Consider the following 115,343-nt stretch of genomic DNA (forward strand, 5'->3'; position numbering starts at 1 on the left):
AATGCTTTCGAAGAAGGAACAATCGGAAAAGAAACTCTTGGTGAACATGTATTTGGTGAATATGTTGAACTAAAACGTAAAGAATGGGATAGCTTCCGTACAACTGTACATGGCTGGGAACTTGAAAATTATCATACTAAGTTCTAATAAAAGCGAATATGTAAATAAAAAAGCATTGCCTAGATTTAATTAAGGCAATGCTTTTTTATGCCATTTATTACTCCATTCCTTTAAGCTCAGATTTAGTTAACAAAGTACAATACCTAAATAAAAGATCAAAACAAGGTTATAACCAAGTTTTGATCTTTTATTATCTATTTATTGTTATTAGATTAGTTAACTTTTTCTAAAGGTTCATTACTAAAATCAACTACTGTTTGCAATTTTGGAGTAACTATTACTTTAGCCAAAATAATTGCTATTAGGGAAATAAATGCTGCTAATAAAAATGCACTAGAAAAAGAAATATATTTAATAATAATCGGACCTACAAAAGCCGAAATACCATAAGCTAGATACATTATTCCATAGTTAGCTCCAATATTTTTTGTTCCGTAAAAATCAGCAGTTATAGATGGAAACAAAGCCAAAAATCCGCCAAAACAAAAACCAATTAAAGAAACGGAAATTAAAAACGTTAAATTGTTCATTGTTCCAAAACTCATATAAAGCATTATTAGTGTAGTTATTCCATACATTAATATCAGAGTATTAATTCTACCGATATTATCTGATATTTTACCTAATATAATCCGTCCACCTGCATTAAATAGTGCTATTACCATTACTGCATTACTAGCTGTTACAACATCTAGTTTCACTAATTCTAAACCAATATCAACTGCGAAACTTATTACTAATAAACCAGCCATTGTACCAAACAAATACATAAACCAAAGTAGATAAAATTGATATGTCCCTAACATCTCCTTAGGAGAAAATTGTTCACTCACTACAGTTAAAGCTTCCCCGTCACTCTGATGACTATTTAGTTCATCACCAGCTTCAGGGTTCGATAATAATTGGGCTCCAAGCACTACTAGCACAAAGTATATGATGCCTAAATATAGGAAAGCAGAAGATACACCAAAATTATCAATTAAAAATAAAATAATAGGTTTGTAGACTAAGCCACCTAAACCGAAACCAGCTACCGCTACTCCACTAATTAGCCCTCGTTTATCTGGAAACCACTTTACACAAGCTGAAAGTGGACATACATATGTTATTCCAATCCCAGCACCGCCAATGATACCATAAAATAAATATAATTGATAAATCGTCGTTGCCTGACTTGCTAACATTACTCCAAGTCCTAATAAAATACCACCTATTGTGGCAACCCACCTAGGACCAATTTTATCTTGAATTTTTCCAGCAATAAACGCACAAGCTGCAAGCATAAATATCGTAATCGAAAACGTAACAACAATATCTTCTCTATCCCATCCATATGTTTCTATTAATGGTTGATTAAAAAGGCTCCATGCATAAACAGCGCCCAAGTTAATTTGAATTAAAATTGCTCCAATAACTACTAACCATCTTTTCACAACTATTCCCTCCTTATTAAGAAAACATCCATGCGTTTAACACGCACAAACCAGCATGAAAGTATATTACTTTCACAGAAAAGCGCAAGCGCCTAGCTAGACGCCTTTCCAACTTAAAATTTTATCTTTATAAACCAAAAGAGACCAACGATGATTAAAATAAATCAGCGCTGGTCTCTTTTGTACTCACAATTTGTGCTTACTTAAGCAACCAAAATATATATTTAATTTTTAAATAGGTTTTCTTAACTTCGCTTATATAAAAAAACTAATCGAAAGATTACTTGTTGATTTCCTCATACCCTTGCTAATAATCTCTTAACATTGGTAGAAGCTATCATTTCGTCTAACATTAATTTACTAACTATTTCGTATAATTATAATTTGAATTCATTGTCCTTGTCAAGATTATTATTATATTTCATTTTTTTTGAGACTAAACCTTGGTAATGTAACACGAAATGTCGTTCCTACACCAACCTCACTTTTCACATCAATTTTTGCTTGATGTAGGTCAATGATATGTTTAACAATTGATAAACCAATACCTGTCCCAACCTTTTTACTTCGGGCCTTATCAACTTTAAAAAAGCGATCCCAAATATACTTTAATTCTTCCTTTTTGATACCTGGTCCTTGGTCTTTAATAAAAACCATTACATTATGATCAAGTTCATTAATTATGATTGTTACTAATCCTTTTTCAGGTGAAAAATTAACAGCATTTTGAAGTAAATTTCCAAAAACCTGGTCCATACGATTTTGGTCTGCAAAAACTTCAATATCTTCATCTAGATTACCTTGAAACTCAATGTCTATATTTTGTTTTATTAATTCCGGTTCCATTTTCGCAATTAGTTTTCGAATTTGTTCTGATAAATTATAGTTTATAGGCTGAATAGAAACTTGTCCTGCTTCAATTCTAGCAATATCCAATAAATCATTAACTAATTTTATTAAACGTTCAGTTTCATCTTTCATTAAATATAAATATCGCTTTTGTTGATTTTTAGGAATAGTTCCATCTAATAATGCACCAACGAAACCATTAATTGAGGTTAGTGGCGATCGCATATCATGAGAAACATTAGCCACAAACTCTTTTCTCATCAAATCTAAACTTGATAATTCATTTGCCATATAATTAAATGTTTTTCCTAATTGTCCAATTTCATCATTACTTTTAATCTTAACCTTATTAGTAAAATCTCCTTTTGCATATTCCATAGCAACATGATTCATTTCTCGTAACGGTGCTGTAATTTTCTTAGATAAAGTATATAAAAACGTCGTTGTTACAACAATTGTTATTGCACCAGCTAATAAAAATAAACCTTTAATACCGTTTACTACTCCAAAATAGTTGTGAAGAGCAATAACAACTACTTTTTCATCAAAGTCAAACTCATTAGCTTCGATTGGAGAAGCCATAATAAATAAGGGATTAGCTTTATCTTTAATAAATTCTTTAACACTCGCTCCTTGAAGTGCTTTATATATCATTTCCTCTTCAATATGAATAGGTTCCTGCAAAGTAGAAAACCGATACAATAATTGTCCATTTTTATCATAAATAAAAATACTCCTATGTTCTTGATCATTAATAATACTTAATGTAGAAATGATCGCCTCTTTATTCTCTTCTTGATAAGCAAGTTCTAAAATTTGTACAACTTGTTCCTGTTGAGTTTCCATTGAATTAAGGAAGCTTTGTTTTAAGTTGTTATTAAATAATAAATAGAAAATAAAACTAAACAGGATAAAGGCAGCAAAAGAGCTTATTAAATAAGTAAAAAACAGCTTCATAAAAATGCTTACTTTTCGCTTTTTCACTGTGCTTTCACCTCGAACTTATATCCAATACCTCTTAACGTTTTAAGCTCCCAATCTATAGCTTCCTTACCAAGCTTTTCCCTAATTCTTTTTATGTGTACATCTACAGTTCTAGGGTCCCCTTCAAAATCATAACCCCAAATTTGGTCTAACAATTGTTGACGTGTAAAAACACGATTAGCATTCGCAGCTAAAAAAAATAATAACTCAATCTCTTTAGGCGGGAGGGTAATTTCTTCTTCATAAGATCGAACTTTATATTGCTTCATATCAATAACAAGTGTTGGAAATGAAAGGATTTCCTGTTCACTATTTAATACATTATATCTTCTAAGTACCGCTTTCACTCTAGCGATTAACTCTTTTGGGTCAAATGGTTTAATAACGTAATCATCTGCCCCTAAATCAAGACCTTTAATAATGTCATAACTTTCTCCTTTGCCCGTTAACATAATAATAGGAGTTTTGAAACTAGAACGTATTTCTTTACACAATTCCCACCCGTCTAGACCTGGTAACATAATATCTAGAATGATTAAATCAAAAGAGTCATCATAAAAAGTATTTAATCCTTCTGTTCCAGAATAAGCTATTTTAACTACATATCCTTCTTTTTCACAATATAAACGGATCAATTCACAAATATTTGGATCATCATCAACAACTAATAACGTTAATTTCTTCATTTATGGTCCTCCTCTACTTTAAGTATATCCATTTAAATAGTTTCTAATTTTAAAACAAAGGGACATACATAACATAGTAGATTTATAGAATATAGGGATAAGCATATCATGATAATATGAACACAAAATGAACAATATCTAAATAGAAATCAGTCGAAGTTTATTATTGGTTAAAGCATCTAGTTTTTTTATACCTAAAGGCATTTAATAACTAACAATCGTCCTCTTCACTTTATATGCAAAAAAAGAAGGGCATCATAATCAATTATGGTGACCTTCTTCTTTCATTTAAAAATCATAGTTAAATTTTTATTATTCTCATTGTTAACTATTTTCTTCCTCTTATGTTTTTTATAAATGTAGTAAGTTGTAATAAAAACTATAAAAATAAATGAAAGAAAATAACTATTAACTTCACCCGTTAAAAATCCTAATGGTACAAGGGCAAGGATAAAAAAATATAAAAAGTTACCTATACTTGTAGCTATAATAAAATGAGTAAACTTAATGGAACTGACTCCTGAAATTAGGTTTACAATGCTTGTTGGAAAAAAAGGAAAAATTCTAGCAATAAACACATACATAAATCCCTTTTTTTCAATTTTCTCTTTAAATTCTTGATTTATTTTGTTTGTTACCATTTCTTTAAATAAATAACGTACACTCAAAAATACAAAGGCTGAAGCAACAATACTACTAAACCAGCTCCAAATGATTCCATTTAGAAAACCCCAAAATGCAATATTAATAGTTAGAACAACAACGAGTGGAATAATGGTAAAGGTATTTTGTACTGTCATGATAAGAAAAGTAAGAAGTAGCAAAGATATTATATTATCATTGGCCATTTGTTGAATTTCGCCAACATTACCAGACCTAACGTAATTCAACAATTCTGTATTTAATACCACTAAAGACAATATGATTAACAAACACAAAAAGACAAGTAACTTCATCCAAGGTTTGATTACGATCACCTTCTTTCGAGATAATCTTTATTTTAACAAACCAATATGAATAAAGTGTGAATAATCTTACCTACATTTTAAAAATATAACTTAATCAAACTGATTTCAAGAAAAGCGCAAGCGCCTTGGTCACGAGCGATAGGCACTGGAAGGCCTTTGACAGAAGCCGCTCTTTGGCTTCCGAAAAGGCCTGAAGTGACCGAGCTCGTAGGCGCTGAAGCTAGACAGTTTCTAAGTTAGAAATTTTATACTTTCTTACCTGAGAACATAAAGGTCATAGACCCCCACTTCTAAGCGTAGCGTAGGTGGGAACTTCCATTCAGGTGGAGTTGAGACTCCATCTGAATTTCCGATGTTCTAGCGAAGCTAGAACGATTTCTCTTCTTTTGGTATTCCACATTCGACCTTACTCTCATCTCACAGCTATAGCCAGTAGGCTTTTCCATTTATAAAAACCTGTAAAAGACCTTTAAGTCAGCTTATCTTTTCAAAAGGTACTTCAATACTGTTTACCAAAGGAAAACTAATATAAAAAGTCGTTCCTTCGTTGACTTTACTTGTAACAGTCAATTTCCCTTTCATTATTTCAACAATTCGAAAAGTAACCATCATCCCAAGTCCTGTCCCTTCTCCACCTTTAGTAGTAAAGTAAGGCTCCCCTAACCGTGAAAGTTGTTCTTCAGTCATCCCTTGACCATTATCTGTTATCTCAATAGTAAGCCTACCACTTTCTTCTGTCGTTTGAATGATAAGTTTTCCATTACCTTCCATAGCTTCTATACAATTTTTTGTAATATTTAATAAAATTTGTTGAAGAAGTTGTGGATCTCCTTTGATAAAAAATGTACCTATTTTATGTTCTACCTCAATAGAATTCATGTTTGCCAAAGGCATTATGATATTAATGGCCCTTAGTAATTCATCTTTAATATTCATTACATCAAAAGATTCAGGTATTGGTTTAGCAAAAGTTAAATAATTACGAATAATATCATTAGCCCTATCAACCTCAGCAATTGAGATTTTTAAATACTCTTTCCTTTTATCAGATGACAAATCTACTTGATCCATCATTTGTAGGAACCCCCTGACTACTGCGAGAGGATTTCGGACTTCATGTGAAATAGATGAAGCAAGGTAACTGACAATTTCCATTTTCTCTGCTTTAACTAACTTATTATCTATTATTGTCTTTTCTAAAATTAGTTCATATAGGTAAACAACTAATAAAGTCGTACAAATCATAAAGGATAGATAATTAATAACGAATGGAGAGCTAACTGTAACCTGATACACTGACAGAATAAACAAAACAAATATACTTGAGAACAAGGAAAGACTCCCACTTAAAAGTAATTTCTTTTTCATGGATAATACCTGATAAGTGTGTCTTACTAAGTAAACACTAATTAATATTGTCATACCTATAAACATTGCTGTATAAAAACCATCTCCACCAAGGAAAAAATGATACATAGTCATAGCGACAAAAATAAGAATGTTTCCTAAAGTACCACTATATAAGCCGACAAAAATAAGTATTATCCAACGTAGATCAAATTGAAAACCTTCGTAAATGTTTATTGGGAATAATAAACAACTAATACCTCCTACGCATGCTGAAAACAGAAAAATTCTACGCTTTTTGACTGGTGCAAGTTCATTTGACAGCCTTTCAACAAAAAAAGGTACAAATAAAAGAAAACATAGTAAAAAAAGGACATTTAAAAGTAGTGGTTCAATTTCATTCACGTGAATACACCTCTTTAAGGTATTATTTTTTTGATTCTTTTAACTTGAATAAAGGATCTACGAGAACTAAAAATAAACACTAACTTCTTAAATATAAAGCTGAACTTCAATCAGTGGGGGTTTTCCTTCATCCCCCACTGATTGTTAGTTCAACTTATCGGACCTTTAGGGGCAGTTTATCCCCCACCTAAACTTCTCGATTTTCTTAAGTTTTGAGGTGGGGGTCTTACTTGCCCCTTAAGTGTGGGATAAACTTTCTGCTTAATGTCTTACAAAAAATGCGAACTTTTTGGTCAGCAACGTGAGAAATTCGTTTCTACGTCTGCTCGTAAACTTGATTATGTAAGATTCTCTACACAATGCAGCACCAAGTCATTCAGAGAAGGATTCCGCAAGGCGCCCGCCTATCATCGGCGACAAACACTGGAAGACCAACTCGTAGCAGTCGGGTTTTTGACTTCTTATGTACTTTTATCGCCTTCTAGTATTGCTTCGTAGTAAGCTTCCTCGAAGCAGTGTTTTAATGCGACGAGTAATCGCAGGAGCAATTGTTTTCCGTGCGACGAGTAATCGCAGGAGCAAAGCCTGCATGAAGCTAATCGACGAGGGATTTCAAGCAGCAATGAAGTCCCTGACATGACTGAAGTGTCCGAGCCGATGGCGCCTGGAACTAGACAGTTTCCAAATAAGAAATTAATAAATTCTGATTATAAAAAAAAGAAAATTCATACTACTTAGTATTCCACTAGCAGGATGATTTTTCCTTTTTTATACATTTTTTTATTATAAAAATTTATCGACAATATAAATAATCGCCTCCCAAAAGATTATACTCTCTTGAGAAGCGATTTTCTAATACTTCAAACAGTGACATACGCCTCACTAATTTTAATTTTTCTATATCCCCTCTTAAGGGCAGTTATCAGCTTTATTCTTTTGCGTCTTTTTTCCAGAAACCAAGCATGAGTGCCGTAACTGCTGCACCAATTAATATTGCTACAATATAAAGCAATGGATTTCCATTAACAATTGGAATAACAAACAATCCGCCGTGTGGAGCAGGTAAACCAATACCAAACATCATAGATAATGCACCCGCTACTGCTGAACCAACGATGATCGAAGGAATAACACGTCCAGGGTCAGCTGCTGCAAACGGAATTGCTCCTTCAGTAATAAATGAAGCACCCATAATGTAGTTTGTCTTTCCAGCATCTTGTTCTGCTTTAGTAAATTTCTTCTTAAAGAAAGTAGTTGCTAGAGCAATTCCAAGTGGTGGAACCATCCCACCAGCCATGATTGCTGCATGAGGAGCAAAGTTACCCGCATCAATCATAGCAATTCCAAAAGTAAATGCCGCTTTGTTAATTGGACCACCCATATCAACTGCCATCATTCCACCTAAAAGTAAACCTAAGAAGACAAGGTTTCCTGTTCCCATTCCACCTAAGAACGATTCAATACTATTATTTAAAGCAACAACAGGCTCAATTACAATGTATAACATAACTGTACCGGTAATTAAAATACCAAATAAAGGATAAAGTAATACAGGCTTAATACCTTCTAATGATTGCGGTAGACCATTAAATAAACGCTTTAATCCAAGGACTACATAACCAGCTAAGAACCCAGCGATTAATCCACCTAAAAACCCAGCACCACCTGAGGCAGCCATTAATCCACCAACCATACCAGGAGCAAAACCAGGACGTTGAGCAATACTCATTGCGATAAAACCAGCAAGTACTGGGATCATTAATCCGAATGCATTACCGCCTCCAATTGTCATTAATGCTTCGGCAACTGGATGATATGAAGGGTGATTAGGATCAAAGGCTTCAATTCCAAAGATGAAAGAAATCGCGATGAGAATACCACCACCGACAACGAATGGAAGCATATTTGAAACACCACTCATTAGGTGTTTATAAAAACCAGACTTACCTTTCGTTTCATTTTCAGTTTTATTACCATTCCCTGATGCACGATATATTGGTGCATCTTGTTTCATCGCTTTTTCAAGTAATTCTTGTGGTTTACGAATTCCTTGAGCAACTGGTACTTGAATAACATGCTTTCCGTCAAAACGATCCATCTCAACATTCGTATCTGCTGCAACAATGATTGCCACTGCATCTTTGATTTCAGCTGCAGTTAATGGATTACCAACACCCGTTGAACCATTCGTTTCAACTTTGATATCGTAACCTAGTTCTTTTGCCTTGTTTTTCAGAGAATCAGCTGCCATAAATGTGTGAGCTATACCAGTTGGACAAGCAGTTACTGCTAAAATTTTACCAGCGTTTGGCTTATTAACCATCTTATCTTCCTCCTCATTTTCTGCTTCTTTCGCATTTATTGCTGAAATAACCTCATCTACTGTATTTGCACTTTCTAACTTTTTACGGAACTCACTATCCATTAAGAATGATGATAAGCGAGAAAGTGTTTGTAAATGAGCATTATTTGCTCCTTCACTTGCAGCAATCATGAAAAATAAATGACTAGGTTGACCATCAAGAGCTTCATAATCAATACCAGATTTTGAACGTCCAAAAGCAATGGCCGGAGTTTTAACTGCGCTAGTTTTTGCATGTGGAATGGCAATACCTTCACCAATCCCCGTCGTACTTTGAGCTTCCCTAGCTAGAATGGCCTCTTTAAATTTAGCTTTATCTGCTAATCTTCCAGCTCTATCAAGCTTTGCAACTAGCTCATCAATAACAGCTTCTTTAGAGCTAGCTTTAAGATTTAATTCTATCGTATCTTTTTTTAATAAATCAGTTATTCTCATAGTTATACCCCCTTGTAAATTAAAGTTGTTCTATATTAATTTCTTTTAATAACGATTCAACAGTGCTTTTTTCACATAGATCATTTGAAAAAGCAGTTGCACTCCCTGAAGCAATACCATACTTGAATGCTTCAAGGAAATCACCTTTTTCCACATAAGCTGCTATAAATCCAGCAACTAGTGAGTCTCCTGCCCCTACTGAATTTTTCAGTTCACCTTTTGGAACATTTGCAAAAACTGTCGTTTCACCATTAAGTAACAACGCACCGTCTCCGCCTAGCGAAACGATAACGTTTTCAGGTCCAAAGTCTAACAGCTTTCTACCATACTCTACCGCTTCTTCAATAGATGAGATTTCTACATTAAAGAACTCTCCTAATTCATGTTGATTAGGCTTAACTAAAAATGGTTTATACGTTAATAAATCTTTTAATGCATCTCCTGATGTATCAACAATTAAGCGAGTTTTGTTTTCCTTACATTGTTTTGCAAGAAGTTGATAATAGTCAGGCGATAATGTGGGTGGTAAACTACCAGCCAAAACAAGATAATCTTGGTCTGTCATAGACGATACTTTCGCGAATAATTCTTGCTCATTTTCCTTTGAAACCGCTGGGCCTTGACCATTTATTTCGGTTTCCACTGAAGACTTCAATTTGACATTCACTCTCGTAGGTTCAATTACTTCAATAAAGTCTAAGTGTACACCCTCCTCTATTAGTGAATTTTCAATGAAGTGACCAGTAAAACCACCAATAAATCCTAATGCAGTAGTTTCTTGCCCTAACCTCTTTAATACTCGGGAAACATTAATTCCTTTACCACCTGGATAAAACGCTGTGTTATCCGCTCTATTTAAAGAACCGATATTAACGTTTTCAATTTTCACAATATAATCTACAGATGGATTTAATGTACAAGTATAAATCATCATTTCACAACCTTTATCTTCGTTTGCTCCATAAATGGCGCTATTAGTTCATCATCAATATCATTTGTTATAATAACCCCTTGTTTTAATTCGGCAATCTTAGAAAATGTAACTTCATTAAATTTTGTACTATCACTAAGAATAAAGCTTTCTTGTGAAAGATTTATAGCCATTTTCTTTACCATTGCTTCTTCAGGGTCGGGTGTTGTATAGCCATAAGCAGCATGAATACCGTTCACTCCAATAAAACTTTTATCAAAACGGTAAGTCATAATGCCTTCTAAAGCACCTCTACCAATTAATGCCTTTGTAATACCTTTTATATAACCACCTGTTAAGTAGGTATGAATTCCTTTTTCTAATAATGCTTCCAAGTGCGTTAATCCATTGGTTACTACTTTAATATCTTTTACATTAATATGTTGAATCATTTGGAACGTAGTCGTTCCAGCATCTAAAAATATACAATCTCCTTTTTTTATAAGTGAGGCTGCGTATTTAGTAATTAACTCTTTTTCGTTTAAGTTTTTTGTAGATTTTTCAATGACACTAAGTTCTTCACCTTTTTGCTTTAAAAGTGAAGCTCCACCATGAACTCGTTTTAACTTCCTTTCTTCCTCTAGTTGACTTAAGTCTCTACGAATGGTTGATTCTGAAGAAGATGTAGCATCAACAAGTTCCTGAAGTTTCACCACTTCCTTTTCTAGCAAAAGATCTAGTATAATTCGGTGTCTCTCAGGAGTTAGCACCTAATCTCACCCCCTGTTATTATTGCTCTTACATTTATAATAACGTAAGCCCTTTCATTTTTCAACCACTTTCTTTCAAAAACATTCAAAAATAATTAGTTTTTTAGATTTCCTCCTTCAAAATCATTCAACGTCATTTAAGTTTTTACCATAATTTACATTAAATTAGAACTTCACCTTAGATTACCCATGTACATAGTGTTTATCCCTTTTAAAAGAATTTCATCATTCATTACCCTTGCCATTAAGATACTATATCAAGTTACGTTTTAATCGTTCGTAATTAAGTATAGATTTATGCAGCTCGGTTTTGGTCATTAAAGAAATACACTCTTTTATTAAAATTTCAAAAAATTGAAGGAACAACATTTTTTTTGTCGAAATAGGTATATTAGTACCTATGTAGAAGTGGTGAGGAAATGGTGAAATTCTCTAATTTGATTGACTTTTTCGATAAATACGATACTAAATTTCTTGACGAGTGGTATCATAATATCCAACTAGACTCAAACGATATATATAAAGATGAAATTAAAGAAAATGGGCTATTAATGTATCAACTAGTACAAAAGACATTGGCAAACTCTATTTCAATAAATGAACTAAAAGAGCTTGCACACAAAGTAGCTAAAGAAAGAGTTGAAGCAAATCAAAACATTGGTGATTTCGTTTATAACGTGAATTATGGAAGATCTCTAATTATTAACCAAGCATTTTCTGCAGAGATCACTAGGAATGAATTACAATTAGCAATTGAAAGAATCAATGTTACCTTTGATCATTTTTGCTACTTCGTTGTAAGAAAGTATACGTTGTTAAAAGAACAACAAATTGAAGAAAAAAATTTATTAATTAATCAGTCTCATAAAGACAAGCTGAGTTTACTAGGTCAAATGTCTTCAAGTTTTGTACATGAGTTTAGAAACCCACTAACAGCAGTCATTGGCTTTGTTAAATTATTAAAAACTGATAATCCAACATTAAAATATATTGATATCATTGAACGTGAACTTGACCAGCTAAAATTTAGAATTACACAATTCCTACACACTTCAAAAAATGAAGGCGCACAAGAAAAACGTAAAGAAATTTTAACTGTTCATCTTTTATTAGAAGATATCATAAAGTTTTTATACCCTAGTATTGTCGACATAGATGTAAATGTATCGACTAACTACGCAAAAGATGCATTTATTATTGCTAATGAAAATGAAATAAAGCAGGTATTTCTTAATATTTTAATGAATTCGATTGACGCTATTAATAAGAAGGAAAAACCAAGAGAAATTACAGTTGAAACTATTCTCGACAAACAAAATGTCCTTATTAATATTACAAATAACGGTCCTTTAATTCCGGATGATACAAGAGAAGTAATATTTGAGCCTTTTTATACGACTAAAGAGTTAGGCACAGGAATAGGGTTATTTGTATGTAGAAAGATTATTGAGAAGCATAACGGAATAATTTCATGTATTTCAAATGAAGAAAAAACAACTTTTAGTATCCAATTACCTGTTTTAAGAAAAGAAACACCCCACTTGACTAAATAGTCAAGTGGGTGTTTTTTAGTGTTTTTTACTAAGTTTTCTACATTTATGCTTTTATAATGTAAAAACCTTATTGCTGTGTTCAGGCAATAAGGTTTAATTCTGTATACTGAGATCAGTAAACATATTAAATACTAACACGATCCCACGGTTTATCCATAGATAATTTTTCGGCTAATTCTTTACTTTTAATTCTTCTTTCTTTCCGAATTTTTGCTCGATCTTCTGCTGTCTTATGCAAATATTTTTCTTCTTCTGTTTCAGGAATAACTTTAGGAACTTGGACAGGAGTTTTCGATTTATTCAATGCTACGAATGTTAAAAAGGCTGTAGCAGCAACACGGCGCTCTCCAGTATTTAAATTTTCAGCAATAACCTTTACAAACACTTCCATGGACGAATGACCAGCCCATGTAACAAAAGCTTCTAAACAAACCGAATCAGTAGTCAAAATAGGATGAAGAAAGTCAACCGAATCAGTTGAGGCTGTAACCACTTCACTTCGACAATGTCTTCTTACTGCAACAGATGCAACTGCATCAATTTTTTTCATAAGAATTCCACCAAAGAGTGTGTTATGGTTATTTGTATCAAACGGTAATACCAAATCAGTTTGAACTACTCTTGATTCTCTAATATATTTTTTTTCCATTGCACCCTCATCCTTTATTTATAAATTTTGAACATTAAAAAATCAAACGTAATTTCTTAATAATCTAACATATTCCCTTGATAAATGTCTAGTTTTCAAATTATAGCGTTTTCATTATATATAGAAATAAAGCTAAACTTCAAACAGTGGGGTCTTACTGCCCTTTAAGAGTGGGATAAAATAATTGCTTTTCATATTTTTTTACAAATTTACATGATTAACAAATGTATTAATCGCATTTTTTCAGACTACTTTTTATATAATTTAATATAGATTTATTCATTTTTTACCGTATCAAGGTCAATTACAATCAAATAGTTATAAAAAAAGGAGGATTAGAGTTATTTAAAAATATTTCTCGTTGTCCTTCAAATTGGAGAGTGATGAAACATGAGTGTACCGAAAAAAGCACAAACAATTGAAGAAAAACAATATCTTGTGCGATTTAAAGCAGACAAAAATTCCCATCTACATGTCTTAGATCACGACACTTGTTTGACAAAATGCCCAGATAAGATTTGTACCATTTTTTGTCCTGCAGAAGTATATAAATGGGAAGAAATCCGTATGCATGTAGGTTATGAAGGTTGTCACGAGTGTGGTAGTTGTCGTATTGGATGTCCTTATGAAAATATTAAGTGGGAATATCCAAAAGGCGGGCACGGTATTGTCTTTCGTCTCGCATAAACATATTTCTCGAAAATTGAGTTAAATCTCATTTTATTCCACCATAAAGAAAGCGCTACCGAACGCTATTGTCCCCCTCAAAGTGAGGGGGACTTTTATTTTGATTATTTATCTAGAGCTATGTCTCTTTTCATATTACGCCTTTTGGGCTTTCTAAATAACAACCTACTTAATCCATTTTTTATATCTTCAAATAGAAGATATACAGACGGAATGAGTAGTAATGTAATGAACGTTGCAAATAATAATCCCGAAATAATAACGATCGCTAAAGGAGATTGGTAGTTACTCGCTGTACCAGTCGCAATTGCTAGCGGAAGCATACCACCAGCTGTTGTCAATGATGTCATAAAAATGGGACGGAGACGATTTTTCCCGGCTTCAACGAGAGCTTCACTTGATTGATATCCCTGGACACGAAGCTGGTTCGTTCGATCAATGAAAAGAATTGCATTGTTCAAGACAATACCGATTAAAAATACCATTCCCAATCCCGATAATATACTTAATTCAGATTGGGTAAGTAGTAATCCAAACAAAGCTCCTGTTACTGTTAATGGAATGATTGACATCACAATGACAGGGTGAAGAAAGCTATTAAACTGAACAGTCATAACGACATAAACGAGAAAAATTGCAATCCCTAATATGATAAGCATATCTTGCTGTGCTTCTTTTTGCTCTTGCAAACTCCCAGCTGTTGTAATCGAATATCCTACAGGAGCTTCATAGTTTTTTAGTACCTCTTCAATTTCACGATTAATTGAACCTAAATCCCTTCCTTCAATATCTGCAAATACTGTTATCATTCTTTCTCCATCTTTTCGTGTTACTTCCGTCGGCACTTTCGTTTCTACTAGTCGTAAATAAGTAGATAAATTTTTATTACCATTAATTGTAGCAATCTTTTGCTTTAATAGATTTTTTTTATTATTGATATTTACATTTGTTGTTACAAAAATTGGTGATTGTAAATCTTCTTGCTTTAGTTCACCAGCTGGTATCCGAATAGACCAATCTTGCATTTGTGAAAATAGCTGCGCAGCTGTTACGCTATCTTTTTTCATATTTTCATATTTGAATTCAATCAACTCTTCAGCCATGTTTTTGTTTGATGATGATGTAATACCTACCAAACCCTCAACAGATGTAAGTTTCAGCTCTAACTCATTTGCTATTTGATCTAAACTCTCAAACTCTTCACCTTTAATTTCGATAATAACTGGAAAACTTAAGCCTGAAAAATCGGCAGTACCTACATTTTGAATAGGGTAGTCTTTTTGTAATTCACGTAATCCTCTATTTATTCTTTCATTTACTTCAGTTTGATGTAGGGTTGCAGTCTCTTCTGGTGTCATGTTAATAAGAACAAAAAATGCATCAACATTATCCATGATTAAATTATTTTCTACATCATCGATCTCATTTAATGCCTTATTGATTTGAATGGCGATTTCTTCCCGGTCAGTTGGCGTTAGTCCCCTTTCAAGTTGAACCATAATTTCAGCATACCGATTTAAAACATCAGGCATAACTGTCATAGGGATTTTGGTAATTAATAATAAAGAGCTTATAAAAACAGCTAAGAATATAACGATAATACTATATCGATTTCGTTTTTTTCTACTGACCCAGGAAATTAACCTTCCGTAATTTATTACAATTCTACCTTCCTGGCGCCTATGCTTTTTATTCTTTAATTTAAGAAAATTTTCACTTAAAGTTGGAATAAGTGTAAAGGCTACAATCACTGAACTCACTAAAGTAATGACTACGATGATCGATAAAACAATCATAAATTGACCGATTTCACCACCGAGTAGTCCAATCGGTACAAAAACAACGATAGTCGTTAACATTGATGCAATTACTGCTGTTGCAACTTCCTTAACTCCAGCTAAAACTGCATCTAGTTTTTTATAACCTTCCTCTTTTTTTCTATAAATCGATTCTAAAATAACAATCGAAGAATCGACCATCATTCCAATTCCAAGTCCTAATCCAATAAGTGTTAATATATTAAAGCTATAATCAAATAACCACATACCTATGAACGTTAATAAAATCGATAACGGGATAGATAAACCAATAATAAAAGTTGCACGAAAGTTTCTTAAAAATAATATAAGAACGAGTAAAGCAATAATTCCACCTAGCATAACATTTGTACTAACACCTTCAATGGTATCTGTTACATAATCTGCTTGAGCAACCAACTCTTCAAAAACAAAATCATTAACTAGCCCTTCCTCATTTATCTTTTCTAACTCTTTTCGGACACTAGCTGCCATTTCTACCTGTGTAACATCCGATGTCCGGCCTATTTTAACAAAAATAAATTCTCTTGTACCATTATTCCAACCGACTGAAGTCGTTGTATTATTTTCTTCGTAGACTTTTGCTATTTTACTTAGTTGTTTTATACCAGCAACAGTAGGAATTTCAATTGACTTAACATTATCAATAGTAGACAAGCTTGTCGTCCACCTCACTGTCGGCCTTCCACTTTCTCCTTCTAACGTAGCGATTGATGTATCAATATTTGCCTGATTAATTATTTGGACAACTTGTTGGGGAGAAAGTTGTAAATCTTGAAGTTGATTTAAATCTAATTCTACTATAACTTCCTTATTTTCTATTCCCTCTAAACTAACTTCTCGAACCTCTGGTAACGCCTCAATACGCGGCTTTACTATTTGCTTTGCAAATTCAGTCATTTTGTCCATTGGGCCGTCTTTAATCGTCATATAAAACTCATAAGGCTGCTTAGTAGAAAATTGGTAAGTAGATATAAAATTAACCCCAGAAAGTTGATTCTCCAAACCGATCATTGTAGTTTCAATTTCTTTAAATACTTCTTCACCTAAACCTTCTTCCGCTTGAACAGTTATTAGACTAACACCAATGGAAGAAGTACTCTGAATATGCTTAATTCCACTTATATTGTTGAGTATTCGTTCTATTGGCTTAGTAACTTCCTCTTCTACATCTAACGTTGACATTTGCCCTGCATTTACATAAACTTGCGCACCATCAAATGATATGGTTGGAAACAATTCGCGGTCAAGTTTACCAGCACCATACATACCAATGATTAAAATAAATACAACCATTAACCCTACAATTTTTTTTCTAGACATAAGCAAACGTAATAAACTCATAAGTTCTCCTCCTCTATATTACAAACAATTTAATTATATACAAAAAGGAAATATTTAGGTCGTAATTTTGTACTTTTTAACAATTTAATATTTTTTTGTTTATCCATTAAGATCATTCACCTTTACCTAACCATATTGAAATCCTGGAAAAGAATCAAAAAGTACACGACCAATGGAAGTCGTGTACTCTCTATTTAAATTATATTATGCTGTAGTTTCTACATTGTTTGTTTTCTTAATTAGCTTACCGAATACCAATTGCTTTAAATATGGTAATACCCAACGGTCTCCACCAAATTTCCCTGCATTAGCACCTGCTGCTAAAATAAACATTGAAATTAAGATCATCCACGGATTTGTTGATACTGTTCCCGCAAACATGAAACTGAAGTTCATCACAACTCCGAAGAATGCAGCTGCTGTAGTTAGTACACCTAAAATTAAGCCTAACCCTACTAGGAACTCTCCCCAAGCTACCATAAAGCTAAAAAGATCAGCATTAGGAATAGCTACATTTTCTAAAAACGCTACATAGTTCGGATACACTAAACTTTCTCCACTCATTACTGGGTTATTGACTGNTGAAATTAAGATCATCCACGGATTTGTTGATACTGTTCCCGCAAACATGAAACTGAAGTTCATCACAACTCCGAAGAATGCAGCTGCTGTAGTTAGTACACCTAAAATTAAGCCTAACCCTACTAGGAACTCTCCCCAAGCTACCATAAAGCTAAAAAGATCAGCATTAGGAATAGCTACATTTTCTAAAAACGCTACATAGTTCGGATACACTAAACTTTCTCCACTCATTACTGGGTTATTGACTGACCCGTTCAAGTATCCTGCAGCATTGAAAGGTTCGCCAGTGATTTTACCCCATCCTGCAGTTAACCACTTCCAACCTAAATATATTCTTAACACCGTTAATATTCCAGATGCATATACGTTATTTCTTAAAAAATTCATAAACATAAGTCCTTCACTCCTTATTTAAAATTAAATTTATGCGTTAGTTAGTGATTACTAACTTACTTTAAGTATAATATATTTATTTGTGAATAGTTGATCAAAGTTTGACGAATTTGTTACTTTTTATTTAATAAACTGTGACGATAGTGATAACCACTGTAGAATGAATTTTATAATTGATTCTACTCGCCAGTATTTATATTTAACCTTCTTAACTAAAATATAGTTTTATGTGACTTTGGTTTTGCAATCTTGAAAATCACTCAAATGAAATAATTTCGTCATTTCTACTATGACGTAGAATCAAAAGTACACGACCAATGGAAGTCGTGTACTCTCTATTTAAATTATATTATGCTGTAGTTTCTACATTGTTTGTTTTCTTAATTAGCTTACCGAATACCAATTGCTTTAAATATGGTAATACCCAACGGTCTCCACCAAATTTCCCTGCATTAGCACCTGCTGCTAAAATAAACATTGAAATTAAGATCATCCACGGATTTGTTGATACTGTTCCCGCAAACATGAAACTGAAGTTCATCACAACTCCGNGTACACGACCAATGGAAGTCGTGTACTCTCTATTTAAATTATATTATGCTGTAGTTTCTACATTGTTTGTTTTCTTAATTAGCTTACCGAATACCAATTGCTTTAAATATGGTAATACCCAACGGTCTCCACCAAATTTCCCTGCATTAGCACCTGCTGCTAAAATAAACATTGAAATTAAGATCATCCACGGATTTGTTGATACTGTTCCCGCAAACATGAAACTGAAGTTCATCACAACTCCGAAGAATGCAGCTGCTGTAGTTAGTACACCTAAAATTAAGCCTAACCCTACTAGGAACTCTCCCCAAGCTACCATAAAGCTAAAAAGATCAGCATTAGGAATAGCTACATTTTCTAAAAACGCTACATAGTTCGGATACACTAAACTTTCTCCACTCATTACTGGGTTATTGACTGAACCGTTTAAGTATCCTGCAGCATTGAAAGGTTCGCCAGTGATTTTACCCCATCCTGCAGTTAACCACTTCCAACCTAAATATATTCTTAACACCGTTAATATTCCAGATGCATATACGTTATTTCTTAAAAAATTCATAAACATAAGTCCTTCACTCCTTATTTAAAATTAAATTTATGTGTTAGTTAGTGATTACTAACTTACTTTAAGTATAATATATTTATTTGTGAATAGTTGAGCAAAGTATGACGGAATTGTTACTTTTCTTTGAATAAACTGTGACAATAGTGATAACCTCACAAATAGAAAAAACCTTCCCTTCTTATATACAGAAAGTAAGGTTTTCTACCGTGGTAATAGTCTATCCTTAAAAAGAGTAGTTTAGATGATGAAAAGACAGACTTATATTTAAACATGTTACTTCACTATTAATCCATTCACTAATAATTGAATCGTACTGTTCATTTCTAGTTCATAATCCCATTGTTTTTCAGGTAACAGCACAAACATTGACACAAGAGTTCCAACAATCGTCGTTATGATTAATCGTATAATTGTATCAGGTGGTAACGGAACAACTTCTCCTTTATCTTGAAATTCAATTATCTTATTTTTAAATTTTTCATAGATATGATCCTGAAATAATTTCATGTAAGGCTCTTTCAATTCATCGTGAAGTGAAATTTCTTGAAGGAGAATTCTAACAACTAATGAATGTTTTTTTACAAACTCATACCTATTTAAAGCTAAGTTTCTAATAAAATCTTTAAAACTTTTATATTCCACTTCAAATATATTTTTAGCAAAATCTTTTGCCATATGTGGCCCGACAAGTTTCGTCATTAACGGAGAAACAATAGCTATAAGTAATTCTTTTTTAGTATGGTAATGACGAAATATCGTTCCTTCTGCTACTCCAGCTCTTTTTGCAATTTCACTCGTCGATGTCGCTGCATATCCTTTTTCAGAAAAAGTTTCAATAGCTGCTTCTAAAATTTTTAATTGTTTTTCACTGTATTTTACTTCGTTGCTTACATCTAATAATAATAGTTCCCTAAAGGAATCTGATTGTGACATATTTATTTGCTCCTTTAATCACTACAAGAGTACTATCATTATAAACCTTTAGCCAACATCAGACAATTTCTCTAAATCTTTCGGTGTTTTTTTAGAGCGAGATTATTTAATATCATAAAACCAATAGAACATAACATTAATATTGTTAAGTTAAACACTATATCTGATATTCCTTTTCCTCGTAACATAATATCTCGCATTGCTTCTCCACCATAGGTTAAAGGCATAATAATGCTTAATGATTTAAGCCACGGAACCATCGTATCAACATTAAATAGACCTGAGAAAAATACTTGAGGGACAATGACAATTGGAATAAATTGAAACATTTGTAATTCAGTTTTCGCAAATGCAGATAGTAAAGTTCCAAGAGTAAGAGCGGTCATTGATAAGATAAGGGTTATTAATAATACTAACCAAATTGAACCTATCATCGTCATCCCCAAAATTTTTATAGAAAAAAAGACGATAATCGCTGATTGTATCGTTGTAAAGATCCCGAATCCTAGTACATAGCCTATAACGATTTCCCAGCGCTTTATGGGTGTTGATAATAATTTTTCTAAAGTTCCACTCGTTCTCTCCCTCAGAAAAGAGACTCCTGCTATAATAAATACAAAGAAAAAAACAAAGAAACCAATTAAAAAGGGACCTATATTATCAAATGTACTCATATTTTCAGAACCATAATAATAAACGATTTCTGGTTTCGATTGTTTTTCGACATTTGAATTTTGGAGACTTTGTATGGCTGTTTGAACCATATGAATTACAGCATTATTAATAGCTGGATCAGTTCCTTCAATAACGATCGTTGGTGAGCTTTCTTGAATAACTAAATATCCATCAATCTCTGTGTTTATTAAAGCAGTTAACGCACCTTTTTCTTCGTTAAACATCACTGCATTTTCAAACTTTTCAGCAATCCTTTCATCCCCACCTACAAGACCAACTGTTGGCTCATACTTTTCTCCAGCAAAAACTAGAGAAACTAACCAAAGGATAAACATAGGCGCAACGATAATCATCGCAATTGTTCGTCTATCTCTTATAAACTGCCGTATAATTCTTATAACTAATGCTTTTACCTTCATACATCAGCACCTCCATATTGTAAAAAAACTTCTTCGATTGAAGATGCATTTGTTTTCTCCTTTAACTCTTCTGGAGATCCAGTTGCTATTATATGACCATCCTGAAGTAATGCTAAACGCTCACACTTTTCTGCTTCATCCATTACATGGGTTGTAACTATTATAGTCGTACCGTTTTCACTTAGCCTCTTAAGTTCGTTCCACACAGACTGCCTTAGTACCGGATCAATCCCCACTGTTGGTTCATCTAAGATTAATATTTCTGGTTCGTGTAACAATGATATAGCTAAGGATAACCTTCTTTTCATTCCCCCTGAATATTGACTTACTGGCTTCCTCAGATTTTCTGTAAGCTTAACTAAATCCATGACTGAATCAATTCTGGCTTTTCTTATACTACCTCTCAATCCGTAAATTGCGGCAAAAAAATCTAGGTTTTCTAAAGCTGTAAGTTCACCATATAAAGCATCTGATTGAGCCATAAACCCAACCTTCTTAAGTAATGATAGGTTCGGCATCAATACATCTAATACACGAATCGTCCCACTGTCTGCATTGTTGATACCTGCAATCATTTTTACTAACGTTGTTTTCCCTGCACCAGATGGACCAAGCAATCCAAAAATTTCACCTTCATTAACATCTAAATTAATGTTTTGTAAGACTAAATTATTTTCAAAGCTTTTACAAACGTTTGTTACTTGTACTTTTAAAGAAGTATTCATCATTTGCTGACCTCCCATCTTTTAATGAGTGATTACTCACTTTTATTTTATGTAATAATAAGGTCATTTACAATAACTAACTGAAAAAAACTTTATTCCCTGAAAAGAAAAAAAATCCCTACTACCATGTAGTAAGGATTTTTCACATCATTTCCCATTTTTCTCATAAAGTAATTAATCTGCACTTGCAGAGTATTCTTCAAACCCTTCCTTTGTTTCACGGTAGTGCATAATATCTTCATCAGTGAAATAATAAATAGAAACTGAAGAAACCTTATTGTTTTCAAAGTATACAAAAACTTGCGCGTTCATACTTCGCTCTGTCAAACCCGCAACATCGACAGATATAAGCTCGTTACTATACTTGTAGCCATCTTCCGTATAATCATATCTCCATGCATGCATAATCGTATCTTTATGATTAACAATTGGCTCGCCGAGTAATTGCTTCACATCATTAATTTCCTTTCCTACAATAACTTTACCTTTTAATAAGGTGACAATATCTTGATCAACTTCCGATGCACTTTCTTCCTGATTTAGGTTAGAATCTTCTTGCTTAGATTCCTTCTGTTCGGTTTCTACTTCTTCCTTTGATGTTTCTTCTTCGATACTAACTTCATCATCTAATTCTTCTTTTTCTGCTTCTTCTTGTTCATTTTTTTCTTCTATAGAGTCTTCACTTTCAGGGATTTGCGTTCCTTCATCAGGTGAACAAGCAGTCCCTAGAACTAGTAAGCTTGAAAACAAAATAAAAAATAATAGGTTTTTCATTTTCTTTCCTCTCCTCGTTATTGTTTTGTTAATCAAATCAATTATGATGTTTAGAGATCCAATTAATTAATTCACTCTATATACCTTACAACTTATAAAATAGTTTTCAACTTTCATATTTTTTCTTAACCCTTATCTTTCAAGTGTAAAAGAGTGCAAGGGTACACCTTAGTTTACCTACTGTAGTCTGAAAAAGTAATCTATTTTACAAGAAAAGCGCAAGCGCCTTGGTCACGAGCGAAAGGCACTGGAAGGCCTTTGACAGAAGCCGCTCTTTGGCTTCTTACGTTTACGTGCTTCTGCGTCTTCTAGCATAGCTTCGTAGCAAACTTCCTCGAAGCAAAGCTGCATGAAGCTAATCGACGAAGGATCTCAAGCAGTAATTGAAGTCCGTTGCTTGACTGAAGTGACCGAGCTCGTAGGCGCTGAAGCTAGACAGTATCCAAGTTAGAAATTTATAAATTCTGATACTGGAAAAAAGACACTTCTATTATTAGAAGTGTCTTTTGAAACTACCCGTAATTAGCATTTACTTATATAGCAGTCTTACCAACTATTTTTTTCTCCTTTTTATTCACCGCTGTTATATCTTTAGCTTTATTTTGTTCTTTTAAATCTTTATTAAGTCCTTTTACCAAACCATAACACATGATCAATATGATAATAGTAAGCGGTAAAGCACTAACAATGATAGCCGTTTGTAATCCGGCTAACCCTCCAGAAGCCATTAATACTAAAGTTGACGCAACAAGAATAATTCCCCACGTAACCTTAACTCGATTGTTAGGGTTTAACTGACCACCAGTTGTCAGCATTCCTAATACAAACGTTGCCGAATCAGCTGAAGTAACAAAAAAAGTGGTTATCAATGCTACTGTTAAAATAGAAAGAACAATTCCGAAAGGTAGATGTTGATATACGTAAAATAACGCTGTTTCAAGTCCCTGACCTGATACATTTAGACCTTGAATTAATTCTAAATAAATCCCGGTTCCACCAAATACCGTAAACCAGAGACCACAAACAAGTGTTGGGACTAGTAATACCGCTATTGTGAATTCACGTATCGTTCTTCCTTTTGAAACGCGAGCAATGAACATACCGACAAATGGTGTCCATGAAATCCACCATGCCCAGTAAAATACTGTCCACCCTTGTGTAAAGGCTGCTTCATTTCCATCGAAAGGTGATAAACGTAAACCCATTAGAGCAACATTTTGCACATAGCTACCTAGACTTGTCGTAAACATGTTGAGTAAAAATAGCGTAGGACCAAGGATTAGCATTGCAAATAAAAGTAATGTCGCTAATGACATGTTAATATTACTTAAATACTTTATACCTCGAGAAATTCCTGTGTTTGCTGAGATGATGAAAAGAACTGTTATGATACCCATAATTAACATTTGTACCATAAAGTTATTAGGAATACCGATAAGATATTCTAGTCCTGCGTTTATTTGTTGAGAGCCTAAACCTAATGAAGCTGCTACTCCAAATAAAGTCGCAAAAACCGCGATGACATCGACTGTTTGACCAATCGGACCTTTCACCTTTTCACCAAGCACAGGATAAAGTGTTGCGCTCATTAATCCCGGTGCGTCTTTTCTAAACTTTTGATAAGCAAGTGCTAAAGCGACCATTGCATAAATAGCCCAAGCATGTAAGCCCCAATGAAGCCATGTATAGCGCATCCCCATAATGGCAGATTGTTCTGTACTGCCCTCTCCCATAGGTGGTGAAGCAAAATGAGCAATTGGTTCCGCTACTCCATAGAATAACAGTCCTATCCCCATACCTGCTGAGAATAACATCGCAAACCATGTCGGTCGACTAAATTCTGGTTTAGCATCTTCTTTTCCAAGTTTAATCTTACCAAATTTACTAAAGATCATATAAATAGCAAAAATCAGAAAAAATGTAGCTACTAGTTGATAAAACCAACCAAAAGATTCAAGCACAAAGCTTTGAGCAACAACCATTGCTTGACCTAACTGATTAGGAATAAGCACACCAATTAATACAAAAAGAGCAGCGATACCAACTGATACTTTAAAAACTGACCTGTCACTTTTATCCATTATTATGACACTTCCTTTCCATAATCGTTCTACTGTTCGTAAAGTTTTTTCTGTACATACAATATAATTTAATTAAACCATAAATTACCGCAAATGTGAAAAGCCATACTCAGCGATATTCTCGAGTTTTCATTGATAGTCATGAATAGCTTTAAATTATCCCCTAAGATATTTCGTATTGCTCTTATTTTAAGTATCATCCTCTTGTTTCCGAAAAACTAGTCATTATATCAAACTTACTTGTCTTAATTTTATTCCATAATAATGAAAAAGAGTTTTTAGCTAATAATGCTAAAAACTCTTGAATTTCATTTCACAGTTACTCGTTTACTTATTAATCATTTTTTAAAGATCATCAAATCCATTATCAACTGATACTTTTGTGTACTGGCGTGATTTTTGTTCAAAGAAATCGCTTTTGCTACTATTAACGTCCTCATAGGCTTTAATCCATTTCATAGGATTCGTCCGATAGCCTTCATATGGTCGCTCAACTCCTAGCTCATTCACACGCTTATTGGCGATAAACTTTATATAAGCCTCAAGATCATTCATTTCGACTCCATCTATTTTTTCTCCAATAATATATTTCGCCCACTTTATTTCAAGTTCAGCAGCTTTACGAAACGTTCGTTGAACAAACCTATGATTAGCTTCACTATTAAGTTCAGGATACTCTTTTCTCAATTCCTTAAAAATATTTGAAAATAAATGAACATGCAGTTGTTCATCACGATTAATATAATTAATCATCGTTGAGGTTGATACCATTTTTTGATTTCGTGCTAAATTGTAAAAGAAACTAAAGCCTGAATAAAAATTTAAACCTTCTAATATAACATCAAATACAATCGATTCTAATAACGTTTGTGGAGTTGGATGTTCAATAAAACGTTCATATCCTTCAGCAATAAAATCATTTCTTTCACGAAGGATTGGATCATGTTTCCAATATTCAAAAATCTCATCTTGTTTATGTTTTTGAACAACACTAGATAAAACATAGGAATAGCTTTGATTATGAACCACTTCTTGAAACGAAAGAACAGTCATTAATGCTGACAAACTAGAATCTGTTAAGTATTTGGCCACATGCATCGAATAATCGGTTTGAATACTATCTAAAAAAGCAAGTAAACCAATAATTTTATTAAAAGCTTCTTTTTCAGTTTCAGATAAACTTTCATATTGCTTAATATCCGTCGACATATTAATCTCAAACGGTGTCCAAAAATTTGCAAGCATATTTTTATATAGAGGATAAGCCCACGAAAATCGTACATCATCCCAATTTAAAACGTTAGAACTTTTTCCATTAATGATTCCCGTTGAAGCATTTGGTGCTGTAACATCATAAAGTTTACGTCGTTGCAATATACTCATAAATTAATCCTCCCTTAGCTTGAACAACTTTCACACTCTTCTATCTCACTAGAAGTTGAACGAACATAATAAGTAGTTTTTAATCCTGCTTTCCATGCTGCTATATGAAGTTCTAACAACTCCTTAGCACGTATCGTATTTTTCACATAAATGTTAAATGAGATCGCTTGATCGATGTGTTTTTGTCTTGCACCATTTTGTTTAACACTCCAATGCTGATCGATCATGTGAGCCGGTTTATAGTACCAAGTTGTCGTAGCACTCAAATCAGGAGCAGTAACTGGAATTTTATAATTTTTCTTCTCTTCTGAGTATTCTTTTTTAAATATTGGATCAATTGATGCAGTCGAACCAGCGATGATCGAAGTTGAAGAGTTTGGTGCCACGGCAAGCAAATAACCGTTTCGAATTCCATTATTCATTACTTCAAACTTAAGTTGCTTCCATTTCTGTGAGTGATATTCTCTATCATCAAAATATTTACCAGACTCCCATTCAGAGCCTTTAAACATCGGATAAGCACCTTTCTCTTTTGCCAGTTCAAGACTTGCCTTTATTGAAAGATAATTAATTTTTTCATATAAATGATCTGAATATTCAACAGCCTCATTTGATTCCCACTTTATTTGTTTTAACGCAAGTAAATGATGCCATCCAAATGTTCCTAAACCTACGGCTCGATACTTTTGATTAGTGATCTCAGCTTGCAAGACGTTAATACGGTTTAAATCAATAACATTATCAAGCATCCTAATTTGAATTGGGATTAATCGTTCTAGAACGTCATCGAGTACTGCTCTAGCCAATGATATTGAGCTCAAATTACATACAACGTAATCACCTGGCTGCTTTGTTACGATGATTTTTCCGTCTTTTGTGGCCTCTTCCTTTACCGTGGTTGCACTCATATTTTGCATAATCTCTGTACAAAGATTTGATCCGTAAATCATCCCAGCATGTTTATTTGGATTTAATCGATTCACTGTATCTCGATAAAACATGTATGGAGTACCTGTTTCTAACTGCGATATCATGATTCGTTTAAATATTTCAATTGCAGAGACTACTTCTCGTGATAAAGCTTTGTTTGCAATACATTGTTGATACTTTTCTCGAAAACTCCCCTTACCTTGTTCTTCGTCATAGTAATCTTCTAAAGAAAAACCCATCACTTGCCGAACTTCATGTGGATCAAATAAATACCATTCTTCTCTTTGTTCCACCATTTCCATAAAACAATCTGGAATACAGACGCCGGTAAATAAATCATGTGTCCTAAGCCGCTCGTCGCCATTATTTAATTTTGCATCTAAATAAGAAAAAATGTCTTTATGCCAAACATCTAAATATACTGCTATTGCGCCTTGACGTTGCCCGAGTTGATCGACACTAACAGCTGTATTATTTAACTGCTTCATCCATGGTAAAACCCCCGATGAGTTCCCTTTGAACCCCTTAATTGACGAGCCTTTCGCACGAATTTTACCTAAGTATAATCCTAAGCCACCACCGTTTTTACTCACAGTCGCTGCATCTGTGTTACTATCAAATATGCCTCTTAAACTATCATCAACTGTATCAATAAAGCAGCTCGATAATTGTCCATAACTTTTTCCTGCATTTGCTAAGGTCGGTGTTGCAACCGTCATATAAAGATTAGATAAAGCCCAATATGCTTCTTTCACGAATTCTAATCTTTTTTGCTTCGGCTCTTTACTCATTAATGTCATCGCAATGATCAAAAAACGTTCTTGTGGAAGTTCATAAATTAACCCTTCATGTGTTTTGGCTAAATAACGATCCGCCAACGTCTTTAACCCAATATATGTAAATAATTGATCATTTTTAGGAGTAAGATATCTTTCTAATTCATTAATTTCCATTGGGTCATAACTGTTTTTTAGCTCCTTACTATAGATCCCTTTTTCATATAAACTTTCAATGAGATGATTAAATGATTGATAGATTCGTCCGCCACGATTTCTTTCAACCTGTTTGTATAAAAGCTTTAAATAAAGTTGTGCTGCAATATACGTCCAATCTGGTTCTTCACTAGAAACTTGATCAAGCGTTTCTAAAATAAGAGTATTTATAATTTTATCCTCATTTTGATCATCCAATTTCTCCAAAATTCGCAAAGATTTTTCTTCAAAACTTATTCTATTAAGGTTGGGAAATTTATTTATAATATTAGTTATTTCTTCTTCCCATTTTTGTTTATAATCAATAACTGCATTCAAGTTATATCCACCTCTCTCAATTTTTCTTATCTTTCCTAACGTGTAAAAAACCCCTTCCAATGCAGAAAGGGGCTAGAGAAACGGCATAATATAATTTATGAGCAGGTAATAAACCTCTCAGGTCATTATTCGCACCGTTTCTAGAATCCTAGTCCCCGAAGACTTAGAAACTTGTAGGAAAACAGGCAGGTCTCCTGACTTTTGCTTCACCCTACTTTGAGCCTTCCCATATAAGCACCACAAAAGTGACAATCTTATATAGTGGTTTTCTCATTTCGTCCACAATTACAGTTGCGGGGACAGTTTCGGATTTTCACCGAATTCCCTATTAAGCCTATATTAGACACCTGTATTTCCAAAATATCAGTAATATTTCAATATATAGTTTTGGAGAAAAGGAAAAAAACTATATATTGTACTCGTAATTTTATATTAGTATTCACTATTTTGCAATTGTTTTGTTTATTCGAGGAATTACTTATAAAGCCCTCAGCCACTACTGAAAAATTAACTAAGGACTTCGTACAACTGTTTTAATTATTTATTACCTTGAGCCTTTGTATAGTCAGCATTAAAAATAAACAAACGGAAGAGCATGAATAAAGACGGAATGAGCAATATTAATCCGCTAATAAATGCTATAATTAAGGAAATACCCATCTCGTCACCAGTAATACTTTCATATATCGTTAATTTTGGATAGAGGATATAAGGTAGATGTGTATAACCATATCCAAAAAAGGCGAATCCGTATTGTAAAGCTACAAAAATAAATGCTGTACCTAAATATCTTTGCTTATAAATCAACCAGACTGCCCCTATGAAAAATATTAACGATAAAGCAAAAAAGTGGAATTCTCCAACCATTGCCAGAAAGTGTTCCAAATTATGAGTTCGTAACGTTAAAAAGACTAAGAAACTTAGGAGGATTGTTGGGCCACTCCAAATTAACGTAGCCTTTCTCATCAATTGAAAAGCATCGTTATCTTCTGCTCGCTGTGCGTAATATGTTAAAAAGCTAGCACTAATAAATAAAACACTAACAATCGATAATAGAACTACAATCCAAGAATATGTACTGGAAAAAAGTTCAGAAAACAACAAGTGAACATGGCCACCTTCTTCTACAATAAATCCACCTTCAGATATCGTTAAAACGATTGATAAAGAAGCTGGGATAAACAAACCTGACACACCATACAAAAACAAATAGATGCTATTTTCCCTTACCCCATAATTCGCAAATGCATAAAAAGAGCCTCGAATGGCAAGAAGTACTAATGCTATACTTCCTGGGACGAGCAATGCTGTCCCATAATAATAGGCAGTGTCAGGAAAAAATCCTATCAAACCAACAAAGAAAAAAACGAGAAAAACGTTGGTTACTTCCCATACCGGAGATAAATATCGATCTATTACAACACGAATACTATGCTTTTTATCTGTTACCTTTGCATAAAAAGAATAAAATCCAGCACCAAAATCAATGGATGCAACCATTAAATATCCATAAAGAAAAATCCATAATACGGTGATCCCGATAATTTCAACGGAAATTTCATTCATTGTAACACCCCACGTTCCTATAAAATAATCCCTCTTTTTTCGATCTCAGTCTCTGCAGATTTTTTTGAAAATAAACGAATTAAAATAACCGGTACTAATAAACCTAAAACGAAATACAAACTTGTAAACAAAATTAGCATTTCAAACACTTGTCCTGCTGTCGTGACCGCTTCACCTGTCCTCATAAGACCTACTAAAATCCACGGTTGCCTACCTACTTCAGTCATAATCCATCCTGATTCGATAGCAAGCATTGCTAAGGGTCCACCTATAAATATGCCTCGTAATATCCAAGGGTGTAGCGAATTTAATGCTTTGACATAATAAAAAACAAAATATAGAACAGCAACAAATGCTAAGAACATTCCACTAAATATCATAATGTTAAAAAAATAATGAATATAAAGTGGGGGCCATAAATCTCTTGGGAAATCATTAAGTCCTATTACTTCCGCATCAGGGGAATTATAGGCCAATATACTGAGAGCCGCTGGAATTCCAATACCGTATTTTACCTCTAGTGTTTCCTCATCAAGAATTCCACCTAAAAGCAATTTAGCTCGGCTTTCTGTCTCAAAATGCCATTCAGCTGCTGCTAGTTTTTCTGGTTGGTACTTGGCTAAATACTTACCAGCGAAATCCCCATTTAACATGGTAAAAATCGAAAAAACTAAACAACCTATCATTGAAAGATGTAGTGCCTTTTTATAATAAACGTGACCTTTCCCTTTTAATAAAAAGTAAGCTGTAATACTTGCCAATACAAATCCTGAAGTTAAATAAGCTGTTGTCAATACGTGTGCAACCTTTGTCGGTGTAGCAGGGTTAAACATCGCAACTAATGGTTGTACATTCAAAAATGAGCCATCAACTAATGTGAAGCCTCTTGGTGTATTCATAAATGCATTTACAGTTGTAATAAAAAATGCAGATGCTGATGACCCAATTACAACAGGGATGGATAATAACCAATGAAAAATGGGATTAGAAAAACGGTCCCACGTATATATGTAGATCCCTAAAAAAATGGCTTCAAAGAAAAAGGCAAAAGTCTCCATAAACAATGGTAGTCCAACTAAGTGACCGGCTTTTTGCATAAAACTAGGCCATAATAAGGATAATTGCAAACCTATAATCGTGCCAGTTACGACGCCAACAGCAACAAGAATTATGTAACCTCTCGTCCACCTCCTTGCTAATAAGATAAAGTATGGATCTTTTCTTTTTATACCAATTAACTCGGCTAAACATATATAAAGCGGTAAACCAACACCGATCGTTGCAAAAATAATATGAAATGCTAACGTTATAAATGTAAGTAAACGGCTTAATAATAACGTATCAAACTCCAATTTTTATTCCTCCTTCTACTTATAATTTTCTTTACTTTTTAATGCCCATATAAAGAAAACAATAACTGAAATAAAAACGACAAGTACTGGGGCAACCATTATGATAAAAAAATCCACCTTTACCAAACCCTTTCATTTTTCTTAAATGCATCACTTATTTTTACCGTTATTGGTAAAAGTATGTAAAAAAAGAAAAACACAACTTATTGATGTAAAAAACGATAGAAACATGTTAGATGAAAGGAAAGTCGAAAGATGATAGACTTTCCTTTCACACAACTAGAATATAAGAATTGCAATAAGCCATTTACGTGTCCCTACTTTAATTCTAAAGAAAAACCTAAGGCTTAAGAATAAGCCCTAGGTTTTACGGTTATTTTTTTGAGTCTACATTCATTTGTTGCTTTTGTAATACTTTTAGCTTAATTTCTACCACCATTTTTTCTTCGATTTTCGTAAATGTACCTTCTTCGAAAGGTGCCTTAATGCATTCGCCTCTTTGGTTGTATACTTGGCCCATTTTACGATCTAATGATTCATCGTATTGAATAAAACGGCTAGAAAGTAGCTCACAATATGGTAACTCGTTAAATTCCTCGCCACTAAACTGGTCAAATTGTGATAAGTCTCCTGAAAGTAGATGTTCTTTTGATGAGAAACCAGCTGGAAGCTCAGACTTAGTAAAGAACGTAAATGTTTGATCCTGTGGTCCAAATGAAAACTGAGGTTTTCTAATATAATCAATTTCTGTAACAGCATTAAATGGAACGTCAATTGTTAGTGATCGAATACTAGAAATAACAGCATCTTTTGTTCCATATTTAGGTGTCGCATATTGAATGTTTTTACGGACAAAACCTGCTAAAAATAGTTTGTTTGTTGGTAATAATAAGCGGCATTGTGTTATTTTCAAATTTTTCTTGATATTCTTTATTTCTAGTACTGGTTCTGGAAACTCAATCTTAGGATTTAATTCTAGCTGTACAACTGTTTCTGCTAAAACAACCGGAACTTTAACAGTTGCCTTTCCAGTAATAACATCTGGATCAACATTATGATTACTAACTTTTGGTGAAAGAGCATTTTTTTGCTTCATTGGCTGGTAGTTAAAAAATGGCGGTGCCGGTTTTTTTCCATGATTTCTTTTATCTGACATAAACTATCACCTCCTTACGTGTTTGTTATAGTTTATGTCCACATAAATATTGAGTATAGGTTACTTAAATAGATACAAGCACTAATTAGTAATTAACTAACGAATTCACTAGTAACAAAAATACCTGTTTAAATAAAGCTGAACTTCAATCAGTGGGGGTTTTCCTTCATCCCCCACTGATTGTTAGTTCAACTTATACCACGGGCATAAGAATAACTAATCATCAGCTTCACTGATGAAAGTTATTCTATATCGGACCTTTAGGGGCAGTTTATCCTCCACCTAAACTTCTCGATTTTCTTACGTTTTGAGGTGGGGGTCTTACTTGCCCCTTAAGAGTGGGATAAACCAAATTCTATCTAGCTTCATCTTGTTACCTATCAACACGGCTTACCGTTTCTTTTTTCTATTACGATTAACAAGAATTTGATGATCATTACTAGAAATCGTGGTTTTCTATTTGGCTTGCGCTTCAATTTCCATCTCATCCTGTATAAAAGATAAATTACCAACCGCATATCGTTATCCTAGAGAAATCTACAGCTATTGCTAAACGTTTACAACATTCTTAATTTTTGTTTTTTAATTTTTTCAACAGGGTTGTTATTCGGTTCGGGTATATACGGTCTTATCTTTTCCACTGTTTCTTGCATAATCTCACCGAACTCAAATTGATGTTTTATGCGCGATTCGGCTTTTTTTATGCGCGTTTTCACAAATTTGTGCGCGNTGGNCATTTTGTGCGCGTTTTCTNNTCGNTTNTGCGCGNTTCGNCCTTGTTTCTGCNCGATTNGGCTTTTTTTATGCGCGTTTTCACAAATTTNTGCGCGNNGGCCATTTTATGCGCGTTTTCTTNTCGATTGTGCGCGATTCGCCCTTGTTTCTGCTCGATCCGACTCTTTTTATGCGCGTTTTCACAAATTTGTGCGCGATTCGGCTTTTTTTATGCGCGTTTTCTTCTCGGTTGTGCGCGATTCGCCCTTGTTTCTGCTCGAGCCGACTCTTTTTATGCGCGACTTTCTATACTTGTTACTTAATTTGTCCTTAGCTTTATTATAATCTTCCAAAATCCCAAACATAAAAATAGAGCACAAATGCTATTACCACCATTTGTACCCTTGTAAAAATTAACTTCTATTACGAAACCTCTGCATCACTGTCGTCTTTCTTACGAGAAAATAAACCTTTCCACCAGTTTGTAAAACTATCGGTATAGATATAAATGACAGGTACTAGCACTAAAGTAATTATTGTAGAGAATGTTAATCCAAATACAATAACAGTTGCCATCGGTGCTTGAAGTTCTGCACCTTCTCCAATTCCAATCGCCAGTGGCAACATAGCTAAAACAGTTGTTAACATTGTCATAAGGATTGGGCGTAACCTTGTTGGACCTGCTTCCAAAATAGCTTCTTCTCTAGTCAAGCCCCGCTCTCTTAACTTATTAATATAATCAACGAGAATGATCGCGTTATTAACTACAATTCCAGCTAACATAATAATCCCAATAAAAGCTGGCGCACTTAACGGTCTGTTTGTTAATAGAAAGCCTACCATAATCCCGATAAACGTCGCTGGCAAACTAAACATTACAATAAAAGGATATAATACTTTTTCAAATTGGAAAGCCATCACTGCATAAACAAGAAAAATGGCTAGGACTAATGCAAGGGCTAAATCAACAAATGCATCCATCATCATTTCATATTCCCCACCTGTATGATAATCATATCCTTCAGGGAATATATATTGATCTAACTCTGCTTCAATTTCTGCAATGACACTACCTAAATCTCGGTCCATAATGTCACCACTAACCGAAACCCCACGAGTCTGATTTTGTCGTGTAATAACTGTTGGCCCTTCTGCTTGTATAAAATCAGCTATTTCAGAGAGGGGAACAAGGTCACCTGTAGGCGTTAGTATCGGTAAGTTTTGCAAATCAGTAAAATTCTCGCGATATTGATCAGGTAAAATAACTTTAATACTTACTTCTTGCCCTTCTCTACGCATAAGTGAAGCTACTTGTCCACTAACACTACTTCTGACCGTATCCATAACTTCTGCATAAGATAATCCGTGTTGTCTCGCAACATCTCGATCAACAACAATCTGCATTTCTGGCCTTGTTTCTCCCATCGAATGGGTGACATTTGATGTGCCTGGTACTTCACTAATAATATCTCTAATATCATCTGCTATTAGTTTTAGAGTCTCAAGCTCATCCCCCCTTACTTCGATATCAATCGGATTTCCACCCATTCCATCACTTTCAAACGATCTAACATTGACATCAATAGTAGGAAGCGTCTCAGTAAAATCTCTAAATACTTCAATTAATTGATTAGTCGTAATACTTCTCTCATTCGCTGGTATAAGCCGAATAAAGAAATTACCATCACTCGAGCCTCCACCCATACCCATCATGCCGCCACCGCCAATAGACGTTTGCACGACTTCAGTTACGCCGGTGTCTAGTAAGAATTCTTCTATCTCCTTTACAGCTTCTAGCTTACCTTCAATTGATGTCCCAGGTGGAACTTCAAAGCTTGCTGAAATCTCCCCTTGATCAAATGCGGGCATCAATTCAAGACCTACTAATCTAACAGTACCTAAACTAGCAATCAGTAAAAACATTGTACCAAACACAATTGTTTTTTTATGATGAATGGACCATCTTAAAATTTTTCGATAACGTTTAGTTATTCCTTCAATAAAACGTCCGAAGCCTGCACCAATTTTCCTAAATCCTTTAGGCTCTTCGTCGACCTTTATCTCTGGTAACAAAAGTCCTGACAACATTGGAACAATCGTTAATGCAACAATTAATGATGCAATCAAAGTAAACCCAACAGTTAGAGCTAATGGCATAAATATTTCAGCCGCAATTCCTTGAGTGAAAACGATCGGAAGAAAAACAACTAAGCTAGTCATCGTCGAAGCAATTACCGCAGAAGATACTTCAGAAGCACCTTTTATTGCAGATTCAACTCTACTATAGCCTCTTTCTCGAAATTTATAGATATTCTCTAAAATGACTATCGAGCTATCAACTAACAAACCAATACCTAGCGCCAGGCCACCTAAGGTAATAATATTAATTGTTTCACCGGCAAAATAAAGTAAGGTAAAAGCAGAAATAATAGCGATCGGAATTGATAACCCAATGATTAGCGTACTTCTTATACTTCTCAAAAATGCTAAAAGAACAAGAATAGCCATCGCTCCACCAAGAAGCATGTTCATAGTAACACTATTAATAGATTCTTTAATAAACATCGAAGAATCCATAATTTTAGTGAGTGTTACACCTTGTGTTAAATTTTGTTGAAGATTATCTAGTTCCTTCGATACCGCATCAGCAACCTCAACGGTATTCGCATCAGCCTGCTTTGAAATATCAATGTTTAATGTAGGTTTACCATTAACATAGGCATACGACGACTGTTCCTTAAACGTATCCTTCACTTCAGCTATATCAGACAACTTAAGAGTTTGTCCTGTTCTTAGGGGAATATTAATATTCTCAATGTCTGATATCGTACGAAATTCTCCTACAATTCGTAACGGCATTTCTTGGCCACCACGGGTAAGCTCACCCGCAGGTGCACTAATGTTTTCTCCACCAATCATCTGTGCAACTTGAGCAATTGTTAAACCGTATCTTTGCATTAATACCAAGTCTGGTTCAACAATAACTTCTCTTTCTTGGCCACCGGTTAAATTGACAGAAGCTACACCTGGAATACGCTCGATACGAGGGACAATATTGTCCTCTGCAATATAAGTAAGCCTCGTTAAGTCCATTTCTGCTGAAACACCAATTTGCATAATTGGCATTTGGTTCGGATCAAATCGCATTGCAGAAGGTGTTCCGGCACCATCTGGTAACATCGGACGAACCATATCTATACGGTCACGGAGATCAAGCATAACACTATCCAAATCAGTATTAAAATCAAACATTAACAAAATCAATGATTGATTTTGCGTTGAAATGGACTGGATGGTTGTTAGACCTTCTGTAGCGCTTAACACTCCTTCTAGTGGCCTAGTAACCAAACTCTCGACCTCTTGTGGAGCTGCACCATTATATGGGGTTGAAACAGCTGCAATTGGCAAATCTAAATCTGGCATTAAATCTACTTTTAAACCAGATAAAGACACCACACCTAACATAATCATGACGAGCGCGATGATAACTACACCAACCGGCCGTTTAACCGATTCATTTATTAGTCTCATTTACGTACCTCCGAATTTGCGCGTTATACCTCGTTTTCACTACTAGACTCTTTATCTTCACTTTCTAGTGGTTCTTCTATTTTTTCTCCAAAAGATTGACCGATATCGTTGCGGATATTAATTAACGCTTCATCGTACAGTTGATGAATGCCTCGAATTACTACGAATTCTCCTACTTCTAAGCCACTTTCAACACTGATCCATTCTGAAGTTTCATTTCCAATTGTTATGACACGTCTTTCTACACTTTCTCCATCAGCAGTCACATAAACGATACTCTCATCTTTTTCATACATAACTGCATCAACATGGACAAGTACTTCCTGATTAACCATTGAAGGAGTAATCAATACTTCGGCAAGCATTCCTACTCTTAATTTTTCTTCTGGGTTTAAAATAGCGATTTCTACAGGATAAGCACGTGACTGTTCGGTAGGCATAATACCAATATAGGTAATACGCCCATCATACTCCTCGTTATTTGATCTAATATATACACCAACTTCTTGATCTACCTCAAGATTTGCTAACATCGATTCATTAACGTTTAGGTGAACGACAGGTTCATCCATTTGAACTACTTGTAAAAGTGGGGCTTGAGGAGAAACCATTGCTCCAACACTCGTATTAAAATTGCTAATTTGTCCCCCGATTGGTGCTCTAACAACAGCATGTTTCTTTTGTTTTTCAGCCATTTCTACAGACAGGTTTGCTTGCTTAACTGAAGCACTTGCTGCATCAACTTGTTCTGTTCTCTTTGCTTGCGCTAATGCCATTTCCGCTTGTTCTACAGCTGTTTTAGCTTGTTTTTTATCTGCTTCTGTAGGCATATTACTTTGTATTAAACGATGAAAAATGTCGTGAAACTCTTCAGGTACGTTTTCAAGTTCAATATCGATATCTTCTGCCTCATTAAGCATCTTATAAAGTTCTTTTGCTTGATTTAATTGCATTTGTGCCTGACGTATACTTTGTTCTCTCATCGCCTTAGTTCCATTTAAATTCACTTCAGCTGCCTCTAAACCTGCGCGAGCTTGAGAAAGACTAAGTTCGATATCCGATACATCTATTTCAATAATAATATCTCCTCGTTCAACAATATCCCCATTTTTTACATGAACGGCTTTCACTTCACCAGCTACCATTGGGAGAACCGGTAGTTGCTTACTTGCCATAACATTCCCAGAAAGACTTAACTGACTAGTAAGTGTTCCCATTTCAATCTGACTAATCTCAACAGGGAAGCGAGCTGGTTCGTCTTTTTCCTCTGCCAATGTACTACCATTAGTACTACAACCTACTAAAACTAACATTAATGCAAATAGAAAAACAGATCCTTTTTCTTTCGTTAAAGCCATTTAGTAACCCTCCGTTTATAATAAAAATCTTAATCAATATCAAATAAAGCTGAACTTTAATCAGTCGGGGGTTTCTTTCATCCCCACTGATTGTTAGTTATTCTATAACGGACCTTTAGGAGCTGTTAATCCCCCACCTAAACTTTTCGATTTCCTTAAGTTTTAAGGTGGGGGTGTTACCGCCCCATAAAAGTGGGATAAATTAATTCTTGTCTATAGTAACATGTCTAAATGAACATAGTATGAACAAACCTTTATTTTTTTATAGAGTTTAAAGTCCTTATTTTTCCACTGTAATTTATTATTTCACTTAAGTGTCACATAAATAAATAACTTATATTTATTTATTTTGTTAAAATATTTTTAATAAGAAAATATTTATTAAAGGAGTCATTTTAATGAGAAAAAGATTACTATTAATCAGTAGTTTGCTTTTATTACTATTAACTGCATGTACGAATGAAGAAAAGACAGAAGAAACAGCTGATCCTCATACGACTCCTGAAGTATCAGAAGATCATTCACTTGATCTACTAATTGCAGGCGGAACTTATGGAAGCGAATACTTTGCTGTCGTTGCTGGTGGAGCTAGTAATAAAATATTAATTTTTGATGCTAAGTATCGAAAATTGGTGACAGCTATCGATACAGGTGGTCCAAAGCTTGAGAGAACAATTCCAGAATATTATCCTAATTTACACGATGTTCATGCCATGACATTTACGAATGACTTTTCCATGTTCTTTACTGTTAATTGGTTTGACTATGATGAGCCTTCGTATGTACTAGCCTATGATACAAAAACATTAAAAGAAATATGGAGAACACCGGTTGGTAAGGGTGGACATCATGCAGCACTTTCTCCTGATGAAAAATTTTTGTACGTAGCAAATGATCGAAGTGGTACAATCTCTATCGTTGATATTAAATTACAAAAAGAAGTTGACACTTTACATGTTGGTGAAGGTGCAGATTATATTACACCAACAATGTATTGGGATGGCATCGTTATTGACACACCTTACCTTTTCGCTACTGTTAACACAGAAAGTAAAGTCGTGGTGTTTGATTGGAAAACAAACGAAATCATTAAAGAAATCATCGTTGGTGAAACCGAGGGAAAAGTACACGGTGTTAATTTAACACCAGATGGAAAAACAGTATGGGTTGCCGTTGGTGGCGATAACACTATAGTAGTAATTGATGTAGAAACACTTGAAATTACAAATCACATTCAATTTGAAAATCGTCCAATTCATATCTCTTTTAGTCCAGATGGCGAATTTGGATACGTAACAACTGGTGGGCATCAAATCTATAAGGTAAACACAACGACTCATGATGTTGTCTGGAACCAAACTGGAACGATTATTCCAGCACATATGGCTGTAAGTCCAGACGGGAAGGAATTGTGGACATTAAATCATGGAATGTCTACAGAACGTTATCCTTATTTAATTGGTGGAAGACCGGTAAGTGGAGTGCAAATTTGGGATACTGAAACTGGGGAATTACTTGCAGAAATGCCTTCTGAAGGTCCCCCTCACGAAATCCAATTTGTACCTTATCATGCATTTGGTTTACAACAAGTACAAAATGACTCAGATACTGTTACTGCAGAGGGGTTATATCAACAAGCTTGTTCCTCTTGCCATGGTGGTAATCTAGAGGGTGGCGGTGGTCCAAGCCTAAAAAACCTTTCAGATAAAATTACCGTTGATGAAGTGTCAGAGATCATTCTAAAAGGAAGCGGGATGATGCCAGATGGTCTTGTTAATGAGGGAGAATCTTATCTGATCGCCGAATGGCTAATTAACAATGGAAAAGATAACGACGTACACAGTCATTAAGGGAAAACCAAGCGAACTCGTTCGCTTGGTTTTTTGTTATTCGATTTTCTTAAATTTAGTGATTTATATCACCGTATAAGCATTCTCCTTCGTGTTAAAATACAGTTGAGAATAAAAATCATTCGCACTTTTTTACTAAGAGGTGAACAAGTTATGAAAGAAATATCTTTAAAAAAATCTATATATCAACTGTGTACCGCCTATCCAGAATTAATTGAATTAATGAAAGAATTAGGCTTTGTAAATATTACAAAACCAGGGATGCTTCAATCCATGGGGAAAATTATGACTATTCCAAAAGGATGCCGTACTATGAAGATCCCTTTAGAAAAAGTAAAAGAGCATTTAACAAGTCATGGATTTAAAATCATCGATTAAGGGAGTTGAATTAAATGAGTGAAATGATAAATAACCGTGAAAAACAGGAGTTAAATCAATCTCAAAGACAAAAACTATTAAAAGAGATCATAAAAGAATTACACGACGGAAAAAATGTAGATGAAGTAAAAGAACGGTTTCAACAGGCCATTGATAAAGTAAGTGTCAATGAAATTTCTCAAATGGAGCAAGCCTTAATGATCGAGGAAGGTATTTCTGTAGAAGAGGTTCAACGCCTTTGTTCGGTCCATACAGAAGTTTTCAAAGGTTCTATTGAAGAAATTCACAGCGATGAAGCTCTTGGAACTAAACCAGGACACCCTGTACACACATTTTTTAAGGAAAATCGAGAAATTGATAAATTCGTTAATTTCAAACTTAGTCTTCATAAGGATCAATATCAACGTGATCAAAGTGATGAAAATAAAGAAAAACTTTTTCATGATTTAACGGAACTCCTAGAAATAGATAATCACTATAGCCGTAAAGAAAATTTACTTTTTCCATATTTAGAGAAAGTCGGTATTTTTGGACCAACGAAAGTAATGTGGGGTGTCGATGATAAAATACGAGCAGCAATCAAAGAAGCACGTAATCAACTCAATGATGACACATGCCAATTAGAAGAACTCATAGCAAACCTAGAATTTATTATCGAAGAAGTTTCAGAAATGGTTTATAAAGAAGAAAATATTTTATTACCGATGTCTATGGAAAAGTTAACAGAAGATGAATGGCTTAAGATTGAACGCGAGGGTGACGTGATTGGCTACACATTTATTGACCTACCAGAACCCTGGCAACCTGAGCGAGCAAATTTATTAGATCAATCGTTTATGAAAGAAGGAGTAGTTCAACTAGAGACTGGAATTTTATCTTTAGACCAATTGGAATTAATGATGAATCACCTCCCTATAGATATTACATTTATTGACGAAAATGATGTAGTACGATACTTTTCACACGGTAAGGAGCGAATTTTCCACCGTACTAAGTCGATTATTGGTAGAACAGTACAAAACTGTCATCCACCACAAAGCGCTCATATTGTAAATGCATTATTGGACGATTTTAAGTCTGGTAAAAAAGACGTTGAAGATTTCTGGATTAATTTCCATAATAAATTTGTATACATCCGTTACTTTGCAGTTCGAGATAAAAATGGTACGTATAGAGGAACAGTAGAATTCACTCAAAATATTCAACCTATCCAAGCTATCACTGGAGAGAAACGATTAATGTCATAACTGCATGAAACTAATCAAAGAAGGATTTCAAGCAATAATTGAAGTCGCGCGCTTGCACTAGCAGTATTCTAAGTTCAAAATTTATGGAAAATCCTTACTATCAGCTTTGATAAGTAAGGATTTTTTGAATGGTAAGAAGCGAAAATTTCCTGTAAAAATAATCGTATTATTATTTAACTCTACTATTTTGAGTGCCATCATTTTATACTATTAATATACTTTTTATTTAAAAGGAGAGTTCCTAATGGGCAATAAAAAAATCATTAATGAAGACGAAGAAGTCGTCTCTACGCTTTTTTGTTTTTGATATGAATATGTATTTTTCCGTTTAACTATTGATAAATAATTCCATTTAGGAAGGTGAGGTACAATGAAGCTTCAACAAGGTCAAAAATTATTGTTTATTGGCGATTCGGTTACAGATTGTGAACGTGTTAAACCAGAAGGAGAAGGACTATTCGGAGCGTTAGGCAAAGGTTATGTATCTAATATTGATGCACTCTTACAGTCAGTTTATCCAGAGTTAGGCATTAGAATTGTTAATAAAGGTGTTAATGGAAACACTGTTCGTGACTTAGAAAAAAGATGGAAAACTGATGTACTAAAGCAACAACCTGATTGGTTATCCATTATGATTGGAATAAATGATGTTTGGCGGCAATATGATACACCATTCATTAAAGATTGGCACGTATACATCGATGAATATGAGGAAACCTTACGAAAACTGATAAAAGAGACAAGTCCTCATGTAAAAGGGATTGTACTGATGGCACCTTTTTACATAGAAAGTAATGAACAAGACGCCATGCGTCGGGCAATGGATCAATATGGTTTAGTTGTAAAGCAAATAGCTGAAGAATTCAATTGTATTTTCGTCGATACACAAGCGGCTTTCAATGATATCTTGAGGAATCTTTACTCTTCTTCATTGGCATGGGACCGTGTCCACCCTACCGCTACTGGCCACATGATTCTAGCAAGGGCCTTTTTACGAGAAATAAATTTTGATTGGAACAAGTAATACTGGGTATAATCGATGACGCTATACAAACATTAAACCCTTGCTGAATAAAATTAGTTATTCAGCAAGGGTTTCTCAAACATACTATTCAGGTAAAATATAGCCGTTCAAAATCTTCTACTGGTAAAGGGTGACTAATGAAGAAACCTTGAACTTCCTCACATTGGTTGTTTACTAAAAACTTGAATTGTTCCTCAGTTTCTACTCCTTCAGCAACGACTCGTAGATTTAATTGATGCGCTAAACTGATGACAGTATTAACGATTGCAGCCGATTTATTATCTATTAAAATCTTCTGTACAAACGAACGATCAATTTTTAATACATCAAAAGAAAAATCGGTTAAATATGAGAGTGAAGAGAAGCCTTTACCAAAGTCATCAAGTGAAATCTTAACATGTAACTTTTTTAGCTTATTTAGTATTTCTATTGTATGCTGTGTATTTAACATTAAAATACTCTCGGTAATTTCTAATTCTAATAATTGTGGATTAAAATTCGTATCCTTTAGTACATTGGCAATCATCTCTACAAAATTTTCTTGTTCAAACTGCCGAACTGACAAATTAACCTTTAATACTAAATCACAATAACCTCGTTTTTGCCATTGTTTTACTTGTAAGCAAGCAGTTCTTAAAACCCATTCTCCTATTGGAATAATCGCCCCATTATCTTCAGATATCGGAATAAACTCGCCTGGTGAAATCATACCTTCGTTTGGATGTTTCCAACGTAATAATGCTTCAACAGAACATACTATATTTTTGATTGTATTGATGATCGGTTGATAACAAATAAAAAATTGATGATTAGCGATCGCATATTTCAAATCTTCAGCTAGTTTTCTTTTTCTAACAAACTTTTCCTTAATCTCTTCAGTATATAATTGAAAATTATTTTTACCTTTCTGTTTAGCAGTGTCCATTGCTAAGTTAGCATTCCTCACCAATTCCTCGCGATCTTTCCCATGAGAAGGATAAATGCTAACACCAATACTTACTGGTGTCTTTATACTACGTCCTTCTATAGAAACTTCTTCGTTACAAACAGATAATATCTTTCTTGAAATAACTTCTACTTGCTCGATATTTTCTATATTAGGAAGTAAAATTGAAAACTCATCTCCAGAAACTCTTGCTATAATAGCATCAGTTGATATGCATTTACTAATTTTCTCGGAAACTCTTTTTAGAACATTGTCAGCCATAGAATGTCCAAGAGATTCATTTAATTGTTTAAAGTTATCAAGATCGAAAAATAAAATAGCCATTTTTTGTTTTACTAGTTTCATATTATCAAGTTGCTTTTGAATTAATTCATTAAAATAAAAACGATTAGGTAACTTTGTTAAATGATCGTGATAGGCCAAAAATTTAATTTTTTCTTCGTTCTTTTTTCTATCTGTAATATTTCTGGCAATAGATTGAACACAATTTTTCCCTTCATAAATAACCACACGAGAGGTAATTTCAATGTCTACGCTTTCACCATTACATTTGAAAACTTTTATTTCAACCGGATCTAGCATTTTCGCCTCTCCAACATAATACTGTTTTAATCTATTAATAATAATTGGATGGTCTTTTGGATCAATATATGAATAGATAGATTTTCCTAAAATTATACTAGGGTTATCGACGCCGATAAGAGTAGCTCCAGATTTATTCGTATAGACAATCTCTCCATTATCGTGAACAAGTATGGCATCTGGTGATGAGTCGACCAATATTCGATATCTTTCTTCACTTTCTTTCAATGCTTGTTCAATTATTTTTCTTTCTTGAATATCCCGACCAACCATAACAACATTTTTAACCTCACCGCTTTTTTCCAACACGGGGACGCCTGTCACTTCAATTGGTATGTACTTTCCATCTCTATTCATAATATTAATTATTTTGAAATCATTGGCTTTTTCTTTTACAATTTTCCCAAATTCCTCTGAAAGAAATTTAACATCATTTAATGGTAAATAGTCGAATGTATACTTCCCAAGGAGCTCTTCTGGATCATATCCTAATGTTGTTTTAAAAGAAGGCGATGCATAGGTTATGTACCCTTTCGAATCTAAAATTAGAAGTAACTCTGTAATATTTTCAGCCATTAACTCATACTTTTCACGTTTTTGCTCAACTTTTTGCCTTTCCATCGCAATCCCTGCTAAGTATGTAAATCTTTCAAGTACATCAATTTCACTCATGGACGGTTGATATGGTCTTGAGTAATATAATGCAAATGTTCCCAACAGTTTTTTTTCTGGAGAATGTATTGGTCTTGACGAACAAGATCTCAATCCAAAAGATAATGTGAAATCTCTATATTTACTCCATAGTGGATCTAAAGAAATATCTGAAACAATCACTTTTTCACCAAAGAACGCTGCTGTTCCACAAGAGCCCTCATTTGGCCCTATTTTTACCCCTTTATTTAATGAAGCTAAGTATTCCTCAGGTAGACTTGGCCCGATAGCATTCTTTAATATTTTTTGTTTATCATCAAAAAAAAGGATCGAACACACTACGTCACTGAATATGTCTTCTATACTTAAAATTATTGTTTCAAGTACATGAATAAGGTCTACCCCTTGAGAGATTTTTTCTAATACTTCATTTTGCTTTATTAAAGATTGTAATAAATACTCATGATCAACATTTTTCATAACATCAAACCTTTTCATATTAATCTATACAAAATCTTTCTGTATATAATTATCCATCAGAAAAACAATAACAATTACCGCCACATTGCTTAGCTTTATATAGAGCCATATCCGCTTTTTTTAATAATCTATCTGTTTCTTTTGCATGAGTTGGAAAGACAGCAATACCTAAACTAATGTGTATATCAACCTTTATGTTTGCATAAATCCAATCTCTTTTCATTGTACTATAAATTCTATGAACAATTTTGAGAATATCTTCATTGTTATTAATTTCTGATAACAAAATAGTAAATTCATCGCCACCTATACGAGCTACACTGTCATTAATTCTCACACTTCTTTGTAACCTTTTTGCTACCTCTATTAAAAATTGATCTCCTACATCATGCCCATATTGATCATTAACCGGCTTCAAATTATCACAATCAATATAAAGCATTGCCAATTTACTTTTTCGTCTATTTGCATTTTCTATTGCACGATTAATATCTCTATTAAATAACTCTCTATTAGGAAGTCCTGTTAACGAATCATAAAAGGCCAAATGACGAATTTTTTCTTCGTAAAGGTGCCGAGCAGTAATATCACGTGTAACGCCAATGATATAAGCGACATCGTTTTCTTCATTAAAAATAGGACTTAGAACCGTTTCACCATACTTATCTTTTTGATATCGTGCAACAAAGTTGTTTTCTTTTTTATTTATTACCACTTCTCGATACTTTTCGATTAAAAATTTAGCATCTTGCTTCGAAACAACGTCTTCTATTTTTAAACCTATAATATTTGGGACAGTAAGTACTTTTTTTGCTGCATCGTTCACAATTATATAACGAAAGTCACGTTCACTTATCACTTCCATAATGAAAATTAAATCCTTTAAATAATTAATAAATTTTATAAATTGGTCACGGTTAGTCTGAAATAACTCTTTCACAAATTTACCTCCCTATAAAAGTATACAAAAAGCACATTCTTTTCTTACTTAGAATGTGCTTTTTCTCATTATTATCCGTCGATATCACGCTTATTATATCCTAAAAATCCAAGTAAAGCGAGAGCAAGTGCGACAATTGTTAACACTAAGACTTTTAAAAAGTCAAAATCTTCTACTGGGAGTTTTGGTACATGGCCAAATGGAGATGCTTTTCCCAGCCACTCTGGAAACTGAAGTAATCCCCCTAAATAAACGATAAAGAATGAATAACCTAAATATAGCCAACTTATCCCTGTTAATGATGGGAAAAGTCCAACAAGCAAGACAGCTACCCCAATCATCACCCACATCGCTGGTAAATAAACCATCCCAGCTCCAAATAACGTTTCAAATGAAAGCGGATCATCCATTACTCCTGTTGCAGCTATCCAAAGGCCAATTACTGCGAGGACTAGCATCATTGAGCCAAACACAAATGAAATGAAAAAATAGCTTCCCATTATTTTTGTACGGGATACCGAACGAGCAAGGATATGTTCAAGGTGTCCTCTTTTCTCCTCACCTTTCAGCTTTAATATAAACATTAAAGCAGGGATCGTACATAGCATTGCGATTACCGACATTAGCATTGTTAAATATTGTTCTGTTAACGATAATCCTTCTACCGCTTGTAACATCTCTCTTAGCATTTCGTTACTTTCAAGAAATGTTTCCAAATCACCTAATACAGATCCGTAAGACGTTCCTAATATGAACATTCCAATTGCCCATGCAATAATTCCGGTTCGCTGAAGTCTAAAAGGTAAACCAATTGAACTTTTTAAGAAGCGTGACGCATATTTTCTACCTGGTTTTGTTGGTAATAAGCCAGCACCTAAATCACGGTTGGCGTTCAAATAAAATGCAACTCCCACCACTAGAAGTGCTATGACTACTGTAAAAATTATCGGCCACCAATCATTATTAACATACACCTGGGTTTGCAAAATCCAACCAAGAGGCGAGAACCACGAAAGTATCTCATTACTAACATCCCCGACGGCCCGAATTAAGTAAGCAATCATTAATAAGGTAAAGGCATAACCAATCGTTCCTCTCGTAGTTGACGAAAGTTGGGCAAACAATGCAGTAATAGAAGTGAAGAAAATTCCAGTTGCTCCTAATGCTGCCCCATAAAGGAGGGATCCTTGTAGATCCATACTTTCTATTCCTAATGAATACAAACCAAAACCAATCAATAAGGTCAAAATAACGTTTACTATAAATAATACAATCACTGGTGCACTTAAATTTGATAACCTCCCAACTGGAAGAGAACGAATTAATTCGATCCGACCTTCTTCTTCATCATTTCGCGTATGTCGTGTTACGAGTAAAATACTCATAATCGCTACAACAATTGCAGTAAATAACAACATTTGATGAGCCATCATCGCACCTTCGGTATAATTGTCTAAACCAAATCCTGGTCCAACCATTGCTGTCATAGCCGGATTTCTCATTGTCTCAGCAACAATCTGACGCTCTGCTTCTGTTTGGTATAGTCCAGTAAAAGCATTTGCAGTAAGAAATGTGACTAAGGTTAGCGAAAGTAACCAAATAGGAATACGAATTCGATCACGTCTTAAAATGAAATAAGACAGCCTTCCTGTTTGAGTGTAGAACTGCTTCCACATTAAGCTTCACCCACTCCTGTATGAGAATTATGATTTGGCCCTTCATAATGACGCATAAATAAATCTTCTAATTTCGGAGGTGAACTTTCTAATCTAACTAACCCGAACTGACTCACATATTTCATCACAACGTCTAATTCTTCTGGATCTACTTGAAATGATAAGGCTTGTTCTATCCTTTCAATATCATAAATCCCTTTTAAACCGTTTAGACCGGTTAACTGTTGCTTTGTTTCCACAATCAAATTTGTTCTCGTTAAGTGACGTAATTCTTTTAACGTTCCTGACTCAATGATTTTACCTTGACGTATAATACCTACTTTGTCGCACAGTTTTTCTACTTCAGATAAAATATGACTAGAAAGTAAGACACTTTTCCCTTCTTGTTTAGCATCCATGATACATTCATGAAATACCTTTTCCATTAGTGGATCAAGTCCAGATGTAGGCTCATCTAATATATATAAATCCGCATCCGATGAGAAGGCTGCAACTAAAGCAACTTTTTGTCGATTGCCTTTAGAATAGGTTCGACACTTTTTAGATGGGTCTAAATCAAATTTTTGAATGAGTTCCTCGCGGCGACTTTTATTGTTTCCCCCTCGTAACTTCGTAAATAAATCAATAACTTCTCCACCCGTTAAATTCGGCCATAGTGTCACATCACCTGGTACGTACGAAATACGCTTATGAATTTCAACCGCATCTTTCCAGGCATCCTTACCAAATATTTTTGCTTCTCCCCCGGTTGCCTTCAAAATCCCAAGTAATATCCGAATGGTTGTCGATTTCCCAGCTCCATTTGGCCCAATAAAACCAAATACCTCTCCTTTGTTCACTTCCATATTTACACCATTTAGTGCCTTACATTTACCAAACTTCTTTGTTAGATTTGTTGTTTGTAAAATGGTCATTAGAAAGCCTCCTCTTTTCCATCAAACTTTTTGTTTGCTGGAAGATTTTGTTTAATTTGCAATTAAGACTTGAAAGTTATGAAATATTTTAACTTATATATTTCATAATATACAAAACAAACTCCTTTGACAATAGTTTATGAACTATTTCATTTGTCTTATTACATAATTTTTATTAAAATAAACTAGAGGTGAAATAAATGGACGGGTTTCAACGACGAAGAGAACTAAAGAAACGAAATATTTTAGAAGCGGCATTAGCTTTATTTATGAAACATGGTATCCAAAAAGTTTCCATTGTTGAAATTGCTAAAGAAGCAACCGTTTCTCAAGTTACTATTTATAATTACTTTGAAAGCAAACATAAATTAATTCATGAAGTATTCAATTTTTATATCAATAAAGCAGTCGTTGACTTTGAAAACATTATCGAGGCGAAACTACCTTTCCCTGAAAAAGTAAAGAAAATCATTTTTAATAAAAAAGAGGCAGCTAGTCAAATTCACGAAGAATTTTATCAATATATGATGAAGGAGTATACAGAGGGAAATGATATTGAAAAGCTATATAATGAAAAGGCGATCCCTTACTTTTTAAGATTATTTGAAGAAGGTAAGGAGCAAGGATATGTCGACCCTAACCTTTCAAATGAAGCAATTTTATTTTATGTGCATATGTTAAAAGAATATATTCAGAAAGAAGAAGTGTATCAGAAAATATTACCTTTAACTGAAGATATTACGAATATTTTCTTTTATGGGATTGTTGGAAATAAAGAAGTATAACGGAGAAGTAAAATGTACTCTTAGAAAAAACAAATCCTTACAATCAGTCAATGCTGATCGTAAGGATTTTGTATTTATAAACCAACATTCTTAGAACTTAACACGAATGGTAAAGATTTATTCATCTTCTATCATTTGTAAAAACTTCTTTGTTTGCTCTTCTGATGGTTGTTCAAGAACTTGCTTAGCACTTCCCTCTTCAACAATGTAGCCGCCATCCATAAACAGCACCTTATCTGCAATCCGACGAGCAAAACTCATTTCATGCGTCACAATAACCATAGTCTGACCTTCTTTTGCTAAATCTTCAATAACTCTGAGAACTTCACCAACAAGCTGAGGGTCAAGGGCTGAGGTTGGTTCATCAAAAAGCATAACCTCTGGCTTCATCATGAGCGCTCGAGCAATAGCTGTTCGTTGTTGTTGTCCTCCTGAAAGTGAATCAGGATATTTGTCACGGTGCTCGAACATTCCTACCTTTTTAAGTAATGCTTCTCCCTCTCTAATTAATTCCTCTTTCTTTTTTTTCTTTACAATTAACGGTGCTTCTATAATGTTTTCGATAACCGTTTTATGTGGAAAAAGATGAAATCCTTGAAACACCATTCCCGAGAAATTCCTTAGTTCACGCGTATCTTTTTTCGAAGGCGCCTTCTTTCCAAACGAAACAGTTTTGTCGCCAATCATAATCGATCCTGCATTTGGTATTTCTAATAAATTTAGACAACGTAGTAAAGTTGTTTTTCCAGAACCAGAAGGACCGATCAGACAAACTACCTCACCTTTTTTGACTGAGAAGTTAATAGACTCTAAAACAGTCAGATCGTCAAATTTTTTATTTAAATTTGAAACAGTAATCATAAAAAGCTCCCTTCATTTACCTTTTACTCAAATAGCGATTGTATCGTTTTTCTAATCTTTCCTGGAAATAACCGATTACAATACAGACGACCCAGTAAATAAGAGCAGCAGTCGTATACATCGTCATACTCTCAAATGTACGTCCTGACACAAGTCTTGCACTATATAATAACTCTTGTACAGTTATTACCGAGGCTAATGACGTTCCTTTTACAACATCCATGAAGATACTAAATGTTGGTGGTAAAGCTATTCGAGTAGCTTGAGGGATGATGATTCTTCGAAGTGTCTGTACATACCCCATCTGTAAAGAAGCAGCTGCTTCCCACTGTCCTCTAGGCACTGACATAATGGCAGAACGTACGACTTCAGCGTTATAGGCAGCGAAGTTCATACTAATTCCGATAATCCCTGCTATAATTGGACTACTAAAATTAATACCAAGTACTGGAAAACCATAATAAAGAATAAAAAGAAAAACAAGTAATGGAGTACCACGCATAAAGGAAATATAAATCCTTGCTGGCCAGCGAAGAAACAAGAACTTAGACATGCGAGCAATTCCTATTAAAACACCTAATATTAATGCAAAGAACATACTAAATAGTGCAATATATAATGTATATTTTAAACCTTCAAATAAAAACGGTAATGATTCCCATGCAAGTTTAGGATCATATAAATGTTCCCATTTAATTTCATTAAACCATTCAAACAACTTTTCTCCTCCTTTCCCAAACCACTTAAAATTGAAAAAGAAATACAAGGAAAATCTCCTTGTACTTCTACTATTTATAACTTACCATCTAATCCAATAATTTCCGATTTATCTAATGGTTGAGATACGTCTTCTCCTAGAAATTGTTCCGATAACTCTTTTACTGTACCATCTTCAAGTAATTCTTCTATTACCTCATCAAGACGTTCTTTCAAAGTAAGGTTTCCTTTTAACATAATGATCGCACTTTCTGTTGCGTGATATTTTACATTTTCTGCAACCGCCAGGCGGTCATCACCAAATCCTTCTAATGTACGATGCAGTACTAAGCGATCATTTAAATAAGCATCACGGTTTCCATTAATAATATCTCGAAGAATAGCATCGACTCCACCATCATATGCCACACCGTCTGCTCCAATATTATCTGCAAACACTGCATAGTTACTTGTTAACGATCCTAATGCAACTTTCACACCTTCAAGATCGTGCGCTGATTCAAATTTATCTACATCTTCCACTCGAACAATCGCAGAGCCATAAGAATATTTGTGTGGAAGTACAAAATCAAATGTCTCTTTACGTTCTTCTGTTATTGCAAAATCATTAGCTGCAATGTGGATTTGTCCATTACGTAATGCAGGTAAAATTCCATCAAAGGACATTGTATTGAATTCAACTTCTACACCTAATCTGTTAGCCATCTCTCTAATCAATTCAACATCAAAACCAGTTAGATTATTGTTCTCATCATAATATGTAATAGGATTATACGTACCTGAAGTTCCTACAATCATCTTTCCAGCTGCTTCTATATCTGCCCACGCAGTATCGCGTGCTTCTTCACTCTCTGTTTCCGTTTGTATATCGTTAGTTTCCTCTTCGTTTGGTGTCTCTTCAGCGGGACCACAAGCTACTATTACCACCGTCATCAGTAGTATAAACAATAAAGTTATAATTTTCTTCATTTTCAAACGCCTCTTTCTCTCTTGATTTCATAGTATTTCAATCGGAATAAAATAAAAAATACCATTGTATCAATAGCTTGTCAACTATTTGTTACCGCCCTATATTTAGCGAATGGTGCTTTACTTAAAAAGCTATTCATATTTTGTCCAATTTTGTTAGTTTTTTATGAATGGAACTTAATTTTGATACTCCTTTTTAAAAAGACCACCACAGAAATGACAAAAAAGAGACTCATTTGAATGCAATATCCAACAACGAAAACTTAACGACATCCCTTCAAATAGCGACCTTCCGATAAAGTGTTGTGATAAAAATAACCGAGAGACCAGATCCTTTATTAGATAGATTTATTAATATTTTCTTACAGTTAATATGAATAACGGACCTGGTGACCGAGAAGATTAATAAAGTGACAATATTTTAATAATAGCGGTATCTCTGTCCTAAAGAACGCCAACGATATTATATTTCTTTTGCTCTCAGTAGTAAAATTTACCAAAATGAAGCGCTGAGCCTTTCCGGAATTTGTGTATAATTTTTTGTTTCATCCACTTCAATAGTTAGTTCATCAAGGATTGGTATTTTCACTACTACGCCACTTAACTTGTAAACACGACTAACTACTGATGTTCCACTTAGTTCATTTAAGAATATGTAATTCAAAATTCACTAGTGTACCTCCATCACCTTCCTTTTATTTACATTATTGTCACCATCCGGAACAAACCTAGATTTATTAAACTTTAAGCTTTATCATTTCAATATTTTCATCTCAAAAAAAATTTTATTTTACTATTGAAATCTGTATAATTTATGTTAATCTAAAGGAGCATTATTTGGAAAACTAATATTTAAAAAATATCATGTATTTCCAAGCAGATAATTTTGACCACTTCCATCAAGAAGTTAAGGCCATACGGACAGCCGGGTCAAATGCCGATTGGCAACTTAGTTGCTTTATTGATTGAGTTAAAAGCTCAAATTTTATAAGTTGGTTACTTTACAACCAGTGCATATAGGCACACAACTTGTGAAACGATCAATAAGAGTGATAACAGTAATTATTTGCTATATAAACTCTGATCTCGTACTGATATTTTTTGAATATTTAAGAGCTAGTTTCCTAATGAAAAGTTCTAGGAATTTGTTATTATATTTATGACCTTGTATCCTAAATATATTGATGCTTTTTTATATTGAAAATTATATCTAAAGCAAGTGTTGTGCGCATTATGCGTTTGCACTTGCTTTTTTGTTTTAAAAAATCTTTTTGAGGGGATATTTTAACAAAGAATTGCTAACTACCTAATATAGGTTGTATGCACCACCTCTCAAGGTTGCAAAATCTATTTAGTAAGGAGAGATAAGAATGGGAAAAGCACTTATTATTGGTTGTGGTGGAGTAGCATCAGTAACTATCCACAAATGTGTTCAAAACAGTGAGGTATTTGAAGAGATTTGTATCGCGAGTCGTACAAAATCAAAATGTGATGACTTAAAAGCAAAATTAGATGGTGGAAAAACGAAAATTACAACTGCTCAAGTTGATGCAAATAATGTTGATGAGTTAATTGCCTTAATTGAAGAGGTTAAACCAGATATAGTAATGAACTTAGCTTTACCTTATCAAGATTTAACAATTATGGATGCTTGCCTTGCGACTAAAACTCATTATTTAGACACTGCCAATTACGAACCGGAAGATACAGCAAAATTTGAATATAAATGGCAATGGGATTACCGTGAGCGCTTTGAGAAAGCTGGAATTACTGCTCTTTTAGGTAGCGGCTTTGATCCAGGTGTAACAGGGGTATTTTCAGCCTATGCCTTAAAGCATCATTTTGATGAGATTGAATATATTGATATTCTTGATTGTAATGGTGGAGATCATGGCTATCCATTTGCAACAAACTTCAATCCTGAAATTAATATTCGCGAAGTTTCTGCAAATGGACGTTACTGGGAAAACGGTAAGTGGATTGAGACTGAGCCAATGGAAATCAAACGAGTTTACAACTTCCCAGAAGTTGGGGAAAAAGATATGTATTTATTATACCATGAAGAGTTAGAGTCGCTTGCTGTGAACATTCCTGGAATTAAACGTATCCGTTTCTTCATGACATTTGGTCAAAGCTACTTAACTCACCTTAAATGTCTTGAAAATGTTGGAATGACTTCAATTGAGCCGATTGAATACGAAGGGAAGCAAATTATTCCACTTCAATTCCTGAAAGCTGTATTACCTGATCCTGCTTCACTTGGACCAAGAACAGTTGGAAAAACAAATATCGGTTGTATCTTTAAAGGGAAAAAAGACGGAAAAGAAAAAACTTATTATGTATACAATGTTTGCGACCATCAAGAATGCTATAAAGAAGTGGGCTCACAAGCTATTTCCTATACAACTGGAGTTCCTGCAATGATCGGTGCAATGATGATTATGAATGGAACATGGAGTAAACCAGGCGTTTATAACATCGAGGAATTCGATCCAGATCCTTTCATGGATGCTTTAAACAAATGGGGCTTACCATGGCAAGAAGATCATAACCCAGAGCTTGTAGATAATGAGCCTGTAAAAAAGTTAGATCCGGAGTACGTTCGTTAAGATGCGGTTTGAAGAATTACCGACACCGTGTTATGTAGTTGATGAAGGTCTTTTGGAAAAAAATTTAAAAATCCTTAATGGAGTTATGAAACGTACAGGATGTAAAATTGTTTTAGCACAAAAAGCATTTTCCATGTCTAAAATGTATCCTCTCATTGGAGAGTATTTAAATGGAACAACAGCTAGCGGCTTATTCGAGGCTCGCCTAGGTCACGAGGAAATGTGTAAAGAAAATCATGTCTTTGCCCCTGCCTATCGTGATGATGAAATTGATGAGATTATCTCAATTTGTGACCACATTATCTTTAATTCATTTTCTCAACTTGATAAGTTTAAGGACAAGGCTTTACAAGCTGGTAGAAAAGTGGGCTTGCGCATTAATCCTGAATGCTCCACTCAAGAAGGGCATGACATCTATAATCCATGTTCACCTGGGTCTCGCTTTGGTGTGACGATCGAGCATTTTCGCCCTGACTTGTTAGACGGTGTATCAGGATTGCATTTTCACACACTATGTCAACAAAACTCGGACGATTTAGAAGTAACTCTAAATGCAGTCGAAGAAAAGTTTGGTCCATGGCTCTCACAAATGGAATGGATTAACTTTGGTGGAGGGCATCATATTACAAGAGAAGATTATGATATCCCATTGTTAGAAAAATGTATTAAAAGAATGCAAGAAAAGTATGGTTTAGTCGTATATCTTGAGCCAGGAGAAGCAGTTGCTCTCAATGCAGGATACTTAATTACAACAGTACTTGATACGCTTCAAAATAAAATGGAGATTGCCATTTTAGATACTTCTGCATCTTGTCACATGCCAGATGTTCTAGAAATGCCTTACCGCCCACCGCTTTTCGGTTCAGGCGAAGTTGGTGAAAAGCCATTTACGTATCGACTTGGTGGTCAAACTTGTCTTGCAGGAGATGTTATCGGCGATTATTCCTTCGATCAGCCATTAAAAAGTGGTGATCGCTTAGTTTTTGGTGATATGGCCATCTACTCAATGGTGAAAAACACCACGTTTAATGGAATGCCATTACCAGCTATTGCCGTTAAAGGTAAAGATGGAAATTGTTACATTGCAAAACAATTTGACTATCAAGATTTTAAGATAAGACTCGCATAAGAGTGTAATAGAAACTTAAAGGGAGTACATTCTTGAAAATGAGCTACCCTAACAGAGTATATAAAAAACCAAGTTCATAATTATGAATTTGGTTTTTTTACTCAAGTAGATATAGTACCTTATAGGTGTAACGGTCTATACCGCTCGTAAGGGGGACATGATCTTCATCTACCCAAACGATGTTCACCGTACGACGAGCTCAGAAGTACTTATGTGTGAACGAATTCTAGTTAACTTTACTGGTGAGTTCCTTACGACACAGTTGTCAACAGGCCACGTACCCTTATTGAAAGAGATTTGCGGAGCTACATTAATTCGCTTTTCCGTTAACATGCAGGCAATAGTTGAAGAACTGCTTCAAAAATTAATACGTGAGTGTGAGACAAAACAGGTTGCTTAAGAAACTTATGCCGAAGCACTCTTAACCCAACTGCTCATTCATATGCATCGAGATTCAATAAAGCTGAACTTCAATCAGTGGGGGTTTTCCTTCATCCCCCACTGATTGTTAGTTCAACTTATCGGACCTTTAGGGGCAGTTTATCCCCCACCTAAACTTCTCGATTTTCTTACGTTTTGAGGTGGGGGTCTTACTTGCCCCTTAAGCGTGGGATAAAAGAAAATATAGAGAAACTCTCCTCACTGCATCCGATGCACCAGAAAATATCGGAAATATCAACTTACTTGAACGATCATTATCATATGAAAATCACGCTAGAAAAGGTCGCAAAACACTTCTATATTAGTCCATCTTATTTAAGTCACACATTTAAGAAAATTACAGGCTTTCAATACAAAGAGTATTTGCAAATTATTCGTTTACGAGAAGCGAAACGATTGCTCAGAGAAAGCGATGAACAAATTGCACAAATTGCAGATAAAACGGGATATGAACATCCAGCCAATTTCCCTGTAATCTTTAAGAAAATTACTGGAATTACTCCAGGCCAATATCGAAAAAGCTATCGAACGTAAATTAGAAACTGAAAAAAGGTGTCTGCCCCGGTAAAGTAAAGCTTTATCGCAGGCAGACACCAAATCGTTTTAGCAACAAATCTACACCTTCGTATCGTCGATAATATAATCTAAGAAGTAACCTTATCTTATTGCGCATATCGTTGTACTATGCAGTAAAGGAGTTTGTTACGAATTTTATTCTATAATTCATTTCACTGTAGATATACCTCTCCTAAACTATATTTTCCGTCAAATTCTTCATTCGTGCTTTTTATACGCCCGGATTGTGCGGTTTTTAATTTAAGAGTTGGGAAAGAGCCTTTTTAATGTCTCCTTCATCTCAGGTTTCACATTAATTTTCGGCCTTGCCGTTTGGGCTATTTCTTCAGCTTTTTCTATTGTATCAGCTTTACCCAAACTTAATAGTGTGCCAATTGCTACTGTTCCTGTACGGTTACTACCGCCCTGGCAATGAAAATAAATATTTTTCCCCTCATTATAAGCCTTAACTACTTGTTCAATGGATTTCTTAACGGATTCATCTTGGTTTGCTGCATCATCAACGATTGGACTGTGCACGCGATTATAGTTTGTTTCTTCTGCTGGCGCCTCTGCCCTTAAGTCAAACACAAGATCAACTTCTTCATTACTAAGTAGCTCATTAACATCGTCTGCTCCACCAATATAAATCCTATTTTTAAATAATTCATGGTAATTTTTTGCTGTCATTACATTCATTCTCCTTTTGCACTTCTGTAATTATTCCTATTTTAATTAATAAAATCTTTTAGGCTGTTATAACCTATTTTTTCCTCATGGAACCAAGGAATAAGCGCAGCATTATCTGCCAGCTTATCATGTACTTCTTGGATCCATTCTTGCTCGGCTAATGCTTTTCCTTTTAATATCGGATCAGTTGTATTTGTTGCATATAGACTTTGATTAATCACCCACCATTTCGGATGAATACTAGCACGTCTCAGGTCATCTTGTAACCTTGAAGCTTCTAGAACAGGTGTTGCCTCTGCAAGCGTTACAATGACTACAGCCGTTTCTTTTGGATTTCTAATTTGTGGCAAAAGGTTTTTGGCACTTTCAGGAACTTCCCCTGTTGATCTTGCTATTTCCTTGCTATAAGATTCGGAAGCATCTAATAATAGTAACGTATGCCCTGTTGGCGCCGTATCAATGACAACCACTTCATTTTCTGATTTGGCCACCACTTCTGCGAAAGCTTGAAAAATAGCAATCTCTTCTGTACAAGGCGATTCTAGATCCTCTTTTAAATAAGCAAGGCCTTCTTCATCTAAATCCTTACTTGATTGTTCCAGCACTTTTGCTTTATATTTTTCAACTTCTACCTCAGGATCTATACTGCTAATCGTTAATCTCTCATTCTGCTGTTCAGATTGGAATTGATATTCTAAATGCGCCGCAGGGTCGGTCGTCGTTAAATGGACACGATGTCCTTTTTCGACTAATCCAACAGCGATCGCTGATGCAATCGTTGTTTTACCTACGCCTCCCTTACCCATGGTGAATATCAGCTTCGTGCCTTTATCAGAAAAGTCATCGACTACTGCCTTTAACCCTGGAAGGTTTATCTCCTTTTGTTCAACATTCGCTTCAATTACTTTCGCTTTATACGGCTTAAAAATACTACGTAAATTCTCTATTCCTGTTAACGAGTATGGTACATACGGTAATGAGTATATCTTAGTTTGTTTTAAATTCTCTGGTATCTTCCTTAAAGCCTCACTTTGACGCATATAAAAGGTTGACGCCACTTCATCACTTTCGTTATGCTCCTGTAGGAGGCCATTGACAATGAGTATTTGATTATTGATGCCGATCTCTTTTAATTCTCGGGAAGCACGATCCGCTTCTATTAGGGATGAACTTTCAGGTCTTGAAACAAGAATTAACGTTGTTCTCGCCACATCAGATAAGGCAGATACCGCCTTTGCATATAAATCCTTTTTATCTGCAAGCCCCGATAATGGACCCAAACAAGAAGCTCCGTGTGTACTTTCTTCTAAAAATCCATTCCAAGCCGTTGGTAATTGTAATAGTCGTAACGTATGGCCTGTTGGAGCTGTATCAAAAATAATATGATCGTACTGATCGACAATCTCGCTTTTAGTAAGAAAACCCGTAAATTCATCAAATGCAGCAATTTCAACTGTACAAGCACCTGATAACTGCTCTTCCATTGTAACCACAACAGCTGCAGGCAATTTATCACGATACGGGCCTACCATTTTTTCGCGATAGGCTTTTGCCGAAGCTTCAGGATCGATATTACTAACATATAAATTCTCAACCTCAGGAATAGCTCTCGGTATACTCGTTAATTCGATATTAAATACATCTTGTAAATTAGAAGCAGGATCGGTACTAATTAATAGTACTTTTTCGCCTCGATCTGCTAATGCTACCGCTGCTGCACAAGCCGTCGATGTTTTACCTACCCCACCTTTTCCTGTTAAAAATAAGAATTTCGTCTCGATATAATTAGGGTTGAATAGTGGATACATTGTTTCACCTGCTTTCAAGTTTACTTAAGGTTATCTAAATTAATGGATAGTCGCGCTTTTGGTTTTTTAGTTAATTCTTCAGCCTTTACGTTAAACCATTCTGCTAATTCTTCGTTGGTTGGATAGCTTCCTACTTTTACAGCAAGATCATTCACTAAAATTATAGGTAAAGCATCAGGTCCTTTTTTATTTAGAATTTTTGTAACTTCTTGGTTTTCTGCAAATTTATCAGGGTCATTTGTTAACTGATATCGTTTAATATCAAAGCCTTTTTTCTCGAGCGAATATATTGCAGAAGCTACTCTCGTTAATTCTGGATCAACACTCGGACCACAAACCCCAGTTGAACAGCACATTGCAGGATCAAAAATTTCTACTTTTCTCATTGATAAAACCTCCACATAGATAATGACATCTACATATAAGCAAATACTTATATGTAGATTAAGAAGAGAACCAAGAGAATCCTCTCTTGGCTATTTGATTGTTATTCCCCGGTTTCAGTAAATCGTTTTATTCTGTCTCCCACTTCATCACGTACACGTTGGAAAAATGCCCATTTTTCTTCTTCTGTTCCTTCAGCCTTAGCTGGGTCGTCAAAGCCCCAGTGCTCGCGCTTTACATGTGGTGGTGTCAAAGGACATTTATCGGCTGCGTCACCACATAATGTGACCACCAAATCAGCATTATTTAAAATCTCAGGATCAATAATATCCGATGTTTGATTTGATATGTCAATTCCAGCTTCTTTCATTGCTTTTACAGCATTCGGGTTTAATCCATGAGCTTCAATCCCTGCACTGTAAACATTCCACTCATCCCCTAGATGTTTCTTTGCCCAACCTTCTGCCATCTGACTTCTACAAGAATTACCAGTACATAAGAAATATATTGTTTTTTTACTCATTTTAAGCTCCTTTAAATTGAATGTTTTTTTTTTTAGTCTTTCATTATCTTGCCCATTTTTGTTCGGGAAACCAATGCCTAGTATTATTTGCAATTTTAACTAAATACAGCATAAGTGGCACTTCAACAAGTACACCAACCACCGTTACTAAAGTAGCTCCAGAATTCAATCCAAATAAAGCAATCGCAACCGCAACTGCTAATTCAAAGAAATTGCTAGTTCCAATCATGGCTGCTGGTGCAGCAACACTATGATCTAAACGCCATTTCTTAGCCCAGAAATAAGCAATAATAAATATAAAGAACGTCTGAATAATTAGTGGTATAGCAATCAAACCAATATGAAATGGATTATTTAAAATAACTTCACCTTGGAAAGAGAAGATAATAATTAAAGTAAGCAAAAGACCTACTATCGTAAACTTTCCTGCTCGTTTTAAATAAACTTGCTCGAACCACTCTTTACCTTTATTTTTTATTAGTACAACACGGGATAAGTAACCTGCCACTAAAGGAACGACAATAAATAACACGACTGATAAAATGACTGTTTCATATGGGACCACGACATTGTTAATACGAAGTAAAAACATAACAATTGGTCCATAAGCAAAAATTAAAATCAAATCATTTACTGATACTTGAATAAGAGTATAACTCGCATCTCCTCTTGTTAAATAACTCCAAACAAATACCATCGCTGTACAAGGAGCAGCACCTAACAAAACCGCACCAGCAATATATTCAGTAGCTAATTCCCCTGAGATAAAAGGTGAAAAAATCACTTTAAAAAAGACCCAAGCAAAGAAAAACATCGTAAAAGGTTTGATGATCCAGTTCACTACAAGTGTAATCACTAAACCTTTAGGCTTCTTTCCGGCATTAACAATGCTAGTAAAATCAATTTGCGCCATCATTGGGTAAATCATTAACCAAATAAGTATGGCAACAGGGATAGAAACTTGAGCATATTCAAATTGACTTAAAGTTTCAGGTACTACAGGTAACCACTGACCAATAGCTAAACCAATAATAATACACAAAGCAACCCATACCGTTAAATATCGCTCAAAAAAACCTATCCCTTGCTTTTCTTCTTTTTCTGTACTCACTACCTCCACTCTCCCTTTTTATTCACATGAAATACGCAATCCTTGTTCTTCCAATTCCTTTAATTTATAATCCTGATTTGGAAGATATTGAATCATGTTTTGGACTAACGGATAAAAGTCGCTCCCTTTTTCCAATGAATAGATAATCCATTGCCCTCTTCTTGTTTCTCGAACTATACCAACGTCTTTCAACTTACGTACATGTTGACTTATTGCTGGCTGACTAGCTTTAAATATTTCAACAAATTCACAAACACAACAATCATGGGAGTCTAATATTTTAACCATTGTTAATCGTGTTTTATCTCCCAGGACCTTCAGAACCGATGCAATCTTTTCTATTTCCATAGCTGATTTCATTCCAAGAAGTCCCCTCCTTAACTCTTTTAAGCTAACAGCTATATAAGAAACTCCCTATATAATCATTTGCTTATATAATAATCAACTTATATATGAACTTCAAGCATTTTTTTATGAAGTTTTTGTAAAGTCTTTATCTGCCATTTGCGAAAGTACAAGCATGATTACTTATCATAACAAAGTATTAAAGATTTTTAATTAATATTGTTTATAATAGTGGATCATTTATGCATATTAAGTGAGATATTAAGGAACCTTTTTAATTAAGATAAATTTTGGATATCTGCAAATGCCTTAATAGCTAAACTTGCCGCTATTGAATGTATTCCACTAGGAGTAATTGATAATAAAATTTAGGTTCTACAGTATTTTGTTAGTTTAATTAAAAAATCTTTACAAAATCTTTACAATAAATTTATTTACGTACATGTAGAATTTCTATACAATTTTAAATGGCTTAAGACTTGTAGAAAATTGTCGTTTAGTACAAAGAGGGGATGTTACTACTATGGATTTACAGACAATGTTATTTATGTTTTTTGGTGGGTTAGGTATTTTTCTTTTTGGGATTAAATATTTAGGAGATGGACTTCAAAAAGTTGCTGGTGACGGACTTAGAGATCTCCTTGACCGCTTTACCACAAACCCAGTAATGGGGGTATTGGCAGGGATTTTTGTTACTGTATTACTTCAAACGAGTACTGGAACTACAGTTTTAACAATCGGATTAGTAAATGCAGGGTTTATGACATTAAAGCAAGCTATTGGTGTTATTATCGGTGCTAATGTCGGCACAACTGTTACAGCATTTATTATCGGAATTAAAATATCCGCATATGCACTACCAATTATTGCTTTAGGAACTTTTTTCATTTTCTTCTTTAAAAATAATAGAATAAATAATTATGGACAAGTTATATTCGGATTTGGTGCACTGTTTTTAGGGCTTAATTTTATGGGTGATGGTCTCCGTCCGTTACGAGATGTTCAAGCGTTTGCTGATTTAACAGTTAGTATGAGTGAGAACCCTCTATTAGGTGTTTTAATTGGTACTATATTTACCATTGCTGTACAAAGTTCTACAGCGGCTATCGGCTTACTTCAAACTCTTTTTGGACAAGGGCTAATGGACTTAAACGCTGCATTACCTGTTCTTTTTGGTGATAACATTGGGACGACAATTACTGCTGTATTAGCAGCAATAGGGGCGTCAGTTGCTGCGAGACGTGCTGCTGCAGCTCATGTTATTTTTAATTTAATTGGAACCACTATTGTATTAATCATTTTAGTTCCTTTTACAGTTTTAATTGAATACATCCGTGATAGTTTAAATTTAAACCCAGAAATGACAATTGCCTTCGCACATGGTATTTTTAACGTTTCGAATGCAATTATCCAATTACCGTTTGTTGCTGTTCTTGCATGGATAGTTGTTAAAATCATTCCTGGACAAGATTCAGCAATTGCTTATAAAGCAGTTCATTTAGACGAAAAGTTTATTAGGCAATCGCCAGGTATCGCGCTAGGTCAAGGGAAAAAAGAGGTAATGCGTATGGCCGAGTTATCTGAAAATGGACTGAAAGAAGTAGGCCTTTACTTAAAGACACAAGGAAAAAAACATAGAGAATTAATCCCGCAATATGAAGATGCCATAAATAATTTGGATAAAAAAATTACTGATTACCTTATCCAAGTATCTTCACACTCATTATCAAATCAGGACACTAAAGTTCACCACACTCTCATGAATACTATTAGAGACTTTGAGCGTATTGGTGATCATATGGAAAATATAATGGAACTTGTGGAATACCAAATTACAAATAAGGTCAAGTTTTCAGAGTCAGCTATCGCAGATCTAGAAGAAATGTTCGAGTTAACTTTATCTACATTAAGACAAGCAATTAAAGCATTAGACTTGGAAGATATTGATGAGGCTAGGGCGGTTCTAGAAAAAGAAAAGAAAATTGATAAAATGGAGCGTGAACTACGTAAGAAACATATCCTTCGTTTAAATGAAAACAGGTGTACTGGACAGGCTGGTATTGTATATGTAGATATAATAAGTAACCTTGAACGTATTGGTGACCATGCGGTAAATATTGCTGAAGAGGTCATTGGAGAAGAATAGATGTTTGTATCGTTGAAAACGACTAGAATTTAGTTCTGGTCGTTTTTTCTCGGGTATAGGTCAAATACGAAGGCGATTACTTTAAAAGCAATCGCCTCTTTAGTGGGTTATTCTATTACCAGGTATCGTTACACTGCGAGATCACTAGATCTGTTGTATTATGGTCTTTCTTGTTCAACATTACCGCCTCTTTCACAAAATAAGAGCCACCGTTTCGACATCTCCTTGTTTAGTTATTCCACCCAATCAGCTGAAAATCATGTTCTTTTCAAACTTGCTTCAAATAAATCTATTATTTCTAAAAATCTCTCAGCTTCTCTAAAAGTATGGTCAGCCAAAAGAGGATGAATATTACTTTTTATACGACATGCTTCAATTAATTCCCTAGCTGTTTTCTTAAAATCCCTTAAAGAAGCAACCGATACTTTATTTTGATTTAAAAATTGACTTAGTATAGGTTTAGTTTCTGATTGAGGACGCATGGAGTCTAAATCAACCGCTTGAAACATCAACTGGTCGAAATCATGGCTAAATTCCCTTGCCTGTTCAACCAATTTTCTTTCGGAAGGATCTAAAAGATGTCCAATAAACTTTGCATGGTCCGCCATAATTTTTAAGAAAAATACATTTTCTTCTATCACTGTATCTGGTTCTGGGGCAAGCTTCCCTTCATTCAGCTCTATTAAACGATTAGCAAAATATGCTGCCTCTCTGCTTGTATGATCAACTAACAAAGGGAAATTATTATGACGGATTTGGCAACTTAAAGTTAACCCTAAAACTTTTCGTTTGTAGCCCCATATTGCTGCTGCAGCTTGGTAAACCTCGCTATTAAAGTCTTGAACTTGACGTAAATGTGAATTGACGTTAAATCTAGCTAACTTTTCTTCAATACTTTCGAACAACGAAATAAACTGTCGAGCTTCATCAATAAGTTGTTTCTGTTCATAAGTAAAACCTAAGCTTAAAAATAAGGCATGTTCTTTCATAATCCTAGACCAAAATCGGATTTCGTCTAATGACCTCTCAACTATTGCATTTGCCATATTAACCCTCCTTATTTAACCTACCCTTTCTATATATACGTGTGATACTTTGTACTAATTTCTTATTTATTCCTTCAATGGTTGTGTATATTTTATTGGTTGAATGTGAGATTCCCCGGCCCTATTTTGGTACTTATTGAATATTTCTAGTCATATTCTTACAAAAGAAAACAAAAGAAGGGGTGTAAGTTAATTGAAAAAAGTTAAGGTTAGTTTACAGCCAATTGTAAGTAGGATAAATTTACCTACTGTTTTAAAAACAACTATACTTCCAGGGGACTCAATTGGAAGATTATTTATTGCAACCCAGGTAGGAGAAATTTATTACATAGGAAACGGCGAGATAAGGACTTTTTTAGATATTCGCCCACAAGTCATAAAACTAGGTGCTTTTGATGGCGGATATGATGAACGGGGATTGCTTGGCCTAGCTTTTCATCCCGAATTTTATTATAACGGTCTGTTTTATCTTCATTATTCAGTAGCTGGAACACAAGGTCCAGGTGCTCTCCCTGAATCTTTTATGCCTAACCCGGGTGCTCCCGAAACCTTAAACTTAAAATGGGTAAATAGAGAAATTCAATATGATCATATAGATACAGTTGAAGAATGGATATTACAATGGAATGGTCAACCTCAAAAACGACGAACATTACTTAATTTAAGAAGACCATTTTTTAATCATAATGGGGTCAATAGCTTAAACTTTTCACCTGAAACAGGAAAACTTATTTTAACAACCGGAGATGGTGGATCAGGCTATGATCCATTTAATTTAAGCCAGGATGATATGGAAATCGCCGGTAAAATAATTGAAATTGATGTAGTTAAGAATTCATTTATCAATAATCCACCTGTAGTCACACGTTTTCATGAGCTTCCCACACCTATTCAGGAAACACTTACAGTCATTGCCAAAGGAGTTCGCAATGCACCAGGCATTTCATTTCAAAGGTTTAATAATCAGTATATTAAATATACGGGAAATATCGGACAGGATTTGGTGGAGTCGATTTTTTCATTTGTTCATTATAAACCCATACCGGTTACACAGCTTAATCAAGCTTCTTTAATGTATTCTAAGCCTGACCGAGAAAGATTTATTAACTTTGGCTGGCGTGGATGGGAAGGTTGTTTTCCTACTCCGACCTTGACAGACTGTCCTAATAATCCGTCTTTGGATGAGAAAACAATTGCTTATTACAATGAGGCAGTAGCACTTTCAGGGAGTCGCCTTCAGCCTTTAACGAGTTATTTTCATAAAGATCCCAGACCCGATAAGTTTGAAGGAAGTGCACTTACAGGAATTCAGCCTTATATGGGGCATCGAATCCCTGGTTTAACAGGAAGTGTTGTGTTTACTGATTTTGCCCGGAAAGATCCTCAATCTCAGGGTAGAGGGGCTTTAGCTTATACCAAGGTGAGACTAGATGGCAAACAAAATGATTTTAGTGTGATTCAAACCGATTATGATTTTGGGGCTCAATCAGCCTTTTATACTAGTTTGGGAACGAATCTGGGTCAATCTAGACTATATTTAGGGGTTTATGGCTCTATGAATGTTACTGATTTTAACCAAGGTACTGTTTTTGAAATCGTTCCATAATTGGTAACTATAAATCTCGTTAATCTTGATATATCTCTTTCATGGATTAAATTTAATCTAATTAAAACCAAGGGAGGAATCAGGCTACCTTGGTTTTAATTTCTCCAGTTATTATACGTTGAACAAATTGTTTTCAAGATCACTATATTATAATCATTTTTATTTTTTTAATAATGATTAAAGCAACTTCAACCCATAGCCAGCTATAAAGGAAAGCAAATAAAAAGATACTTATAGTTGTAAGAAATGAAAAAGAATCAGAGACGATTGGACCTAAAATTGGAAAGTTAATAATAAATAGTAGACTCATAATTCCTAACATTAAAAGAATTGTACCAGTAGCTATAATACTTATTCTCTTCCTAAAAAGGTAAAAAGCTGCCCCTATCCCAAGCCCTAACAATCCTGTTGTAAAAGGAAATACAATTAGTTCGGTTGGCTGTAGGATGAATAACAACATAATTGTCAGAAAATAGGACATTACTCCAATTGGAATGGATAACATAGAACTTAACAGAATAGGTGCAGTGGCAAGCGGGCTTATAAAATATCCTATACCTAGGAAAAAGCCGCCAGCAGACTGTAGAATTGCAGCAATACAGGCAAAAATAGACCCTAATATGAGCTTCATCGTTTTTTTATGTTTATCGAATATTATTTGAGATAAACGAACCTCATCAGAAATAGGTTTTAAAAAGTACACTTTTCCACCTCACTCTAAATGGTTTTTACGTTTTCCATACATTATATTTACCATTTATTAGATGAGAACTCTGATGCTAGTAAATGTGCCTGAATTATCTTCCATAGATTAAAGAACCAACACCTAAACGTTGGTTCACTATTAAACAGTTATAAATTTCACTATGTTATTATCATCGTCTTTAACTACAAACTAGTTCTTCCTTCGTATCTATGTCTATGAGCAATTCTACCATCAACCGTTGTTTCCCCACTAAATTCATGATAATGTCCTCCATTCGGTAAAGCAATTGCTGGTCCTGTTACTCCATTAATAACATGTTGATGGACCATCATCAAAACTTGTAAATGTAAAATAACGATGAATATGCTGTCCCCCACTTGGTGCCGGCTCAGTAGTACCTGCAAATCGATGATTATGACCTACATCAAAAGAAGTTACACCTCTAGACTCATGCGTATGAACAGGTTGACCATCCCATGTCGTAATATAAAGATTATGAGAGTGGAGAGGGTCATCACCATTAGATTGTAATAAATATCCACTAACAGGTATTGTATTCATATGATGAACCCTTGACTGCACCCTTTCAAGACAAATCGTACCCATAGAGGATCCAAGTCAAGTCCTTAAACACTTATCTATGGCTACATGTAAATAAAGATAAAAGGGTATTTTATCAATCTTTTTAGGCTGATACTGTATATAACTGCTCGTTACTTCAACTAGGAAATGATGATTATGTAAAGAACCCTAAAGCTAGTTGTAAATAGGTGGCATTTGTTGGTGTTCATTTTTTAGGGAAACGTGAAGTTCGTGGTCACCATTAATGGAAGCGAAAAAAACGCGATCTACTTGTGCAATCTGTCTTCTTTGTAATTCAGAAACTAACCATTGTCGATTTAAGCCTAAATAGTTTAGTATATCTTCGTAAATTTTCCCTTCTACGATTAATGGATAAGACAAACTTTTACTTTTCTTTTTTACATTTATATCCTCAATGGTTACTCCCAATTTATTTTCTTTTTTTAACACACTTATTTGCCCATTTGCTTCGATAATTGCAATTTCAACATCACTTATATTAAAAATATTTTTTTGTCGTAACATTTGCAGCACGTTATCGATGGTATACCTAATCCTTTTTAAGTTTTCCACTAAGAGCTTCCCATCTTGAATGACGAGCGTAGGTTCGAACGTTATTTTTTTCCCTATTTTTCGATGCGTAATTGATAAGTAGGCAGTTAATCTTTGTATCAGTGGAATAACTATAACAGCTAAATACGTATAAACATGATCTACTGTTGGATCAGCAATGTCAGCTCCTACAACATTGGTTAAGGTCATAATAATAAGAAAATCGAAAATAGGCATTTCTCCGATCGAGCGTTTGCCCATATATTGTGTTATTAATAAAAATAATGGGAAGATCGTAATAATTCTCGCCAATATAATTGCTGACTCTTTTAAAACCTCCATATGTTTTCACCTATTCCTTTTTGGGAGTATATATGAGTTTCATGATAGTTATCTCCACGATGTGGAGAAATATTACATTCATTACATCAGTCGAAGAATACATTAAGCAAATTACAATCTAAAAAAAGTCGAATTCTTGTACGCTCAAGAAACGACTTTTTTTTATTTGTCTTCTATGCTGAAGCTTCCTTTAGTTAAATAAGCGCAACACTACGATAATATGCGATTATCGTAGCATACTCTCCATTTTGTTCTTCACTAGCACCCATTCCTTTTCTTTTGTTCAACATCTTTAATCGTTTTTCCATTAGCAATTTTATAAAGACGACTCTTCGGTACATATATCATTTGAGAAGGCCACAGTCCGTGGTGACCTGAAAATAAATAACTCGTTAAGCACGCAACGAAAAGAAATTCAATTCCTTGTCCATCAAACAGCTCAACCCCCAAAAGGAAAGCGGCTATCGGAGTATTGGCCCCCCCACAAAACGTTGCAATCATCCCTAAGCCGGCCAGGAAAGACATAGGGAAGTCAATAAAATGATATAAAGTATTACCTAACGTTGCCCCCATAAAAAATAACGGTATTGCTTCCCCGCCTACAAAACCAGTCCCTAGAGTTACCGCTGTAAAGACGAGCTTAGCCAGAAAGGCATAGGGAGGAACATCTTGTTTAAATGACTCTTCTAGCATATCTAAACCACGCCCATTGTAATCATAGGAACCGACTATAAATGTTAAAGCAACAATAATCATTCCTCCAATGAAGGCTCGTAATGCATGGTTTTTCTTAGTATATTTTTCTGAAACCTTATGTATTCCGTGTCTTAATTGGCTATATAACACACTTACCAGACTAAAAAGAATGGCTAATAAAATGACTTTTGCAAATGACATAAGTGATAGTTCTGGCACAGATTGGATAATAAATGTTTCATGTTGGGTACCCCAAACTTTCTCGGCCGTATAGTGACCTACAAAACTTGATACTAGACAAGGAACAAGTGCTTTGTATTTCATCTTTCCTAAAGTGACCATTTCCATTCCAAAAATAGCACCCGTAATTGGTGTACCAAAAGCTGCGCCGAATCCAGCGCTAATTCCACTCATCAATAAAATCTTGGTATCGATAACGTTTACTTTAAAGAACCTGTTTACAGCTTCGGCGACACTTCCTCCCATTTGAATGGCCGCACCTTCTCTGCCTGTCGATCCGCCAAATAAAACTGTCATAAATGTTCCTAAATAGACAATAGGTCCCAACCTCCGTAGTATCTTGGCCTTACCATGAACCGCCTCAATTACAAGATTATTCCCTTTATACAATTCAGTTCCAGCGCTCGTTCCTAAATTCATATATATGTAACCTAGAACCAATCCTGCTAAAGGAAGACAAAGAATTAACCAAGAATTTCCTTCCCGTGTCTCTCCAAGAAAATCATTGGTATATAAGAGGAAGGCTGTTGTAGAGCCAATAATTAAACCAATAATTGCTCCAAAAAATATCCATTTGAAAAGAGTTAAAAAAAGATTTTTATACATTTAAGTCCACTTCTACTTTCTCATTTCAGATGATTTTGAGGTTGTTGTTCATGCTCCTTATGTAATACTTCTGTAAAAAGGTTCTGTGACATACTTGACCCGATTTCTAATGTTTTGGTTGGTATATTTGGGCTAGCCGTTTGAATCATAGATATCAATATCTGTATATCCTCTTTTGTAGCGGGTTGCTTTTCAGGTTTAAGTAGATAGCCTAATTAACAATTTGATTCGATCGTAGCCCACTGTACATCACTTATTTTTTGAATACCTAGTTGTCTCATTCTTACTTCAAGCATATCAACGGATAAACGCATTTTTCTTAAATGTTCCTCATTAATCTGACCATTTTTAACAACCATGACTGATTTGCTGTAAAAAAAATTTTCAAGCTTGTCGTTTTTCAATACGATATATTCAATAAACAGGAGTGTAAGGACAAGTAACAAAGTAATAATCAACGTAACCCAAATATTTCGATTCCGCTGAATGATTAATGAACCAACGGCAATCATCATGACCGTCTTTGCAACAGTCAACTGTGAAATTGATTTTCTACCAGCCAGCCGCAAAATAAGAACCCCACCAAAAACAATAACAATAGCTTTCCATATAAAATGTAAATCCAAGTTATGCTCTCCTTCCAAAGCATTTTACTGCTTTAATATTTTTAACTGAAATAATTTAAATATGTAGAAATGAACACGCAAACTATAAAATTGAAAAGGTATGAAAATAATCAGTTAGTAGGTAAAAATGCGTCCGAATACTGCAGGGGGGGTTATGTTCGTTTATTTATGGACCAAAAGGATTTTAAGGAGGTAATTAATTAGGAAGTTGCAGAAGTTAGCTAAGTCGAAGAGTGATTTAAAACAAAAGAAAAATGAACTTAGCGTTCAACAAAGTTATTGAAGTCAGTAGCTTGACTGAAGTGATCGTGCCGATGGCGCCTGGAGCTAGACAGTTTTCAAGTTAGAAATTTATAAATTGTGATTACATAAAAAAAGTCCTCACCCACAGCTTTCAACTGTTAGTAAGGATTTTATTTAAGAATACATTCGCAATTTATTATGATATCTTCCAATTGGTATTACAGAAGGAGAACCCGAAACAGGGTCTCTTATTACAGTGCAATGGAGACCAAAAATATCCTCAATCAATTTACTTGTAATAACCTTTGAGGGTCCGCCCTCTGTGACAAGCTTTCCTTTATGAAGAGCAAAGATATGGTCTGCATAACGTGCGGATAAATTGATATCATGAAGAACCATTACAATTGTTGTTCCCCTTTTTCGATTAAGATCTGTTAACAAGTCAAGAATTTCGACTTGATAAGTAATATCTAAATAGGTTGTTGGTTCATCAAGAAACAATATGTCTGTTTCTTGCGCCAATGCCATTGCAATCCATACACGCTGCCTTTGACCACCTGAAAGCTCATCAATATTTCGATCGGCAAATTCAGTGATATTCATAATTTCCATTGCATCAGCAACAGCTTCATAATCTTTTTTTGTCCAACCTTTAAGAAACGTTTGGTGTGGGTATCTTCCTCGTCCCACTAGATCTGCGACCGTTATTCCCTCAGGAACAATTGGTGATTGAGGTAAAAGTCCTAACACACGAGCCAATTGTTTTGGGGGAATTTTATTGATTGGTTTTCCATCTAAGGTAACTTGCCCAGATGTAGGTTTAATAAGCTTAGCCATCGTCTTAAGTAGTGTAGATTTACCACAACCGTTGGCTCCAATAATAATGCTTATTTTATTGCTTGGAATTGAAATACTAACATCATGTAAAATTGTTTGGCTATCGTATCCAGCAGTGATTCCTTCAGATTGGAAAATATGTGTTGGTTTCATTATAAATCTCCCTTTCGATTGATTCGGATTAGCAAGTAGATCAAGTAAGGCGCACCAAGAATTCCTGTGATTACACCTACAGGGTATCTAGCAGTAAATGCGAATTGTCCAATAAGATCTGATGCTAAAACTAAAATGATCCCAACAAGACCGGCTGGAATAATGCATGAAAACCCAACACCAACTAGCCTTTTTGCGATAGGACCAGCAAGAAATGCGACAAATGCGATTGGTCCTGTTGCCGCAGTAGCTAAGGCAATGATAAGTACTGAACTGATAACAAGTACAAGTCTTGTTTTATCAGTATTTACTCCAAGAGAAGTTGCTGCTTGCTCTCCAAGTTCTAACATATCTAATCGTTTCCCGAAGACGATGACTATAGGAGTAAATATGAGAACAGTAATGATAAGAGGATAGAGATTCTCCATATTAGCCCCATTAAGACTGCCACTTAGCCATCTCATTGCAGTAGGAAGATCGTGTTGCTTACTAATAAGTAATAAATAGGAAATGACCGCGTTTAGCATTGCTTGAATTCCAATTCCTATTAATATTAATCTACCAATAGAAAAAGAAGTTCCTTTCGATAATAGAAATATAACTAAAACTGTAGCAAGTCCACCAACAACAGAAGCAATAGAAACAACCATATTACTTGCATGTAGTACAATGATACAAAAAACAGCAGCTGCACTTGAACCAGCTGTTATTCCAATGACATTTGGGTTTGCTAAAGGATTTCGCAGCATTGTTTGGAAGATATATCCGCCAACTCCGAAGGCAAATCCAGCAAAAACACCTGCAACCATTCTTGGAAAACGTATCGTGCCCACTGCAAATGATGCACCTTTTACTTCTTCTCCGAGTAGAACACGTACTACATCCTGAACGGGATAAATCGTGTTACCTAACATAAGCATCGTGCAGCAAAGAGCTAAGGCGATGCTTGCAAGTAAGGCAGTCACAAGTATAAAACGGCGACGTCTCTTTGTTCTACCTGCTATAATAAGATTCATAGTTTCATTCATCATAACGCACGCATTTTCGCTTTCATAGTTAGTAAGATTAAAATAGGAGCCCCAATAAATGCTGTAACTATACCAACTTCTAACTCACTAGGACTCCCAATAATCCTACCGCTTATATCTGATATAGTTAAAATAATGGCTCCTGTTAAAGCTGACATAGGGATAATATAGCGTAAATCTGGTCCAATAACGAGGCGTATGACGTGAGTAGCTAATAACCCAATAAACCCAATGGGACCCGCTAGTGCTGTTGCTGCAGCACACAATAGAACACCACCAAAAGCCGCAATAAGTCTAAGCATTCCAGTACGTACTCCTAAACCTTGAGCAACTTCATCACCTAATGCTAATGCATTCAGTCCTGGAGCCGTAAATAATGCTATTATTATTCCTAAAATAAGAAACGGAATAAAAGTAGAGATCAAGCCCCAGTCTCCTGATCCAACACTACCAACTTGCCAAAATCTAAATTGATCCATAACATTTGTGCGAGGAATCATTATTGCGATTACTAGAGAGGATAATGCTGCACTTGTAGCAGCCCCCGCTAAAACGAGTTTAAGGGGCGTGGCACCACCACTCCCCATAGAACCAATTCCGAACACAAAAATGGCAGTTATAATTGCTCCTACTAGTGCAAGCCCAATAAATTGACTAGCCGAACTAATATTTAAAAAGGAAATCCCCAAAACTACAAAGAGAGCTGCCCCTGTGTTGACTCCTAAAATACTAGGATCTGCAATAGGATTACGAGTAACTGATTGCATAAGAGCTCCAGAAACTCCTAATGCAGCACCACACATCAAACTAAATACAGTCCTAGCAATTCTTTGGCGAACAACATTTGCTTCGTGGGACTGTACATCTGGGTTAAATAAACCATTCATTAGTTCAGTCCATCCAATTATACGAGAGCCAAAGGCAAGTGATGCCAATACACATATACCGAGTAAAATAATAAGAAGAATCAGAACTCTTATAAAATTTTTCGGCATAAGTAACTGCTTGTTTTCTGAAACGGATGAGTTAAACATTTTATTTTAACTTGCTAGCTGCTTCTGAAATTAAACTTACATATTCATCAATTGTATACTCAATTGAAAGTGGATTTGGATTTCCAGCCGCTGCTAACGGAGTGTTATCTCCAATAACTGCAACAGATCCTCTTTTGATTGCTGGAACTTGCCCAAGAATTGGATCAGCTTGCAGTGCTTGCAATGTATTTTCATCTCCATATGTGATTAAAACTTCAACATCATTAAGTGCATCTGCATTTTCAGCACTTAATTCGATATAAAAACTATTTGGATCAGCAATATGAACCTTAAGACTTTCAGGGTATTCCATTCCTAACTCACCAAGGAACTCCCCACGCGGGTCTGCAGGTGTGTAAACATAAAATTTAGATAAATCTGTCGCATTAATCATAGTAAATGCAGCTTTTTTACCTTTAATTTCTGGATACTTATTTGCAGTATCTTGAATTAATTTCTCTGTATCAGCAATAAGTTGTTTACCTTCTTCTTCCATTCCCATACCCATGGAATTGAATTTAATTTGATCGCGCCAAGAAGTTACCCAAGGGCCAGTTTCATATGCTACTACTGGAGCAATTTGACTTAAAGTATCATAATCTTCTTGAGTGATTCCTGAGTATGCTGCAAGAATGACATCTGGATTAGCGTCTGAAATTGCTTCAAAATCTAAACCATCAGTATCTTGGAAGAGATTCGGATTTTCTTCACCTAGTTCTTTTAATTTCTCTGCAGTCCAAGGTAACATTCCGCTTTCATCTTGAACTCCATAGTTAGCAGCTGAAAAACCTACAGGCACAACATCAAGAGCAAGAACAACGTCATGATTTGCCCATGAAATAGTAGCAACGCGCTCAGGTTTCTTTTCAATTACTGTTTCCCCAAATGCATGCTTGATAACGATTGGATATTCATTTGTTACCTCTACAGAATCAGTTGTTTCCGTGTTAGTCGGCTCGCTCGTTGTTGGTTCTGAACTTGACTGCTGACCAGAGCAACCAACTAGTGCAAACATAAGCATTGTAATCAGTAGTGTTGCAATTAATGAAATTTTTCGTTTTAGATTCATTTATATACCCATCCTCGTCGCGTTTTTTGATAATGATTATTAATATCATTTATTATAGTTTTTAAAAACAGTTTGTCAATGAAATTTCTTATATAACTTAGGAGCGATAGTTAATAAAGTCGGTTACAAATTATTCCTATTACATTTTGTTTCATTTTACATTCGTTATTAACTATTTCTTTAATTCAACCCCATTTATTTTTAAATGATCATTAAATACCTCTAATATTAATGGAAGATCCTCTGATTTTTGCCATGTTGAAGTATTCCAGATATTCGATTCCTTTAATGCTCTAGGGCAATGAATATAACATTCCTCTACATCTATTCCTATCCCTAGTAATGGAGTTTTACCTTTTAAACTCATTTTATCTAAGATTTTTTCATCTTTAATAATCGTTGCTCGCCCGTTAATACGCAGCACCTCTTCTAATCCTGGAATTAAAAATACAAGACCCACATTAGGATTAGATAGTATATTTATAATTGAATCTAGTCTTCTATTTCCAGGACGATCTGGTATTACTAATTGATGTTTATTTAAAATGCTAATAGTACCAGGCAAATCACCTCGTGGCGAAACATCACATTTTCCTTCTCCATTGGCTGTGGCAAGAAAAAAGATTGGTGACACAGATATCATTTTTTTGCAATGCTCGTCTAAAAAAGGAATACTTTTCTTTACTATCAATTCATGCGGCTGCCCGATAATTTCTCTAACTTCCTCCTCTAATGTAATTGCACTACGTGAAAAATTTACTTTCTCCATCAAATCAACTCTTTCTTAGGCTTTTAACAAAGTAAATTCAATTTCTAGCATAAGATGTCTCTACCTTTGTGTCTGCTAGTAATAATAACCAGTCGACCAACTAAATAGTAACTAGAATGAACAACTCAGTTTTGAGTTCTAAGTAAAATTTAACCCTCAAACGACACTTTCAAAAATCAGAAAAATCATACTGGCTGAAAACAGAAAATCCTATCTTAAGAATCATTTAAAAGGTTGAACTCAAGTGCAATGTTAATTGTATATGATAATCATTATCACAGGAATACCTGCACCTAATTTAATTATTTTTGCAACTCATCTAATTGAAAAATATAAAATGATGGAATATACTTTCTTTAAAAGGAGAATGAATGAAAGAATGATCATAACGTCTTACCAACAATCTAAGTCTACAATTTTAGAAAAACTAACTTTTACTAAAATTGAATTTGAAAATTATACATTATACACGAATAAAACTAGACCTGAACTTGGTTACCTTATTAATCATTCAAGAGAAGGTTATTATGATTTACTAATTGCTGACTATACAATACCTGAGGATTTCTCGCTGATCTTTGATAATCCGGAGTTATTAATGCGGTTTGGGGTAGTTTATGAAGGTGAAACACAGTTTAAGATGGAAAATAATCCTGTATACTCTTTTACTCCTTCATCATTTTTTGTTCTTGAAAAAGATCTTAAAGTTACAACGACGTGGAAAAAAGGACAACATTTTCACGGAACCGAAATAACTATATTCGAAAATTATTTTAACGAAATTTTAAAGCCTAATTTTCCAAACATCATTGATTTTCAATCATTAATTAAGAACTATACTTATATTTATCTACCCTTGGATATTATTGATATCATTGGCCAATTACAATGTTTAAATCACGAAAATTCTTTAACTAGCATTTATTTAGAAAGTAAGATTTTAGAGTGCATCGCTATATTAATAAATGAAGTTACAAAATCTAAGGAAAATGCTTTTACAAATCAAATTGACTATGGAAATATCCAAGTTGGTTCCAACAGAATAATGAAACTAACCTTTTCTGACATTCAGGCCATTAAAAAAGCCCATGATATTTTACAAAAAAATTATTGTAATCCCCCTACTATTAAAGCCTTAAGTAAGATGGTATTTTTAAATGAACAAAAGTTGAAGGCTGGATTTTCGAAGCTTTATCACACATCCATCGGAGAATATATAAATAACCTAAGAATGTCTCTTGCTACAAATCTTTTATCTACCACCGATTTAAGTATTGAAGAAATTGCTCATAAAGTTGGTTATAACTACTCCGCAAACTTTTCTAAAATGTTTAAAAAAACTTATGGAAAAACTCCGTTAAAATTTAGAAAGACAAAATAACGGACAAGGACGAACTATAAAAGAATTGCTAGATTGCTTCATGGAAGTAGCCCATGAAGCAAAAAGGAAGAATATCTACACTCACTATTCACTGTCATCATTTATTACGGCATAGTAATCGTCAAATACGAAAAGACGATCACTTTGAATGGAATCGTCGCTTTGGTGCTAATTCTTTACCAGTATCGTTGAACTGCGCAGCAAGAGATCCTGTTATAACTGATAGGTCTTGTTCAACTAAAGGTCAGTTAGTTGAATAAGCAATCTTCTTTTTTATCAATTACAGAGTTCGAAGTTAATTGTAAATCCTTTTAAATTTAATTTCACTGGATAAATTTCTTTACCAGTTAGATACTAACTCTAGTGTTATTTTTCAACACTAAACTCAATGTGGAGGGATATACTTTGGATATTCTTTTTAGTTTATTCTCAAGCGTAATTACTGCGGGAGTTAGAGTAGCATTCTTCTTTAGCAATATCATATTCAGATTAAATACGATGTTAAGGATGCAATCTCTAAATTAAATTATTGAATATTCATCAAGTATTACCTTGTGTACATTGTTTACGAAAAAGGCAAGCCAAGTATTTTGCTTGCCTTTTTTAGTTAATACACATTCATACTTATATAAATAACTCTCAAGAATTCAAACTTTACATTTCCTTTATATTTTTTAAAAAGATTATATTTCTCCTAATTAGTAAAATATACTTTATGAGGTGATTTTATGGATAAAGAGGATTTAAAGCTCACATCTGCTGAGATAGGGACTTTGTGGGCAGAATATGTTAATGGTACAGCTGTTGATATTATAAACAAGTATATGTTATCCATTATAGAAGATGAAAAAATAAGAACACTTTTTGAGGATGCGATAAGTACATTTGCAAAACAGAAAAATCAGATAGCTACGTTTATTGAAAATGAGGGATTTACTGTACCAATTGGATTTACTGATTCAGACCTTAATAAAGGGACAAAAAGATTGTTTTCGGACATTTTTTGTTTACACTATTTACACGTTATGACATTACATGGTTTATTGGGACACATAACATCACTTAGTGCCTCTGTAAGAAAGGATTTGAGAAATTTTTATGATTCATGCGATAATGACGGAAAAAGAATGTATCATCAAACGATAGAATTACTGTTAGAAAAGGGACATTTTCAAAGAGACCCTTACTTTTACCCTGAAGCAACTCCTGAATTTATTTCAGGTCAACAATTTTTAGATGGCTACTTTGGGGACAAACGACCTTTAGCTGCGACTGAAATTATCAGTCTTTCGTTTAATTTGAAAAAGAAGATATTGGAGAAAACTCTTTCTATTGCATTTAGCCAAGTTGCCCAATCTAAAGAAGTAAGAAAATTTTTGGAAACATCGCAAAAGACCTCGGATAACCAAATTCAAGCACTTAGTACTATATTAAAGAAAGATAATTTGCCTGTACCAATGTCTTGGGAAACAGAAGTCACAACTTCTCAGGATTCTCCTTTTTCAGATAAGTTAATGTTGTATCATATTGGTTTCCTACTACAAACCGCACAAGCCTATCATGGAACTGGACTTGCTTCTGCAATGCGAACTGACCTTGCCGTAACTTATGAGAAGATTATATTGAAAAACTTGATGGTGACAAAAGAATGGTTCAATATAATGACGCAGTATAAGTGGTTAGAGGAGCCTCCACTTTCTCCAAATAGAAAAAACCTTGCAAAAGACAAATAATTAACCAATTAGCACCTCTTGTTAATGAGAGGTGTTTTATTTATGACCAAAAGTTCTTACTCAACAAAACTGCTCGTTTAAGTTCATTTTTTCACAAACCATCTAAAAATGAAGATATTTATTGCACAGTATTTAGTCTACTGCGCAATAAAAGATTCTGTTATAAATGAAAGTTCTTTTAAAGACTGTTTCTACGAGATTACTGTTTTGTTTCATAAACTAAAGCAATCTCGTACCTACCGAATAAGAACCGATTGTTGATAACCTGAATTTAATTATAAAAAATCCTTACTACCAGCACTCAACTGGCAGTAAGGATTTCTCCTTTTATTAAACCATCGCTCCTTCTTCTTCCTTCTTAAAGAAGCTCTTCAACGCTCGATACACATCGCCTTTTTCTTTTAATATATAATGACGGAATCTTTCGTCGTTAATATTTTTGTAGGCGTTCATAAGTGTACTATGACGATTGTATTGGTTCACCTCACCATACCCAAACATGCTTGATATTTCCATTAATTCGTTAACGAGCTTTAGGCAACGTGCATTATCGGATGTTAGGTTATCACCATCAGAAAAGTGGAACGGGTAAATGTTATATCTTGAAGGCTCATATTTTAAATTTATTAATTCTAATGCCTTTCGGTAAGCACTTGAACAAATCGTACCTCCGCTTTCACCCTTTGAGAAGAAGTCTTCTTCAGATACTACCTTTGCTTCTGTATGATGTGCTATAAATTCAATGTCTACTGTTTCATATTTCGTACGAAGAAAACGTGTCATCCAAAAGAAAAAGCTACGTGCCATATATTTTTCCCATTTCCCCATTGATCCTGATGTATCCATCATTGCTAATACAACTGCTTTAGATTCAGGCTTGACGATTTCATTCCACGTTTTAAACCTTAAGTCATCGTTGTGAATTGGTGCGATTCCTGGTCTACCTTCCATTGCATTTCTCTTAAGAGCTGATAGGATTGTGCGCTTTTTATCAATATTACCCATTAATCCTTTTTTACGAATGTCGTTAAATTCAATATCTTCAACAATAATATTATCCTGCTCTTTTTGCTTAAGATTAGGCAGCTCTAATTCCTTAAATAACATGTTTTCTAGCTCCATAATTGAAACTTCTGCTTCATAATAATCATCCCCAGCTTGGTCGCCGGCACCTTGGCCTTTTCCTGGACCTTGCTTTTGATCTCCACTTCCATCTCTTGCTACAACATCTCCTACTTCGCTGTCTCCATCTCCTTGACCTACATGTTTGTTTTTATCATAGTTATAGCGAATTTTATATTCATCTAGAGATCTTATTGGGATTTTTATGACGTCTCGGCCGTTGGACATAATAATATTCTCTTCACTAACTAAGTCTGGTAAATTTTTTGTAATTGCGTCCTGTACTTTTTCCTGATGTCTCTGCTGATCCTGATATCCTTTACGGTGAAGAGACCAATTTTCTTGAGAGACAACATAATTTTTGTCATTACCGCCTTTCATCCATCATTCCCTCCTCTTTGTCGAATTTATTCCATTACCATTACATTTGGCAGGAATATAGAGCTTAAACATTTTACATTACTAACTAATACTTAATACTATTTCTGAAGTTTCAACAAAAAAATTTTTTGGGTTTTAATCACATTTTTGTTATCTCTTGCATATAAATAACTCGACGGAATATAGTTGTGTGAATTTCTAACATGTCTGAAGAGAAAAATATTTTATTTACTCTATCCTATGCAGAGGCTTACTAGAGTTGACAAGAATTTCTGATATTTCTTTAAATTCTTGTTTGGACAAGTATCCTAAACAATGAATAAAGGAGTTTATTAAAACGTAATAATCTGGACATGCCGATGTCATCTTTGACCGCAATCTATGTGCTTTTTGCGTCTGACAGCAACGCTTCGAAGTAGGCTTCCTCGAAGCATTGTTTTGTGCGACGAGTAACCGCAGGAGCAATTGTTTTCCGTGCGACGAGTAACCGCAGGAGCAAAGTAGCGTGAAGCATAATCAAAGAAGCAAATCCAGAAGTCAGAAACTTGACTGAAGTGATCGAGCTCATAGTCTGCTTGCGCTAGACAGTTTCCGAGTTAGAAATTTATAAATTCTGATTATAAAGCAAAAGATCGCACATGGGGTGCGATCTTTATTTAAGTTTTCGAAATTCTTTAATTGGCCAGTATGCAATATCAGCTTTCCCTACAATGTCATCAAAGGAAATAAAACCAATTTGTCTACTATCAACACTATTACGGCGATTATCACCTAATACAAATAAATGATCTTTCGGTACATATTTTTCTCCTGTCAATTCTTCTAAAGTAAAATCATGTGTATATGGATACCTTTTGTATACATCCGTTATTTCCACTAAATAAGGTTCATCTACCGCTATGCCGTTTACATATAGAACATCATCTTTATATTCAATGAAATCCCCTGGAAGACCAATAACACGCTTAATATAATCTGTAGTTTCGTTAGCATGAAACACAATCATATCGAATCTTTTTGGTGCACCTATACCATATCCAATCTTATTTATTATCACTCTGTCACGATCTTGGATTGTCGGCATCATGGAAGAACCATAAACGATATAGTTAGTAAACAAAAAGCCTCGTATCGCCACTACTAATACTAGTACAACCACTAGTGTTTTCGCCCAACTTATGATTTCTTTTTTTACTTTTTTCCTTTTTTCTATATTTTCTAATCGTCTATTTATCTCCATTTGTCCACTTCCCAAATTTTTAATAAGAAAAATATTAAATATGCGCACGATCAATTTTCTAAAAATTATTAATATGCTCATTTTTACCATTTTTTATTTATTTAAACGTGGGGTAAATGAAAAATGAACGTTCGTTCCAAGAATTGTCTAAGTTAAAAAACACCTATCAAAAAAAGATAAGTGTCTCTATGTATTACTTTACAATCATAACAGGACAGTTTGCTCGCTTAGCCACTTTATGACTAACACTTCCTAAAACCATCTCTTGAAGAGTGTTCAGTCCGCGACTTCCAATAACAACTAAATCATATTGATTTTCATTAGCAAATTTCACAATAGTCGGCCCCGGTTCTCCATGAACTAAATGAAATTTATGAGAGATATCGTCTTTTACTAACATCTCCTCTATCGGTCTAAGTTTTGCCTTTCTTTGCTCAGTTATAACTTTTACATCAAAATTACTTAATACATCAGATTTAGATGTTGAACCATCAATAACATAAATAACTTCTATACTACTTTCATTACATATTTTAGATATTGCCAAAGCTTTTTCTGCTGCACGAATGGAATGTTCAGAGCCATCTGCTGCTAACAATATTTTTTTAAACATTGTAATTCCTCCCCCTTTTCAACTCTAATATATTATATCTACTCGATAACATGCATTATCCATTTTACTCCAAATAATTGTTTCTTCATACAGTGTTACATCTCCTACTATACTTAATAAATTTTAATAATTTTTTCTCGACTTGAAACAAGCTAATACTACAGATTTTTTATCTTTTCAAGAATACAAAGTCAAAAGAATACTTGAACAACAGCATACCTTTTACAGTGCTCCCTTCCTTAATAAGAGGAAAGATAATAGGCTTTAATAATTTTCAATTTCCCAACTTAAAAAAGTTGACTCTATAGTATCAGTTCTTGTGAAAAAAACTGATACTATGAGTCAACTTCCTCATTTATCTATTTAACAAACTACCTACATAACGTAGCAATTCATTAGCTGATACAGAATTGTATCCATGCTCGTCGATAAGTCTTGCAATTACTTCATTAACCTTTTTCAGCTGATTTTCGTCAGGTGTTTTGGTCGATGTAGTAATCTTGACTACGTCTTTGAGATCAGCAAATAACTTCTTCTGTATAGCCTCTCTTAAGCGCTCATGTGAATTATAATCAAATCTCTTTCCTTTACGAGCATAAGCGGAAATTCGAATGAGTATTTCTTCCCGGAATGCTTTTTTCGCATTTTCTGAAATGCCAATTTGTTCTTCAATTGAACGCATTAACTTTTCATCTGGATTCATCTCATCTCCAGTTAATGGATCACGCAGTTTATTTTTATTACAAAATGCTTCAACATTATCTAAATAGTTATCCATCAACGTCTTAGCTGACTCTTCATAAGAATAAACAAATGCCTTTTGAACTTCTTTCTTTGCAATTTCATCATATTCTTTTCTTGCTACAGAAATGAAATTAATGTATCTTTCACGGTCTTCTTTAGATATAGATGCATGTTGATCTAATCCTTCTTTTATAGAACGTAATACATCCAATGCATTAATTGACGATAGTTCTTTGCGAATTATTGCCGAGGAAATACGATTAATGACATAACGTGGGTCGATTCCTGTCATACCTTCATCTTGGTATTCCTTTTTCATTTCCTCAACGTCTTGTGTATTGAATCCTTCGACAGTTTGCCCGTCATAAAGCTTAAGTTTCTTGAGAACATCTACGCCTTGTTTCTTTGATTCTTTGAGCCTTGTTAAAATAGTAAAGATAGCAGCAACCCTTAATGCATGTGGAGCAATATGAACATCAGAAATATCACTATCTTTAATCATCTTCTTATAAATCTTTTCTTCTTCAGAAACTCTTAAGTTATAAGGGATTGGCATAACAATAATTCTCGAATGAAGGGCTTCATTTTTCTTATTTGAGATAAATGATTTATACTCTGCTTCATTCGTATGAGCTACGATCATTTCATCTGCTGAGATTAAAGCAAATCTACCGGCTTTAAAGTTCCCTTCTTGGGTTAATGATAATAAATGCCATAAAAACTTCTCATCACACTTCAACATTTCTTGGAATTCCATTAAACCACGGTTAGCTTTATTTAGTTCACCATCAAATCGGTAGGCACGTGGATCTGACTCTGAACCATACTCAGCAATCGTTGAAAAGTCGATACTTCCAGTTAAATCCGCTATATCTTGAGACTTTGGATCTGATGGACTGAATGTACCAATACCAACACGGCGATCCTCTGAAAGCAAAATTCTTTGGACGATCACATCTTCAATTACACCGCCATACTCCTGTTCCAAGCGCATCATATTGAGAGGAGAGAGGTTCCCTTCTACCTTTATTCCATATTCATTATAAAAATCTTCCCTTAAATGATGAGGGATTAAGTGCAATGGATCTTCATGCATTGGGCAGCCTTTAATGGCATAAATAGCACCATCTTCAGATCGAGAGTATTTCTCTAAACCTCTTTTCAGCATTGAAACTAAGGTTGATTTACCGCCACTAACAGGTCCCATTAGTAATAAAATACGCTTTCTAACATCTAACCTTTTAGCTGCTGAATGAAAATATTCTTCTACCAACCTCTCGATAGCTTCTTCTAATCCATAGATTTCATTGCTAAAGAACTTATAACTTTTCTTCCCATCAACCTCTTCAATGCCAGCATCCTTTATCATATTATAAATACGAGAATGTGCTGTCTGCGCAACCTCAGGCTTCTTTTTAATGATTTCTAAATATTCACGGAACGTACCTTCCCAAGTAAGTCGTTTCTCTTCTTCTCGAAACTCTTTAAGTCTATCTAAGATACTCATTAAATCCTCCTCCCAATCTATCTGCTTAAATTACGTACTTGATTTAATACTATGCGCTAAATAACTTGTTCATTCACTAATCACCTTATTCCATATAAAAAAAATAACAGTTCTAAAGTCTAAAATGCTAAAATAAAAAGTAGTTTTTATTATTAATCGCTACTAAAGGACTAGAAAATCAAGTCTAGTGGTAGTAAAAAATTTCTAGAAAGAGTGAGTTTGTTGGGAAAAATCCTAGGTTTTTTTCTTATTTTGATCTTTATTAGCGTTTTTTCATTTTCCTTCATTGGTTTTTCAAATGAGTTAAGTCAAGTTCAGACTATAGAAAGCCTTTTAGGAGAAAAAGTAACTACTTATGATTTTTCTCTACATAATAATAGCTATATATATGATTCAAACGGGGATATAATTTCTGAAATTTATAGAGAGGAAAATCGTATTTATATTTCTTATGATGAGATACCACCATACTTTATCGAAGCAATTATTGCCACAGAAGATCGACAATTTTTTTCACATAAAGGTTTTGATATAACTGGTATTGCTAGAGCTTTTTTGGTGAATGTTGAAAACCAATCAGTTGAGCAAGGCGGAAGTACACTTACACAACAGTTAGTTAAAAATATTTATTTAACAAATGACCGTACTTACAATCGTAAACTTACAGAATTGTTGTACGCCTTTCAGGTTGAAAAAATGTTTTCAAAAGAAAAAATTCTTGAACTTTATCTAAATGCAATATTTTTCCAAAATGGCGTTTATGGTATCGAAGCTGCCAGTCAATTTTATTTATCGCGTTCTGTTAGTGAACTTTCATTAGCTGAAGTAGCCTATTTACTTGCAATACCAAACAATCCGACTCATTATAATCCTTTTATCAACCCCGGTAATACAACCGAAAGAAAAAACTGGATATTAACTAAAATGCTGGAACTACAATTCATCACGAAAGAGCAGCACAATGCTGCTAGAGATAGAAAAATAACATTAAACCCATCAAAAAAAATCGATCTCTATCCAGATTACGTAACCTATATCCATTATGAACTTGAACAATTAGTTGGGGAAAAAGAGGGATATAATCAAAAGATTGAACGTGCCTCTACAAATGAGCATAAAAATCAATATATAAGCCGTCGCAAAAAACGTGTAGAGGAACTGCTTTCAAGCGGCATTGACATTCATACATCACTTCAACCAAAAAAGCAAGAGAATATTTACCAGGTCATCGCTAAGCACATCCCCAATCAGAGTATACAAGGTGCTGCCGTCATAATTGATCATCGCTCAAACAATATTGTTGCAATTAGTGGTGGAAAACAATACAAAAAGTTTGATTTCCATCGTGGTTTTCAAGCATTTCGCCAACCAGGATCATCTATAAAATCACTACTAGTATTTGGTCCATATTTATCAGAAAGGAATAGCTCAATCAATAATTCCATTAACGCTTCGAATTTTTGTGAAAATGGTTATTGTCCAAGAAATTACGGTGGGACTATCTATGGAAATGTAAGGTTAGAAACTGCCTTTAAACATTCTTACAATACAGCTGCTGTTCGAATGCTTGACCAAATAGGGATCGAAACGGCTTTTTCTTACTTCTCTAAATTGGGTTTCACAAAAATAGTTGAAGAGGATTTCAACTTACCTTCAGCCTTAGGTGGACTCACATATGGCGTGAGCCCGTTAGAAATGACAACAGCCTACACTATATTTGCCAATGACGGGATGTTCCAAAAAGCAAGGGGCATTGAGAAGGTATTGGATTCAAACGGAAAAGTATTACTAGAGTGGGATAAACAGCCACAGCAAGTATGGAATAAAGAAACCAATTCTAAAATGAGAAGTTTACTAAATAAAGTCATCACTGAAGGAACAGCAAGAAAAGCTTACTTTAACTCCGGGAATAATTTTATTGGAGGGAAAACAGGGACAACCAACGCTTTTTTTGACCTTTGGTTTATCGGACTTAATGAAGAGTATACAACAGGAGTTTGGGTTGGGTACGATCAACCGAAAAGCCTATCTCATATAAATTCACGTGCTCCTCATTTACTCATTTGGCGCGATTTAATGCAAGACTAAATCCAAAAAATGTAGAATATTAGATTATTCGAAAAACTAACATTCTACATTTTTTCTAAATTGGCAAACTTGCTAAAAAACTGTTATACAGTTTGGTCATGGCATATGATACTGAAAGAACAAACGCAAACCAAAAAAAGACGTGAAAAAAAACCATGCCTATTAAGCCAATCGAAGATAAAGACGAACTCACTTTATAAACAAAGAAAACAAAGTAACTAAGGGTAACTACTATTAAAATGATCAGAATAAACATTATATGATAAAACAAAAATAATGATACGACACTACCTACTAGGTAAAGCCAAGAGCCTGATCGAATTTTTGTTAGCTCTACTCCCTCTTTATCATTTGAAAAAAATAGAAGTGAAAGTTCAATCATTGTATTAGCAATCAGCTTTAAAGCTGCAAATACCATGAAGAAAAATAATAAAAGTAAAAATAATAGTGTTAATTTTATCCCACTCTCAGAAAACACTTCCGTCATTCCTTGGTAAACACCTAAATCATACAGCTTTTGAATAATGATTCCTTCGACATATAAAGATAAGGAAGTACTAAACAGAATAATTGAAATTAACGGGAAATGGCTAGTTAAATATGTATTTTTCAAAAAAAATCTTTCCTTTACTTTAAGTATCCTGAAAAAGAGCTGACGTGTAATGTCAGCTCTTTTGTTTAAGTTAAATCCGGAAAATTCCGTTGTCGTAATGCCTCATACACTAATATAGCTGCAGTATTTGAAAGGTTTAAAGAACGAATTTTATCTGATTGCGGAATACGTAAACAACGGTCTATATTCGCATCTAATAAATCCTTAGGTAAACCTGTTGTTTCACGACCAAATACGAAGAAATGATCACTCTCTAAATTACTATAATCGAAATCAGTATAATTTTTCTTTCCTACTGTTTCAATAAAGTAAAAGTTTGCCTCTGGGAAAGTTTCAAATAATTCATCCATCGAATCATAATAATTAATTTTTACATTTGGCCAATAGTCGCACCCTGCTCTTTTAAGCATTTTATCGTCTGTTGAAAATCCTAATGGCCGAATTAAATGTAATGACGTATTAGTCCCTGCACAAGTACGAGCAATATTTCCTGTGTTTGCTGGGATTTCGGGTTGATATAAAACGATATGTAATCCCATTTTTTCACCTCTATTTCTTAACAAATTATCCTTTTATTATGCTTAGGAAAACTTTGGCTTTTCACCAAGTCCTAAATAGCGGAAAGCTTTAGTTTTAATTTCTTATGGCGCAAAGAAAAACTCCCACTGAAGGAAGTCTTTTTATTATAGCATTTCCAACTAGTTAGGAAAAAGATAATTTTTTTAACGTATTATAGCCAGAGGCCTCCTTCCTTTAAAATATACCCATAAAAAAAGAGGTACTAGTTGTGTTTAACTGATTACAACTAGTACTGCTAAATTATCTTAATTTAATAAATTTCATATTGAAATTCCTAATATACTATTATAGTTACACCAAACCGGTCGTAATTATGAAATATACTCATTCAATAATGTGAAAGAATTTATACTTTATATTCGGAGTCCAGGCAGTAGAATCTTCGTAAGCCCAATACCTCATTCGACTATTTGTTGTTTGTGCATTGACTAACGGCATATTATTCTCATCTTTTGCAACAACAATTGTTGTATGTTGCCATCTACCATCTCCACTAAAATCATAACAAATAACGTCACCTTTTAGTAATTCCTCAGGTTTTGATACTTCTTTAGCTCTTAGGCCAACTTTTGATCCACTTAAATGCCAACGTAATGAATGGGCAACTGCCCAACTAAAGCTCCAATTTTTATTACGATACCACCAACCTTTGCTACGATTTGGATGCCCCGTCATCGGAGTACCTCCTGCATGGATACACTGGGAAACAAAGTTAGTGCAATTATTCTCAAATTTTTTATAGTTAGGATTGTAACCATTCCACCACCGTTCAGCATAACGTACAGCTTCTAGTCGTGAGTATGCGTATCTATATTCTTCTTCTAAACCGTCACGCTCTTGGGTTGGTGGTAACTCGTTGTTCAGTAATAGTTTTTCATTTAAACGGCAATAATCATCGATTAATTCTTCTGCTGAGAAAATTGCCCGCCTTTCTTCTTGCCTTTCTTCCATATAAAACTTACTTTTTTGTTTTATGAGATGCTGATAATGTACTATATAATCAACTTGTCTAAGACCATCAATTTTTTGTGCACTAATGACCCTACCATCAACAATCGATTTAACTATTTTAGCTCCCCTATCTTCTAAACCATCCTGTTTTCTTTGAAAAGATTGTTGTTCATCTTCTCTTATATAACCATTTCTTGCAACATTCATAGTATATGAACTATTTAACAACTTAATATGTTCTTTTAGCTCATTTAACCAGCTCATTAAAAACCTCTCCTTTGACGTTTTTTCTGCTAATTAAATGTATGTTCACTAAAACAGTTACATGATGTTTATCCCAGAACTTTCCACCTTCATTGATCGGTTACCCAATATAGCCTCTAATAAGTACGAAAAAAAGTGACTACGTAAACGTAATCACTTTAAGAAATCTTTTTTATAGAACCTTCAATTTCTAACAATATTTCTTTTTTCTCAACACCGCCACCATAGCCAACGAGAGCACCATTGCTCCCTATCACTCGATGACATGGAATAATGATTGGAAGAGGGTTTTTATTATTTGCCCCACCAATAGCTCGAACTGCTTTAGGAGCTCCGATCTCTTTTGCTATTTGTTTATAAGATTTTGTTTCACCATATTCAATGTTTCTTAATGCTTCCCAAACAAGGCATTGAAATTTCGTCCCTATCAAATCAATTGGCAAATCAAATGTAACTCTTTTTCCTTTAAAATACTGAGTTAGTTGAGTAATGACTGGTTTTACTTTTTCATGGTTTAAAGACAATTCACCTTTAATAAAATTTTTTTTCATCCAGACTTTTATATTGGTTAAAGCCTGTTCTATGGATCCAAATTCGATTAAACAAACCCCTAAATCACTGCAAACAATCGTTAACGGACCAAGTGGGCTATCCATTTCATCATAGAAAATGGCCAATCTCTTTTCCATACTTTCCCCTCTTTTCAATCCAGTCTTGTCTTAATAGTACTTGACAATAAAATCCTTTTCCACGGTTAAATATTGTGATTTTCAAGCAAATTCAGCCCTTTTTCAATCTCACGTAGCACATCTGCATCTTTTTCTCTCTCTTTCGCCACTTTTAGTATTAATTCGGATTTTTCTGCTGCTATTTTACCAATTGCCCAAGCCGCCGTCCCTCTAATTACCGGTCGCGGATCTTCTTTTAGCAGCCTTTCAAGATCTGTAATAGCATTGACATCTTTAAAGTGTGCAAGCGCAATAATTGCATTTCTCTGGAGTGGTTTTTTCCCACGCCAAGCTCCGGATAGAAGACCATATGTTTCTTTGAATTGGCGATTACTAATAAATAATAGTTCCTTTAGTAATGGTTTTACAACTTCAGGATCTGGTTCCATTTCATCATGTAAATGAAAGTCCTTCCCTTTGTTTTCTGGACATACTTGCTGACATGTGTCACATCCGTATATTCTGTTTCCAATTTTTTCTCTATATTCATCGGCCAAAAACGTTTTTGTTTGTGTTAAAAAAGCAATGCACTTATTTGAGTCCAACTGTCCACCTTGAACGATAGCACCTGTGGGGCAAGCATCGATACATTTTGTACACGAACCACATTGCTCAGTAATTGGAGTATCTGGTGGCAAAGCTAATGTAGTAATAATTTCCCCTAAATATACATACGACCCAAACTCTTCAGTGATAATTGAACAATTTTTACCACTCCAACCAATCCCAGCTCTTTGGGCCACTGCGCGATCAGATAATTCTCCTGTGTCGACCATTGAAACCACCCTAGCATTAGGTGCTTTTTCTAAAATAAAGGCTTCTAATTGCTCCATTTTACGTTTTAGAATTTTATGATAGTCTTCTCCCCAAGATGCTCTACAAAATAAACCTCGCCTTGCACCTTTTGTACTTAACGGCGCATGTTTCATCTTTGATGGGTATGCTAAAGCTATTGCAATTATCGACTTTGCCTCCGGGAGCAAAAGTTCCGGGTGAACTCGTTTATCAATATCAGGTTCTTCAAACCCTGATTGATACCCTAAGTCTTGTTGGTTTATTAGCTTATCTTTGAGATCAACGAAGGGATCAGCAGATGCAAAGCCAATTTTATCAATTCCGATACTGATACTATATGCAATGATTTCTTGTTTTAGTTGGGCTAATGTCACCGTAATCCCTCCTTTTATTTTATAATGTATCTTACTTAATGAATTCTATAATTGTTTAGTTTCTCGTTTGATTACATTTTCCCATTCAAGCATTTGTGGTATACATTTCCAAACAAACGTAAATAATAGAAAAAGTAGTGAACTCTTAAACTCAGAGCCACTACTCTATTAATGTCAGTAAACTTACAATTAGCACAGATACTTATTTTACTGATGTTATAAGATCAAGTCAATGACTTCATTTTCCCATAAAGTTTAGTGGGGGGCCTGACCCTTAATCCAGATAAAGCTAAACTTCAATCAGTGGGGGCTTACTTCCCCTTAAGAGTGGGACAAACAATTAACCTTATGTTCTTTTCATGTAAAAGCTTTATCTTTTCTAACTCCAAGCTGTATGTTTATTCCTGTATTGACTAGGTGTCATACCTTCTACCTTTTTAAATACTTTAGTAAAATAACTTGGTTCAGTATAACCTAATTCAAACGAGATATTAATAATTGGAATTTCAACATTTCTTAATAACTCTTTGGCTTTTTCAATTTTTCTTTCGGTAACATAAGTAACAAAATTTTTACCTGTTTCTTTCTTAAATACTTTACTTAAATAATACGAACTAATCTCAGTTTTACCTGCTACATATGAAAGTGTTAAATCCTCATGAATATTACTATCAATAAAGTCAATTATTGAGGCAACTTTGCTTTTTATTTTTCTTTTATTTTCATGTATAGGTTCATCACATATTTCTTTATTAATATTAGCAAGCAATAATTTTGGCCTTAAAGGCTTCAATAAATATTGTGATACTCCTAATTTTTGAAAAGTTTCACGTATATAATGATCATTCGTCATTGTATAAACAATAATCTTTTGCCACGGTTTTTTCTCTTTTATAATTTTCGTGCAGGTTATTCCATCTAATTCAACTAAGCGAGTATCTAAAATTAATAAATCAATGTTATTATTGTCTATAAGCTGGATTGCCTCTCGCCCAGATTCTGTTTCGAAAACAATTATTTTTTTTTGAAACCGCTCCTCTAAAAGTAATCTCAAACATTTCCTTTGTATAGGCTCCAGGTCAGCAATAACAACTTTTTGCATCCTATTCCACTCTCTCCTTATAAAGAAAAGCGTAAGCGCCTTACTTGCCCCGATTATTACATTCGCGGCTAAGCGTTGGAGCTAGACACCTTTCCAACTTTATAATGATACTACTTATCTTTAAAACACTTAACTTAATTGACATAAGGAATTACAATTGTTACAACAGTTCCTTTGTTCTCACTACTTTCTAACCTTATGCTAGCTCCTCTAGAGTACCTCTCTTTCAAACGTTGTTGTAGCATTTTCAAACTGCTTGCAGAAGTTTGAGCATCATCATTTAAGCTTAGAACACTTTCTACTATCTGTTTAGACATACCTTTACCATTATCTTCAATAGAAATAACCACTTCATCATTTTGGGTTTGAACACTTATTTTGATCATTCCAAAACCTGGCTTAATCTCCAACCCGTGGACAATTGCGTTTTCAACGATTGGTTGTAATAACATTGATGGTATTACTATCTTTTCAGCTTCATCAACAACACTAATTTCATAACTTAACCTATTTCCTAATCGAGTTTTTTGAAGAAATAAGTAGTTCTCTATATAAGACAATTCTTCTTCTATTGATACATCTTTACTAACGTTCGTCATTAAATACTTGACTATATCACTCAAGGCAAATGTTACTTCACCAGTTTTTTTAGCCTTTTCTAAAAAAGATAGATTGCCAATCGTATTTAAAGTTTGAATGATAAATTGTCGGTTGTCCTGTGTTTGCATTATTTTAAGCTCAGCAGCATCCAGAGCAGATTGTAAACTATCTATATCATCATCTGATTGAACTAATCGCATGGATTGTTGTTGCAACTCTTCTTTGGCTGCATTTACATAACCCTTTTCAGCTATTTTCTTCGCAATCGTAAACATTAAATTTGCTGCTGACTTAATCTTTTTAAATGGAACGATTGGAATTTGTGTATAAGCCTCAATTAGTTCTACGTCCTCTTCAATATTAATTACTTCATCAATAATACACTTAACATTTGGTACTTCCTCCGAACTAACTACTTGACCACCCATAATTGCTCCTAGGTACTGACCATCGACAACAATTGGTGCCGCAAAAGCAATAAATCCAGAATGGCACAAAAATATATACGGTTTGCCAGTTCTCGCAGCTTCTAGCCCTGCTCTTGAATCACACTTTTCACATAACTCTCGAGTCTCTTCACGGCTCCTTATTATATGACAATACTTTGAACAACCACTATGTTTAGTAATTGGTTTTCCACGAAAATCAACTGTGATTGCAGCAAATCCTGTTGCTTCTGAAAAATCATCTTGTATTCTTTGTAACGTTTTTAAATTAACTATATTTTCAAGATGTAATAAAGTCTTCATAATCGTTGCCTCTCTCCAAAAAGGGGTCATTATTAATTAACACTACATCGTTTAATTAAGGAAGTAAACACGATTCACAGCTCAAATTCCGACGATTTTATGATAAAATTCCCTTCCATAAGGCTAAGTAATCCATTTTAACTAATCAACTTCTGAATTAATAATAAATTCCTATGTTACCCTACTAAAGTTTTACTTTTTTTCAAATGTGACAATGAAATCCACTTATATGCTGCACAACAAACCGAGAAAATACATACTATTTATTAATGAACTATTTTGATATTGGTAACTTTTAAGTTATAAGTGAGGTGAAATCTTCGTGGCAGACACTCAATATTACGTATTGTTAGGTCTTGTGATATTTTTATTTATTACTTTTTCTCTTGGAATTAACGGTGAAGATGAACAAGGTGTACCTGTAGAAGTTCTACCTGTCAGCGTTTGAGGTTAGGGAGGTGAGCTTATGACTAAGAAAGGTAATGATAGTTTCTCAAAAGGAGAAAAAGAAAATTTCAAAAAACTAATTGACAGCTATAAGCTATCCCCTCAACAAATTGCGGTTGTAGCTGCAGTGTTATTTAACGCCTTATATGTTCAATCAGTTCTTGTCGATAGAAATCAAACTGTCGTTATAATATTAGAAGGGTCACTAAGAAAAAATAATAACCCTGGAATGGAAAAGCTTTTAAATGAAGTAAAGGGATTAAGTATAGGCGAATTAATGGAACTTTTGCAGTCGAAAAGTTAAATCGGAACCTATTTAGGTGTAGAAAATTTATTTTAATCTTAGAAAATTTGTGAAGCTAGATATTTTTCTTACAATTAACTTAATACATGGCAATTCACAAGGATAAAAGCTGTTTCAAAATTACTTATCGTACGAAAAAAATAAGTAGTTATTGTTCAGCCTTTATTTTTGTAGAAAAGGAAAATCTTACCTATATACTGATCCGTTATGATTCTAAAAAAGTTCAAAGATATTAAAAGTAAATTAAGCTTTTTACACATTACAATTAAGGTCGAATAGATTAATATTTCTTTTTTGAGAAACAGCTTTAATCAATTTTAATTCGGTATCCAATTCATTCGTTAAACTTCCAGTTTCAATGTTTTTTTTAATTTCTACATAGAATCGAATTAACAAATCATTTGGTAATTTTTCATAAAAAGAATCTGACATACTATTACCTCACCTTCTTTTTTCCGAATAACTTAATAATACAAAACCTCCCCACTCATGTGAACGCTTTAATTTTGTTTTTATTGATAAACTCATAATTACATATTTTTAGAAAAGAAAGCTCTTTACTTCTTAAATACAAATATCCAAATAAAGTTAGAGGTCTTGGCTGTTAAGTCAACAACTCCTTCAAACCCAAAATCAATAAGCCATTCTCTTTTGAAGTATCCGAATAAGAAATAGCAATTTATTAATCTTAATCAAACTGATTTGTACTTAAGGATCATAGCCCCCCATCTCTAAGCGTAGCATAGGTGGGAACTTCCATTCAGGTGGAGTTAGAATGGCTAAGGTAAAAGAGACTCTAATTATGAGCAAAAATAAATTATTAATTTCTAAGATTTTAATTATAATTCAGATAAAGCTGAACTTCAATCAGTGGGGGTTTTCCTTCATCCCCCACTGATTGTTAGTTCAACTTATCGGACCTTTAGGGGCAGTTTATCCCCCACCTAAACTTCTCGATTTTCTTAAGTTTTGAGGTGGGGGTCTTACTTGCCCCTTAAGAGTGGGATAAAAATGTACGTTGTTTATGGCAAACTAAATATGTAGGTAAGGGCATTTAATTTTTGCATGGAATGGCAATTAAGGAAATACGATTAACTGTATAAATTGTGATGTTCTCTTCAATCGTATTGTACATTCACCAGAATAACTTTCCATAATAATCCTCCCTGTTATTTCGTTTTAATTTTGTTTATTCCATTAACGGTAGTTTAAGAAGATTTATTCACAAAATCTGTATATTCCTTCCTTCTATTTTAACATAAATACCCAAACACATTTCTTTAACATAGGAATTCACACGTTAATTCACACCCAAATCACAAGATGGAAATATTTATTTCCATCTTGTGATTTGCTATGCGATTTTAAGACTATATGAGGGTAAAATGTTGAAATAACGATAATAAAACACATGTGATTCTTGTGTTAAATCGTATGTGTTTTTGATTGTGAATGACTTGTTTACACCCCTGAAGTAAACCCGTTTAAAGTAACTTGATGTTTTAATTACTTCTTATACACTTCTCCTTCAATTTATCTCGTTCAGGCTTTAAAAAATGATAAGGAAAAAATTTGTTTATATTTTGGCAATAACCTGATAGTAAAATAGAGGATATATATTAATAGAAGGAGCAAAACGATGAGTGACATTAAACGAATTATTGTTATTGAAGATGAAGAATCCATTTCTGATATTATTTCGTATTCCTTGCGTAAAGAAGGTTACTTTGTTCAATGTGCCTTCTCTGGTAAAGAGGCTTTTCCTTTAATAGAGAGCGTGCAACCAAGTTTAATATTATTAGATGTCATGTTACCAGATACAAGTGGTTTCGACATTTGCAAAACTATAGTTCAAGACTTTCCCCATATACCTGTTATCATGCTAACTGCCAGAAATGACATAGTTGATAAAATTCTTGGACTAGAGCTTGGGGCTGACGATTATATAACAAAACCATTTGATATTAGAGAATTACTTACCCGTGTTAAAGTTTCTCTACGCAGGGTTCAAAGCTTACCAGAAACGAATCATTATATTAAAATTAATGATTTAATAAAAGCAGATCCTACTTCTAGAACAGTTTTTAAAGAAGATGAAGAAGTTAAAATAAAACCAAAAGAATATGAACTCCTACTTCTTCTTGCTGAAAATAAAGATCGTGTCTTTTCACGTGAAGAAATCCTAGATTACGTTTGGGACATTGATTATGATGGTGATTTGCGTACCGTTGATGTCCATGTTCAAAGGCTACGAAAGAAGTTAGATATTGATTCCTATCCTTCCATTATAGACACTGTATTTGGAATCGGGTATAAAATGAAAGGTTTTAAATAATGAATAAAAAATGGATGATACAGAAGAAATTTTTGTATGGATTCTTATTTATTTTTTCCATCTCACTTATTTTATTAAATATTGTATTAAGTAATATGCTGTATAAAAATAGTGAAAGCATAATAATAACAGAAATGAAAAATACAAAAACGTATTCAAGAGAATATATTAAGCAACATCTCCTTTTGAATAACTTAACGGGTAATGTGTTTTCAAATTCAGGAAATCATCTTGCACAAGAATTAAGTCAGAACCTACAAAGTAATGTAACCCTCTATGATATAGAAGGTACCTTTTTATATGAAGCATTGGGTGGGAATGAATATGTCATTGTAAACACTATACCAAGTCAAATGTTGCAGGAGAGTAGTGAACAAGATTTACAACTTGCATTAGACAATAAAGCTGCTTATACGATCAATAAATTAGATAAACAGTGGATTGTAAACTTCTCTTACCCTCTTCACGTTAATGGTGAACACTATGGGATTGTAAGGCTGAGTAAAGACTATACTCCCCTATTTGAGTCTAATCAAGAGGTAGTTACAAGTATTATTCTTTTTACATTATTACTGTTTTTAATCATTTTCCTTTTTTCCTTTGTATTATCTAGTAAAATCATAAAACCATTAACGAAGATGACTCATGCTTTTTCTGAGGTAGCTAAAGGTAATTATAGTGTAAGTTTAAATATCAAAACTGGCGATGAAATTGAAGAGTTAAATGATCGCTTTCATATCATGAAAGATCAAATTAAGGAACAAATCGAAGTAATTACAACAGAAAAAGAAAAGGTAATTAAGTTAGAGAAAAGTAGGAGAGAATTTTTTAATAACGTTACTCACGAATTAAAAACACCACTAACTACTATTTCCGGATACTCTCAGATTTTAGCTGAAGACAATTTTAATGACCCAGAATTCTTAAAAAAAGCAGCAAGACGTATTCATTCAGAAAGTGACCGTCTTCATCAAATGGTCGTTGATGTGATCGAGCTTTCGAAACAACATTCAAATGAAATGAAAAAAGTTGATTTAACCTACATAGTCACTCAACTATGTGAAGACATGCAGTTGAAAGCAGCCAAATATAATATGACACTTCAATGTAAAAAACCTGAACAATTAACTGTATACGGAGTAGAAAATCGATTACTAGAAGTGATTATTAACCTGTTAGATAACGCTATTAAATATGGCGAAAATAACTCTTCTATTAATGTAAGCTTATATAGTCAATCAAATAATGCTATTGTACAAGTTTCAAATCGATGTAATCATTTTAATTCTTCCATTTTAAGTAACGCATTTGAACCGTTTTATCGTGGAAGCAAAATAACAAAAGATGAAAAAGGCAGTATCGGTTTAGGGCTATATATTTGTAAGCAAATCATTAACGAGCATCAAGGAACCATTTCTATTGTAGAAGAACAAGGTTTAATTACTTTTAAAATAAGCCTCCCGCTTCGGCAACAACTTGGCAACATGTAACGCTATTTTGGCAATAACTATTTTCTAAAATTAAGTTGTAAAATAGATGAGGAGGTAATCAAAAAATGAAATTAGTTAAAGGAGTATTAGGTGCAACAATGGCAGCCATGTTATTAACAGGTTGCAACTCATTAGGTATCGTACAAGGTGAGGGAAATACAGTCGTAGTAAGTGAAGATGTGGTATTAGAAAGCATTATAACTGATGCAAAAGTTGCCGTTTCTCAACCAGAGCAAATAAGTTTGGACCAGAAAATAAACCACCGAGAGTTATTAAAAATCGATGAAAATCAAATATTGTACATGAAAGATAATTCGCTTTATTCTACTAACCTTAATCATTCAAGTCCTAACCTAATTAAAGAATTACCAGTTAGAGAACTATCAAATGATGGTAGAAAAGCATTAAGTGTAGAAAATGGTACTATTTCTATTTACAATATTGAAACAGGAGAAACAGCTGAATTTACTGATTTAGATGAAAGTATTGATGGGATAAGTTTTGCTGATCCTAAAGGTAATTATATTTCCTACTACTCTTTTGAGAGTAGCAGATTAGTCATCATTGATACAAACACTGCTGTAAAAACATTAATTGATTTAAACGACCTATTTAATAATCCAACAAACTTTTCATTTTCAGGGAGCGTTATTCATAATGATGATATTTATTTAAGAACTCATATTCAAGGTGAAGGTTCAGCAATTTATAAAATTAAACCTGATCATAGTGTTGAAAAAATTGTTTCAACCAAAGAATTAAATGACAATATTTTTGACTTTGAATTTGTAAATGACGATCTCCTTGTTTTCAATGGAATTATCAATAAGGAACCAGGAATATTTCTATATGATATTCCTAATCAAGAAGCTAACAAAGTTGTTTCCGGTGGTACAAGTTCTGAAGGAACATGGATACCTTCATACAGCATTTCACCAGATGGATCAAAAATGCTTTTCAATACGATCCTTCATAAAGGTGATGAGTTTCTAGATAATGTCTTTATAGCTACAATTGAAAATAACAATTTATCAAGAAGTATTCAAATTATACAAAATGCACACCTTCCAGCTGTTATTAAAATACTAGCACACTGGAGTAACAATTCTTCTGCATTTTTTATTCCCCGTACTTCACAAGATATAACTGGCTATGATGAACTTACAATTGAATATATTTCAGTTTACAAGCTTGATAAAATAGAAACCGAATAAATTATCTAAAGACAAAAACGAGTATAGGTATCCCCTATGGAAACAAGAAGAAAGATAAATAAGTGTATCTTTTACACTTATTTATCTTTCTTCTGCTCTTCAGAATATTTATTAAGGACATATTCACATCTCTCTCTTAATTGCTTTAATAATGCCTTTTCTTTTTCACGAGTGGTAAGCCACAAATCTCCATAATCTTTTTGTTCGTTGGACAATACGTTATCTGTTAAGATATGAGTACTTGTAGGTCAACCAGATGATGTATTAGCAGAGAAACTAAATAAAGAGCTTGAAGCAGTGTACTGGATATCCATCGTAAAACCTGGTTTAGCGAGAAAAAAATTTATTAATCAAAGCCAAAACTTAAAAGGTTAAACAACGAATAATAGTAAAAGACAGTAAAAAAATCCCCTGCCTTTTATATAGAAATTTGTTATGGAAACCTTTTTCTTTATTAAAGATTGATAAAGCTGAACTTCAATCAGTGGGGGTTTTCCTTCATCCCCCACTGATTGTTAGTTCAACTTATACCACGGGCATAAGAATAACTAATCATCAGCTTCACTGATGAAAGTTATTCTATATCGGACCTTTAGGGGCAGTTTATCCCCCACCTAAACTTCTCGATTTTCTTAAGTTTTGAGGTGGGGGTCTTACTTGCCCCTTAAGTGTGGGATAAACTCTATCATCAATTGAAAAAGAACTTCGAATAAGAAAAACATAGGAGATTTTAGTCTTCCTATGTTTTCAATTCATATTATTTATCTGTTTGTTTTTGCTTCTTTTTCAAATACTCCGCACGTATTTTTTCAAGTTGCTGCTTTTTATCAAATTTGGCAGGCTTCTGTTTTTCATGAAACTTTGTCACAGCTACCTGACCTTTGGCATCCAATTGATATTTTCCCACTTTGTTCACCTACTTTTCTTGTCTTTAAAGAGAATCTATTCAACAAATATAATATACCTTATTTTACTGAAGTAAACCTTATTACTTTATTAGTGTACTGCTAACTTTGCATATATCAGTAAAAACAATAAAAACTTAGTAAAAATTCATTGCCAAATGGTATTCATTTCATTGCTATAATCAAAATAAAATGCCATGACACTTGCATAAGCCTTAATAATTCTATTTCTTGTTTGTTCAGCTCTCTTCTAAAGGTCCAATTGTTCGGTAAATAAGTTTTAAAATATTAAAACAATCTAAGTCTACTCCATCTTTTAAATGGTTCTTAATGCTAATAACCATTACGTTCTCGATGATTTCAAATTTAGGTTTCTGAGGGGAAATATTGTTTTTTTGCAAAGTCTTTTTACTATTTGTTTAAAAAAATCTACATTCCCAATATTTTTCTCCAAAAAATCCCCCCTTGTTATTAACTTTTCTACTTATATCTATCTTAACCCAAATATTACCTTCTTCAACTAACTTGTCCGTTAGTTGAAGTGAATTTATTCACAATCTCATAGATCTTCATAAAACAATACTACCAAAAATAACGGATATTATTCTTAGTTTTCACAAAAAAATGGAAATGTTCCTTCAAACAAGTTAATGTAGAAATTCAAAATTTGAGTTTATCTTTCGAATCACAAAAAAAGTCAAAACAAAATTAATAATATCTCAAGAGAATTTCACCTCCAATAAACTCAACCGTTATGAAAAATTCAATAGATAAGAAACAAGAAAAACTGAGTGAGGAAAACCACCTCACTCAGTCCTTTTTAGTTTCCTGCAAATTCGATAGCTTGTACTCTACGCCATGTATCCCTTTGTAATACTCAGGATACATTTCACCACCACAACTTTCACAAGCAAATTGAGGTGGATACGTCGGGTCTCCATCATCCATCAAATCAAAATTTCTTACTACGTCATATGGAATATCTTCTTTCTCATGACACGCTAAACAAACATAGCTGACGCTCTTTGGCAGGTCGACCGTAGTATTTGTAGTAAGAGTTCTCAAGCAGCTTGTTAACAAAACTAAAATCCACGAAATCGTTAATGAGTTTTAATGTATGATTTTCTGGGATTTTATTGTATAATTCAGTGTAGAAGCTTAATTGTTTAGATTGATTAAGCATAAAAAAATCCTCCCTTTTTTGTTTTTGGTTTCTTGTCAATTCCATTATACCAAAAAATGGAGGATTTTTTATTTGTATCGTTTTACATATTTTAGGAGTCGATTTTCAGTGGTCTCGGACAGGTTCATTGTCCCCCTGTGTCTAACTTTATTTTGAAATAACGGTACCGAAATCTGTAATTGTTAAATCAACGTTAAAAGTAATAGGTACATCACTGAACGTTTGATCCCAATCATCTTTCTCTTTTTCCCATAATTTTGGGTGGTGAATGCGTAAATGTTCTCCAAACTTTGCTACGTCAACATGTAGTTCCGTTTGTATTTTTTCTAATATATTTTTCACTAATTCTTCTACTTTTTTTTCTGCTGCTTTTTCAACACTGTTTAAAAATTCGTTGTCATGCGATTTTTCAACAACCCAATTTTCAGATAATCGTCCTTCTGCTTTTATGGTGACATCAAAGGAAATTTTATTTCCATCAAGCGTAGATTTGACTTTTCTTTTCATTGAGTTTATCTCAAATAACACAATTTTTGCTGTTTCTTCATCGATGGTTTTTAAGACTCCACCTTCTGCTTCGCCAGTTAACCACATCAATCCTTCTAGGTCCACTTCATCCAAAAAACCATGCCATTTCTTTGTTTTGCCATTGATTATGGTAGCACCTGCAAACTTAACTTCTCCATTTGCCGAGGCTACATTTTGTAAAATAAAACTTGAGGTTGAATGCATTTTTCCGATTAATTTTGTAAAAGGAATGGAAGGTACTACTTTTGTTGATCGAAAGTCATTCTTTGTGATTCCAAGTAGGTGCATTGCCGGAAAATCTCCAGCGCCTTCTATTTCTAGTGTCTCACTAGCTTTTCCTTTGCTAGTGAGCGCATAAGTGCTTAGTCTTAACTCATTGTCACGGAGATATAAGTCCAATATTTGGTGCAAACTGAGATTCTTAAGAAGCTCTTCACTAATAACTATGACCTTTAAGTGTGGACTAAATATTGGACGATCTCTTCTTAATGCAATTTCTCGAATCACTTGATGAATGGAATCACCTGTTTGTGAAAAATTAATGTAAGGTTTTTGATCGCCCCCCCCATGACCATTTCCCCCTGCTGATCCCATTGGATTAATAAACTGATAAGTTAATGTAATTAAGTCCCTTTTTGGAAATCCTGCACCTTCTTCTCGTAGTTTCATTTCAGCTTCTGTTTCTTCGCCTTTATCGAATGAAATAGCTGTTACAAAACCAAGTTCATCTATTTCATTGCTGCTCCAACATCCTGCGAGAATAGTAATTAAAAGCACTAAAGGGATAAAAAAGCTACCAATATTTAAGTTTCTCTTCATCCTTTTGCCCCCTTCACTTTGTTGATAGAAAGAAACAGGATCGGGATTATACCAAATATAATTAGAGCGGCATTTCCGATTATATCCCCTAGCGTTTGTAAATCATTGATATTTTTAGGCGTCATAGCAATGAGATAAATCACTGGGAGTATTCCGAAAATAACGGGAACAAGGCCCTTATTGGAGAGCTGAGCTACGCCTAGTGATGCGGCATAGTAGGTAATAATAAAGGTGGAAAATATTTGCATAACCCATATAGCTAGTAACAATGATTCAAACCTTTCAAATAGCATCCCTTCAAATTCGTAGCTTTGAATTAAGTCAATCGTTGGCCATGTTCTCGTTACCACTCCATCAATAGAGAATGCTCCGATAACCATTACGACTGTTACAACGTAAAGTATTAATGGAATAATTGTTGCAATGAGTACGACTTTCACAGATTTTTCAGGTTGTTTCATAAATGCGACAAGAAACAACATCGCCTCAAAACACGTAAAGCTGAGAGCGGTTGTTTTGATCCCTTTTAACGGTGGGGCTATCCCAACACCTAAAACTGGACGTAAATTATTAATTTCAAAGACATCGACGCTCATGAACAGTACTAGCAAAAGAACAACAACAGTAACTGGAAATATGATTTCCATTAAACGAGCCATCGGGTTTATGCCTCCAGAAATTAAATAGATTCCAACCCACATCATCGGCATAATAATCGCCCAAAAAGGGGTCCTTTCCAGTAAATAAAACTCTGTTATTTCTGCCAGCACTCGAATTTCAAATGCGGATAGTATTAAAAAGTATAGGATGATTATGCAGCTTATAAATCGGCCAACTGCTTTTCCGACAATTTCCTGGCTATATTGGTAAAATGTTTTTTCGGGAAATTGTTGACTTAATTTTGCAATGATGATCGAGATAAATAGTGCAATAAGGCCACCGATAATAACACTAATCCAAACATCAGGTGTGTTTACCTCATCGACGGTTACTCTTGGTAAGGTAAGAATTCCGACTGCAATTATATAGCTGACAAGAATGATAACAGTTTGTGAAGTCGTAATTTTATCTTTTGGGTTAGAAATCATCGGTAACAATCACATCCTTTTATCCCACTCTTAAGGGGCAGTAAAACCCCCACTGATTGAAGTTCAACTTTAGAGGAATTAGCCTTTCCTTGTCGAGTTTTTAGGAGACAAAATCTTCGGTCGGTTCTTCATCATAAAAAGTGGTGCGCGAACTAGTAAGTCTTTCCAATCCTTTGGTTGGTAAGGAGCAATAGGGCTGAGATAATGTACGCCAAAACTCTTCAACTTGACCAAATGACTGAAAAGAAAGAGGAAAAATAAAATAAGCCCATACAAACCAAATACCGCAGCAAAAAACATCGCTGAAAAACGGAGGAAGCGTAATGAAATTCCTGCGCTATATTGAGGGATTGCAAAGGAAGAAATGGCCGTTATCGCCACTACTATTACGAAAATTGAACTAATAATCCCGGCTTCGACAGCAGCTTCACCAATGATTAATCCACCTACGATTCCGATGGCGGGGCCAATCGGTTTTGGTAAGCGAAGTCCTGCCTCCCGTAATATTTCAATGGATATTTCCATAATGAGTGCTTCAATAAGCGCAGGGAATGGGACGCCCTCACGGTTGTTTATAATAGATATAGCAAGGGCAGTTGGGATCATCCCTGGATGAAAGGAAACAAAAGAAATATACAACGCAGGCCCAGTTATTGAAATGAAGGCTGCACCAAACCGCAATAAACGGATAAGGGTACTTGGAAGCCAACGTTCATAGTAATCTTCTGGTGATTGCAATAACATAGTAAATGTAACGGGTACAATTAGGGCAAAAGGAGTTCCTTCTAATAAAATCGCCACTCGTCCTTCGAGCAGGGCGCCGTTAACTCTGTCAGGCCGCTCTGTGTTTTGTACTTGTGGAAATGGGCTGAGGTAATTATCTTCAATTAATTGTTCTACATATCCTGACTCTAATACGTCATCAATGTCGATTTTTTTAATTCGTTTTTTTACCTCTTCTACTAATTCTGGATCAGCTATATCCTGATAATAAGCAATGATTAGCTCTTTGTTCGTACGTTTTCCCACCGTGAATTTCTCTACTGATAAATCTTCATTTTTACTATTACTTCTCAACAGGGCTGTATTATCACTTAAAATTTCGGTGAAACCGACTCGTGGTCCTCTAACTAGTGGTTCTGAAATCGGTTCCTCTATGCTACGCGCTTTTTCTTTGGCGGTACCAAGTTTTATTGCTTCTGTTGATCCATTTATTAACAATGCAGTAGAACCTTTGAGCACTTCGATTTGCACTTCTTTAAATGTACTTACTTTTTCAACTTGACTAATAGATAGGACATGATTGGTAATATAATCCGTCAATATTGAATTGTTTTCTATAGGCTGCATTGCATCGTATTTAGCAGAGATATTATTCATAAGTGAACTCATAATATGTTTATCGATCAGTTCTTTGTCAGCAAGCCCGTCAACAAAGATAATGACAGAACGTATACCTGTACCACCTAGATGGAACTCCCGGAAATTCACATCTGAGTTGTGACCAATTCCTTGTTGAATTTGTCCTAAATCGAATGTTAGATCACCCGTAAAATGAATAGGGGTATCGTTGCTACATGCTGCTTCCTGTTTGTAATCATTCAAAGGAGTAGACTGTTGATAGAAACTTTTCTTTATCCTTTTCTTAGTCATGACTCTTCCTTGTGTACTGGAGCCTGTTTAAATAATTTCCAAATAACCAAAGGAATAATAAAAGCGAAAAAAGCTTGCATAAAAACTTGCCAATTTGGAAGATAGGAAATAATTTGTGTCACACTCTGCCCCCCTAAATAAATGTCTACGATTCCTGTGAAGTTTAAGTTATTTTTTTCCTAAATAGCTATTTTTATTCAATTGATATGAAGTGAAATTAGCTGATCCTCTGTCTGTTTCAAATGCGAGCGGATACTAAGGGTATACCGTGTTCACTAATGATCAATCTCATCTTCTGAAATTTAACTATTCTCAAAAAAAGCTTGACAGTGGTTAATCTTAAAATGTAAGATTAACCCAAAGAAAGCGATTACAATTTTATACTTAAAATTTGGATTGTTACTGTTCGGCAGGCGAAACCTAAATTTGTAGTGGAACCCTAATTAAGCGGTTTTCCTATCTACAAATTTGGTTTTATATATATATTTTCTTAAGTCAGATGTAAGGAGGGGTGATAATGGAAATAAGGAAGAAATTAAATAATAATGTTGTTGTAGCGACTAATGAGCTAAATGCTTTGCGATCAGTAGACATAAACAAGGGATCCAATTAAAAAATCCATTGTTTTGGGAAATTAGGAAGTATTGGTAAAAGGTGATCCTTTTCAATTTTCAATAATTGTTCAGGTGTTTTATTGCTCTGTTGTTTCAGTGGTTTTCGGTTTAGCTTCATGCATAGATCTAATAGATACTGGTTTGCTTCCTCAATCGTCTCAAATCTATCTCGAAAGGCGAATGCTTTCCTACGAATATACTCAACACTGCGCTCTACGTGCCCTTTCTCATTGCCACTTTGAACATTGCAGAAACGAAATTTGAACATATAATAGAGTGATAGTTTTAATAAAGCCTCCGTTGGTTCTTTTTGATGTCCAACGAATTTCTTAACAGCGACTTTCATATTGTCATAAACCATTGTTTGATATACGCCGCCAATATGATCAAAGAATAATGCATGCGCTTCTTGAAAACACTCTGTTTTTTTCTTTGTAAATAAATAGGCCATACGATAATTCCCATATGCGGAGGTGAATACCGCTAATTGTAATGTTCTTTGTTTTCCATTAATCACAACCTTCACTTCGCCCCAATCAAATTCACATACATTTCCTGGTTGATAGGAACCCTTGATATAGGCTTCTTTTGCCTTTCTAGAAATTTCGTTTACTTTATTTCTTACCGTGGTATAACTTAGTGTAAAACCTTCTTGTTCTAATGCCTCATGAATATCAATTATTTTCTTGGTTTGTTTATGTAGCCCCCTTTGACGTTTATGCTCATTTTCTTAATAAAATGATGAATCCTATTTTCGATTTCCTCTGTTAATACTCTTTTTGTTCGATTAGAACTTTTGTATTTTGGTTTATCTACTAAACTTTGAATTAGCTCCTCTAAATTTGCAGAACCCTTTTGTTCAATGATCTTATTAAGTTTACTTTCATGCTCTTTAATGTAACTTGCTACAGTCTTTTTATCGACACCAACTTCTTTTGCAATAGACCTCTGTGATTTCCCCTCCCTAAAGTACATTAGTAGAATTTCTCGTTTCTTTAACAACTCGATCACCACTCTCAGCTCCCCACAATTGGAAATAAATCCTGTGGGTTTATTATATCAGTGGGGGAATTTTGAATTGCGATTGTGGTCCAGTTTTAGATTACTATATACATATACCCTAAATTATCAAATCTAAAATAGGATCTACTTATAAATTCTGATACTGTAAAAAAGAATTGGTCGTTAATGACTCTGCAAGTAAACGAATCTAGCGGAATGGAAAGCCCTTTTCCTACCATTTTGATATAACTTTCTTTGAGTGACCATAAATCATAAAAATAAAACAACTTTCATTTTCAGTTTTTTCTTCAATATCTCGAATCTCTGTTTCAGAAAAAAAACTGTATACAATCTGAAAGTCAATCGGTTTAATTTCTTCTATATCAATTCCAATAGGTTGATTATCTGTAGCGCAAACTACCCAATTGCCAGAATGTGAAACATTGAAATGAAAAGATTGCAAGCCTTTCACGAAAGGCTTGCAATCTGTGTTGGTTTCAAATTGGAATTTGTTCATTTGGAATTTGAAATTGGGTAACGATGCTTTTTCTAGTTAATAAGTCAGCCACTATACTTCGTAAAGCATCTTCCCGAAAAACATATTGTTGATACCTTCTTGTTTCTCTACAGTAAGTTTTGATAATAATGTATTGTATTGTTTTTCAGGAACATTGTAATTTAGTTGTGTTACATAAATATGTGACATTTTTGCCTCCTAGTCTATTAACTGACCATTAGTCGTTTATTAAACCTTAATAGGCCCTGAACATATTGTTAAACTTTATTTTCAATACATTTAAATTTACTTGCACGTGTGTTTCTCTTAAGATTTACTATATCTCCAATGGTTATTATCACGGTTTTTGACCACTTTAGAACCCCATACCACTTAACCATTTAGAAAGCTTCGCTTCTCTTTCTTTTATATTATTTACTTCCTTTTTATACTTTCCAAGCTGTTTTTCACTGACAATTTGCCCATCCAACATATAAATAACACGTTCTGTTTTTGCTGCAACTTTGATATCATGGGTGACTAATAAAATCGTCGTCCCTGAATCATTTATATTTGCTAATATATCCATGATTTCACCTGCTGCTTTAGAATTAAGTGCTCCCGTTGGTTCATCACCAAATATGATTGGAGGATTATTGATGAGTGCTCTGCAAATTGCCACCCGTTGTAGTTGACCACCTGAAGCTTGCGTAATGTCATGATCTGCAAGCTCGGCAATATCAGTCTGCTTCATTAATTCTATCGCTCTTTTATTAATTTCTTTACGACTATCTTCCTTGGCCAAATATGCTGATAGGATGATATTATCAAAGATTGACAGGTTTTTCAGAAGATGAATTTGCTGAAAAATAAAACCTATTTTGTGTAAACGCAATCTAGATAAATCCTTTTCAGAAAGAAAAGAAACATCTTGTCCCTCAAGAATAACAGTTCCTGCTGTCATTTGATCCAAGCCGCTAATATTGTAGAGTAACGTTGATTTACCAGACCCTGATGGACCCATTACAGATACAAATTCTCCTTCTACTATCTCTAAATTCACATTTTTAAGGACGGTATTTTTTTGATCACTTCCATAAACTTTATTTAACCCTTTTGCTTCTAGTATGGTCTTCATGTTTCCCCTCCCTATTCTATATTCATCCCAGATATATTCGATTTCTCTATGGACGACGTGCTTATTATCGTAGTAACTATGACACTTGTCATTAGCATAATTGGACATAGAACATAAGCGTGAATAGGATTAATAATAAACTCTATTTGGGAAGCGCCCATAAATGACCATAAAACGCTAACGATACTTTGACCAATTGTATTTGAAAAAATCGTTCCAAGAATGATGCCTATAACCATTACAAGTAATACCCTTGCTACATATTGAACTTGAATATCCTTTGAAGAAAACCCTAAACTTCTCATAATTGCTATTTCGGAAGAGTCTTTGGCAACTAACATTCTCATAAACAAAGATGTAATGAGTATTGATACAAATATAGCAATGACGGTAGATATGATTGTCAGAAGCACTAACTGGTCTATCGTATTACCCAGTGTTTGTACTAAATAACCTTGTAAATGTGTCACCTTTGTGGGATGAAAGGCTTTCGTATATTCATCAATCTTTTCTGCTATACTGATATGAGGTTTCACGTCTAAACTGACCACATACCAAAGTACGTTTTCATGGTTTTCAGGTAATAGCGCTTTAGCTGTCCGCCCACCATTGGTTATATCTTGATAGATGCCGCTTACCAGCATCTCTTCCTCGTTACCATGATTATCTGTTATTAGCCGTAAAGTATCTCCAACCGATTTATCAAGTTCATTCCCATTAAGGTAGGAGAGGGCAATTTCATTTTCCCTTGTTGGGGCTTGACCTTCTAAATACTCTAGAGGAAAAACAGATAAATCTCCCGTCTCTACACTGATGTTTTCATAAATGCCATCACTGTTGATAACTTTAAACCGAGAAGTAATCAAAGGAGAGAACTGCTCTACATCTTCATCATCTTCAATGTATGTGATTACATTTTTAAATCGTTGTACTATATCCTCTGATTGTTGTAAATCAATCCGTATATCACTTTGTCCAATCCCCATATAGGTGATAAAACTAGGAGATTGTATTGTGTTTAGGAAGTTCACTGGGACAATGATAATAATAGAGCAAACAACAAATACAAAAAATAATAACCCAAATATTTTCAGTCGTCCGAAAATATCCTTTAAACCTAAAAAACTATTAACTTCTAAGTACTTACTTTTAGTTAAAGAAAGAAAACCTTTACTGATTTTAGTTTCTCCGATACTACCTGAGCGTAAAGCCTCTACTGCAGTTATCTTATTGAACCTTCTGAATGTTAATCTACAAAAGGTAATGACAATTAAAAATATTAAGATAATTGAAATGAAAGGAATGACATATTGAAGAATATTTTCCGAGGCTGTGCCAGCATATAACATGATGTTTTTTGTAAATAACGGACTAATAAATAAAGACACTAGATAACCTGTTATGCAAGCTATAGCAGCTATAGCAATGTACTTAACTAAATAAATTCTTATAATATAATTGAGCTCGATACCAATCGCCTTCATGACTCCAATCTCTCGATAATCTTCTTCAACGGTGGCAAGAATCGTAAGCCGCAGACAAAGGCTCGCTATAATAATAAGTAAGAAGCTGACCAAAATAATCACAGCGGCGACAATGCCGTCTGTAAGGGCATTCAAGATTTTAAATGTATGATAGTCAACAGTTGGCCCTCTATTAGGAAGGCTTGAAGATTGGTAAGTATGACTAAATTCACTCAGTTTGCTCATCGCCGTGAGTTGAAATTCTATCAGGTATTCCATTTCACCCAGAGTATTTTTAAGTGTTTCATAATCAACTTCATTGACTAAAAAACGCTTTGAATGGACAATCGAAGGGTTCATCAAAGCATCTCGAACAAAATATCCAATCGTAAATTCCTTATCAAAGGCTCCATTAGAAATCCTAACTTTGTCACCGATTCCCAAATTATCCCTCTGCATATAATAGATTGGGACACCAATTTCACCACTAGAAACTTGTATTATTTGGTTTTCAAGATCTAGTAAAAAATCAAATACTTCGTTCTGCTTCACAAAACTTATATCCATCACGCTGTTTGTTTCTTGCTGTTCATTGTTGCCTAATAAAACATTGGCCCCGTCTATATTTACCATCTCTACAGTTTGTTGATTTCTCACAAGGCTGTTTCTTGATGACCAGCTATCAATTTCGGTTTGTTCAATTTCTCCGGAGTGCATTTGTACAAAATGCGGTGCATTTGATTCGGAAAACAAGTTTTCAATAGAGTCTATTAGTTTGATAATCATGCCTGCTCCACTAGAAACAAGAAACGCTGATAACATAATGAAAATAAACAAGGTTATTGTTATACTTTTCTTTCTTTGAAAATCTTTTCGTAGTATTTTTAGCAACATCCTACTATCGTTACTCCTTTCGCTTACCAAACTAAGAGCTTTATACTTTTCAGCAACAACACTTAATTCATCTCTACTTTGATAGACGATAGCTACTGCTGAAAGATATCTTTATTCCCTTTTGCACGGTTGATTCTTGTGAAATCTACATTTGAAAAGGCAATCGTTGAGAGCAATAAACATAAGACACCAAATACAAAAACAATGAGAATACTAATTTGAGGAGTAATAATAAAATTGTTTATTTCAAAAGCAAGTTGTTCTGCTATCAACTCCTCTGCTGACAATGACATTTTTTCTAAACTAAGCGTTCTAAAAAGCGCTGTTGCATATGTCATTGGATTAATTAAAGCGACAAACTGTAATCCTTGCGGAAGTAAGCTAAGTGGTACATAAACACCGCATAAGAAAGTAATTGGAATGGTAATAGCTACTGATACAATCTGAAAGGTTTGAGAGTTTTTTATAGACGTAGCTAAAAATAATCCGAATGCAGAAAATACTAGTCCTATAAAAATCATAAAACCGATGATAGCAAAAGGTGTAATGATAGATGTATATTTCATACCAATGAAATATCCTACAAACAAAATAATAATTCCTTGAAAAGTAGCAATCGTTGTTGATGCTAATATTTGTCCTGCAGCAATCTGGACTCTTTTTACAGGACTTACAAGAATTTCTTTCATGTAACCTGAAACTATATCATCTATAGTTGATGTTGCTATATTGAGAGATGTTTGAAAAACTACTATAATAACAATTCCTGCTAACACATAATTGATTGGATTACTTATAAAAGTACTTTCAAAAATTTTACTTAATAAATATAAATAGAAAAACGGCATGATAACAATTAAAACAAGCTGTACACGATTTCTCACAAATAATTTTACATTTCTAAACCATAAAGCCGAAATAATTCGCAATAAAACTACCCCCTCATATCCTTTCCTGTAATTTTAAGAAACACATCATTTAATGTTCCCTTTTTAATTTCAATGTCTTTAATAGAGGATGTATGTTTGTTGATTAGTTCCATTAGCTGTGATATTTCACTAACCTCTATAGAGTAAAAATTAGCATTTTTCTTGAATTTCATATTGTATTCTTTTAAAAGGTCAACTAACGCCAGCTCATCTAAACTTGCTATCTGTGCTTCGTCCTTTGTATATCGTTGCTTCAATGCATAGGGACTATCAAATGCAATAATCTTACCATTATCCATAATAGCTACTTTATCGCAGATTTCAGCTTCATCCATATAGTGGGTTGTTAAAAAGATCGTTATGTTTTTTTCTTTCTGTAGCTTTATTATATAATCCCAGATATTTGCTCTCGTCTGAGGATCAAGCCCTGTAGTTGGCTCATCCAAAAACAAAACTTTAGGAAAATGTAAAAGACTTCTTGCGATTTCTACTCGTCTTTTCATGCCTCCTGATAAGCTACTAACCATAGCTTTTTTCCAATTCACCAAATCTACTATATCCAACACAAAGTTAACTCGTTCGTTAATAATCGATCTCTTCAAACCATAAAAATGGCAATGCATTTTTAAATTTTCTTCAACAGTCATTTTATTGTCTAGCGTTGATTCTTGAAAAACAACGCCGATTATACTTCTGACATATTCTTTATCACGACTTACATCCTTACCGTCTATCAGCAAAGTACCAGAGGTTTTCTCAAGAATAGTACATAGCGTGTTGATTGTTGTACTTTTACCTGCACCGTTAGGACCTAAGAAAGCAAAGATGCTTCCACTTTCTACCTCAAAGGAAACATCATCAACCGCTGTAAAATCTCCGTATTTTTTGACAAAATCTTTTACAACTATTATATTTTCCAATTAGATCACCTTTTTTTATTTTTTAGAAAACTTAATACGTTATAAACCTTATCGAAAGCACTGCTTATATCCCCAGAATTAGATAATTCATCACTTAACACTTCTTCAAATGCATCTATAACTTTTTTACAATCAATAATATTTACCCCTGATTTTTCTGAAACTTTTCCAGCCACTTCTAATTTATTCATATCATTCATCTCCTTCTTCCTTTTGATCTTCATTCATCTGCTTAAACATTTGTGACATGTAACCAAAGGTCCCTTTTTCTGCCCCTAATGTAGTCTCCATAATGTAGGAAAATGCTATGGCTTTTTCTATTAGTTGATGGGGCTGCCATTGAAAAATACCTTCATCAAACAAGAATTGTGATGACACGAGCAAGAATTCCACCGTTTCCTTAGGGTAAGGAGTTTTAAATGATCCTTCCTCTATCCCTTGTTCAATAATAGATGCCAAAACAGGTGTTAGTTTCAGAATCGTTTCTACTAAGCTTTTCTGGTGCATTTCAGCATTGTTTACTTGGTGAAACTGGTCAACAATTTCCTTTTTCTGATTCGTATCAGCTTCTTGTGACATAAGGATATGAAATATTTTCTCAGGGGCTTTAAGGTTTGAATCTTGGGCTATAGCCTTTGCAGCCTCTACTCCACTGTCTATAAAACGCAAGACAATGGCATCCATTACTTCCTCCTTTGATTGGAAATAGTAATAAAAAGTCCCTTTAGCGATACCTACCTTTTGAAGAATGTCATTAACTGTAGTTCCTGAATAACCCTTTGTTAAAAATAGAACCTCAGCTGCGTCTATAATTTCATTTCTTCGTTCTTCAGGATTTTTTGTAATTCTCATACTAAACCTCCACTACTCCAATAAACCGACCGTCAGTCTATTGGAATTGTAACATTTTTCCATCCGGAAAGTCAATAAGCTAATTTCCGACACTATCTTGAAACAATAATTTTTATTAAATCTTTTTTATAATAAATACTCCACTAGTATCGCATTAATTAAATTAGAATAGAATATTAAAATAATCAAAATCTTCAGTGATTTTATTTTGTGCAAAGAAAAAGTCCTTTATAATGGATAAGTCAGGCGGCAAACCGTCCAAATCCACTAATAAAGGACATCTCTCATGGACAGATCACACGAAAAAATTAACGACAGATTCATTCCTAAAACTACTACATTTTGCGCAGTTACAAGAAGTTGAAAGTCTACATGCGCTAAGCGATTGTCTTTTCGATGACCAACTTCAAAAAGAGACAAACCTTGATTCTATCAGTATTTCTCAGCTGTCACGCCGATTTAATGCCATGAATCCTTTAGGTACTTGTCAATCGTTCTCCGATCTACACCTATCTCTCGTGCCAATTTACTTTTATTGATTTTCATCTTTAAACTCTCCATCAACATGTTTAATTTAGGTAAGTCTAGTAGACTCTTAATTTCGATATTTGTTTTTATATTTAGCTGCATCTGCATAACATTCAGGAACGAAACAAAACTCTTAATTTACGCTATTTCACTATTTTTTGAGCTTAAAAGAAGTCGTTTTATTGCATTTCAATCTAAATGAGCTATTTGTTCACGGAACATCTGTACAAAACCATAAAGCTCCTTTATTTCTGGATATCTACTTAGAGTTAAATTTAAAAGTTTAATCTCTTTCTTTGATATTTGCTGATTTAGTTTCCAATAAAGAGGAATAACAGATTTACGAAAACAACGTTCTTCTCTAGATTTCTTTGAACATAATATGACTTTTTCTAGCTAAGGAAGAGGAAACTCTTCCTTTTTTTGTATGCATTATTTAGTTAATATTGGTAGGTTGCATGTTTTTTCATGGGCTATGCACATGAAAAAAAAAGAATATCATCACTAACCTAATTGTTCGGTTACCCCAACAATTAGGTTAGCGCCATATAAAAAGACTTCCTAATTGGCAGGAAGCCTTATAAAATCAAGTGTTCATATGTAGAAATGGTACCGGTGGTCGGGGTCGAACCGACACTCCAGAAGGAACACGATTTTGAGTCGTGCGCGTCTGCCAATTCCGCCACACCGGCATATTTTATAACACTAATTAATTAAAACACAATCAGTTAAATATGTCAATATAACAATATACAAACTTGCA

General features: G+C 34.2%; 98 protein-coding genes, 1 tRNA gene, 6 pseudogenes and 1 riboswitch (1 of these 106 only partly in view). Of the genes and pseudogenes, 23 read left to right on the forward strand and 82 right to left on the reverse strand.

From position 1 onward, the window contains the following. Positions 1 to 147, forward strand: partial view of a type I glutamate--ammonia ligase gene (gene glnA / locus BKP45_RS01315; protein ID WP_071388056.1) — the 3' portion only. Its footprint begins 1,209 nt before the window's first position; only the last 147 of its 1,356 coding nucleotides appear in the window; its start codon lies off the left edge, out of view; its stop codon occupies positions 145 to 147. 185 nt (positions 148 to 332) lie between these two features. Here glnA and BKP45_RS01320 read toward each other — a convergent pair whose 3' ends face one another. From BKP45_RS01320 to BKP45_RS01355, 8 genes are all read right to left on the reverse strand, one after another. Further along, the gene (locus BKP45_RS01320; protein WP_071388057.1) at positions 333 to 1,553 is read right to left on the reverse strand and encodes an L-lactate MFS transporter; all 1,221 of its coding nucleotides are present in this window, start codon (positions 1,551 to 1,553) and stop codon (positions 333 to 335) included. A 414-nt stretch (positions 1,554 to 1,967) separates the two neighbouring features. Next, positions 1,968 to 3,386 carry a HAMP domain-containing sensor histidine kinase gene (locus tag BKP45_RS01325; protein ID WP_071388058.1) on the reverse strand — a complete coding sequence of 473 codons (1,419 nt, stop codon included), beginning with the start codon at positions 3,384 to 3,386 and terminating at the stop codon, positions 1,968 to 1,970. Further along, on the reverse strand, positions 3,383 to 4,072 hold the full coding sequence (locus BKP45_RS01330) for a response regulator transcription factor (protein WP_071388059.1): 690 nt from the start codon (positions 4,070 to 4,072) through the stop codon (positions 3,383 to 3,385). The genes BKP45_RS01325 and BKP45_RS01330 overlap by 4 nt, the downstream gene beginning before the upstream one ends. A gap of 284 nt (positions 4,073 to 4,356) precedes the next feature. Next, on the reverse strand, positions 4,357 to 4,965 hold the full coding sequence (locus tag BKP45_RS01335) for a TVP38/TMEM64 family protein (protein WP_169824042.1): 609 nt from the start codon (positions 4,963 to 4,965) through the stop codon (positions 4,357 to 4,359). A 549-nt stretch (positions 4,966 to 5,514) separates the two neighbouring features. Next, on the reverse strand, positions 5,515 to 6,792 hold the full coding sequence (locus tag BKP45_RS01340) for a sensor histidine kinase (protein ID WP_084787511.1): 1,278 nt from the start codon (positions 6,790 to 6,792) through the stop codon (positions 5,515 to 5,517). A gap of 928 nt (positions 6,793 to 7,720) precedes the next feature. Then, positions 7,721 to 9,589 (reverse strand): PTS fructose transporter subunit IIABC, encoded by a 1,869-nt coding sequence (locus tag BKP45_RS01345; RefSeq protein WP_071388062.1) that lies wholly within the window; start codon positions 9,587 to 9,589, stop codon positions 7,721 to 7,723. Between the two features lie 19 nt (positions 9,590 to 9,608). Beyond that, entirely contained in the window at positions 9,609 to 10,520 is a 912-nt protein-coding gene (gene pfkB, locus BKP45_RS01350) for a 1-phosphofructokinase (protein WP_071388063.1), read from the reverse strand. Next, positions 10,520 to 11,269 carry a DeoR/GlpR family DNA-binding transcription regulator gene (locus tag BKP45_RS01355; protein WP_071388064.1) on the reverse strand — a complete coding sequence of 250 codons (750 nt, stop codon included), beginning with the start codon at positions 11,267 to 11,269 and terminating at the stop codon, positions 10,520 to 10,522. Before BKP45_RS01355 ends, pfkB begins: the two co-directional genes overlap by 1 nt. 419 nt (positions 11,270 to 11,688) lie before the next feature. Between BKP45_RS01355 and BKP45_RS01360 the strand changes: the two genes are divergently transcribed. Next, a complete protein-coding gene (locus BKP45_RS01360; protein ID WP_071388065.1) occupies positions 11,689 to 12,822 on the forward strand; it encodes a histidine kinase N-terminal domain-containing protein in 1,134 nt (377 codons plus the stop codon). A gap of 124 nt (positions 12,823 to 12,946) precedes the next feature. On the opposite strand, the gene BKP45_RS01365 is transcribed toward BKP45_RS01360, so the two are convergent. Continuing rightward, entirely contained in the window at positions 12,947 to 13,471 is a 525-nt protein-coding gene (locus BKP45_RS01365) for an acyl-CoA thioesterase (protein ID WP_071388066.1), read from the reverse strand. A gap of 390 nt (positions 13,472 to 13,861) precedes the next feature. Here BKP45_RS01365 and BKP45_RS01370 point away from each other — a divergent pair, with 390 nt between their 5' ends. Next, complete coding sequence (locus BKP45_RS01370) at positions 13,862 to 14,158, forward strand: ferredoxin family protein (RefSeq protein WP_071388067.1); 297 nt, start codon at positions 13,862 to 13,864, stop codon at positions 14,156 to 14,158. A 104-nt stretch (positions 14,159 to 14,262) separates the two neighbouring features. Here BKP45_RS01370 and BKP45_RS01375 read toward each other — a convergent pair whose 3' ends face one another. From BKP45_RS01375 to BKP45_RS01460, 17 genes and pseudogenes are all read right to left on the reverse strand, one after another. After that, a complete protein-coding gene (locus tag BKP45_RS01375; RefSeq protein ID WP_071388068.1) occupies positions 14,263 to 17,319 on the reverse strand; it encodes an efflux RND transporter permease subunit in 3,057 nt (1,018 codons plus the stop codon). Positions 17,320 to 17,523: 204 nt separating this feature from the next. Next, a complete protein-coding gene (locus tag BKP45_RS23635; protein WP_084787513.1) occupies positions 17,524 to 18,294 on the reverse strand; it encodes a DoxX family protein in 771 nt (256 codons plus the stop codon). A 349-nt stretch (positions 18,295 to 18,643) separates the two neighbouring features. Next, a pseudogene (locus BKP45_RS01390) lies at positions 18,644 to 18,844 on the reverse strand (Crp/Fnr family transcriptional regulator); the annotation flags it as partial. Positions 18,845 to 18,889: 45 nt separating this feature from the next. Next, positions 18,890 to 19,411, reverse strand: a complete 522-nt coding sequence (locus BKP45_RS01395; RefSeq protein WP_071388069.1) for a DoxX family protein — start codon at positions 19,409 to 19,411, stop codon at positions 18,890 to 18,892. Between the two features lie 273 nt (positions 19,412 to 19,684). Beyond that, positions 19,685 to 20,344, reverse strand: coding sequence for a TetR/AcrR family transcriptional regulator (locus tag BKP45_RS01400; RefSeq protein ID WP_071388070.1), 660 nt, complete (start codon positions 20,342 to 20,344; stop codon positions 19,685 to 19,687). Positions 20,345 to 20,415: 71 nt separating this feature from the next. Next, entirely contained in the window at positions 20,416 to 21,438 is a 1,023-nt protein-coding gene (locus BKP45_RS01405) for an ABC transporter permease (RefSeq protein ID WP_071388071.1), read from the reverse strand. Continuing rightward, positions 21,435 to 22,163, reverse strand: a complete 729-nt coding sequence (locus tag BKP45_RS01410; protein WP_071389006.1) for an ABC transporter ATP-binding protein — start codon at positions 22,161 to 22,163, stop codon at positions 21,435 to 21,437. Before BKP45_RS01410 ends, BKP45_RS01405 begins: the two co-directional genes overlap by 4 nt. Before the next feature lie 174 nt (positions 22,164 to 22,337). Further along, positions 22,338 to 22,937 (reverse strand): hypothetical protein, encoded by a 600-nt coding sequence (locus BKP45_RS01415; RefSeq protein WP_071388072.1) that lies wholly within the window; start codon positions 22,935 to 22,937, stop codon positions 22,338 to 22,340. A 533-nt stretch (positions 22,938 to 23,470) separates the two neighbouring features. Beyond that, the gene (locus BKP45_RS01420) at positions 23,471 to 25,018 is read right to left on the reverse strand and encodes a glycine betaine uptake BCCT transporter (RefSeq protein WP_071388073.1); all 1,548 of its coding nucleotides are present in this window, start codon (positions 25,016 to 25,018) and stop codon (positions 23,471 to 23,473) included. 345 nt (positions 25,019 to 25,363) lie between these two features. Continuing rightward, positions 25,364 to 26,401, reverse strand: coding sequence for a ribonucleotide-diphosphate reductase subunit beta (locus BKP45_RS01425; protein WP_071388074.1), 1,038 nt, complete (start codon positions 26,399 to 26,401; stop codon positions 25,364 to 25,366). A gap of 14 nt (positions 26,402 to 26,415) precedes the next feature. Further along, positions 26,416 to 28,641: a ribonucleoside-diphosphate reductase subunit alpha gene (locus tag BKP45_RS01430; protein ID WP_139193715.1), complete on the reverse strand. Its 2,226-nt coding sequence runs from the start codon at positions 28,639 to 28,641 to the stop codon at positions 26,416 to 26,418. Between the two features lie 167 nt (positions 28,642 to 28,808). Further along, positions 28,809 to 29,007, reverse strand: a riboswitch (cobalamin riboswitch). A 171-nt stretch (positions 29,008 to 29,178) separates the two neighbouring features. Then, entirely contained in the window at positions 29,179 to 30,198 is a 1,020-nt protein-coding gene (locus BKP45_RS01435; RefSeq protein ID WP_071389008.1) for a cytochrome d ubiquinol oxidase subunit II, read from the reverse strand. Positions 30,199 to 30,224: 26 nt separating this feature from the next. Beyond that, positions 30,225 to 31,559 (reverse strand): cytochrome ubiquinol oxidase subunit I, encoded by a 1,335-nt coding sequence (locus BKP45_RS01440; protein ID WP_071388075.1) that lies wholly within the window; start codon positions 31,557 to 31,559, stop codon positions 30,225 to 30,227. A 15-nt stretch (positions 31,560 to 31,574) separates the two neighbouring features. Beyond that, positions 31,575 to 31,676 (reverse strand): cytochrome bd oxidase small subunit CydS, encoded by a 102-nt coding sequence (gene cydS, locus BKP45_RS23475; protein ID WP_407639569.1) that lies wholly within the window; start codon positions 31,674 to 31,676, stop codon positions 31,575 to 31,577. A gap of 256 nt (positions 31,677 to 31,932) precedes the next feature. Continuing rightward, positions 31,933 to 32,715: a CsxC family protein gene (locus BKP45_RS01445; protein WP_071388076.1), complete on the reverse strand. Its 783-nt coding sequence runs from the start codon at positions 32,713 to 32,715 to the stop codon at positions 31,933 to 31,935. A 1,137-nt stretch (positions 32,716 to 33,852) separates the two neighbouring features. Next, positions 33,853 to 36,960 carry an efflux RND transporter permease subunit gene (locus BKP45_RS01455; RefSeq protein ID WP_071388078.1) on the reverse strand — a complete coding sequence of 1,036 codons (3,108 nt, stop codon included), beginning with the start codon at positions 36,958 to 36,960 and terminating at the stop codon, positions 33,853 to 33,855. 23 nt (positions 36,961 to 36,983) lie between these two features. Continuing rightward, positions 36,984 to 38,318, reverse strand: a complete 1,335-nt coding sequence (locus BKP45_RS01460; RefSeq protein WP_071388079.1) for an efflux RND transporter periplasmic adaptor subunit — start codon at positions 38,316 to 38,318, stop codon at positions 36,984 to 36,986. Between the two features lie 398 nt (positions 38,319 to 38,716). Between BKP45_RS01460 and BKP45_RS01465 the strand changes: the two genes are divergently transcribed. From BKP45_RS01465 to BKP45_RS01480, 4 genes are all read left to right on the forward strand, one after another. Then, entirely contained in the window at positions 38,717 to 40,168 is a 1,452-nt protein-coding gene (locus BKP45_RS01465; protein ID WP_071388080.1) for a beta-propeller fold lactonase family protein, read from the forward strand. A 153-nt stretch (positions 40,169 to 40,321) separates the two neighbouring features. After that, on the forward strand, positions 40,322 to 40,546 hold the full coding sequence (locus BKP45_RS01470; protein WP_071388081.1) for a DUF1858 domain-containing protein: 225 nt from the start codon (positions 40,322 to 40,324) through the stop codon (positions 40,544 to 40,546). A gap of 14 nt (positions 40,547 to 40,560) precedes the next feature. Next, positions 40,561 to 41,793 (forward strand): DUF438 domain-containing protein, encoded by a 1,233-nt coding sequence (locus tag BKP45_RS01475; RefSeq protein WP_071388082.1) that lies wholly within the window; start codon positions 40,561 to 40,563, stop codon positions 41,791 to 41,793. 370 nt (positions 41,794 to 42,163) lie between these two features. Beyond that, positions 42,164 to 42,817 (forward strand): SGNH/GDSL hydrolase family protein, encoded by a 654-nt coding sequence (locus tag BKP45_RS01480; RefSeq protein ID WP_071388083.1) that lies wholly within the window; start codon positions 42,164 to 42,166, stop codon positions 42,815 to 42,817. 88 nt (positions 42,818 to 42,905) lie between these two features. Here the strand turns inward: BKP45_RS01480 and BKP45_RS01485 are convergent, their stop codons facing one another. From BKP45_RS01485 to BKP45_RS01500, 4 genes are all read right to left on the reverse strand, one after another. After that, positions 42,906 to 45,476, reverse strand: coding sequence for a sensor domain-containing phosphodiesterase (locus BKP45_RS01485; protein WP_071388084.1), 2,571 nt, complete (start codon positions 45,474 to 45,476; stop codon positions 42,906 to 42,908). Between the two features lie 49 nt (positions 45,477 to 45,525). Then, positions 45,526 to 46,416, reverse strand: a complete 891-nt coding sequence (locus BKP45_RS01490; RefSeq protein ID WP_071388085.1) for a sensor domain-containing diguanylate cyclase — start codon at positions 46,414 to 46,416, stop codon at positions 45,526 to 45,528. A gap of 71 nt (positions 46,417 to 46,487) precedes the next feature. Next, positions 46,488 to 48,092 carry an ABC transporter permease gene (locus BKP45_RS01495; RefSeq protein ID WP_071388086.1) on the reverse strand — a complete coding sequence of 535 codons (1,605 nt, stop codon included), beginning with the start codon at positions 48,090 to 48,092 and terminating at the stop codon, positions 46,488 to 46,490. Then, positions 48,092 to 49,006 (reverse strand): ABC transporter ATP-binding protein, encoded by a 915-nt coding sequence (locus tag BKP45_RS01500; RefSeq protein WP_071388087.1) that lies wholly within the window; start codon positions 49,004 to 49,006, stop codon positions 48,092 to 48,094. The genes BKP45_RS01495 and BKP45_RS01500 overlap by 1 nt, the downstream gene beginning before the upstream one ends. Positions 49,007 to 49,206: 200 nt before the next feature. On the opposite strand from BKP45_RS01500, the gene BKP45_RS01505 reads away from it, so the two are divergent. Further along, positions 49,207 to 49,791, forward strand: coding sequence for a TetR/AcrR family transcriptional regulator (locus BKP45_RS01505; protein ID WP_071388088.1), 585 nt, complete (start codon positions 49,207 to 49,209; stop codon positions 49,789 to 49,791). 117 nt (positions 49,792 to 49,908) lie between these two features. Here BKP45_RS01505 and BKP45_RS01510 read toward each other — a convergent pair whose 3' ends face one another. From BKP45_RS01510 to BKP45_RS22330, 4 genes are all read right to left on the reverse strand, one after another. After that, a complete protein-coding gene (locus BKP45_RS01510; protein ID WP_071388089.1) occupies positions 49,909 to 50,652 on the reverse strand; it encodes an amino acid ABC transporter ATP-binding protein in 744 nt (247 codons plus the stop codon). Between the two features lie 16 nt (positions 50,653 to 50,668). Then, positions 50,669 to 51,370 carry an amino acid ABC transporter permease gene (locus tag BKP45_RS01515; protein WP_071389009.1) on the reverse strand — a complete coding sequence of 234 codons (702 nt, stop codon included), beginning with the start codon at positions 51,368 to 51,370 and terminating at the stop codon, positions 50,669 to 50,671. Between the two features lie 74 nt (positions 51,371 to 51,444). Beyond that, a complete protein-coding gene (locus BKP45_RS01520) occupies positions 51,445 to 52,338 on the reverse strand; it encodes a transporter substrate-binding domain-containing protein (protein WP_071388090.1) in 894 nt (297 codons plus the stop codon). 493 nt (positions 52,339 to 52,831) lie between these two features. Continuing rightward, positions 52,832 to 53,002, reverse strand: coding sequence for a hypothetical protein (locus BKP45_RS22330; RefSeq protein WP_169824043.1), 171 nt, complete (start codon positions 53,000 to 53,002; stop codon positions 52,832 to 52,834). 706 nt (positions 53,003 to 53,708) lie between these two features. Between BKP45_RS22330 and BKP45_RS01525 the strand changes: the two genes are divergently transcribed. The 4 genes from BKP45_RS01525 to BKP45_RS01540 all read left to right on the forward strand — a co-directional run bounded on the left by BKP45_RS01525 (position 53,709) and on the right by BKP45_RS01540 (position 57,051). Next, on the forward strand, positions 53,709 to 54,947 hold the full coding sequence (locus BKP45_RS01525; protein ID WP_071388091.1) for a saccharopine dehydrogenase family protein: 1,239 nt from the start codon (positions 53,709 to 53,711) through the stop codon (positions 54,945 to 54,947). A 1-nt stretch (position 54,948) separates the two neighbouring features. Further along, positions 54,949 to 56,076 (forward strand): carboxynorspermidine decarboxylase, encoded by a 1,128-nt coding sequence (gene nspC / locus BKP45_RS01530; RefSeq protein WP_071388092.1) that lies wholly within the window; start codon positions 54,949 to 54,951, stop codon positions 56,074 to 56,076. Positions 56,077 to 56,233: 157 nt separating this feature from the next. Beyond that, the gene (locus BKP45_RS01535; protein ID WP_071388093.1) at positions 56,234 to 56,476 is read left to right on the forward strand and encodes a hypothetical protein; all 243 of its coding nucleotides are present in this window, start codon (positions 56,234 to 56,236) and stop codon (positions 56,474 to 56,476) included. A 194-nt stretch (positions 56,477 to 56,670) separates the two neighbouring features. Then, positions 56,671 to 57,051, forward strand: a complete 381-nt coding sequence (locus tag BKP45_RS01540; protein ID WP_071388094.1) for a helix-turn-helix transcriptional regulator — start codon at positions 56,671 to 56,673, stop codon at positions 57,049 to 57,051. A 282-nt stretch (positions 57,052 to 57,333) separates the two neighbouring features. Here the strand turns inward: BKP45_RS01540 and BKP45_RS01545 are convergent, their stop codons facing one another. The 6 genes from BKP45_RS01545 to BKP45_RS01570 all read right to left on the reverse strand — a co-directional run bounded on the left by BKP45_RS01545 (position 57,334) and on the right by BKP45_RS01570 (position 61,948). Continuing rightward, positions 57,334 to 57,762, reverse strand: a complete 429-nt coding sequence (locus BKP45_RS01545; protein WP_071388095.1) for a protein-tyrosine phosphatase family protein — start codon at positions 57,760 to 57,762, stop codon at positions 57,334 to 57,336. A gap of 41 nt (positions 57,763 to 57,803) precedes the next feature. Further along, complete coding sequence (gene arsA, locus BKP45_RS01550; RefSeq protein ID WP_071388096.1) at positions 57,804 to 59,570, reverse strand: arsenical pump-driving ATPase; 1,767 nt, start codon at positions 59,568 to 59,570, stop codon at positions 57,804 to 57,806. A 20-nt stretch (positions 59,571 to 59,590) separates the two neighbouring features. Beyond that, positions 59,591 to 59,956 (reverse strand): arsenite efflux transporter metallochaperone ArsD, encoded by a 366-nt coding sequence (arsD, locus tag BKP45_RS01555; protein ID WP_071388097.1) that lies wholly within the window; start codon positions 59,954 to 59,956, stop codon positions 59,591 to 59,593. A 101-nt stretch (positions 59,957 to 60,057) separates the two neighbouring features. Next, positions 60,058 to 60,477 (reverse strand): arsenate reductase (thioredoxin), encoded by a 420-nt coding sequence (gene arsC / locus BKP45_RS01560; protein WP_071388098.1) that lies wholly within the window; start codon positions 60,475 to 60,477, stop codon positions 60,058 to 60,060. Between the two features lie 43 nt (positions 60,478 to 60,520). Then, entirely contained in the window at positions 60,521 to 61,588 is a 1,068-nt protein-coding gene (gene arsB, locus BKP45_RS01565) for an ACR3 family arsenite efflux transporter (protein WP_071388099.1), read from the reverse strand. Positions 61,589 to 61,606: 18 nt separating this feature from the next. Then, positions 61,607 to 61,948 (reverse strand): ArsR/SmtB family transcription factor, encoded by a 342-nt coding sequence (locus BKP45_RS01570; protein ID WP_071388100.1) that lies wholly within the window; start codon positions 61,946 to 61,948, stop codon positions 61,607 to 61,609. Between the two features lie 508 nt (positions 61,949 to 62,456). On the opposite strand from BKP45_RS01570, the gene BKP45_RS01575 reads away from it, so the two are divergent. Beyond that, positions 62,457 to 64,079, forward strand: a complete 1,623-nt coding sequence (locus BKP45_RS01575) for a Na/Pi cotransporter family protein (protein ID WP_071388101.1) — start codon at positions 62,457 to 62,459, stop codon at positions 64,077 to 64,079. A 257-nt stretch (positions 64,080 to 64,336) separates the two neighbouring features. On the opposite strand, the gene BKP45_RS01580 is transcribed toward BKP45_RS01575, so the two are convergent. After that, positions 64,337 to 65,125 (reverse strand): DUF2935 domain-containing protein, encoded by a 789-nt coding sequence (locus tag BKP45_RS01580; protein WP_071388102.1) that lies wholly within the window; start codon positions 65,123 to 65,125, stop codon positions 64,337 to 64,339. Between the two features lie 193 nt (positions 65,126 to 65,318). Here BKP45_RS01580 and BKP45_RS01585 point away from each other — a divergent pair, with 193 nt between their 5' ends. Further along, positions 65,319 to 66,731 (forward strand): PQQ-dependent sugar dehydrogenase, encoded by a 1,413-nt coding sequence (locus tag BKP45_RS01585; RefSeq protein WP_071388103.1) that lies wholly within the window; start codon positions 65,319 to 65,321, stop codon positions 66,729 to 66,731. 142 nt (positions 66,732 to 66,873) lie between these two features. On the opposite strand, the gene BKP45_RS01590 is transcribed toward BKP45_RS01585, so the two are convergent. From BKP45_RS01590 to BKP45_RS01635, 10 genes and pseudogenes are all read right to left on the reverse strand, one after another. Further along, positions 66,874 to 67,434, reverse strand: a complete 561-nt coding sequence (locus BKP45_RS01590; protein WP_071388104.1) for a hypothetical protein — start codon at positions 67,432 to 67,434, stop codon at positions 66,874 to 66,876. 185 nt (positions 67,435 to 67,619) lie between these two features. Beyond that, positions 67,620 to 67,998, reverse strand: a pseudogene (locus BKP45_RS01595) (YmaF family protein). A gap of 195 nt (positions 67,999 to 68,193) precedes the next feature. Continuing rightward, a complete protein-coding gene (locus BKP45_RS01600) occupies positions 68,194 to 68,913 on the reverse strand; it encodes a DUF421 domain-containing protein (protein WP_071388105.1) in 720 nt (239 codons plus the stop codon). A gap of 258 nt (positions 68,914 to 69,171) precedes the next feature. Then, positions 69,172 to 70,455, reverse strand: coding sequence for a voltage-gated chloride channel family protein (locus BKP45_RS01605; RefSeq protein ID WP_071388106.1), 1,284 nt, complete (start codon positions 70,453 to 70,455; stop codon positions 69,172 to 69,174). Positions 70,456 to 70,670: 215 nt separating this feature from the next. Beyond that, positions 70,671 to 71,081: a DUF421 domain-containing protein gene (locus tag BKP45_RS01610; protein ID WP_245747359.1), complete on the reverse strand. Its 411-nt coding sequence runs from the start codon at positions 71,079 to 71,081 to the stop codon at positions 70,671 to 70,673. A 417-nt stretch (positions 71,082 to 71,498) separates the two neighbouring features. Then, a complete protein-coding gene (locus tag BKP45_RS01615) occupies positions 71,499 to 72,314 on the reverse strand; it encodes an ABC transporter ATP-binding protein (RefSeq protein WP_071388107.1) in 816 nt (271 codons plus the stop codon). Beyond that, the gene (locus BKP45_RS01620; protein WP_071388108.1) at positions 72,314 to 73,345 is read right to left on the reverse strand and encodes a FecCD family ABC transporter permease; all 1,032 of its coding nucleotides are present in this window, start codon (positions 73,343 to 73,345) and stop codon (positions 72,314 to 72,316) included. The genes BKP45_RS01615 and BKP45_RS01620 overlap by 1 nt, the downstream gene beginning before the upstream one ends. Then, positions 73,342 to 74,376, reverse strand: coding sequence for a FecCD family ABC transporter permease (locus BKP45_RS01625; RefSeq protein WP_211272939.1), 1,035 nt, complete (start codon positions 74,374 to 74,376; stop codon positions 73,342 to 73,344). Before BKP45_RS01625 ends, BKP45_RS01620 begins: the two co-directional genes overlap by 4 nt. Before the next feature lies 1 nt (position 74,377). Then, entirely contained in the window at positions 74,378 to 75,445 is a 1,068-nt protein-coding gene (locus tag BKP45_RS01630) for an iron-siderophore ABC transporter substrate-binding protein (protein ID WP_071388109.1), read from the reverse strand. Between the two features lie 172 nt (positions 75,446 to 75,617). Then, on the reverse strand, positions 75,618 to 76,214 hold the full coding sequence (locus tag BKP45_RS01635) for an MSMEG_1061 family FMN-dependent PPOX-type flavoprotein (protein WP_071388110.1): 597 nt from the start codon (positions 76,212 to 76,214) through the stop codon (positions 75,618 to 75,620). 262 nt (positions 76,215 to 76,476) lie between these two features. On the opposite strand from BKP45_RS01635, the gene BKP45_RS01640 reads away from it, so the two are divergent. Beyond that, a complete protein-coding gene (locus tag BKP45_RS01640; protein ID WP_245747396.1) occupies positions 76,477 to 77,595 on the forward strand; it encodes a helix-turn-helix domain-containing protein in 1,119 nt (372 codons plus the stop codon). Between the two features lie 728 nt (positions 77,596 to 78,323). Beyond that, positions 78,324 to 79,328 carry a DUF3231 family protein gene (locus BKP45_RS01645; RefSeq protein ID WP_071388111.1) on the forward strand — a complete coding sequence of 335 codons (1,005 nt, stop codon included), beginning with the start codon at positions 78,324 to 78,326 and terminating at the stop codon, positions 79,326 to 79,328. A gap of 330 nt (positions 79,329 to 79,658) precedes the next feature. On the opposite strand, the gene yhbH is transcribed toward BKP45_RS01645, so the two are convergent. The 4 genes from yhbH to BKP45_RS01665 all read right to left on the reverse strand — a co-directional run bounded on the left by yhbH (position 79,659) and on the right by BKP45_RS01665 (position 84,935). Then, entirely contained in the window at positions 79,659 to 80,831 is a 1,173-nt protein-coding gene (gene yhbH, locus BKP45_RS01650) for a sporulation protein YhbH (protein ID WP_071388112.1), read from the reverse strand. A 652-nt stretch (positions 80,832 to 81,483) separates the two neighbouring features. Beyond that, positions 81,484 to 82,071, reverse strand: coding sequence for a signal peptidase I (gene lepB / locus BKP45_RS01655; RefSeq protein WP_071388113.1), 588 nt, complete (start codon positions 82,069 to 82,071; stop codon positions 81,484 to 81,486). A gap of 193 nt (positions 82,072 to 82,264) precedes the next feature. Next, the gene (locus tag BKP45_RS01660; protein WP_071388114.1) at positions 82,265 to 82,684 is read right to left on the reverse strand and encodes a universal stress protein; all 420 of its coding nucleotides are present in this window, start codon (positions 82,682 to 82,684) and stop codon (positions 82,265 to 82,267) included. Positions 82,685 to 83,039: 355 nt separating this feature from the next. After that, positions 83,040 to 84,935 carry a PrkA family serine protein kinase gene (locus BKP45_RS01665; RefSeq protein WP_071388115.1) on the reverse strand — a complete coding sequence of 632 codons (1,896 nt, stop codon included), beginning with the start codon at positions 84,933 to 84,935 and terminating at the stop codon, positions 83,040 to 83,042. Between the two features lie 222 nt (positions 84,936 to 85,157). On the opposite strand from BKP45_RS01665, the gene BKP45_RS01670 reads away from it, so the two are divergent. Then, complete coding sequence (locus BKP45_RS01670) at positions 85,158 to 87,023, forward strand: transglycosylase domain-containing protein (RefSeq protein ID WP_071388116.1); 1,866 nt, start codon at positions 85,158 to 85,160, stop codon at positions 87,021 to 87,023. A 55-nt stretch (positions 87,024 to 87,078) separates the two neighbouring features. On the opposite strand, the gene BKP45_RS01675 is transcribed toward BKP45_RS01670, so the two are convergent. The 7 genes from BKP45_RS01675 to BKP45_RS01705 form a co-directional block, all read right to left on the reverse strand. Then, positions 87,079 to 87,636 (reverse strand): DUF5366 family protein, encoded by a 558-nt coding sequence (locus BKP45_RS01675; protein ID WP_071388117.1) that lies wholly within the window; start codon positions 87,634 to 87,636, stop codon positions 87,079 to 87,081. Between the two features lie 65 nt (positions 87,637 to 87,701). Beyond that, positions 87,702 to 88,175: a tRNA (uridine(34)/cytosine(34)/5-carboxymethylaminomethyluridine(34)-2'-O)-methyltransferase TrmL gene (trmL, locus tag BKP45_RS01680; protein WP_071307785.1), complete on the reverse strand. Its 474-nt coding sequence runs from the start codon at positions 88,173 to 88,175 to the stop codon at positions 87,702 to 87,704. Between the two features lie 364 nt (positions 88,176 to 88,539). Continuing rightward, on the reverse strand, positions 88,540 to 89,430 hold the full coding sequence (locus BKP45_RS01685) for an amidase domain-containing protein (protein WP_071388118.1): 891 nt from the start codon (positions 89,428 to 89,430) through the stop codon (positions 88,540 to 88,542). A gap of 158 nt (positions 89,431 to 89,588) precedes the next feature. After that, positions 89,589 to 90,119, reverse strand: a complete 531-nt coding sequence (locus tag BKP45_RS01690) for a methylated-DNA--[protein]-cysteine S-methyltransferase (protein ID WP_071388119.1) — start codon at positions 90,117 to 90,119, stop codon at positions 89,589 to 89,591. Between the two features lie 65 nt (positions 90,120 to 90,184). Continuing rightward, positions 90,185 to 91,327 (reverse strand): tRNA epoxyqueuosine(34) reductase QueG, encoded by a 1,143-nt coding sequence (queG, locus tag BKP45_RS01695; protein ID WP_071388120.1) that lies wholly within the window; start codon positions 91,325 to 91,327, stop codon positions 90,185 to 90,187. A gap of 379 nt (positions 91,328 to 91,706) precedes the next feature. After that, positions 91,707 to 92,429 (reverse strand): helix-turn-helix domain-containing protein, encoded by a 723-nt coding sequence (locus BKP45_RS01700; protein ID WP_071388121.1) that lies wholly within the window; start codon positions 92,427 to 92,429, stop codon positions 91,707 to 91,709. 134 nt (positions 92,430 to 92,563) lie between these two features. Next, positions 92,564 to 93,778: a PocR ligand-binding domain-containing protein gene (locus tag BKP45_RS01705; RefSeq protein ID WP_071388122.1), complete on the reverse strand. Its 1,215-nt coding sequence runs from the start codon at positions 93,776 to 93,778 to the stop codon at positions 92,564 to 92,566. A gap of 322 nt (positions 93,779 to 94,100) precedes the next feature. On the opposite strand from BKP45_RS01705, the gene BKP45_RS23200 reads away from it, so the two are divergent. From BKP45_RS23200 to BKP45_RS01730, 5 genes are all read left to right on the forward strand, one after another. Further along, a complete protein-coding gene (locus BKP45_RS23200; RefSeq protein ID WP_281243112.1) occupies positions 94,101 to 94,226 on the forward strand; it encodes a hypothetical protein in 126 nt (41 codons plus the stop codon). Between the two features lie 18 nt (positions 94,227 to 94,244). Next, a complete protein-coding gene (locus BKP45_RS01710) occupies positions 94,245 to 94,529 on the forward strand; it encodes a hypothetical protein (protein ID WP_071388123.1) in 285 nt (94 codons plus the stop codon). Between the two features lie 1,639 nt (positions 94,530 to 96,168). After that, complete coding sequence (locus tag BKP45_RS01720) at positions 96,169 to 96,864, forward strand: response regulator transcription factor (RefSeq protein WP_071388125.1); 696 nt, start codon at positions 96,169 to 96,171, stop codon at positions 96,862 to 96,864. Beyond that, the gene (locus BKP45_RS01725; protein ID WP_071388126.1) at positions 96,864 to 98,354 is read left to right on the forward strand and encodes a HAMP domain-containing sensor histidine kinase; all 1,491 of its coding nucleotides are present in this window, start codon (positions 96,864 to 96,866) and stop codon (positions 98,352 to 98,354) included. Before BKP45_RS01720 ends, BKP45_RS01725 begins: the two co-directional genes overlap by 1 nt. A 65-nt stretch (positions 98,355 to 98,419) precedes the next feature. Next, a complete protein-coding gene (locus BKP45_RS01730) occupies positions 98,420 to 99,568 on the forward strand; it encodes a hypothetical protein (RefSeq protein ID WP_071388127.1) in 1,149 nt (382 codons plus the stop codon). A 757-nt stretch (positions 99,569 to 100,325) separates the two neighbouring features. Here the strand turns inward: BKP45_RS01730 and BKP45_RS22335 are convergent. The 18 genes and pseudogenes from BKP45_RS22335 to BKP45_RS01795 all read right to left on the reverse strand — a co-directional run bounded on the left by BKP45_RS22335 (position 100,326) and on the right by BKP45_RS01795 (position 114,052). Then, positions 100,326 to 100,475: a hypothetical protein gene (locus tag BKP45_RS22335; protein WP_169823055.1), complete on the reverse strand. Its 150-nt coding sequence runs from the start codon at positions 100,473 to 100,475 to the stop codon at positions 100,326 to 100,328. Between the two features lie 808 nt (positions 100,476 to 101,283). Further along, positions 101,284 to 101,553 (reverse strand): hypothetical protein, encoded by a 270-nt coding sequence (locus tag BKP45_RS01735; RefSeq protein WP_211272941.1) that lies wholly within the window; start codon positions 101,551 to 101,553, stop codon positions 101,284 to 101,286. After that, a pseudogene (locus tag BKP45_RS22850) lies at positions 101,486 to 101,656 on the reverse strand (IS5/IS1182 family transposase); the annotation flags it as partial. The gene BKP45_RS01735 and the pseudogene BKP45_RS22850, both read right to left, overlap by 68 nt. A gap of 147 nt (positions 101,657 to 101,803) precedes the next feature. Continuing rightward, on the reverse strand, positions 101,804 to 103,003 hold the full coding sequence (locus BKP45_RS01740) for a Ger(x)C family spore germination protein (RefSeq protein ID WP_071388128.1): 1,200 nt from the start codon (positions 103,001 to 103,003) through the stop codon (positions 101,804 to 101,806). Then, complete coding sequence (locus BKP45_RS01745; protein ID WP_071388129.1) at positions 103,000 to 104,091, reverse strand: spore germination protein; 1,092 nt, start codon at positions 104,089 to 104,091, stop codon at positions 103,000 to 103,002. Before BKP45_RS01745 ends, BKP45_RS01740 begins: the two co-directional genes overlap by 4 nt. A 78-nt stretch (positions 104,092 to 104,169) precedes the next feature. Next, positions 104,170 to 105,744 (reverse strand): spore germination protein, encoded by a 1,575-nt coding sequence (locus BKP45_RS01750; protein ID WP_071388130.1) that lies wholly within the window; start codon positions 105,742 to 105,744, stop codon positions 104,170 to 104,172. Next, positions 105,741 to 105,866: a hypothetical protein gene (locus BKP45_RS23205; RefSeq protein ID WP_281243113.1), complete on the reverse strand. Its 126-nt coding sequence runs from the start codon at positions 105,864 to 105,866 to the stop codon at positions 105,741 to 105,743. The genes BKP45_RS01750 and BKP45_RS23205 overlap by 4 nt, the downstream gene beginning before the upstream one ends. A 508-nt stretch (positions 105,867 to 106,374) precedes the next feature. Then, positions 106,375 to 107,369 (reverse strand): annotated as a pseudogene (gene istA, locus BKP45_RS01755) (IS21 family transposase); the annotation flags it as partial. 86 nt (positions 107,370 to 107,455) lie between these two features. Next, positions 107,456 to 107,599 (reverse strand): hypothetical protein, encoded by a 144-nt coding sequence (locus BKP45_RS23480; protein ID WP_084787521.1) that lies wholly within the window; start codon positions 107,597 to 107,599, stop codon positions 107,456 to 107,458. After that, positions 107,593 to 107,877 carry a 4'-phosphopantetheinyl transferase family protein gene (locus BKP45_RS21365; protein ID WP_139193718.1) on the reverse strand — a complete coding sequence of 95 codons (285 nt, stop codon included), beginning with the start codon at positions 107,875 to 107,877 and terminating at the stop codon, positions 107,593 to 107,595. The genes BKP45_RS23480 and BKP45_RS21365 overlap by 7 nt, the downstream gene beginning before the upstream one ends. Beyond that, positions 107,858 to 107,929, reverse strand: coding sequence for a hypothetical protein (locus tag BKP45_RS23485; RefSeq protein ID WP_407639579.1), 72 nt, complete (start codon positions 107,927 to 107,929; stop codon positions 107,858 to 107,860). Before BKP45_RS23485 ends, BKP45_RS21365 begins: the two co-directional genes overlap by 20 nt. Continuing rightward, positions 107,929 to 108,066, reverse strand: a complete 138-nt coding sequence (locus BKP45_RS22340) for a hypothetical protein (RefSeq protein WP_169824044.1) — start codon at positions 108,064 to 108,066, stop codon at positions 107,929 to 107,931. Before BKP45_RS22340 ends, BKP45_RS23485 begins: the two co-directional genes overlap by 1 nt. Positions 108,067 to 108,232: 166 nt before the next feature. Next, the gene (locus BKP45_RS01770) at positions 108,233 to 108,994 is read right to left on the reverse strand and encodes an ABC transporter ATP-binding protein (RefSeq protein ID WP_071388133.1); all 762 of its coding nucleotides are present in this window, start codon (positions 108,992 to 108,994) and stop codon (positions 108,233 to 108,235) included. Between the two features lie 11 nt (positions 108,995 to 109,005). Further along, the gene (locus BKP45_RS01775) at positions 109,006 to 111,351 is read right to left on the reverse strand and encodes an ABC transporter permease (protein ID WP_071388134.1); all 2,346 of its coding nucleotides are present in this window, start codon (positions 111,349 to 111,351) and stop codon (positions 109,006 to 109,008) included. A gap of 92 nt (positions 111,352 to 111,443) precedes the next feature. Then, positions 111,444 to 112,280, reverse strand: a complete 837-nt coding sequence (locus BKP45_RS01780; protein ID WP_071388135.1) for an ABC transporter permease — start codon at positions 112,278 to 112,280, stop codon at positions 111,444 to 111,446. A 5-nt stretch (positions 112,281 to 112,285) separates the two neighbouring features. Continuing rightward, positions 112,286 to 113,200 carry an ABC transporter ATP-binding protein gene (locus tag BKP45_RS01785; RefSeq protein ID WP_071388136.1) on the reverse strand — a complete coding sequence of 305 codons (915 nt, stop codon included), beginning with the start codon at positions 113,198 to 113,200 and terminating at the stop codon, positions 112,286 to 112,288. A 5-nt stretch (positions 113,201 to 113,205) separates the two neighbouring features. Further along, positions 113,206 to 113,391 carry an HU family DNA-binding protein gene (locus tag BKP45_RS01790; RefSeq protein ID WP_071388137.1) on the reverse strand — a complete coding sequence of 62 codons (186 nt, stop codon included), beginning with the start codon at positions 113,389 to 113,391 and terminating at the stop codon, positions 113,206 to 113,208. A gap of 1 nt (position 113,392) precedes the next feature. Then, on the reverse strand, positions 113,393 to 114,052 hold the full coding sequence (locus BKP45_RS01795) for a TetR/AcrR family transcriptional regulator (protein WP_071388138.1): 660 nt from the start codon (positions 114,050 to 114,052) through the stop codon (positions 113,393 to 113,395). A 296-nt stretch (positions 114,053 to 114,348) separates the two neighbouring features. Here BKP45_RS01795 and BKP45_RS21940 point away from each other — a divergent pair. After that, positions 114,349 to 114,573 (forward strand): annotated as a pseudogene (locus BKP45_RS21940) (DUF4372 domain-containing protein); the annotation flags it as partial. Here BKP45_RS21940 and BKP45_RS22855 read toward each other — a convergent pair. Further along, positions 114,530 to 114,688 (reverse strand): annotated as a pseudogene (locus BKP45_RS22855) (IS21 family transposase); the annotation flags it as partial. The pseudogenes BKP45_RS21940 and BKP45_RS22855 sit on opposite strands and share 44 nt — an antisense overlap. A 499-nt stretch (positions 114,689 to 115,187) precedes the next feature. Beyond that, a tRNA-Leu gene (locus tag BKP45_RS01800) sits at positions 115,188 to 115,272 on the reverse strand. Between the last annotated feature and the right edge of the window lie 71 nt (positions 115,273 to 115,343).

Source organism: Anaerobacillus alkalidiazotrophicus, assembly GCF_001866055.1.

Coding starts and splice junctions, on each gene's coding strand:
- BKP45_RS01330 (WP_071388059.1), bottom strand. CDS start 4,072: ATGAAGAAATTAACGTTATTAGTTGTTGATGATGATCCAAATATTTGT.
- BKP45_RS01345 (WP_071388062.1), bottom strand. CDS start 9,589: ATGAGAATAACTGATTTATTAAAAAAAGATACGATAGAATTAAATCTT.
- pfkB (WP_071388063.1), bottom strand. CDS start 10,520: ATGATTTATACTTGTACATTAAATCCATCTGTAGATTATATTGTGAAA.
- BKP45_RS01360 (WP_071388065.1), top strand. CDS start 11,689: ATGGTGAAATTCTCTAATTTGATTGACTTTTTCGATAAATACGATACT.
- BKP45_RS01365 (WP_071388066.1), bottom strand. CDS start 13,471: ATGGAAAAAAAATATATTAGAGAATCAAGAGTAGTTCAAACTGATTTG.
- BKP45_RS01370 (WP_071388067.1), top strand. CDS start 13,862: ATGAGTGTACCGAAAAAAGCACAAACAATTGAAGAAAAACAATATCTT.
- BKP45_RS01375 (WP_071388068.1), bottom strand. CDS start 17,319: ATGAGTTTATTACGTTTGCTTATGTCTAGAAAAAAAATTGTAGGGTTA.
- BKP45_RS01395 (WP_071388069.1), bottom strand. CDS start 19,411: ATGTTTATGAATTTTTTAAGAAATAACGTATATGCATCTGGAATATTA.
- BKP45_RS01400 (WP_071388070.1), bottom strand. CDS start 20,344: ATGTCACAATCAGATTCCTTTAGGGAACTATTATTATTAGATGTAAGC.
- BKP45_RS01405 (WP_071388071.1), bottom strand. CDS start 21,438: ATGAAGGTAAAAGCATTAGTTATAAGAATTATACGGCAGTTTATAAGA.
- BKP45_RS01410 (WP_071389006.1), bottom strand. CDS start 22,163: ATGAATACTTCTTTAAAAGTACAAGTAACAAACGTTTGTAAAAGCTTT.
- BKP45_RS01415 (WP_071388072.1), bottom strand. CDS start 22,937: ATGAAAAACCTATTATTTTTTATTTTGTTTTCAAGCTTACTAGTTCTA.
- BKP45_RS01420 (WP_071388073.1), bottom strand. CDS start 25,018: ATGGATAAAAGTGACAGGTCAGTTTTTAAAGTATCAGTTGGTATCGCT.
- BKP45_RS01425 (WP_071388074.1), bottom strand. CDS start 26,401: ATGAGTATATTGCAACGACGTAAACTTTATGATGTTACAGCACCAAAT.
- BKP45_RS01445 (WP_071388076.1), bottom strand. CDS start 32,715: ATGTCAGATAAAAGAAATCATGGAAAAAAACCGGCACCGCCATTTTTT.
- BKP45_RS01455 (WP_071388078.1), bottom strand. CDS start 36,960: ATGAGACTAATAAATGAATCGGTTAAACGGCCGGTTGGTGTAGTTATC.
- BKP45_RS01460 (WP_071388079.1), bottom strand. CDS start 38,318: ATGGCTTTAACGAAAGAAAAAGGATCTGTTTTTCTATTTGCATTAATG.
- BKP45_RS01465 (WP_071388080.1), top strand. CDS start 38,717: ATGAGAAAAAGATTACTATTAATCAGTAGTTTGCTTTTATTACTATTA.
- BKP45_RS01470 (WP_071388081.1), top strand. CDS start 40,322: ATGAAAGAAATATCTTTAAAAAAATCTATATATCAACTGTGTACCGCC.
- BKP45_RS01475 (WP_071388082.1), top strand. CDS start 40,561: ATGAGTGAAATGATAAATAACCGTGAAAAACAGGAGTTAAATCAATCT.
- BKP45_RS01480 (WP_071388083.1), top strand. CDS start 42,164: ATGAAGCTTCAACAAGGTCAAAAATTATTGTTTATTGGCGATTCGGTT.
- BKP45_RS01485 (WP_071388084.1), bottom strand. CDS start 45,476: ATGAAAAATGTTGATCATGAGTATTTATTACAATCTTTAATAAAGCAA.
- BKP45_RS01495 (WP_071388086.1), bottom strand. CDS start 48,092: ATGTGGAAGCAGTTCTACACTCAAACAGGAAGGCTGTCTTATTTCATT.
- BKP45_RS01500 (WP_071388087.1), bottom strand. CDS start 49,006: ATGACCATTTTACAAACAACAAATCTAACAAAGAAGTTTGGTAAATGT.
- BKP45_RS01505 (WP_071388088.1), top strand. CDS start 49,207: ATGGACGGGTTTCAACGACGAAGAGAACTAAAGAAACGAAATATTTTA.
- BKP45_RS01510 (WP_071388089.1), bottom strand. CDS start 50,652: ATGATTACTGTTTCAAATTTAAATAAAAAATTTGACGATCTGACTGTT.
- BKP45_RS01520 (WP_071388090.1), bottom strand. CDS start 52,338: ATGAAGAAAATTATAACTTTATTGTTTATACTACTGATGACGGTGGTA.
- BKP45_RS01525 (WP_071388091.1), top strand. CDS start 53,709: ATGGGAAAAGCACTTATTATTGGTTGTGGTGGAGTAGCATCAGTAACT.
- nspC (WP_071388092.1), top strand. CDS start 54,949: ATGCGGTTTGAAGAATTACCGACACCGTGTTATGTAGTTGATGAAGGT.
- BKP45_RS01535 (WP_071388093.1), top strand. CDS start 56,234: ATGATCTTCATCTACCCAAACGATGTTCACCGTACGACGAGCTCAGAA.
- BKP45_RS01545 (WP_071388095.1), bottom strand. CDS start 57,762: ATGACAGCAAAAAATTACCATGAATTATTTAAAAATAGGATTTATATT.
- arsA (WP_071388096.1), bottom strand. CDS start 59,570: ATGTATCCACTATTCAACCCTAATTATATCGAGACGAAATTCTTATTT.
- arsD (WP_071388097.1), bottom strand. CDS start 59,956: ATGAGAAAAGTAGAAATTTTTGATCCTGCAATGTGCTGTTCAACTGGG.
- arsC (WP_071388098.1), bottom strand. CDS start 60,477: ATGAGTAAAAAAACAATATATTTCTTATGTACTGGTAATTCTTGTAGA.
- BKP45_RS01570 (WP_071388100.1), bottom strand. CDS start 61,948: ATGAAATCAGCTATGGAAATAGAAAAGATTGCATCGGTTCTGAAGGTC.
- BKP45_RS01575 (WP_071388101.1), top strand. CDS start 62,457: ATGGATTTACAGACAATGTTATTTATGTTTTTTGGTGGGTTAGGTATT.
- BKP45_RS01580 (WP_071388102.1), bottom strand. CDS start 65,125: ATGGCAAATGCAATAGTTGAGAGGTCATTAGACGAAATCCGATTTTGG.
- BKP45_RS01600 (WP_071388105.1), bottom strand. CDS start 68,913: ATGGAGGTTTTAAAAGAGTCAGCAATTATATTGGCGAGAATTATTACG.
- BKP45_RS01605 (WP_071388106.1), bottom strand. CDS start 70,455: ATGTATAAAAATCTTTTTTTAACTCTTTTCAAATGGATATTTTTTGGA.
- BKP45_RS01615 (WP_071388107.1), bottom strand. CDS start 72,314: ATGAAACCAACACATATTTTCCAATCTGAAGGAATCACTGCTGGATAC.
- BKP45_RS01620 (WP_071388108.1), bottom strand. CDS start 73,345: ATGATGAATGAAACTATGAATCTTATTATAGCAGGTAGAACAAAGAGA.
- BKP45_RS01625 (WP_211272939.1), bottom strand. CDS start 74,376: ATGTTTAACTCATCCGTTTCAGAAAACAAGCAGTTACTTATGCCGAAA.
- BKP45_RS01630 (WP_071388109.1), bottom strand. CDS start 75,445: ATGAATCTAAAACGAAAAATTTCATTAATTGCAACACTACTGATTACA.
- BKP45_RS01635 (WP_071388110.1), bottom strand. CDS start 76,214: ATGGAGAAAGTAAATTTTTCACGTAGTGCAATTACATTAGAGGAGGAA.
- BKP45_RS01640 (WP_245747396.1), top strand. CDS start 76,477: ATGATAATCATTATCACAGGAATACCTGCACCTAATTTAATTATTTTT.
- BKP45_RS01645 (WP_071388111.1), top strand. CDS start 78,324: ATGGATAAAGAGGATTTAAAGCTCACATCTGCTGAGATAGGGACTTTG.
- yhbH (WP_071388112.1), bottom strand. CDS start 80,831: ATGAAAGGCGGTAATGACAAAAATTATGTTGTCTCTCAAGAAAATTGG.
- lepB (WP_071388113.1), bottom strand. CDS start 82,071: ATGGAGATAAATAGACGATTAGAAAATATAGAAAAAAGGAAAAAAGTA.
- BKP45_RS01660 (WP_071388114.1), bottom strand. CDS start 82,684: ATGTTTAAAAAAATATTGTTAGCAGCAGATGGCTCTGAACATTCCATT.
- BKP45_RS01665 (WP_071388115.1), bottom strand. CDS start 84,935: ATGAGTATCTTAGATAGACTTAAAGAGTTTCGAGAAGAAGAGAAACGA.
- trmL (WP_071307785.1), bottom strand. CDS start 88,175: ATGGGATTACATATCGTTTTATATCAACCCGAAATCCCAGCAAACACA.
- BKP45_RS01685 (WP_071388118.1), bottom strand. CDS start 89,430: ATGAGCTGGTTAAATGAGCTAAAAGAACATATTAAGTTGTTAAATAGT.
- BKP45_RS01690 (WP_071388119.1), bottom strand. CDS start 90,119: ATGGAAAAGAGATTGGCCATTTTCTATGATGAAATGGATAGCCCACTT.
- BKP45_RS01700 (WP_071388121.1), bottom strand. CDS start 92,429: ATGCAAAAAGTTGTTATTGCTGACCTGGAGCCTATACAAAGGAAATGT.
- BKP45_RS01705 (WP_071388122.1), bottom strand. CDS start 93,778: ATGAAGACTTTATTACATCTTGAAAATATAGTTAATTTAAAAACGTTA.
- BKP45_RS01710 (WP_071388123.1), top strand. CDS start 94,245: ATGACTAAGAAAGGTAATGATAGTTTCTCAAAAGGAGAAAAAGAAAAT.
- BKP45_RS01720 (WP_071388125.1), top strand. CDS start 96,169: ATGAGTGACATTAAACGAATTATTGTTATTGAAGATGAAGAATCCATT.
- BKP45_RS01725 (WP_071388126.1), top strand. CDS start 96,864: ATGAATAAAAAATGGATGATACAGAAGAAATTTTTGTATGGATTCTTA.
- BKP45_RS01730 (WP_071388127.1), top strand. CDS start 98,420: ATGAAATTAGTTAAAGGAGTATTAGGTGCAACAATGGCAGCCATGTTA.
- BKP45_RS01740 (WP_071388128.1), bottom strand. CDS start 103,003: ATGAAGAGAAACTTAAATATTGGTAGCTTTTTTATCCCTTTAGTGCTT.
- BKP45_RS01745 (WP_071388129.1), bottom strand. CDS start 104,091: ATGATTTCTAACCCAAAAGATAAAATTACGACTTCACAAACTGTTATC.
- BKP45_RS01750 (WP_071388130.1), bottom strand. CDS start 105,744: ATGACTAAGAAAAGGATAAAGAAAAGTTTCTATCAACAGTCTACTCCT.
- BKP45_RS23480 (WP_084787521.1), bottom strand. CDS start 107,599: ATGGTAGGAAAAGGGCTTTCCATTCCGCTAGATTCGTTTACTTGCAGA.
- BKP45_RS21365 (WP_139193718.1), bottom strand. CDS start 107,877: ATGAACAAATTCCAATTTGAAACCAACACAGATTGCAAGCCTTTCGTG.
- BKP45_RS22340 (WP_169824044.1), bottom strand. CDS start 108,066: ATGTCACATATTTATGTAACACAACTAAATTACAATGTTCCTGAAAAA.
- BKP45_RS01770 (WP_071388133.1), bottom strand. CDS start 108,994: ATGAAGACCATACTAGAAGCAAAAGGGTTAAATAAAGTTTATGGAAGT.
- BKP45_RS01775 (WP_071388134.1), bottom strand. CDS start 111,351: ATGTTGCTAAAAATACTACGAAAAGATTTTCAAAGAAAGAAAAGTATA.
- BKP45_RS01790 (WP_071388137.1), bottom strand. CDS start 113,391: ATGAATAAATTAGAAGTGGCTGGAAAAGTTTCAGAAAAATCAGGGGTA.
- BKP45_RS01795 (WP_071388138.1), bottom strand. CDS start 114,052: ATGAGAATTACAAAAAATCCTGAAGAACGAAGAAATGAAATTATAGAC.